The sequence below is a fragment of the Streptomyces glomeratus genome, assembly GCF_021462825.1.
GTDB classification, from domain to species: domain Bacteria; phylum Actinomycetota; class Actinomycetes; order Streptomycetales; family Streptomycetaceae; genus Streptomyces; species Streptomyces glomeratus.
The window spans coordinates 1-115343 of sequence record NZ_JAKEEB010000002.1; the positions used below are offsets into that span (position 1 = coordinate 1).

A 115343-nucleotide genomic window follows, 5' to 3' on the forward strand; every position below is an offset into this window, starting at 1 on the left:
CTTCCTTCGTACTCACCCGAGAGACTCTCTCAGGCTTTCCTCCGGGCGCTTCCCTTCGGTGTTTCCGACTCTATCAGACCTTTTCTCGACCCGATTTCCTCGGTGCTTTCCGGCCTTTCGGCCTTCCGGCGGTGTCGACTTTATCAGATTCCCTGGGGCCTTTCCGGCCCGTTCGGTTCCTGATCCCCAGTCAACCGGGGTCGTCCTCCCGGCCCTTGGGCCGTTCCGACGAGTGAGACTTTAGCGGATTCCTTGCTCCCGAGCTAATCGGGGGCTGCGTCCTCACAAAGGTTCGAACGCGGAGTCCGCATTCCGAAAATACGCATGCCGAAGCGCACGGCGATGTAACGCCGATTATCGGTTGGTACCTGCGGAATGGCTGTCCGGGGACCGACCGGGGTCGGCGCTCACGTCGGACAACTCGGAGAACAGTACGGATCGGCCCCGGGTGTGTCAACTCGGTGCCGTACCGTCCCCGGCAGGCGTAGCCTCCTGGTCATGACTTCGCGTACGTGCAACCAGCAGTGGTGGGCCGCCTGACGGCGGCCGGACTCACGTATGCGCTCAACGGCCGCCGCCTCGGCGGCCGTTCTCTTGTTCTCCTCCCGGAGGGCCGGCCGGCCGGTCGCGGCGGTCCCGACCAGAAGGTGGAGAGATGACAAGGGTCTTCAGCGGGATCAAGCCGACCGGGAACCTGACGCTGGGCAACTACCTGGGTGCCATGCGACGGTGGGCCGACGTGGACCAGCACCAGGCAGACGCCCTCTTCTGCATCGTCGATCTGCACGCCCTGACCGTGGACCACGATCCCGCCCGGGTACGCAGGCTCAGTCGGCAGGCCGCGACGCTGCTTCTGGCGGCGGGGCTCGATCCCGAGCTGTGCACCGTGTTCGTCCAGAGCCATGTGGACGAACACGCACGGCTGTCGTACCTGCTGGAGTGTGTCGCCACCGACGGCGAGATGCGGCGGATGATCCAGTACAAGGAGAAGTCCGCGCGGGAGCGGGAGCGGGGCGGGAGTGTGCGGCTGTCGTTGCTCACGTATCCCGTGCTGATGGCGGCGGACATTCTGGCGTACGGGACCGACGAGGTGCCCGTGGGTGACGACCAGACCCAGCATGTGGAGCTGAGCCGGGATCTGGCGGTGCGGTTCAACCAGCGGTACGGGCTCACGTTCGCGGTGCCCCGGGCGACCCGCCCGAAGATCGCGGCCAGGATCATGAACCTTCAGGACCCTGCGTCGAAGATGGGGAAGTCGGACGACTCCGGGCCGGGGATCGTCTATCTGCTCGACGAGCCGGACGTGATGCGGAAGAAGATCATGCGAGCCGTGACGGACAGCGCGTCGGACATCGTGTACGACCGGGAGAAGCGGCCCGGAGTGGCGAACCTGCTGGAGATCCTGGCCGCCTGCGAAGGGGGCGATCCCGAGGAGCTGAGCGGCGCGTACGGGTCGTACGGAGCCCTGAAGAAGGACACGGCGGAGGCCGTGGTCGAGTTGCTGCGGCCCGTGCGGGAGCGGCACAAGGAGCTGTGCGCCGATCCGGGGTATGTGGACGGGGTGCTGCGGGCCGGTGCGGAGCGGGCCACGGGGATGGCCCGGCCGCGGGTGGACGCGGCGTACCGGGCGATCGGGTTGCTGCCGGCTGTGTGAGCGACCGGGTGCCCACCGCCGGTCTCCCGGCGGTGGGCACGCGCGTCAGCCGTTGCCGGACGCCAGCTCGCGGCTGCGGTCGCGGGCCGCTTCCAGCGCGGCGATCAGGGCCGCTCGTACGCCGTGGTTCTCCAGTTCGCGGATGGCGTTGATCGTCGTACCGGCCGGGGAGGTGACGTTCTCGCGGAGCTTCACCGGGTGCTCCCCGCTGTCGCGGAGCATGACCGCCGCGCCGATCGCGGACTGGACGATCAGGTCGTGGGCCTTGTCGCGGGGCAGGCCGAGCAGGATCCCGGCATCGGTCATGGCCTCGACCAGGTAGAAGAAGTACGCCGGACCCGAGCCGGACAGGGCGGTGCAGGCGTCCTGCTGGGACTCGGGGACGCGGAGTGTCTTGCCGACGGCTCCGAAGATCTCCTCGGTGTGGGCGAGGTGGGCTTCGGTGGCGTGACTGCCGGCCGAGATGACGGACATGGCCTCGTCGACGAGGGCGGGCGTGTTCGTCATGACGCGGACCACCGGGGTGCCGGCGGTCAGGCGTGCCTCGAAGAAGGAGGTGGGGATGCCCGCGGCGCCGCTGATGACCAGGCGGTCGGCGGGGACGTGCGGGGCGAGTTCGTCGAGGAGCGTGCCCATGTCCTGGGGCTTGACGGTGAGGATGAGGGTGTCGGCGGTCTTCGCGGCCTCGGCGTTGCTCACCGGGGTGACGCCGTGGCGGGTGCGGAGTTCCTCGGCCCGTTCCCGGCGGCGGGCGGTGACCAGAAGGTCGGCGGGGGCCCAGCCGGCTCGGATCATTCCGCTGAGCAGGGCTTCGCCGATCTTTCCGGTGCCGAGGACTGCGACTTTCTGCGTCATGGTGCGGGTGCCCTCCGGGGGTTGCGTCGTCCGGGTTCATCCTCGCACCGGGGTGGGCGTACGGGGGTGGGTTGTCCGGTGGGCGGGACGGCGGCCGGGCTCTTGGCGTGCCCGGCCGTGTGCCGTCCCCGTGACCCGGCCGTTCCTGTCCCGTGGGGTCGTTCCTATGCCGTGCGCCGCCTCAGGGTCGCCGCTCCCAGCCCGAGCACCAGGAGTGCGCAGCCCGCGACGACCAGGGCGTCCCTGACGAACGTCGTCGTCATGTCCGTATGGCGGAGGACCTCGTTCATGCCGTCCACCGCGTACGACATCGGCAGGACGTCGGAGATCGCCTCCAGTACGGGGTGCATGTCCGGGCGAGGGGTGAACAGGCCGCACAGAAGAAGTTGGGGGAAGATCACCGCCGGCATGAACTGGACCGCCTGGAACTCCGACGCCGCGAAGGCCGAGACGAAGAGGCCGAGGGCTGTGCCGAGCAGGGCGTCGAGCAGGGCCACCAGCAGGAGCAGCCAGGGGGAGCCGGTGACGTCCAGGCCGAGGAACCAGACCGCCAGGCCCGTGGCCAGGGCGGACTGGACGATCGCGAGCCCGCCGAAGGCGAGGGCGTAGCCCGCGATCAGGTCGGCCTTGCCGAGGGGCATCGCGAGGAGGCGCTCCAGGGTGCCGGAGGTGCGTTCGCGCAGGGTCGCGATGGATGTCACCAGGAACATCGTGATCAGGGGGAAGATCCCGAGGAGCGAGGCTCCGATCGCGTCGAAGGTGTGCGGGCTGCCGTCGAAGACGTAGCGGAGCAGGAGCAGCATCAGGCACGGGATGACCAGCATCAGCGCGATGGTGCGCGGGTCGTGGCGGAGCTGGCGCAGCACGCGGGCGGCGGTGGCCGTCGAACGGGAGTAGGTGAGGGTCCTCCCGGTGGCGTCGGCGGTGGTCGTGGTCATCGGACCGTCTCCTTTCCGGCCGTCCGCTGCGCCGTCGCCTCGTCCACGAGGTGCAGGAACGCTTCTTCGACCGTCTGCGCGCCGGTACGGGTGCGCAGGGCTTCCGGGGTGTCGTCGGCGAGCAGTTCGCCCTCCCGCATCAGCAGCAGGCGGTGGCAGCGCTCCGCCTCGTCCATGACGTGCGAGGAGACGAGGAGCGTGGCGCCGCGGTCGGCCGCGAGGCGGTGGAAGAGGTCCCAGAGGTCGCGGCGCAGGACCGGGTCGAGACCGACCGTGGGTTCGTCGAGCACGAGGAGTTCCGGGGTGCCCAGCAGTGCGACCGCGAGGGAGACACGGTTGCGCTGGCCGCCGGAGAGGTTGCCGGCGAGGGAGTCGGCGTGCGAGGTGAGGTCGACGTCGGCGATGGCCCGGGTGACGTCGTGGTCACGGCGGTCGGCGGCCGCCCGGCCCGGGTCCAGAATCGCGGCGAAGTAGTGGAGGTTCTGGCGGATCGTCAGGTCGGCGTAGACGGAGGGGGCCTGGGTGACGTAGCCGATGCGGGAGCGCAGGGGGGCGGAGCCTGCGGGGCGGCCGAGGACCTCGAGGGTGCCGGTGACCTTGGCCTGGGTGCCGACGATCGCGCGCATGAGGGTCGACTTGCCGCAGCCCGAGGGACCGAGCAGACCGGTGATCTGGCCGCGGGGCACGGTGAAGCGGACGTCGCGTAGGACCCTGCGGGCGCCGCGGAGGACGGTGAGCCGGTCGGCGTGGACTGCGGGGCCGGGTGCCGGCGCATGGGGGCCGGGCGGATGCGCGCGGCGGTTATTCATCATGCGATGAATATGGCGCGCGGCGGACCGGCCGTCAAGGGCCATACCTCCGGCGGGACGGGGGACGATTCCCGCCGGGCGCCGCGCGCCCGGCGGGAATGTCACACCCCCTGGGGGTGGCTCGCGACGATCAGTAGGACGTCGTAGACCTCCTCGACGAGGCCGTTCGGGAAGGACTCGAGGAGACGCTCCCGTTCCTCGGTGAGGAAGGCGCGGGTGCCCTCCTCACCGTGGACGAGGAAGATCGAGTGGCTGCCGATGTTGGCGAGGTGGATGTCGACGGGCACCGTGCGGCTCCAGCGCACGACGCGGTGGGTGTGGACCGGAACCTCGGGGGCGCTCTCGAAGGCGAGTTCGGGCCGGGCGCCGCCGGCGCCGTTCTTGGTGGCGTGTTCGGCGCCGAAGTACCGCTTGATGCGGTCCGCCTGCGCGGCGATCCAGGGCACGTCCTCGGCGTCCATGTTCCACCACAGGGCGAGCGCGCCGCCCGGCCGCAGGACACGCAGGGCCTCCGGGACCGAGCGGGAGGGATCGGTCCAGTGCCAGGCCTGGGCGTAGGTGAGTAAGTCGACGGAGGCGGTGGCGAGCGGGAGGGCGTTGCCGTCGCCGCGCAGCAGAGGGACGCCGGGAAGGGTGCGGCGGAACTGGGCCGCCATGCCCTCGCCGGGCTCGATCGCCACGACCTGGGCGCCTCTTGCCCCGAGGAGGGCGGTGGCGATGCCGGTGCCGGCGCCGACGTCCGCGACGCGGGCGCCGGTGAGGGGGCGGCCCGCGAGCTCCTCGAGGGTGTCGAAGAGGACGGGCGGGTAGGAGGGGCGGTTGGCGGCGTACTGGGCCGCGGCGGCGTTGAACGAGCGGGCTCGCACGGAGCGTGAGGGCGCGGTCATACGCCCATGGTGGCGGTCCCCGGGTGTCCGGCACAGCGGATTCCCGGCAGCCGGACGCCCTGGGGACGGCCGCCGGTCAGGACCGGCGTCTGCGGGAGGGGTTTCCCGTGCGGCGCGAGACTCGCTTGTCGTAGGCGGCGCGGGCCTTGTCGTATTCCTCGCGGTGCAGCTTCTCACCGGGGGCCTCGGTCAGCGAACGCACGAAGTACGCGAGCAGCGAGCCCAGGAATCCGATCGCGAGTAGGCCGCGGAGGGAGGACTGGCGTTGCGGGTCGGGGCGTTTGGCGAAGGCTCCCCAGGTGTGGCCGAACGCCAGCGCACTGCAGACCGCGAACATCACCACGACCATCAGGCTCACGGCCGGGCCGACGTCGGCGATCTGCAGGCCCTGGTAGGCGAAGCGCAGCACGAGGCCGCAGACGGCGGCGAGCAGGAGCGAGCCGACCGCCACCGCGGTCCGGCGGGCGCGGTAGCCGCCGTCGTGCTCCACCCAGGTCGTGCCGAAGAAGCGGATCGGTTCGGGGCGGGGTCCGCCGGGGGTGTCCGGAGTGCCGTTCTCGTCGCTCACGCGTCGATTATCACCCCGGCACCGCGGGCAGGGCCCCGCCCCCCGTCCGGCTCAGCCGCAGCGGGGTGCGACGTAGCCGTCGCTGCCCGTGTGCACATACGCGTCCGAGACGTACGCGCCGTCGCCGATGCTGTCCCAGATGCTGCTCGTTCCGTACGGGCCGGTGACCGTCGTGCCCGGGGTCTGGCAGTAGATCGGCACCCTGGCACCCTCGGCCAGGACCCGGACGACGGGGTAGCCGGTGCCGGGGCCGCTGCGGACATTGAGCCGGACGCCCGGGGCCACCGAGTAGTAGCGCACGGCCGCCGTGGCCGTCGTTGCGGTCTCCGTCGCGGTCGTGGCGTTCTCCGCCACGCCGTCGGTCCGGGCTTCTTCCACACGGTCGACAGACATGAAAAACCTCCCCCGTTGAACCCCATGACCGTCATGGGGCGCCGTTCGTTCCCCCGCGTCACGCCGCGAAACACGAGTGCGACGCGCACGCGGAGGCTAGCAAGCCGCCTCTGTCTCGTACGAGTCATCGACTAGGCTCCGTGCGTCGCGCGCGCCGACGAACAGCACGGGGGTGGTCCATGGCGCCACAGCGCAACACCGGAGCGGGCGCGGAAGCGGAACTTCCCGAGTACGCCGGTCAGTACCGCCTGGAGTCCCGTCTGGGCTCCGGCGGCATGGGCGTGGTGCACCTGGCCCGCAGTACCTCGGGGCTGAAGCTCGCGGTGAAGGTCGTGCACGCCGAGTTCGCCAAGAACCCGGAGTTCAGAGGTCGTTTCCGGCAGGAGGTGGCCGCCGCCCGGAGGGTGAGCGGTGCCTTCACCGCACCCGTGGTCGACGCCGACCCCGAGGCCGCGCGACCCTGGATGGCCACTCTGTTCATCCCGGGTCCCACACTGTCCGATCATGTGAAGCGGAACGGGCCCATGGAATCGGCCCAGTTGCGCCGGCTGATGGCCGGGCTCGCCGAGGCGCTGCGCGACATCCATCGGGTAGGGGTCGTCCACCGGGATCTGAAGCCGAGCAATGTGCTGCTCGCCGAGGACGGGCCGAAGGTCATCGACTTCGGCATCTCCCGGCCGAAGGACAGCGAACTGCGCACGGAGACCGGCAAGTTGATCGGCACGCCGCCCTTCATGGCCCCCGAGCAGTTCCGGCGCCCCAGGGAGGTCGGCCCGGCCGCCGACATCTTCGCGCTCGGGTCGGTCCTAGTACACGCGGCGACGGGACGCGGGCCGTTCGACTCCGACAGCCCGTATGTCGTCGCCTACCAGGTCGTGCACGACGAGCCGGACCTGACCGGCGTACCGGAGAACCTCGCACCGCTCGTATTGCGGTGTCTGGCCAAGGAGCCCGAGGAACGGCCCACTCCGGACGAGCTGATGCGGGAACTGAGGTCGGTGGCGGCCTCGTACGACACGCAGGCCTTCATACCGGCTCAGCGCGCGAGTGACGTGCCGGTCCCCGAGCCCCGCGTCGAGGAGCCGAAGCGGCGTCCCCGGGGCCTCCTCAAGCGGCTGGCTCCGGTCAGGCGGGTGGCTCTGGTGGCGGGCGCGTTCAGCCTGGTGCTGGGCGGGGCGATCGCCGCCGTCAAGCTGCTCGACGGCGGGGCTCCCGCCCCGGCCGGTCCCCGGACCACGCTGGCCGCGTTCCGTACCTGGGAGGCGAGGCCCGAGTCCGAGGACGCCGCCGTGCCGCAGTGCTCCTACGGTGCCGGCGCGCTGCTGTGCGGACAGCCCGGCCTGGTCGTCGCCCTCAACCCGTCCGACGGCACCGTGCTGTGGCGGCATCGGGTCGCCGCGACCGCCAGGAGCGAACCGCCGGTCGTCTCGGGCGGTCTCGTCCAGCCGTTGACGGACGGGCGCCGGGCCCTGGAGGCGCTGGACCCCGGTTCGGGCCGGACGCGCTGGCACCGGGACATGCCCGCCCGCAACGGGATGCGGCACGCCGCCGGCATGCTCCTGCTCACCGGCACGGACGGGACGGTCACCGGAGTGAACGGCGCCTCGGGTAGGACCGAGTGGAGCCGCCGGATCCCCGGCCAGCACATGCCGTACTTCACCTCGTTCCCCGGGGGGTCGTCGGCGTACGCCGTGAGCACGTCCGACGACGGATCGAGCACGCGGGTCACCGCGGTGGATCCGCGCACGGGTGACGTGCGCTGGGACGCTCGTCTGAAAGGGAGCCTGGAGCCTTTCGGCACCGCGGACGGGTCCGTCTTCTTCCTCTCCGTGGACCGGGTCTACGGGCGCACGGTGGCCGTGGTCCGTTACACCCCCGGGTCGGGGGCGACGCGCACCGTTCGGCTGCCCATACCTCTGGACAGCGCCCGTGCCGGCATCCATGGCGGCGCCGTGTATCTCCTGGCCGCCGGTGGCGCGCTGGAGGCCGTCGACATGGAAGCGCGCAGACAGCTGTGGCATGTCGAGACGTCCGTGAGCCGCGGCTCGGCGCCGGTCGCGGCCGGCGGGCACGTCTACTTCACCGCCGCCGACGGACGGCTGCTCGCGTTCGACGCCGGCGACGGCACCCTCCTCGGCCAGACCGCACCGCGCCTGGGCACCCGCGCGGACCGGGTCACCGCCGCGCTGCCGGAACCCGTGATCATCAACGGTCATGTCTACGCCGGTGCCCCCGACGGCACGGTCTTCGGCGTGGACGGACGTGATCCTTCGGCCTGGTGACGCGCGAAGGGGCCGCCCCTCGAAGGAGCGGCCCCTGCTCGCCGCGGGTCAGCCCCGCCGCGTCACGCCGGTCAGCCCAGCCTCGTCACATCGCGCACCGCGCCCTTGTCCGCGCTCGTCGCCATCGCCGCGTAGGCGCGCAGGGCGGCCGAGACCTTGCGGTCGCGGTTCGCGGGGGCGTAGACGCCGTCGAGGGCCGCGCGGCGGGTGCTCAGCTCCTCGTCGGAGACCAGGAGGTCGATGGTGCGGTTCGGGATGTCGATACGGATGCGGTCGCCGTCGCGGACCAGGGCGATCGTGCCACCGGAGGCCGCCTCGGGAGAGGCGTGGCCGATCGACAGGCCCGAGGTGCCGCCGGAGAAGCGGCCGTCCGTGACCAGTGCGCACGCCTTGCCCAGGCCGCGGCCCTTCAGGTACGAGGTCGGGTACAGCATCTCCTGCATGCCCGGACCGCCCTTGGGCCCCTCGTACCGGATGACGACGACATCGCCCTCCTTGACCTGCTGGGTGAGGATCTTCTGGACGGCCTCCTCCTGCGACTCGCAGACGACCGCAGGTCCCTCGAAGGTCCAGATCGACTCGTCGACGCCCGCGGTCTTCACCACACAGCCGTCGACTGCGAGGTTGCCCTTGAGGACAGCGAGGCCGCCGTCCTTGGAGTACGCGTGCTCGACGGAGCGGATGCAGCCGTTCTCGGCGTCCTCGTCGAGGGCCTCCCAGCGCTCCGACTGGGAGAACGCCTCGGCGGAGCGCACGCAGCCCGGTGCCGCGTGCCACAGTTCCACCGCCTCCCGGGACGGCGAGCCGCCACGGACGTCCCAGGTCTTCAGCCAGTCGGCCAGGGACGGGCTGTGGACCGCGTGGACGTCCTCGTTCAGCAGGCCCCCGCGGTGCAGTTCGCCGAGGAGGGCCGGGATGCCGCCGGCGCGGTGCACGTCCTCCATGTAGTACGTGCGGTTCTTGGCGACGTTCGGGGCGACCTTCGCCAGGCACGGCACCCGGCGCGAGACCTCGTCGATCTCCGCCAGGCCGAACGGGACGCCCGCCTCCTGGGCGGCGGCCAGCAGGTGCAGGATCGTGTTGGTCGAGCCGCCCATCGCGATGTCGAGGGCCATCGCGTTCTCGAAGGCGGAGAAGGTGGCGATGTTGAGCGGCAGAACCGTCTCGTCGTCCTGCTCGTAGTAGCGCCGGGTCAGGTCCATGACCGTGCGGGCCGCGTTCTCGTACAGCGCCCGGCGAGCCGTGTGGGTGGCCAGGACCGAGCCGTTTCCGGGGAGGGAGAGACCGATCGCCTCGGTCAGGCAGTTCATCGAGTTGGCCGTGAACATGCCGGAACAGGAGCCGCAGGTCGGACAGGCGTTCTCCTCGATGCGGAGGATGTCCTCGTCGGACACCTTGTCGTTCACCGCGTCGGAGATCGCGTCGACCAGGTCGAGGGTGCGGACCGTGCCGTCGACCAGGGTGGCGCGGCCGGACTCCATCGGGCCACCGGAGACGAAGACCGTCGGGATGTTCAGGCGCAGGGCCGCCATCAGCATGCCCGGGGTGATCTTGTCGCAGTTGGAGATGCAGACCAGGGCGTCGGCGCAGTGGGCCTCGACCATGTACTCCACGCTGTCCGCGATCAGATCGCGGGAGGGGAGGCTGTAGAGCATGCCGCCGTGGCCCATGGCGATGCCGTCGTCCACGGCGATCGTGTTGAACTCGCGCGGGATGCCGCCCGCCTCCCTGATCGCCTCGCTGACGATCCGGCCGACCGGCTGGAGGTGGGTGTGACCGGGCACGAACTCCGTGAAGGAGTTGGCGACCGCGATGATCGGCTTACGGCCGATGTCCGCGCCGGGTACACCGGAGGCGCGCATCAGGGCGCGGGCGCCCGCCATGTTGCGGCCGTGGGTGACTGTGCGGGACCTCAGCTCGGGCATCGTCGCTCGCTCCTTCGGAGAGTTCTCAACTCACGTCGAGCGTACGCCGGTGCTCCAAGGGACGGACACAAGTGTCCGGAATGCGGGATGCGTGTTTCAGGGGCGGGGTGTCGCGCACGGCTCGGGTTCGTCAAGTCTTCCGCGCCATCCGTCTCACGGGGTTGCCAGGTCTTACGCGCCGCCGGTCTCAGGAGTCTGCCAGGCCTCCGGCGCCACCGGCCTCAGGAGGCTGCCAGGCCTCCGGCGCCACCGGCCTCAGGAGGCTGCCAGGTCTTCTCCGCCACCGGTCTCAAAGGCCCGCCAGGTCTTCTCCGCCACCAGCCTCAAGGACCCGCCAGGCCTCCCACACCACCAGCCTCAGGGGTTCGTGAGGTGTCCCTGGACCACCGGTGCCACGCGGGCCACCAGCTGTTCCAGGTCCGCCGACGCCAGCGGCTCCACCTTGATCACATACCGCAGCATCGCGACTCCGACCAGCTGCGCGGCCGCCAGCTCGGCGCGCAGCTCCGCGTCGGGCAGGCCGAGCTGCCCGGAGATGCGGCGCAGCAGCTGGGCGGCGACCAGGCGGCGGAAGACGGCGGCCGCGGTCTCGTTGTTGACGGCGGAGCGGACGATGGCGAGCAGCGGAGCGCGGGTCGCGGGGTTCTCCCAGATGCCGAGGACGAAGCGGGTCAGGCGCTCGCCGACGGCGTCCCGGGGGCCCTCGGCCACCGCGTCCGGCGCATTCAGGGCGGGGGCGAAGGCGACCTCGATGGCGGCCTCGAAGACCTGTTCCTTGGTGCCGAAGTAGTGGTGCACCAGCGCCGAGTCCACGCCGGCGGCCTTGGCGATGCCGCGTACGGACGTCTTCTCGTATCCACGCTCGGAGAACTCCTCGCGGGCCGCCTCCAGGATGCGGTCGCGGGTGGCGGGGGCCGCCGCCGTCTCTCTGCGGCTGGGACGTCCCCTGCCGCGGCGGGCCGGGCCCGCTCCGGTCGTCCCGGTCGCTCCGGTGACTCCGGTCGCTCCGGTGGCTCCGGTCACGGACGGACCACCCCGCTCACCCGCGGGACACTTTCGCGGCGGCCGCGAGGTGCAGGCGCGCGAAGGCGAGCGCCTCGGCGAGGTCGGCCTCGCGCTCGGCGCCGGACATGGCGCGACGGGTGTTGACCTCGATGACGACGTACCCGTCGAAGCCGGTGAGCGCGAGCCGCTCCAGGACCTCGGCGCAGGGCTGGATGCCGCGCCCGGGGACGAGGTGCTCGTCCTTGTTGGATCCGTTGCCGTCGGCGAGGTGGACGTGACCGAGACGGTCGCCCATCCGCTCGAGCATCTGAAGGGCGTCGTTGCGCGCCGTGGCGGTGTGGCTCAGGTCGATCGTGAAGTGGCGGTAGTCGTCCCTGGTGACGTCCCAGTCGGGGGCGTACGCGAGCATCTCGCGGTCCCGGTAGCGCCACGGGTACATGTTCTCCACGGCGAACCGCACATCCGTCTCGTCCGCCATGCGCCAGATTCCGTCGACGAAATCGCGGGCGTACTGACGCTGCCACCGGAAGGGCGGGTGGACGACGACCGTGCCCGCGCCGAGCTTCTCGGCGGCCGCGCGGGCGCGCTGGAGCTTGACCCAGGGGTCGGTGGACCACACGCGCTGAGTGATCAGCAGGCAGGGGGCGTGGACGGCCAGGATGGGCATGTGGTGGTAGTCGCTGAGCCGGCGCAGCGCCTCGATGTCCTGGCTGACGGGATCGGTCCACACCATGACCTCGACCCCGTCGTACCCGAGGCGCGCGGCGATCTCGAAGGCCGTCGCCGTCGACTCCGGATAGACGGAGGCCGTCGACAGGGCGACCTTTGCATCCGGGATGCGCACCACTGGTTCTGCCACGAGGGACAGGGTACGGGGCGTCGCCTTGACATGGAGGGCCGGTTGCGCAGGGCGGGGTGTGGGAAGAGGCACAGCGCCGCGGGTCCCCCCTATTCCGCCGCCATATGGTCCAGGCGGCGCAGGATCACGCCCTCGCGCAGGGCCCACGGGCAGATCTCCAGGGTCTCCACGCCGAACAGGTCCATCGCGCCCTCCGCGACCAGCGCGCCGGCCAGGAGCTGACCCGCCCGGCCCTCGGAGACGCCCGGAAGGTCCGCGCGCTGCTCGGCCGTCATCCCGGCGAGCTGCGGAACCCAGCCCTCCAGGGACTCCCGCTTCAGCTCGCGCTGCACATACGGCCCCTCGGCGGAGCGCGCCGCGCCGGCGAGACGGGCGAGCTGCTTGAAGGTCTTGGAGGTGGCGACGACATGGTCGGCCACCCCGAGGCGGCTGAACTCGCCGACCGTGCGGGCGATCTGTGCCCGCACATGGCGGCGCAGCGCCCTGACGTCCTCCGGCGCCGGGGGATCTCCGGGGAGCCAGCCCGCGGTGAGCCGGCCCGCGCCCAGCGGCAGCGACACCGCCGCGTCGGGCTCCTCGTCGATCCCGTAGGCGATCTCCAGGGAGCCGCCGCCGATGTCGAGGACGAGCAGCTTGCCGGCCGACCACCCGAACCAGCGCCGGGCCGCCAGGAAGGTCAGCCGCGCCTCCTCCTCGCCGGTCAGCACCTGAAGCTCCACGCCGGTGGCGTCCTTGACCCGGGCCAGCACGTCGTCCGCGTTGCTCGCCTCGCGCACCGCGGAGGTGGCGAACGGCAGCAGGTCCTCGACACCCTTGTCCTCGGCCGCCTGGAGGGCGTCGAGGACGACGGCGATCAGCTTGTCGACCCCGTCCGGGCCGACCGCTCCGTCGCCGTCCAGAAGCTGGGCCAGCCGTAGATCCGCCTTGTGCGAGTGCGCGGGCAGCGGGCGCGCGCCGGGGTGTGCGTCCACCACCAGCAGATGCACCGTGTTCGAACCCACATCGAGGACACCGAGTCTCATGGACGGAACGCTACTGCCAGTGCGACGATCCTCAGTCCCTGAAGCGGTCCGGAGCCACTTACCCTGGATGCGTGCCAAAGACGAAAAAGGCGAAGTCCGACAAATCCTCCAAGGGATCGAAGGATTCCTCGCAGGCGAAGGCGTCCCCGTCCGAGAAGGCCCCGATCGCGAGTGACGAGAAGGGGCTCGATTTCGCGCGGGCGTGGGTGGAGTTTCCGGATCCGGCCGATGACGAACAGGTCTTCCGCTGCGATCTGACCTGGCTGACCTCGCGCTGGAACTGCATCTTCGGAAGCGGCTGCCAGGGCATCCGGGAGGGCCGCGCGGACGACGGGTGCTGCACGCTGGGCGCGCACTTCTCGGAGGAGGACGACGAGAAGCGGGTGGCCGGACATGTGGCACGGCTGACGCCGGAGATCTGGCAGAACCATGACGTGGGCATGGAGACCGGCTGGGTCGTGGAGGACGACGAGGGCTCCCGCCAGACCCGCCCCTACCAGGGGTCGTGCATCTTCCAGAACCGGCCCGGGTTCCCCGGCGGCGCTGGCTGCTCGCTGCACATCCTGGCGCTGCGGGAGGGCCGCGAGCCGCTGGAGACGAAGCCGGACGTGTGCTGGCAGCTGCCGATCCGGCGGACGTACGAGTGGATCGACCGGCCTGACGACACGCGGGTGCTCCAGGTGTCCATCGGCGAGTACGACCGCCGGGGCTGGGGTCCGGGCGGCCATGACCTGCACTGGTGGTGCACGTCGGCGACGTCGGCGCACGGCGCGGGCGATCCGGTGTACGTCTCGTACCGGGCCGAGCTGACCGAGCTGATGGGCAAGGCCGGGTACGACCGGCTGGTCGAGCTGTGCGAGCAGCGCCTGGCGTCGCAGCTGCCGCTGGTGGCACCGCATCCCGCGGATCCGGTCGGCTGAGTGGGTCGAACGGGGCGGACGGGGCGCTCCGGGCATCTCGCGCACTGAGCCGTGAGGCGGGCCTACGAGGACGGGCTCGGCGCGCCGCTCTCCGGGGGCGGCGGGGACGAGGCCGTGGGGTCCTGGGACGGGGTCGGGCTCGAGGACGGCGGGCCCGTGGGGGTCGGATCGCCCGGTGTGGGCTCCGGGCCGGTCGTGGGCGGATCGGTCGGCACAGGGGCGGACGGGCCGGTGTGCACGGGGGTGGGGCGAGGGCCGGACGGGCCCGCCGCCCCATAGCCGTCGATCGAGACCACGACATCCGCGGGTGCCACCGCCACGCGCGCGTGCCAGGGACCGGAAGGCTCGCGCAGGTGGTCGACGTACACCCGGACCGTGGTCGACGTGCCGGGGGCGAGCGTTCCCGACGCCTGGCTCAGATAGAGCCAGGGGGCACCCGTGGCCGCCGACCAGTGGACCGGCGAGCTGCCGGAGGCGGTCAGCATGACGAGGGTGGTGGTGCCGTCGCCGTCGGCGGCCACCGTGAGGTGTCCGGCTGCACCGCGGTCCTCCGTCTTCACCCCGATGACCTCGACGGACACATCGGGCGAGCGGCCGTCCTTGCCGAAGCGGGCGCCGGGATTCGTACGCGCGTTGCCGGCGTTCTCGTAGCCGCCCGTGCCCGCGCCGCCGAGAGCGGCGGAGTCGTGCAGCTCGCGCGCGGTGACCGGACGGCCGTCGGCGCCCTCACCGGTGACGGGCGCACCGCGATAGGCCGCCCACAGGGCGATGACGGGGGCCGCGACCACGGTGGCGACGACGGTCGTCGTGACGGCACGCGCGCGCAGACGGTCGCGGCGCGCCGCGTGGTCCTTGGGATCCATGGGGAAACCGCGCCGGTCGAAGCGAGGGGCGCCGCCACGCACGCGTGGGGCGTGCGCCATCGCGGTCCCGAGGGCGGTGCGCGGGGCCTCGAGCACGGGGAGCGCGGCGGGGGTGACGCTGGTGCCCGGCCAGGCGCCGGGGACCGCGCGCTCGGCGGTGCGGCGGCAGCGCGGGCAGTCGTCGACATGGCGGACGAGTTCGCGGCGCAGGGTGGCGCTGAGCACGAATTGGTGGTCGTCGGTGAGGCGGGCGACGCTCGGACAGGAACCGGTCTCGACGACGGCGAGCGCGGCACGGGTGCGCTCGACCTCGCAGGCGGCGGAGGCGAGGAGTTCACGCGCGCCCGCGACGTCCATGCCGAGCACGGCGGCGACCTCCTTGGTGGTGAGCCGGTGACGCACGGCGAGCTCGAGCGCCTCGCGCTGCTCGGGACTGGTGCCGGCCGCCTCGGGCCAGGCGAGCTGGGCGAGTTCCCGTCTGCGGTGTTCCCGGATCTCCTGGGGAGCGGTGGCGGTGGCGGGGGAGCCGCCGATGATCTCGGCGGCTCGCCGGTCGCCGGCCTCCCGGAGCGCGCGGTGACCGCGGTCGCGTCCGGCGGCGTAGCCTGCCTGGCGGCGGCGCCGGGCCTCGGCCAGCCTGCGCAGACAGGACCAGCGGGCCAGGGCGTAGAACCAGGCTCGGCGGTCGTCGGGGGTCTCCGGGCCGCGGGTGCCGCGGCGCTCGGCGAGGGCCAGGGCGTCACCCAGCGCGGCCGTCGCCGTGTCGTGATCACACAGCACGGACAGGCAGTAGGTGAACAGGCCGTCGAGGTAGGGCTCGTACTGCGCGGGCGGGCGCCGAGCCGTGGTGCGGGTGTTCGCGCCGCGAGGCACGCTCCCCCGCTTGCGAGCGTCTTCGCGCGCCCGGCGTGCGCCGGTGGCGTGCGTGGAAGTCTCCGGCCTGCTGCTCATCACCCGTGCGACCGTAGGCGCCGACGGGCTGCACCTTCTGCCCCCTTGCGCACTTTTACTCCGTACGGGTGAAACGATCCCTCAATACGGGCCACGAACGCCGGGGTGCGGCCGGGAGCCCCAGGGGCACGGCCGACTTCAGCGGACGCACCGGTTTCGCGACCGCCGCGGAGTCGAGGTGGATGACCGGTGTTCCTCGTCACGCAGGTCGCCGGAGTGAGCGACCGGCCCGGTCGCGGCCCGTGCCCGCCTGGGCCGCGGGCCCTGTGTCGCAGGCCATGGGTCTCGGTGTCAGTGGGTCCCGCTACGGTTTCGTGCATGGCTGCCCGTACGAAGACCACCAAGGACCGGCCGTCCTACCGCTGCACCGAGTGCGGCTGGCAGACGGCCAAGTGGCTCGGCCGCTGCCCCGAGTGCCACGCGTGGGGCACGATCGAGGAGTACGGCGCGCCCGCGGTGCGGACGACGGCACCGGGCCGGGTGACCACCTCCGCCCTGCCCATCGGCCAGGTCGACGGGCGGCAGGCCACCGCCCGCTCCACCGGCGTGCCCGAGCTGGATCGCGTCCTAGGCGGCGGAATCGTGCCCGGCGCGGTCGTGCTGCTCGCCGGGGAACCCGGCGTGGGCAAGTCCACGCTGCTGCTGGACGTCGCGGCGAAGGCGGCGAGCGACGAGCACCGCACGCTGTATGTGACGGGCGAGGAGTCGGCGAGCCAGGTGCGTCTGCGCGCCGACCGCATCGGGGCCATCGACGACCACCTGTACCTGGCGGCGGAGACCGATCTGTCCGCCGTACTCGGCCACTTGGACACGGTGAAGCCGTCGCTGCTCGTGCTGGACTCCGTGCAGACCGTCGCCTCCCCCGAGATCGACGGCGCGCCCGGCGGCATGGCCCAGGTCCGGGAGGTCGCCGGGGCCCTCATCCGCGCCTCCAAGGAGCGCGGCATGTCCACCCTCCTCGTCGGCCATGTCACCAAGGACGGCGCGATCGCGGGCCCGCGCCTGCTCGAACACCTGGTGGACGTCGTCCTGCACTTCGAGGGCGACCGGCACGCCCGGCTGCGTCTCGTACGAGGCGTCAAGAACAGATACGGCGCCACCGACGAGGTCGGCTGCTTCGAGCTGCACGACGAGGGGATCACCGGCCTGGCCGATCCGAGCGGCCTCTTCCTGACCCGCCGCGACGAGCCGGTCCCCGGCACCTGCCTGACCGTCACCCTGGAGGGCCGCCGGCCCCTCGTCGCCGAGGTGCAGGCCCTGACGGTCGACTCCCAGATCCCCTCGCCGCGGCGTACGACGTCGGGCCTGGAGACCTCCCGCGTCTCGATGATGCTCGCCGTCCTGGAGCAGCGCGGCCGGATCAGCGCCCTCGGCAAGCGGGACATCTACTCCGCGACGGTCGGCGGGGTGAAGCTCTCCGAACCGGCCGCGGACCTGGCGGTCGCGCTGGCGCTGGCGAGCGCCGCGAGCGACACCCCGCTGCCCAAGAATCTGGTGGCGATCGGCGAGGTGGGTCTCGCGGGTGAGGTAAGGCGCGTCACAGGGGTCCAGCGCCGGCTGTCCGAGGCCCACCGTCTGGGCTTCACGCATGCGCTCGTTCCGGCCGACCCCGGCAGGATCCCGCCCGGGATGAAGGTGCTGGAAGTGGCGGACATAGGGGACGCCCTGCGGGTCCTTCCGCGCTCCCGTCGCCGAGAGGCCCCACGGGAGGAGGAGGACCGCCGGTAGACTTTGCCCTGGTCTCGCCCGTCCGTACGAACCGAGAGTGCGACACGGGAGCGCCCCAGAACCTGCGACCGGAGGAGTGCAGTGGCAGCCAACGACCGGGCGGCAGCTCCCGGAAAGTCCGGCGGGAGTTCCCGTGCCGATGGCCTGATGCGCGCCTCACTGAGCGCCGTGGCTCCCGGCACGGCTCTGCGCGACGGACTCGAGCGGGTGCTCCGCGGCAACACCGGCGGTCTCATCGTGCTCGGCTCCGACAAGACCGTCGAGACGATGTGCACGGGTGGTTTCGTCCTGGACGTCGAGTTCACGGCCACCCGTCTGAGGGAGCTGTGCAAGCTGGACGGCGCCCTGGTGCTCTCCTCGGACCTGTCGAAGATCCTCAGAGCGGGCGTGCAGCTGGTGCCCGATCCGACGATCCCGACGGAGGAGACGGGTACGCGCCACCGTACGGCGGACCGGGTGAGCAAGCAGGTCGGCTTCCCGGTGGTGTCGGTCTCCCAGTCGATGCGCCTGATCGCGCTGTACGTCGACGGACAGCGCCGGGTCCTGGAGGACTCGGCGGCGATCCTGTCCCGCGCCAACCAGGCCCTCGCGACCCTGGAGCGGTACAAACTCCGCCTGGACGAGGTGGCCGGCACGCTGTCCGCACTGGAGATCGAGGACCTGGTGACGGTCCGGGACGTCTCGGCGGTCTCGCAGCGGCTGGAGATGGTCCGCCGTATCGCGACCGAGATCGCCGAATACGTGGTCGAGCTGGGTACGGACGGCCGTCTGCTCGCCCTCCAGCTGGACGAGTTGATCGCCGGTGTGGAGCCCGAGCGGGAGCTGGTGGTACGCGACTATGTGCCCGAGCCGACCGCCAAGCGCTCCCGCACGGTCGAGGAGGCCCTGTCCGAGCTGGACGCGCTGACCCACGCCGAGCTTCTCGAACTGCCCACGGTGGCCCGTGCCTTGGGTTATACCGGCTCGCCCGAGGCACTCGACTCGGCGGTGTCCCCGCGCGGTTTCCGGCTGCTCGCGAAGGTCCCGCGGCTGCCCGGCGCCATCATCGACCGCCTGGTGGACCACTTCGGGGGCCTGCAGAAACTGCTCGCGGCGAGCGTCGACGACCTCCAGACGGTGGACGGCGTCGGCGAGGCCCGAGCCCGCAGCGTCCGCGAGGGGCTGTCACGGCTGGCGGAGTCGTCGATCCTCGAGCGGTACGTCTGACCCTGCGGAGCGGTTGGCCGGGGGCCCGCCGGAAATCCGGTGGAGAGGCTCCGCTGCCGCCTCTACGTTCGGAGGATGACTACCCGAACCTTCCGCGTCACCGTCCGCGGCGTCTTCGACGGTCTCGACGAAGCGCAGCGGGCCGAACTCCTGGCACGGGCCGCCGAGCACGATGTGCTGCGCGCCGCCTTCACCCCCGAGGGCCACCTCAGCTACGACCTCGCGGCCCGCTCCGCCTTCACCTTCCGCTTCCTGGACTCGGGCGAGGCGGAGGAGGACATCCTGGCCGCGTCGGAGCGCGCCGAAGAGGCCGCCAGGGCCTGGCTCACCGAGCGCGGCTACGGCTACAAGAACCTCCGCTCCACCGCCGAGGACCTCTCCCGGGCACCGCTCGGCAGGCGGCAGCGCCGGGCCATCGCGGGTTCGTCCTCCTGACCGGGCTCCTGAACGGCCTCCCGACCGGGCTCCTGACCCGGCGACATCAGTCCTTCGACAGCACGAACGACGTCTGTGCCTTCGGGAAGCCGGGGGCCTTCGCCTCGACCAGATAGGTACCCGCAGGCACCGAACCCGCCGGTGGCGTCGCGCAGTTGGGGGCGCTCTGCTTGCGGTCCCACTTCACCGTGTAGGTCACCTGGGCCTTCGCGGGCACGCGGAACAGCAGGCTTCCCGAGCCGCTCGGGCAGTCGGACGAGGACCACACGTCCTTGTCGCTTCCGGTCTGCGTAACGGTCAACACGGCGCTCTTCGGTCCGAGATCGACCTTGCAGTCACTGCCGGAGGAGTTCTTCGCGGTCAGCTCGAACGCGGGGGTGTCTCCGGGCGCGTAGGCGTTGCGGACACTCCGAAGCGTCAACTGCACGACGTTCGAGGCGCAGTTGGCCAGAGACGAACCGGCGCCGGCTGGCAGCTGACCGCCTGCGGACCCGCTGCCACCACTGCCGTCCGCACCGCCGTCCGCACCGCCGGCTTCCGTTCCGGATCCGTCGGACCCGTCGGACCCGTCGGAGCCCGACGACCCCGCCGACCCGGAACCGCCCCCGCCGCCCGACTCGTCCCGCCCGCCAGGGCGTTGGCTGATCGCCGGCCCGGTTCCGGACGGGCCCGGAGTGATGGACGACGTGGGGTGCTTGCCGTCCGAGCCGTCCGCCTTGTTCTTTCCACCGCCGCCGCCGGCCGTGACCACCCAGGCGATCAGCAGCGCCAACAGGGCTAGCACGGACAGCATTACGGCCCTCCGTCGCCAGTAGATGGAGGAGGGAAGCGGCCCGACCGGATTGCGCAGAGATCCCACGGCGGAAACTGTACGAGAGATCGGAGCCGCGCCTTACGCCACCCGCCGCCCCGGCATCAACTTTTCCGGATCATCATCCCGCACGGCCTCCCCCGGCCGGGGCCCAGGCACGCGCACCGGCGCCTGACGCCCCGCTCCCCTGTCGCACTCCGCCCGCCACGTTCACCTCCCCTGTCACACCCCGCCCGCCGCACCCACCTCCCCCCGTCGCTCTTCGCTCACCGCGCTCGCCCCCTCGCCGCACCTCGCCGCACCCCACCCACTGCCGCCCCCGTCGGTCACCGGGGCCCGGCGGACCGAAGCCCCGGGTGTACCGACACAACACCCCCACTCGGGGCGGTCCCCCACCCCAGCGCCCTTCACGTGGCAGGATCGAAAGCGTCATGACTGCACCCACCACCCCCACCCCCGTTCCCGCCCCCACCCCCGAACCCGCCCAGACCGACGATCTCACCGGCGTGGCCCCCGGCAGGGCCTTGCACGCCCCGGTCATCGCCTGGTTCGACGAGCACGCCCGCGACCTTCCCTGGCGGCGCCCGGAGGCCGGGCCGTGGGGCGTGATGGTCAGTGAGTTCATGCTGCAGCAGACGCCGGTCAGCCGCGTCCTGCCCGTCTACGAGCAGTGGCTCGCCCGCTGGCCCCGCCCTGCCGACCTCGCCAAGGAACCCCCCGGCGAGGCCGTCCGCGCCTGGGGCCGCCTCGGCTACCCGCGCCGCGCCCTGCGTCTGCACGGCGCCGCCGTGGCGATAACGGAGCGGCACGGCGGCGACGTACCCACCGACCACGCCCAGCTGCTCGCCCTGCCCGGCATCGGCGAGTACACGGCCGCGGCCGTGGCCTCCTTCGCCTACGGCCAGCGCCACCCCGTCCTCGACACCAACGTGCGGCGTGTCCTCGCGCGCGCGGTCGGCGGGGTGCAGTACCCGCCCAACGCCACCACCGCCGCGGAGCGCAAGCTCGCCCGCGCGCTGCTGCCCGAGGACGAGCGAACGGCGTCCCGCTGGGCGGCCGCCTCCATGGAGCTGGGCGCGCTGATCTGCACCGCGAAGAACGAGACGTGCCACCGCTGCCCGATCGCCGCGCAGTGCGCCTGGCAGCTGGCCGGGAAGCCGGAGCACGACGGCCCGCCGCGCCGCGGCCAGACGTACGCGGGCACGGACCGCCAGGTGCGCGGGCGGCTGCTGGCCTTGCTGCGGGAGGCGACGGGCCCGGTCCCCCAGTCGGTCCTCGACCGGGTGTGGGACGAGCCGGTGCAGCGCGCCCGCGCCCTGGACGGACTGGTCTCCGACGGCCTGGTGGAGCCTCTCGCCGGCGGCCTCTACCGCCTTCCGCTCACCTGACCCCGCCCGCCCGGGCGCGCGCTTCCCATTCCCGCGCCCGGGCGGGTCCTGTGCCCGTCCCGCGCCGGCCGGCTCACAGCTTCTGGACAGTCCACGGCTCGCCCCGTCACAGCGACTGCCTTGTCACATCACAGAGCACCCGCCCAACCGACGGGGCAAATCCCCCCAAACCATCCCCAACTTCCGCTCCCCCCTACCCAGTTCGGCCGTCTGTTACACAACCGACGGACAGCCGAGCGCTTCCCGCAGTCTGGCTCGGACAACGCCGTGACAACCCGTCGGTAACTTCATATGTGTGCCGCGGAAGACGCGACACGGGAGCTGACGGCAGCTCACAGACTTTGCGGGACCGGCATTCGGCTGTGCGACACAGCCGGGACAGGCCGGAAAACGGGGAACGGAGGCGGTTGGTATGGCGCACGGCGAGGTGCTCGAGTTCGAGGAGTACGTACGCACCCGGCAGGAAGCGCTGCTGCGCAGCGCCCGTCGGCTGGTGCCCGACCCGACCGACGCCCAGGACCTGCTGCAGACCGCTCTGGTGCGCACGTACGGCCGCTGGGACGGCATCGCCGACAAGCGCCTGGCGGACGCCTACCTGCGCCGCGTGATGATCAACACGCGCACCGAGTGGTGGCGGGCCCGCAAGCTGGAGGAGGTCCCCACCGAGCAGCTCCCGGACGCCTGCGTGGAGGACTCCACCGAGCAGCACGCCGACCGGGCCCTGCTGATGGACGTCCTCAAGGTGCTCGCTCCCAAGCAGCGGAGTGTCGTGGTGCTGCGACACTGGGAACAGATGTCCACGGAGGAGACGGCCGCAGCCCTCGGTATGTCGGCCGGAACGGTCAAGAGCACGCTGCACCGGGCGCTCGCCCGGCTCCGGGAGGAGCTGGAGGCCCGCGACCTGGACGCACGCGCGCTGGAGCGTGAGGAGCGGGAGCGTTGCGCGGCCTAGGCACGGGGGCCATAGAGCTCAGCGGGTCCTTCAAGGCGGCGATGGCGGCGGTGGCCACCATCGCCGCCCTCGGGCTTTTCGTCTCCGCCTGCGCGACCGGTGGCACGGGTGCGCGGGACGAGGGTCCGGCGGGCAGCGACCCGTTGGTGGCGGGGACCCCCCGGCCCTCCGCCTCGCCGACCAAGAAGGAGCCCACACGGCTCGACGTGGTCAAGATGGTCAAGGACGATCCGATGGTCGCAAAGGCGGTCAAGGACGATCTGAAACCGTGCGTGGCCGATGAGTACCCGCTCGACGTCTCGTACGGCAAGGTCACCGGCAGCACCGCGAACGACATCGTCGTGAATGTGATGACGTGCAGCGACGCCGTCGGGCTCGGCTCGTATGTGTACCGCATGGAGAACCACAAGTACGAGAATGTGTTCAAGGCCGAGGAGCCTCCGGTCTACGCGGAGATAGACCGAGGTGACCTTGTGGTGACCCAGCAGATGTACGAGAAGGGCGACCCGGTGTCGTATCCCTCCAGCGAGGACGTGATCACCTACCACTGGACGGCGCGCCATTTCGCCGTGGTGTCCAGCACGCGGAACGTGTACAGCAACGCGGTGGGCAGCAGCGGCACGCCCGCCCCGGCGGGGAACTGAGAGAGCGGATGGCAGAGCAGACCCACGTCCTGTTCGTCGAGGACGACGATGTCATCCGGGAGGCCACCCAGCTCGCCCTGGAGCGGGTCGGCCTCGAGGTCACCGCCATGCCCGACGGCCTGTCGGGCCTGGAGGCGTTCCGCGCCCGTCGCCCCGACATCGCCCTGCTGGACGTGATGCTCCCCGGACTGGACGGCGTCAGTCTGTGCCGCCGTATCCGCGACGAGTCGACCGTCCCTGTGATCATGGTGTCGGCGCGTGCGGACTCGATCGACGTGGTGCTCGGCCTGGAGGCGGGCGCCGACGACTATGTGACCAAGCCGTTCGACGGCGCCGTGCTGGTCGCGCGCATCCGTGCGGTGCTGCGCCGGTTCGGGCACGCGAGCGGCGCCGACCGGGGCGCCGAGGACTCCTCCTCCGTGGACGGCGGCGTGCTCACCTTCGGCGAACTCGAGGTCGACACCGAGGGCATGGAGGTACGGCGGTCGGGGCAGCCGGTGGCGCTCACGCCCACCGAGATGCGGCTGCTGCTGGAGTTCTCGTCGGCGCCGGGCACGGTGCTGTCCCGCGACAAGCTGCTGGAGCGGGTCTGGGACTACGGCTGGGGTGGTGACACCCGGGTCGTCGACGTCCATGTGCAGCGGCTGCGCACGAAGATCGGCCAGGACCGGATCGAGACGGTCCGCGGCTTCGGCTACAAGTTGAAGGCCTGAGCAGGGGTATGCGGGGGATTCTCGGACGCCTGATCCCGAACGACGCGGCCATACGGACGGGCCTCAGGTGGAAACTCAGCGCGGCGATCGCCCTGGTCGGCGCGCTGGTCGCGATCGCGCTGAGCCTGGTCGTGCACAACGCGGCGCGCGTGTCGATGCTCGACAACTCGCGCGACCTCGCCATCGAGCGGATCCAGGTGGCCCAGCGGATGTACGAGTCCGGGCGCACCCAGACCTTCGGCGTCAAGGTCGACGACCCTGCCATCCCCCGGGATCTGCTCCAGAAGGTCGCAGCGGGCCGTCGGGCCACCTATGTCGCCGAAGGTGCGCACGGAGTGCCGGACATCTGGGCGGCCGTCCCCCTCAAGGACGGCCGGGTGCTGTCCCTGCACACCCGTTTCACGGACCGCAGCGCCAGCGTGATGCAGGACCTCGACCAGGCCCTGTTCATCGGTTCGATCGCGGTGGTGCTCGGCGGCTCGGCGCTCGGTGTGCTGATCGGCGGACAGCTGTCGGGGCGCCTGCGCAAGGCGGCGGCCGCGGCGAACCGGGTCGCCAAGGGCGAGCCCAACGTCCGTGTACGGGAGGCGATCGGCGGCGTGGTGCGGGACGAGACCGACGACCTGGCGCGCGCCGTGGACGCGATGGCGGATGCGCTGCAGCAGCGCCTGGAGGCGGAGCGCCGGGTGACCGCGGACATCGCCCACGAGCTGCGCACCCCGGTGACGGGCCTGCTCACGGCGGCGGAGCTGCTCCCGCCCGGGCGGCCCACGGAACTGGTCCTGGACCGCGCGAAGGCCATGCGCACGCTGGTGGAGGACGTTCTGGAGGTCGCCCGTCTGGACAGCGCCTCCGAGCGGGCGGAACTCCAGGACATCATGCTCGGTGAGTTCATCAGCCGGCGGGTCGCCGCGAAGGACGCCGATGTCGAGGTCCGGGTGATCCACGAGTCGGAGGTCACCACGGACCCGCGCCGGCTGGAGCGCGTGCTGTTCAACCTGCTGGCGAACGCGGCCCGGCACGGCAAACCGCCGATCGAGGTCTCGGTCGAGGGCCGGGTGATCCGCGTACGGGACCACGGACCCGGTTTCCCGGAGGAGCTGCTGGCCGACGGGCCGAGCCGCTTCCGTACCGGCAGCTCCGACCGCTCCGGGCATGGCCACGGCTTGGGCCTGACGATCGCGGCGGGCCAGGCGCGGGTGCTGGGCGCCCGCCTGACGTTCCGCAATGTGCGGCCGGCCGGAACGCCCGAGCATCTGCCTGCCGAGGGCGCGGTGGCGGTGCTGTGGCTGCCGGAGCACGCGCCGACGAACACGGGCAGCTTCCCGATACTGCCCCTCTCCGGAGCCTGACCGCCGGGCCCCTGTCCGGAGACGGGCCGCCAGGCCCGTGGCCGGAGACGAGCCGCCAGACCCCTGTCCCGAGGCTGACCGCCGGGCCCGTGGCCGGAAGCTGACCGCTGGGTCCCTGTCCCGAGGCTGACCGCCGGGCCCGTGGCCGGAGACGAGCCCCCGGACCCCTGGCCGGAAGCTGACCGCCGGGTCCCTGTCCCGAGGCTGACCGCCGGGCCCGTGGCCGGAGACGAGCCGCCAGACCCCTGGCCGGAAGCTGACCGCCGGGTCCCTGCCCGGAGGCTGACCGCCGGGCCCGTGGCCGGAGACGAGCCCCCGGACCCCTGGCCGGAAGCTGACCGCCGGGCCCGTGGCCGGAGACGAGCCGCCAGACCCCTGTCCGGAGCCTGACCGCCGGGCCCCTGTCCGGAGACGGGCCGCCAGGCCCCTTCGGAGACGGGCCGCCGGGTCCCTGTCCGGAGGCTGACCGCCGGGCCCGTGGCCGGAGACGAGCCGCCAGACCCCTGGCCGGAAGCTGACCGCCGGGTCCCTGTCCCGAGGCTGACCGCCGGGCCCGTGGCCGGAGACGAGCCCCCGGGCCCCAGTCCGGAGACGAGCCGCCAGACCCCAGTCCGGAGACGGGCCGCCAGACCCCTGGCCGGAGGCTGACCGCCGGGTCCCTGTCCGGAGACGGGCCGCCAGACCCCAGTCCGGAGACGAGCCCCCGGACCCCAGTCCGGAGACGGGCCGCCGGACCCCAGTCCGGAGACGGGCCGCCGGACTGCTGTTCGGCGGCCCGCCCACCCGGCCGCCTCCCCGGCAGCCACGGCCTCCGGGAGCTGCTAGGCCCAGTCCTTGTCGAGGTCCAGATCGCCCTCACGCCGCTGGGTGAAGGAGAACCAGTTGCCGGAGTCGTCACGGAAGAGCGCCTCGGTGCCGTACGGGCGCTCCTTCGGCTCCTGGAGGAACTCCACGCCGCGGTCCTTGAGCTTCTTGTAGTCCCCGTGGATGTCGTCGGTGACCAGCACCCCGGCGCCGAGGGCACCCTTGGCGACGAGCTTCTTCACCATCTCGGCGGACTCGGGGTCCATCGCGGGCGGGCCCGGCACCATGAGCGTCAGCTCCACGTCGGGCTGGTCCGGGGCACCGACGGTCAGCCAGCGCATACCGCCGTCGCCCATGGTCATGTCCGTACGGACCTCGAGGCCGAGCTTCTGCGTGTAGAACTCCTTGGCCCGGTCCTGGTCGAGGACCCAGACGGTCGTGATGGCGAGCCCCTTGATCATGGCGTTCTCCTGGGTGCGAGGTGCTGTTGCGTTGCCACCGTAGGCAGCACGGCCGTCAGCCCGCTTCTTCGGAATTGCGCTTCTGATCGTCCGCGCGCGGACGGAATCCGCCGGCCCAGAGCATCGCGTAGCACCCGGGTATGAGCGCGGCGCCGCGGCCCACGTGCTTGGTCCGGTACTCACTGGGGGTGAGGCCGGTCCAGGTCTTGAACCGGGCGGAGAACGTGCCGACGCTGCTGAACCCCACCAGGTGGCAGATCTCGGTCACGGTCAGGTTGGCGGTGCGCAGCATCTCCTCGGCCCGCTCGATCCGCCGGTGCGTCAGATACTGCCGGGGCGTCTCTCCGTAGGCGGCCTTGAAGGCCCTGATGAAGTGGTACCGCGAGTACCCGGCATGCGCGGCCACGGCGTCGAGGTCCAGCCCTGGGTCGGCCCAGTCCCGGTCCATCGCGTCCTTGGCAAGCCTGAGCTGCCGCATCTTGTCCACGGTTCGATGCTGCCACGGGGCACTGACATGGCGCCGCGGCGCGGAACGGCGAAGGCCCCCGGGACCGCAGCTCCGGGGGCCTTCGGGGGGCCGGGGGCAGGTGCGTCAGACGGCCTCTGCCACCGTCGGCTGCACCTCCGCGGCGTCCCCGGCCGCGTCCCCGGCCTGCTTGTCCGGTCCGGCGCCGCGCAGCGGGACCTCCTTCACGAAGACGGCGGCCAGCAGCGCCGCGACGCCCACCACCGCGCCCAGGACGAAGGCCTGGTGCGTGCCCGCCGACACCGCGTACTGGTACGCCTCCCGGGCCGCCGCCGGCAGCTTGTGCAGGCTCTTCGCGTCCAGCTGGGCGGACTGCTCGGTGATCTTCGAGCCGACGGTGCCCGCCCGCTGGGCCATCACGTCCTGCACCCGGTTGTTGAACAGCGCGCCCATGATCGCGACACCGAAGGAGGAACCGAGCGTACGGAAGAGGGTGGTGGACGAGGACGCGACGCCCATGTCCTTCATCTCCACGCTGTTCTGCGCCACCAGCATGGTGATCTGCATCAGGCAGCCCATCCCGGCGCCCAGTACGGCCATGTAGACACCCGAGGTGAACCGGGTCGTCCCGGTGTCCATCTGCGCGAGCAGGAACAGGCCGACGATCATCAGCACGCTGCCGACCAGCGGGAAGACCTTGTACCTGCCGCTCTTGGTGGTGACCCGGCCCGCGATCATCGACACGACGAGCATCGCACCGAGCATCGGCAGGAGCAGCAGCCCGGAGTTGGTCGCGGACGCGCCCTGCACCGCCTGCTGGTACAGCGGCAGGAACAGCGTCGCGCCGAACATCACGAACCCGGTGATGAACCCGATCGCCGACATCAGGGAGAAGTTGCGGCTGCGGAAGATGTGCAGCGGCACGACCGGCTCGGCGGCCTTGGTCTGCCAGAACACGAACCCGACGAGCGTGGCGACGCCGATGCCGATCAGCTCCATGATCCGCGCCGAGGTCCAGGCGTACTCGCTTCCGCCCCAGGTGGTGACCAGCACGGTCGAGGTGATGCCCACGGTGAGCAGGGCTGCGCCGAGGTAGTCGATACGGGCCTTGGCGCGCTTCCTGGGCAGGTGCAGCACGGCGCTGATGGCGAGCAGGGCGACCACGCCGAGCGGCAGGTTGATGTAGAAGGCCCAGCGCCAGCCCCAGTGGTCGGTGATCGTACCGCCGACCAGCGGGCCGCCGATCATCGCGAGCGCCATGACGCCGGCCATCATGCCCTGGTACTTGCCGCGTTCCCGCGGCGGTATCAGATCGCCGATGATGGCCATGACGCCGACCATGAGGCCACCGGCGCCGAGGCCCTGCACGGCGCGGAAGCCGATGAGCTCGCCCATGTTCTGCGCCATGCCGCTGAGCGCCGAACCGATCAGGAAGATCACGATCGAGCTCATGAAGGCGCCCTTGCGCCCGTACATGTCGCCGAGCTTGCCCCACAGCGGGGTGCAGGCGGCGGTGGCGAGTGTGTACGCGGTCACCACCCAGGACAGGTGCTCGAGCCCGCCGAGATCGCCCACGATCGTCGGCATCGCGGTGCCCACGATCATGTTGTCCAGCATCGCGAGCATCATGGTGATCATCAGCGCGAGCAGGACGACCCGCACGCTCCGTGGCTGTTTCTCGGTCTCGGGCGGTGCCGTGGTGTCCGCCATGCTCCCCACTCCCCTAGGTGTTGCGGGCCGTCCGGCTACTTACTTGCCGCCCGGCTAGTTGACTACACTGTGGGAAGGTAGCCCCGAAACTAGCCGGGCGTCAAGTAAGTTTGGTGGGCCTGCCGGTCGGGCGGTAAGCAGGTATCGGAAGTCCGAGGAGTACGAGATGGGCGGCACCACCATGGACGGCACCAAACGGCAGCGACGGGGGGACACCCGCCAGCGCATCCAGGACGTGGCGCTCGAACTCTTCGCCGAGCAGGGTTACGAGAAGACCTCACTGCGCGAGATCGCCGAGCGCCTGGACGTCACCAAGGCGGCCCTCTACTACCACTTCAAGACCAAGGAAGAAATCCTGGTCAGCATCTTCGAGGACCTCTCCCGCCCGATGGACGAGCTGATCGAGTGGGGCAAGGCCCAGCCCCACACCCTCGAGACCAAGCGGGAGGTGCTGCGCCGCTACAGCGAGGCGCTGGTCGGCGCGGCCCCGCTCTTCCGCTTCATGCAGGAGAACCAGGCCACCGTCCGAGAGCTGAGCATCGGCAACGAGTTCAAGGACCGGATGCTCCAGATGCGTGACATCCTCCGGGACCCGGACGCCTCGCTGACCGATCAGGTTCGCTGCACCAGCGCGCTGTTCACGATGCACGCCGGGATGTTCGTGCTCCAGGACGTCGACGGCGACCCGGAGGAGAAGCGCAAGGCGGTCCTGGAGGTCGCCATCGACCTGGTGACCCAGGCGCACGCGGAACCCCGGGGGTCGTAGGACCGCCGGGACCCCCACCCGTCTCAGACGGTCACACCCCTGGCGCGCAGGAAGGCGAGGGGGTTCGTCGCGGACCCGTAGTGCGGGGTCTTGCGGATCTCGAAGTGCAGGTGCGGCCCGTTGGAGTTGCCGGTGCTGCCGGAGAGCCCGATGCGCTGTCCGGTCGTCACGGACTGACCGGCCCGCACGTCGATCCGGGAGAGATGGGCGTACTGGGAGTAGGTGCCGCCGGGGTGCTTGACGACGACGGCATTGCCGTAGGCGGACCCGTCGCCCGCGCCGTTGCCGCCGGCCTTGACGACGGTGCCGCCATGCACGGCGACGACCCGGGTGCCGCTCGGCACGGCGAAGTCCTGGCCGGTGTGGCCGGCCCGCCACATCCCGCCGGCCTGACGGAAGCCCGCGGTGAGCCCGTACTGCTTGACCGGACCGACCCAGGTGGCGCCGTTCGCCGCCGCGCCCTCGGCCGCGGTCGCGGCCCCGGCCCCCAGCACGGCCGGGATCCCCGCACCGGCGGCCAGCACGGCGGCCCGGGCGCGGAGCCGTGACATACGGGACGGAGAGGCGGGGCGCTGGGGCATGGGGACCTCACGAAGTGGGGGGCTTGACCATCCCTTGGTACAAGCACGCCCCGGCGCCCCCAAAACCCGCGCACTACGATGAGCACTCGTACAAACCGGGCGAGAATTCCATTCCCTTGACAGAAGGGGCATCCATTGGGAAGCCGGGTAAAAGCGCCTTGAATGACGCCATTCGAGCGTCGGATCCCGGCCGGGACGCAAACCCGAATGTCCCTTTTGTCGATAACGCTCTGCTGCTAGAGGGCCTAGTACCGTCCGCCTCGCCTGTGCGCCATGTCACCGCTCTTTCCGGTTCCGAATGAGCCGAGCGTGCGGGAAAGAAAAGGGGCTGCCCCGGGACCTGATGTCCCGGGGCAGCCCCTGTGCGCGCCCGCTGGGGGTTACGCCTCCTTGCTCAGGTTCGGACCGCCACCGGCCGCCTGCTCGATCGGCGGAACGTCCGGCAGTGCCGACTTCTCCTCACCGCGGAAGGTGAAGGTCTGGCTGTCGCCCTCGCCCTCCGTGTCGACGACCACGATGTGGCCCGGACGCAGCTCGCCGAAGAGGATCTTCTCGGAGAGCGTGTCCTCGATCTCGCGCTGGATCGTGCGGCGCAGCGGCCGGGCGCCCAGCACGGGGTCGTAGCCCTTCTTGGCCAGCAGCTCCTTGGCGGACTGGGCGAGCTCGATGCCCATGTCCCGGTCCTTGAGCCGCTCGTCGACCTTGCTGATCATCAGGTCGACGATCGCCAGGATGTCGGTCTGGGTCAGCTGCGGGAAGACGACCACGTCGTCGACGCGGTTGAGGAACTCGGGGCGGAAGTGCTGCTTCAGCTCGTCCGACACCTTGTTCTTCATGCGCTCGTAGTTGGTCTTCGTGTCGCCCGCGGCGGCGAAGCCGAGGTTGAAGCCCTTGGAGATGTCCCGGGTGCCGAGGTTGGTCGTCATGATGATGACCGTGTTCTTGAAGTCCACGACCCGGCCCTGGGAGTCGGTCAGGCGACCGTCCTCCAGGATCTGCAGCAGCGAGTTGAAGATGTCCGGGTGGGCCTTCTCGACCTCGTCGAAGAGGACGACCGAGAACGGCTTGCGCCGCACCTTCTCCGTCAGCTGGCCGCCCTCTTCGTAGCCCACGTATCCGGGGGGCGAGCCGAAGAGACGCGACACCGTGTGCTTCTCGCTGAACTCCGACATGTCGAGGGAGATCAGCGCGTCCTCGTCGCCGAACAGGAACTCGGCGAGCGCCTTGGACAGCTCGGTCTTACCGACACCGGACGGGCCCGCGAAGATGAACGAACCACCCGGACGCTTCGGGTCCTTCAGGCCCGCACGCGTACGGCGGATCGCCTTCGAGAGCGCCTTGACGGCGTCCACCTGGCCGATGACCCGCTTGTGGAGCTCGTCCTCCATGCGGAGCAGCCGGCTGGACTCCTCCTCGGTGAGCTTGAAGACCGGGATGCCCGTGGCGGTGGCCAGCACCTCGGCGATCAGCTCGCCGTCGACCTCGGCGACGACGTCCATGTCGCCGGCCTTCCACTCCTTCTCCCGCTTGGCCTTCGCGGCGAGCAGCTGCTTCTCCTTGTCACGGAGAGAGGCCGCCTTCTCGAAGTCCTGGGAGTCGATCGCGGACTCCTTGTCCCGGCGGACGGCCGCGATCTTCTCGTCGAACTCGCGCAGGTCCGGCGGAGCGGTCATCCGGCGGATACGCATCCGGGAGCCCGCCTCGTCGATCAGGTCGATCGCCTTGTCCGGCAGGAAGCGGTCCGAGATGTAGCGGTCGGCCAGGGTGGCGGCCTGGACCAGGGCCTCGTCCGTGATGGAGACGCGGTGGTGCGCCTCGTAACGGTCACGCAGACCCTTCAGGATCTCGATGGTGTGCGGCAGGGACGGCTCCGCGACCTGGATGGGCTGGAAGCGGCGCTCAAGGGCCGCGTCCTTCTCCAGGTGCTTGCGGTACTCGTCGAGCGTGGTCGCACCGATCGTCTGGAGCTCACCGCGGGCCAGCATCGGCTTCAGGATGGAAGCCGCGTCGATGGCGCCCTCGGCGGCACCCGCACCGACCAGCGTGTGCAGCTCGTCGATGAACAGGATGATGTCGCCGCGGGTGCGGATCTCCTTGAGCACCTTCTTCAGGCGCTCCTCGAAGTCACCGCGGTAGCGGGAACCGGCGACCAGCGCGCCCAGGTCGAGGGTGTAGAGGTGCTTGTCCTTGAGGGTCTCGGGCACCTCGCCCTTGACGATGGCCTGCGCCAGGCCCTCGACGACCGCCGTCTTGCCGACGCCGGGCTCGCCGATGAGGACCGGGTTGTTCTTGGTCCGGCGGGACAGGACCTGCATGACCCGCTCGATCTCCTTCTCGCGCCCGATGACCGGGTCGAGCTTGGACTCACGAGCGGCCTGGGTGAGGTTCCGGCCGAACTGGTCCAGGACGAGGGAGGTCGAGGGCGTGCCCTCGGCCGGACCGCCGGCGGTGGCCGTCTCCTTGCCCTGGTAGCCCGACAGCAGCTGGATGACCTGCTGGCGGACACGGTTGAGGTCTGCGCCCAGCTTGACCAGGACCTGGGCGGCGACGCCCTCGCCCTCGCGGATCAGGCCGAGCAGGATGTGCTCCGTGCCGATGTAGTTGTGACCCAGCTGAAGGGCCTCGCGGAGCGACAGCTCCAGGACCTTCTTGGCACGGGGGGTGAAGGGGATGTGGCCCGAGGGCGCCTGCTGGCCCTGGCCGATGATCTCCTCCACCTGCTGGCGGACCGCCTCGAGCGAAATCCCGAGGCTCTCCAGGGCCTTAGCGGCGACACCCTCACCCTCGTGGATCAGGCCCAGGAGGATGTGCTCGGTGCCGATGTAGTTGTGGTTGAGCATCCGGGCTTCTTCCTGAGCCAGGACGACAACCCGCCGCGCGCGGTCGGTGAACCTCTCGAACATCGTTAATCGCTCCTCAGAGCGGTCAGGCAGTAAGGGGACGCTCCCCTCCCTGTCCTTCCGCAGCTTAGTCCCGCAAGCGGGGACCGCTCATTCCAACTGCCGACACCGTCCTTGGCCTCCTGACCCCGAACGCCGACATCTGCTCCAACCCGATGGTGCGAGACGATGTTCCCGCAGGCCAGGCAGATACCCCACTCGCCAGTACGCCCATGGCGAACGTGAGGCGGCCCGTCCTGCGTGTCGCCCCCTCCCACTAGGGATGTCTTACCCGTACGCACGGACACTCCATGCCGCGCGCACCGGTTCCCTCCGCTATGGGCGAACATCCTTGCGTCGCCGGACACCCCCGGGCGCCCTCGCCTCCGGCACTCGGCGCAGTCGGTTCACCACCCAGCGTAACTCCCGGCCTGCCCGGACTGTTGCTCCGGGCATGGTCCCCACAGTGCCCCTGGTTTCCACGGTGCCTCTCCCCCGCCGACCGCGCGACCCGGACGACACGGCGCGCCGCTGGTACGAGGACGAGCTGGGCTGGGCCACCACCCCCGGGGAGCCGTTTCGGCTGGTCACGGGCCTGCGCTTCGACGTGCTCGAGGTCCCTGCGGAGGCCGGGTACGCGGCGCTGCGGCATCTGGGCCCCGCGTCCCCCGTCGCGATGCACGGGGGCCGGATGCGGCTGCTGGTGGCGGCGGGCGGTGCGGACGAGCTGCCGGGGCTGCTCGACTGGCTGGAGTGGGGTGCCGTGGCCCTGGACCTCAGGGCCATCGGAGCGGGCGGGCACATCGAGGCACCGCCGCCCCCGGACCGGACCGGTTCATCGCGCCGGATCGGGTCAGCGGACCGGATCGCGTCACCGGACCCGACCGGTTCACAGGGGGCCGCCGTATGGCTGCGGCCCCCCGAGCCGGGATGCGAGAGCGAACTGCTGCTGCCGACGCTGTCGGCCGTGGGAGGCGTCGGAGGCGCCCCCGATCTGGTGCGGCTGGTCGACACGATGGCGACGGAGTGCCATCGTGTCCGGCTGCGGCGCGCGTGCGCTCAGCCGTTGGCCTTCTCGTAGGCCTCGCGGATGGACGCCGGAACACGGCCACGGTCGTTGACCTCGTAACCGTTCTCCTTCGCCCAGGCGCGGATCTGCGCGGTGTCCTGACCGCCACCGGAAGCGGCCGCGCGGGTCTTGCCACGTCCGCCCGCGGCGCGGCCTCCGGTACGACGACCACCCTTCACGTAGGGCTCGAGAAGGCCACGGAGCTTGTCCGCGTTGGTGGTCGTGAGATCGATCTCGTACGTCTTGCCGTCCAGTGCGAACGTGACGGTCTCGTCGGCCTCGCCACCGTCGAGGTCGTCGACAAGAAGGACCTGAACCTTCTGTGCCACCGCATTTCCTTTCATCGATAACTTCAGGGCCGAGGATGCGCGGCGTGTGCCGCTTGTTTCGCGTCCCCTGTTATATGCAGTACTGCAGTACGTCGGAAAGCAAACCGCTTTTGCTGGAAAAACACAAACCCCCGGGAGAGGGCAACGTGCGGCGGGCGGACCGGAAACATGCGCGTTTCGGACATAGGGAACCTGGGCAACGCCGTCCGGCCGAAGCGCGGGGCCGAATAGCCCGGGATCCCTTGATGATCACAGATGCAGAAGCATCCGGCTGTTGCCCAAGGTGTTCGGTTTCACTCGTTCGAGACCGAGGAACTCCGCCACGCCCTCGTCATAGGAACGCAAGAGCTCCGCGTAGACATCGGTGTCGACGGGCGTCTCCCCGATCTCGACGAAGCCGTGCTTCTCGAAGAAGTCCACTTCGAAGGTCAGGCAGAAAACGCGGCGAACGCCGAGCCAGCGGGCGGTCTGCAGCAACTTCCCCAGCAACCGGTGCCCGACGCCGAGGCCCTTGGCCTCGGGCTGCACCGCCAGGGTGCGCACTTCCGCCAGGTCTTCCCACATGACGTGCAGGGCACCACAGCCGATGACCTGGCCGTTGTCATCGCGCTCCGCCACCCAGAACTCCTGGATGTCCTCGTAAAGCGTGACCGTCGCTTTGTCGAGCAGGATGCCGCGCCGGACGTAGGCGTCGAGGAGGCGGCGCACCGCCGGGACATCGGTCGTCCGGGCCCGCCGGACGGTGACGGCTTTTGCGCTGGGACTCTCTGCTGGCATGTGCGGACGCTATCGCCAGGGGCCGCCTCCGTCCGAGGCGGGGTTCTTCTCCTCCCGCATCTACGCGGGGTTCTCCCGCGGGGTTCCGCCGGGCTTGTCGCCGGCGCTCCCGGCCGGGCGATCGGAGGGGGGCACGGATTCGGGGGATTCGGCTTGCGCGGCGGAGGCCGTTTCGTCACCTTCGGCTTCCGAGGGGGGCGTCGATTCGGCACCTCCGGCTTCCGCGCCGGACGCCGTTTCGGTGTCTGCGGGCTCCGGGGCACTGGCCGGTCCCTGCACGATGCGCATCGCATCCTGCAGCGCCTGTCGTTGTTCGTCGCTCATCATGCCGAAGAAGGCCACGAGTGCGGCGGCCGGGTTGTCGCTCTGGGACCAGGCGTCGTTCATCAGTGCGGCCGCATAGGCGGCGCGGGTGGAGACGGCCTCATATCGATAGGCCCGGCCTTCCGCCTCGCGGCGGACCCAGCCCTTCTGATGGAGATTGTCCAAAACGGTCATCACCGTGGTGTACGCGATGGACCGTTCCTGTTGAAGGTCTTCCAGGACTTCTCGAACGGTCACCGGGCGGTTCCACTTCCACACCCGCGTCATGACCGTGTCTTCGAGTTCTCCCAATGGCCGAGGCACGCTCAGCACAATAGTGGGAGATGTCACCTATGGCCTGCCGAACGTGCACACACCTGGCGAAGGGTGGCAAAAAGGGCGTACGACGCGGAAACCCGACGAGCCGTACGCCGGGTGCCGCGGGGGCCGCCCGGGGAAACCGGTGCGCACCGGGCCGGTACGGGCCGCTACGGGCGCCGACCGGTCCGGTGCGGTCAGCCCTCCACGTCCCGGGGGGCGGGGCGGGGGCCCTTGACCTGAGCGAGCGCCGCGTCGACGGCCGCGTCCTCCTTGGCCTTGTTGGCGCCGCCCTGGGTCTTCACGATGACCCTGATGAGCCCGATGAAGAAGACGGCCATCACGACCGGCGGCACGAGCGCGGAGACGTATTCCATGCGTCCAGAGTAGCCAGGCCCCGTCCGGTGGATCCCTGACACCCCCGGCCCGTGCCCAGCCCGGAGGAGTCGGGGACCGGCGGCAACGCCGCAGAGGTGCGTGCCAGGCCATGCGACGCCGAGCCGGTCCGAAAGGCAGGCCTTAACCCACGGCGAGCCGCCGCTGCGCGTGCGGGGGCCCGGGCTTGCGCTTGGGCGGGAAGACCTCGCCGGGAGTCGGGATGGGGCGCTGCGGGCGCGGCGACTGCGGCTCCGGACGCGGGCCCGGCTTCTCGGGCTGCTCACCCGGCTTGTCCCCGGGTTTGCGGACGGGCTTCTCCGCGGGTTCCTCCGCGCTGCCGCGACCGCCCGGGAGCGCCGTGAGCCGGGCCCGGGAGGCGGGCACCGTGACGGCCCCGGGGGTGACGCGGGTGCGCAGGCCGCGTTCGGCGAGGGCGCGGCAGCGGTCGAGAAGGGCGGCGGCGGCGGGGGTGCCGCACAGGGCACGCAGGGCGGCGAGATCCTCCGGGGCCGGACGGTAGCCGGCCCGCAGGGCGTCCTCCAGGAGGGCGAGATAACCGCTTGCGGCACCGGGCAACGCGGCGCGGTAGCGGGCGAGGTCGGCCAGCAGGAAGGCCCGCAGACGGGCACTCTCCCGCACCGCCTCGTCGACGGACTCGGCGAGGCGGAGGCAGTCCTTGACGTCCTCGGAAGAAGCGGAGCGGGGATGGAGGGCGAGGGCGAGGGCCCGGCGGAGCACGCGCAGCTCCTCCGCGCCGAAGGCCAGGCCGCCGCGGGATCCGTATGGCGTGGGCATGCGGTGACGCTACCGCTAATCGGACAAAACGGGCCGCTCAGGGGGTCGTGTCGTCTCCGGGTTCCCTCAGGTGGGGGCGGCCTGGGAGCCCCCGGGCCTCACATGCGGGACACGTTCCGTTCGTACACCAACCGCAGGCCGATCAGGGTGAGCCACGGCTCGTGCTCGTCGAGCACCGCGGACTCGCCGAGAACCATCGGGGCGAGGCCGCCCGTCGCGATCACCGTGACGTCGTCCGGGTCGGCCGCCAGCTCCCGGGCCATCCGGCTGACGACCCCGTCGACCTGGCCCGCGAAGCCGTAGACGATGCCGGCCTGCATCGCCTCGACCGTGTTCTTGCCGATCACGCTCCGCGGCCGGGCCACCTCGATCTTCCGCAGCTGCGCGCCCTTGACGCCCAGCGCCTCCACCGAGATCTCGATGCCCGGCGCGATGACACCGCCCACGTACTCCCCACGGGCACTGACCGCGTCGAAGGTCGTCGCCGTGCCGAAGTCCACGACGATCGCCGGACCCCCGTAGAGCTCGACCGCGGCGACCGCGTTGATGATCCGGTCCGCGCCGACCTCCTTGGGGTTGTCGGTGAGGATCGGCACGCCCGTCTTCACGCCCGGCTCCACGAGCACCGCGGGCACGTCGCCGTAGTAGCGCCGCGTCACCTCGCGCAGCTCGTGCAGCACCGACGGCACGGTCGCGCAGATCGCGATGCCGTCGATGCCGTCGCCCAGCTCCTCGCCGAGGAGGGGGTGCATGCCCATCAGGCCCTGGAGGAGCACCGCCAGCTCGTCCGCCGTGCGGCGCGCGTCCGTGGAGATCCGCCAGTGCTCGACGATGTCCTCGCCGTCGAACAGGCCGAGGACGGTGTGCGTGTTGCCTACGTCGATGGTCAGCAGCATGGCCCTACCTACTCCGCCGCTCGCAGGTCCAGGCCGATGTCCAGGATCGGGGAGGAGTGCGTCAGCGCTCCGACCGCCAGGAAGTCGACGCCCGTCTCCGCGTATGCCCTCGCGTTCTGCAGAGTCAGCCGGCCCGACGCCTCCAGCAGGGCGCGGCCTTCGACGATCGCGACCGCCTCCTCGCACTCACCCGGCGTGAAGTTGTCCAGGAGGACCAGGTCGGCGCCCGCGTCCACCACCTCGCGCAGCTGGTGCAGCGTGTCGACCTCGACCTCGATCGCCACGTCCGGGAACATCTCGCGGACCGCATCGAAGGCCTGGGCGACACCGCCGGCCGCCACGACGTGGTTGTCCTTCACCAGCGCCGCGTCCGACAGGGACATCCGGTGGTTGACGCCGCCGCCGCAGCGGACCGCGAACTTCTCCAGCGCGCGCAGGCCCGGCGTCGTCTTGCGGGTGTCGCGGACGCGCGCCTTGGTGCCGTCCAGGGCGTCCGTCCACGCGCGTGTGGCGGTCGCGATGCCCGACAGGCGGCACAGGATGTTCAGCGCGCTGCGCTCGGCGGTGAGCAGGTCACGGGTGCGGGTGGTGACGGTGAGCAGCTTCTGCCCGGCCTCCACCCGGTCGCCGTCGTCGACGTGGCGCTCGACCTCGAACTCGTCCGTGCAGACCACCGAGATGACCGCCTCGGCGACCCGGAGGCCCGCAACCACGCCGGCCTCGCGCGCGGTGAAGTCGCCGGTCGCGACCGCCTCCTCGGGGATCGTCGCGACCGTCGTCACGTCCACGCCGTGGTCCAGGTCCTCCTGGATGGCGACATTGGCGATGTCCTCGACCTCCACCGGGTCGAGCCCGGCGTCGGCCAGGAGCTGGGCGAGGGCGGGATCGAGCCCGCACTCCAGGTATTCCTCGTCGGCGTCCGCGCCGCAGGCACAGCCGTCGCCGCAGCCACCGGTCGAGGCGAGGGGAAGGTCGGGGGTGCTCACTTCTGTCACTGCTCCTGGGGATGCGGGGCGGTCGGGGGGAAGTCTGGGGTGTCGGTGGTGCGTACGGCCAGCGTCCGGTCCGGATTCAGCCGTACCACGATGTGGCGGCGCCAGCCGGTGTCGTCGCGGCCGGCGTGGTCCTCGCGCCAGTGGCAGCCCCGGGTCTCCTCGCGCAGGAGGGCCGCGGCGACCAGGACCCGGGCCACGCACAGCAGGTTGGTGGTCTCCCAGGTGTCCACACCGGGCTCGGAGGTCTTGCCGTTCTCGACGAGGGCGTCGCGCGCGTCGCTGTGCAGCCGCTGGAGCCGGTCCGCGGCCTCCTGGAGGGAGGAGGCGGACCTGAGCACTCCGGCGCCGTCCGTCATGATCCGCTGGATCGTGAACCGGTCCTCCGGGGCGAGCAGCGGGTGCGCGGGTTTCTCGGGATGCGGGACGGGTTCGGGCACGCGCGCGTGCAGTCCGTTCTCCGCGCGTCCCCGGGCGATGTCGGCGGCGATGCGCTCGGCGTAGACCAGGCCCTCCAGGAGGGAGTTCGAGGCGAGCCGGTTGGCGCCGTGCACGCCCGTGCAGGCGACCTCACCGCACGCGTACAGGCCCGGCACGGTCGTCCGGCCGCGGGAGTCGGTGCGCACACCGCCGGAGGCGTAGTGGGCCGCCGGGGCGACCGGAATGGGCTCGGTGACCGGGTCGATGCCGTTCGCGCGGCAGGCGGCCAGGATCGTCGGGAAGCGGTGCTCCCACATGTCGGCGCCGAAGTGCCGGGCGTCGAGGAACATGTGCTCGGCGTCCTGCTCCTGCATGCGGCGCATGATGCCCTTGGCGACGATGTCCCTGGGCGCCAGTTCGGCCAGCTCGTGCTGACCGACCATGAAGCGCACCCCGTCCGCGTCCACCAGGTGGGCGCCCTCACCGCGCACCGCCTCGGAGACGAGCGGCTGCTGGCCCTCCGCATCGGGGCCGAGGAACAGCACCGTCGGGTGGAACTGCACGAATTCGAGGTCGCTGACCTCGGCGCCGGCGCGCAGGGCGAGGGCCACTCCGTCGCCCGTGGACACCGACGGGTTGGTGGTCGCGGAGAAGACCTGGCCCATGCCGCCGGTGGCGAGAACCACCGCGGGCGCGTGCACGGCGCCCACGCCGTCGTGCTGGCCTTCGCCCATGACGTGCAGGCTGACGCCCGCGGTACGGCCCTCGGCGTCCGTCAGCAGATCCAGGACCAGTGCGTTCTCGATCGTGCGCAGTCCACGCGCGCGTACGGCCTCGACGAGCGCCCGGGAGATCTCGGCGCCGGTCGCGTCGCCGCCGGCGTGCGCGATCCGGCGGCGGTGGTGGCCGCCCTCCCGGGTCAGCTCGATGCCGCCCTCGTCGTCGGTGTCGAAGTGCGCTCCGGTGGAGATGAGCCGGCGCACCGCGTCGGGGCCCTCGGTGACCAGGATGCGCACCGCCTCCTCGTCGCACAGGCCCGCCCCGGCCACGAGCGTGTCCTCGAGGTGCTGCGCCGGGGTGTCGCCCTCGCCGAGGGCCGCCGCGATGCCGCCCTGCGCCCAGCGGGTGGAGCCGTCGTCGAGGCGCGCCTTGGTGACGACGACCGTCCGCAGCCCCGCGGCCTCGCAGCGCAGGGCCGCGGTGAGGCCGGCGACGCCGGAGCCGACGACGACCACGTCCGCGGAGATGGACCAGCCCGGTGCGGGCGCGTGCAGTCGTATGCCTGTGCTGGTCACGAGGCGGCTCCGTGGGGGTCGACGGGCTCGGGGGCTCCGAAGGAGAGAGGGATGTTGTCTATCAGCCGGGTCGTCCCGACCCGGGCGGCGACGGCGAGGACGGCCTCGCCGGTGAAGTCGTCGGGGATCTCGGTGAAGTCCGACGGATCGACCAGGGCCAGGTAGTCCAGGACCAGCGGCGGGTCCAGTTGGGCGGCCTCGTCGAGCACCAGCCGGGCGGCGGCGCGGACGGCGGCGGGACCGCCGGGCGCGGCCTTCGCCACGGCGTGCGCGTCGGCGGCGGCGCGCGACTCGCCTATCGCGCTGAGGGCCTCCGCCCGGGCGTTCGTGGAGGGCACCTCACGGGCCCGCGCGCGCAGCGCCTCCTGGGCGGCGTGCCGGTCGCGTCCCGCGAACAGGGCCCGGGACAGGGCGAGCGCGGTGTGCCGCTCGGCGGGCGAGAGGTAGCGGTTGCGGCTGGAGAGGGCGAGCCCGTCGGACTCGCGCACGGTGGGCACGCCGACGATCTCCACGCCGAAGTTCAGGTCGCGCACCATCCGGCGGATCAGGGCGAGCTGCTGTGCGTCCTTCTGCCCGAACAAAGCCACGTCGGGGCGGGTGAGGTGCAGCAGCTTGGCGACGACCGTGAGCATTCCGTCGAAGTGGCCGGGGCGGAAGGCTCCTTCGAGGCGCTCGCCCATGGGGCCCGCGGAGAGCCGCACCTGGGGCTCCCCGCCTGGGTAGACCTCGTCCACGGAAGGGGCGAACACCGCGTCCGCCCCGGCCTCTGCCGCGACCTTCAGGTCCGCGTCCAGGGTGCGCGGATAGCGCTCCAGGTCCTCGCCCTCGCCGAACTGCAGCGGGTTGACGAAGACGGTGACGACGACCTCGCCGTCCGGTCCGGCGATCTGGCGGGCGGCGCGGATCAGGGTCGCGTGGCCCTCGTGCAGGGCGCCCATGGTCATCACGACGGCACGGCGGCCGGGCTTCCCGCGCGCGTGCAGTGCATCGGCGGTGCGCAGCAGGGCGGTGGTCATCGGGCGTCCCCTTCGGTGCCGTCGGCGAGTACCCCGAGGAGGTCCTCGGCCAGCTCCGGCTTGAGCAGTCCATGGGCCAGGGCGCGGTCGGCGGTCGCGCGGGCCATCGCCAGATAGCCGGCGACGGTCTCCGGAGCGTGCTTGCGCAACTCGGCGACGTGCGCGGCGACCGTGCCCGCGTCGCCGCGCGCGACGGGACCGGTCAGGGCCGCGTCGCCGGAGCGCAGGGCGTTGTCCAGGGCGGCGCCGAGCAGCGGGCCGAGCATGCGGTCGGGGGCCGCGACGCCCGCCGCGCGCAGCAGCTCCATGGACTCGGCGACCAGGGTGACCAGGTGGTTCGCGCCGAGGGCGAGAGCCGCGTGATACAGCGGGCGCATCTCCTCGGCGATCCACTCGGGCTCACCGCCCATCTCGATCACGAGCGCCTCGGCGGCCAGCCTCAGCTCCTCGGGCGCGGTGACCCCGAAGGAGCAGCCGGCCAGGCGCTGGACGTCCACCGGGGTGCCGGTGAAGGTCATGGCGGGGTGCAGGGCGAGCGGCAGCGCCCCCGCCCGCAGCGCGGGCTCGAGCACCCGTGCGCCGTACCGCCCGGAGGTGTGCACGAGCAGCTGCCCCGGCCGTACCGCGCCGGTCTCGGCGAGGCCCTCCACGAGGCCCGGCAGGGCGTCGTCGGGGACGGTCAGCAGCACCAGGTCGGCACGGTCGAGGACCTCGGCGGGCGGGACGACCGGCACGTCCGGAAGCATCAGCGCCGCCCGCCGCCGGGAGGCGTCGGACACCCCGGAGACCGCGACCGGGCGGTGCCCGGCGAGTTGCAGGGACGCGGCGAGCGCCGGGCCGACACGGCCCGCTCCGACGACGCCCACGGTGAGCCGCGCGGGGCGGTCCTTGGGGTCTGGCTGCTGGAATGTACTCACTCGACGGTGGCCTTCCCGTTCCAGTCCGCTCTGGGTACCGGACGATTTCTCGTCATGTTAACGCGATTGGTTCGCCGGGCGGCCGGCCGTCCACAGCCTGTGGGCTTCCGCACGCTCTGGACGGCGGGCAATGCGGGTGCCGGACGGCACGGCCGCGCGGCATCATCCAGGGCGTGAGCGCAGCGACGAAGACGGAGGGGGACATGGCGCGGACGACGGAAGGGGCCGAGGCCTGCGGCGAGGGGGCCGGGGAGCGGCAGACGCCGTCGCCCGACGAGCTGCCGCGGTTCCGGCGGGAGCGCCGGATCGCCGTGCTGCGGCGCGCGGAACGTGTCCTGGCCCGTCCGGGCTTCCTCGGCACGCTCAGGGAGCGGCTGGCGCTGCTGGACGGCGTGCAGGACCTGTACGACCTCGACGAGCCCGTGGACATGTACGGGACGGGCGTGGTCGAGGCGCTGGAGGAGAGGGTCGCCGGACTGCTCGGCACCGAGGCCGCCGCCTTCTTCCCCACCGGAACGATGGCCCAGCAGGTGGCTCTGCGCTGCTGGGCGGGCCGCACCGGCAGCCCCACGGTCGCCCTGCATCCGCTCGCCCATCCGGAGGTACACGAGCGGAAGGCGTTCAGCGAGGTCGGCGGGTTGCGCCCGGTGCACATCACGAGGGAGCCCCGGCTGCCGACCGCCGACGAGGTACGCGGCTTCGAGGAGCCCTTCGGAGCGCTGATGCTGGAACTGCCCCTCAGGGACGCCGGTTTTGTGCTGCCCTCCTTCGAGGAGCTGGCCGAGGTCGTCCAGGCCGCGCACGAACGCGACGCGGTGGTGCACTTCGACGGTGCGCGCCTGTGGGAGACCACTGTCCACTTCGGTCGCCCGCTGAACGAGATCGCGGACCTCGCGGACAGCGTCTACGTGTCGTTCTACAAGTCGCTCGACGGGTACGGCGGCGCGGCGCTCGCCGGCCCCGGGACACTCGTCGAGGAGGCCAAGGCCTGGCGCCACCGCTACGGCGGCATGGTCTTCCAGCAGTTCCCGACGGCGCTGGCGGCCCTCGCCGGCCTGGAACGGCACCTGCCCCGGCTGCCGGAATACGTGCGTCACGCGCGTGTGGTCGCCGCCGCGCTGCGCGAGGGGTTCGCGGTGGCCGGTCTGCCCTGGACGCGTGTGCACCCAGCCGAGCCGCACACCCACGATTTCCGGCTCTGGCTGCCGTACGACGCCGACGTGCTCACGGAGGCCGCGCTCCGGCAGGGCGAGGAGACGGGGACCCTGCTGTTCGCGAACCCCTGGCAGCACGGCGGCCCGGGCCTGGCCTTCACCGAGGTCTGTGTACGGGCCGACGGGCTGGCGTGGACGGCGGACGATGTGAGGGCGGCGGTGACGGAGTTCGTGGCGCGCCTGCCGGAGGCCGGGGACCTGGGCGGCCCTCGTCCGCCCGGATAGGGAGCTGCGGTCAGCAGCCGGGGCGCGGGCGGCGCGCGGAGAGGCGGCGGGACAGGGCCGCCCGCAGCCGTCCGCGTGCCGGGCGGCCCGCCACCACGGCGCGGAAGGCCTGGTAGTCGCCCAGTTCGCGCACCAGCTGCCAGTCGTGGGAGCCCGGGGCGGGCGGGGCGGGCTCGCCCAGCCGGCGGGCGCGGTAGGTGTCGAGGAGGTACTGCTGGGTGATGCTCATGGGAAATCGCCTCTTCGGGACGTGGAGACAGGGATCCGTAGGCTCCGCGGCTGCCCCGGCTCGTCCCAGGCTGTGCCCGGCCCGCCACCCCTGTCGCGTCGATTGACGACCGCCGTCAAACGACGGCCGGGTTGTCGGTGGCGCGGTGCACCATGAGGTCATGAGCGTGCGCATCGACATCACCGGGCTGCGGCAGGAACAGATCGCCGTTGTGGCATCCCCGCTGGCCGAGCTCGGGATGGCCCTGCACGCGCTGTCCGAGCCCGGCCACCACCCCGGGCTCCAGGGCTGGGCGACCACCGTGACCTGCGGCCTGGACCCGCACCTCGCGGACCGGATGTGCGAGGCCGACTTCCTGTGGCGTACGACGTTCTCGGACCTCTTCCAGCCGTACGCGGGCATACCGGGCGGGAGCACGCTCCCCGGCGCCACCCTCGCCGAGGAACTGGACCTGCTGGACAAGCTGAGTGACGAGCAGTTCGTGGACGCGGCACTGGAGTTCACCTGCGCGCTGCCGTACAGCGAGCCGGGCCCCGCCGCGCTCACCGACGCGGAAGCCCGTCGGCGCGCCCTGGAGCTGGCCGCCGCCCGAGGGCCGCAGAGCCTGCTGTTCAGCGAGCGGCTGCTGGCCGACCCGCCGCGCACCCGGGCCTGGCTGCGGCAGTTCCTGGAGGACTGCGACGCGGCGTTCTTCGCGGACACCTGGTCCCGGCTGCGCCACCAGCTGGCGGCGGACGCCCGCCACAAGACGGACCTTCTGCGGCACAAGGGCCTGGCCGAGGCGCTGGCGTCGGTGTCGCCGGCTCTGACGCTCGACGACGCCGCGGCCCGGATCACCGTGGACAAGCTCGGCGAGGGCCGCACGGCCACGGCGGGCGGCGGTCTGCTGCTCGTCCCGACCAGCCTGGGCCGGCCGCATCTGATGGTCCTGCACCGGTACGGCTGGCAGCCCGTGCTGCACTACCCCATCAGCTCCCCGGAGATGGCGGCGCCCCCGTCGCTGGAGCAGCTGACCCTGCGCATGGCCGCCCTCTCCCATCCGGTGCGCATGCGCCTGTGCCGCAGCCTCGCCCGCAGCGCGTTCACCACGGGCGAGCTGGCCCACGCCCACGGGATGACGGCGCCCGAGATATCCCGGCACCTGAGCGCCCTGAAGAAGGCGGGTCTGATCACGACCCGCCGCCGCGGCCGGTACGTCCTGCACAAGCTGGAGGTGACCGCGGTGGCCCGGCTGGGCAGCGACTTCCTGGAAGGGATACTCCGGTAGCGGACGCCGCAGGGGAGGCGCCCGTCAGTCGAACCGGATGTGCTTCAGCTCGACCCTGACCTGCCGCAGCCGGTTCCGCAGGGCGCCCTCGCCGTTGGGCAGCAGCGTCAGCCCGGCGAGCACGGCGATCCGGTCCGCCGTCTTCGGCACCGTCGAGTGGTCCGTCCACAGGTGCTCGGCGAACTCCGGCTCGCGCAGCCGCTCCAGACAGTGGTCGAGCTGCTGGACGGCCCAGCTCTCCCTGCGCAGCGGGGCGTCCTTCCCGGCGACGTACTGCAGAAGATGTCCGAAGCCACGCCCTCGCAGCCGCTCCAGAACGGTCTCGCGCTCGGCGAGCAGCGCGAAGTGCCGTATGTCATGGCCCATTTCACGCAGACGGCCGACCGTCTCCGTGAAGTACCCCGAGTCGGTGACGGTCATCGGCGCGATCACCACACCGTCGTGCTTGCTCAGCGCCAGGTCGAGGACCTCGACCACGCCCCGCCGCCAGGACACCAGGTCCTGGAAGTCGCCGCGCAGCGCGGGAGGCAGCATGCGGTGCAGTCCGAAGCCGGCGTGTTCCGGATCACAGATGACGCTGCCCGGCAGACGCCGCTGGATCTCGTGCGCGGTCTGTGTCTTGCCGCCCCCGAAGGGGCCGTTGATCCACAGGAGCATGCGCAGACCCTAGCGGGACGGTCACCCAGGGGGGCGTGGGTTGACTCAGCCGTGGCCGCCCGCACGGACCAGACCGGTCTCGTAGGCGAGCACGACCACCTGTACCCGGTCCCGCAGGCCCAGCTTGGTCAGGATGCGGCCGACATGGGTCTTCACGGTCGCCTCGGACAGTACGAGCCGGGCCGCGATCTCTCCGTTGGACAGACCCTGCGCGACCAGCACCATCACCTCGCGCTCGCGGTCGGTGAGCCGCTCCAGCTCCTTGTGCCGGGGCTCCGCGGCGCCGCCCGGCAGCATCGGCGCGAACCGGTCGAGGAGGCGGCGCGTGGTGGAGGGCGCGACCACGGCGTCGCCGCTGTGCACGGAGCGGATGGCGGCGGGCAGCTCGCCGGGCGGCACGTCCTTCAGCATGAAGCCGGAGGCACCTGCCTTCAGCCCGGAGAACGCGTACTCGTCGAGGTCGAAGGTGGTCAGGATCAGCACCTTGGGGGCGTCCGGCTCCGAGCAGATGCGGCGGGTGGTCTCCACGCCGTCCAGCTTCGGCATGCGGACGTCCATGAGGACCACGTCGACCTCGGTGGAGCGCAGCACCTGCAGAGCCTCGACGCCGTCGCCCGCCTCCGCGACGACCTCCATGTCCGGCTGGGCGGCGAGCACCATCCGGAACCCGGTGCGCAGCAGCACCTGGTCGTCGACGAGCATCACGCGGATCGGCATGGCGGGGGTCCTCCGGTCGGCCTGGGGTCGGTGGGCTTGGTCGGTGTCGCGGGCGTGCGGTCGGGGCGCAGGGGTCAGTGGGCCGGTTTCAGCGGCAGCAGGGCACTGATGCGGAAGCCTCCTCCGGGGCGGGGGCCCGCGTCCAGGGTGCCGCCCACCATGCCGACGCGTTCCCGCATGCCGATCAGTCCGTGACCCCTGCCGTCGAGCCCGCCGTCCTCGTACAGCTCGTGCGGGGCGCCCTTGCCGTCGTCCTCCACCAGCAGTCCGAGGCCGTCGTCGAAGTACACCAGGCGCACGCTCGCGCCCGCGTTGGGGCCCCCGTGCTTGCGGGTGTTGGTGAGCGCCTCCTGGACGATGCGGTACGCCGTCAGCTCGACGCCGCTGGGCAGCGGGCGCGGAGTGCCCTCCACCTTGAAGTCGACGGGCAGGCCCGCACTCCGGCACTGCTCGACCAGCTCGTCGATCTGTTCGACATCGGGCTGCGGCACATACTCGCCGGCCTCCTTGTGCTCACCGGTGCGCAGTACGCCGAGCAGACGGCGCATCTCGGCGAGGGCCTGCCGGCCGGTTCCGGAGATCGTCTCCAGGGCCTTCTTGGCCTGATCGGGCGCGGCGTCGAGGACATAGGCCGCCCCGTCGGCCTGCACCACCATCACCGAGACGTTGTGGGCCACCACGTCGTGCAGCTCACGGGCGATACGGGCACGCTCGGCCGCCACCGCGACCTTCGCCTGCGCCTCGCGCTCCTTCTCCAGCCGGGCGGCGCGCTCCTCCAGCTCGGCGAGGTAGGCGCGACGGGTGCGCAGGGAGTCGCCGAGAACCCAGGCGAGAGCGAAGGGGACGGTCTGGAAGACCGCGACGGCGACGTTCCCGAGCGCGCTCGCGTGGGGGTCCGGCCAGCGGATCAGGGCCAGGGGGCCGGCGCACAGGCCCCCGATGAGGCCGGTCCGGGAGGCCCAGCGGGCGCCGTCCGCGGCGACCGTGTAGATGATCACCAGCATGGCGAAGTCGGCGATCATCGACTGCTGGTCCAGGACCAGCTGCGCCAGCCCCATCACCAGGGCCAGCAGCAGCATCTTCTCGGGCATGCGACGGCGCAGCGCGACGACCACGCTCAGGACGGCGGAGATCGCGAGGCCCGCGGGGATCGTTCCGTGGTAGTTCCGCGCCCCGACGAGGTTGGTCACGCTCACGCAGGACAGCCCGAACAGGACGACGGCCCAGAAGCTGTCGACCCCCGTGGGGTGCCTGCGGAGAAAGTCATAGAGGCGCTGCACGTAACCCAGCGTAGGGAAGTGCTGCGTGTGCGGGGGTCAACCGGAGGATCGATCCGGAGCGGACACGTGTACTCCGCAAGGTGGATACTCCGTGATCCCGTACGGCTAGGGCGTGCCGGGGGACGCCGGAGCCTGGGGGCGCCGGAGGCCGTGGGGAAGTCGGAGGCCGTGGGAAAGCCGGAGCCCCGGGGAAGCCGTGCGGCCTGCCCCCGCCTAGCCTGGGCCCGTGGCACGGCAGGTGGACGACGAGTGCGAGTGGCGGGGCTGGCGGGCGGCGGCCGAGGAGGCGCTGTACGGGGCACACGGGTTCTACCGGCGGCCCGAGGGACCCGCGGGACATTTCCGTACGTCGGTGCACGCCTCCCCGCTCTTCGCCCTCGCCGTCGCCCGGCTGCTGTGCGCCGTCGACGAGGCCCTGGGCAACCCGGCCGAGCTGGCGTTCGTGGACATGGCGGCCGGCCGGGGGGAACTGGCCGGCGGTGTCCTCGACGCGCTGCCCGCGGGTGTGGCCGCCCGTACGCGCGCGTACGCCGTCGAGATCGCCGGCCGTCCCGAGGGGCTCGATGCCCGGGTCGAGTGGCTCGGTGAGCCCCCGCAGGGCATCACGGGACTGCTGTTCGCGAACGAGTGGCTGGACAACGTGCCGGTCGAGGTCGCGGAGGCCGGCTCCGACGGCGTACCCCGCCTGGTCCTGGTGCGCCCGGACGGCGGTGAGCGCCTCGGGGAGCCCGTCGCCGGCGCGGAGGCGGAGTGGCTGGAGCGCTGGTGGCCGCTACCGGCCGAGGGCCGCCGCGCCGAGATCGGCCTGACCAGGGACATCGCCTGGGCCGCGGCCGTCGCCACCGTGGACCGCGGACTCGCCGTCGCCGTCGACTACGCCCACGGCGCGGAGGCCCGGCCGCCCTTCGGGACGCTCACCGGTTTCCGCGCGGGCCGGGAGGTCGCCCCGGTACCGGACGGCACCTGCGACATCACCGCGCATGTGGCGCTGGACGCGTGCGCCCTCCCTGGGGCGCGCCTGCTCACCCAGCGCGCCGCCCTGCGCACGCTCGGGGTCACCGGCGCACGCCCGCCGCTGGCGCTGGCGTCCACGGACCCCACGGCCTACGTACGCGCCCTCGCGCAGGCCGGGGCCGCCGCCGACCTGACCGCGCCCGGCGGCCTCGGCGACTTCGGCTGGCTGCTCCAGCCCGTGGGGATCGCGCGGGCCTCGCTCGGGGGACTACTTGTCGATGTCCCCGACCACGAAGAACAGTGACCCCAGGATCGCCACCATGTCCGCGACCAGCGTCCCCGGCAGCAGCTCGGTCAGCGCCTGGATGTTGTTGTACGAGGCCGAGCGCAGCTTGAGCCGGTACGGGGTCTTGTCGCCCTTGCTGACGAGGTAGTAACCGTTGATGCCGAGTGGGTTCTCGGTCCAGGCGTACGTATGGCCCTCGGGCGCCTTGAGCACCTTCGGCAGGCGCTGGTTGACCGGCCCGGGCGGCAGCTCGGCCAGCCGGTCCAGGCAGGCGTCGGCCAGATCGAGCGCGTTGTGCGTCTGGTCCAGGAGGCACTCGAAGCGCGCGAGGCAGTCGCCCTCCTGCCGGGTGACCACCTTCAGCGTGTCCTGGAGTTCCCCGTAGGCCAGGTACGGCTCGTCCCGGCGCAGGTCGAAGTCGACACCGGAGGCGCGCGCGATCGGGCCGCTCACGCCGTAGGCGTGCACCGTCCCGGGCGCGAGGACGCCCACACCCCTGGTGCGTCCCCGGAAGATCTCGTTGCCGAGCACCAGGTCGTCGAACCGGTCCATACGGGAGCGCACGTCCCGCACGGCGGTACGCGCGCGTGCCGTCCAGCCGGCCGGGAGGTCCTCCTTGAGTCCCCCGACCCGGTTGAACATGTAGTGCATGCGCCCGCCGGAGATCTCCTCCATGACGTTCTGGAGTTCCTCGCGCTCCTGGAAGGCGTAGAACACCGGCGTGATGCCGCCCAGCTCCAGCGGGTAGGAGCCGAGGAACATCAGATGGTTGAGGACCCGGTTCAGCTCGGCGAGGAGCGTGCGCATCCACACCGCCCGCTCGGGAACCTCCATGCCGAGCATCCGCTCCACGGCGAGCACCACGCCCAGCTCGTTCGAGAAGGCGGAGAGCCAGTCGTGGCGGTTGGCCAGCATGATGATCTGGCGGTAGTCGCGAGCCTCGAACAGCTTTTCCGCGCCGCGGTGCATATAGCCGATGACCGGCTCCGCGTGCCTGATCCGCTCGCCGTCCAGCACGAGCCTCAGCCGCAGCACGCCGTGCGTGGACGGGTGCTGTGGCCCGATGTTGAGCACCATGTCGGTGCTCTCCGCGGCACCGCCGATCCCGACCATGGTCTCCGTCGTAGGAGTCATGGACACAGTCTCTCTTACGTAGGCTTGCGGCATGGAAACGGGGAGTGCGGGGAGGGACGGCGAACCGGTCTGGAGAGGCCTGCCGCCGGGGCTGCTGCGGATGCGGCGATTGCTGCTTGTGGTGTGGCTGGGGCTGGCGGCCCTCGTCGGCGGGCTGCTCCTCGCTCTGCTCGCCGGGCCCGTGTGGGCCCTGTTCGCGTTGCTGCCGCTGGCCGCCCTGGGCTGGGGCTGGGTGCTGCTCGGCCGCAACTGGCGCTCCTGGCGGTACGCCGAGCGCGCCGACGACCTGCTGATCAGCCGGGGCGTGCTGTGGCGGGAGCAGACCGTGGTGCCGTACGGGCGGATGCAGCTCATCGAGGTCGCCTCCGGGCCCGTGGCACGCCGCTTCGGTCTGGCGAGCGTCCAGCTGCACACCGCGGCCGCGGCTACGGACGCCACCATTCCGGGCGTGGACCCGGCCGAGGCGGAACGGCTGCGGGACCGGCTGACCGAGCTGGGCGAGGCCCGATCGGCGGGGCTGTGAGCGCGCCCGAAGCCCCGCCCGCCATACCGGCGGGACACAAGGCCGCCGAGCGGCGGCTGCACCCGGTCACGCCCCTGCGGCGCGCCTGGGCGCCGTTCACCGTGATCGCCGGCTGGGCCGCGCACGACCCCGGCCAGGCCCAGCAGCAGCTGACGAGAGTGACCGCGAGCACACTCCTCGCGGTACTCGCGGCCCTTGTAGCGGCCGCTTCGCTGTACGGCTTCCTCAGCTGGCGGTTCACCTCGTTCGCGGTGACCGACACCGAACTGCGCATCCGGACGGGCCTGTTGTTCCGCCGCACCGCGCACATCCGCCTGGACCGGATCCAGGCCGTCGACGTCACCCAGCCGCTGCCGGCCCGGATCGCGGGCGTCGCCAAACTGAAGCTCGACGCCATAGGAACCGACGACAAGGACGAACTCGCCTATCTGGGCGAGAGCGAGGCCCGCGCCCTGCGCGCGGAACTTCTGGCGCGCGCGGCCGGTTTCGCGCCCGAGACGGCACACGAGGTCGGTGAGGCACCGATGCGGCGGCTGCTGCACGTGCCGCCGGGCATGCTCGCCATCTCCGTCCTGCTGATCGGCACCACCTGGGGTTCGCTGCTCGGCGCCCTCGTCGTACCGACGCTGGTGTGGTTCGGCACGCACAGCGTCTGGTCGGTGCTCGTGGCCGGGGTGCCGCTGGTGGGCGGGGCGGCCACGAGGAGCGCGGGACGGTTCGTCCGCGCTTACGACTGGACGGTCGGCGAGTCGCCGGACGGGCTCCGGATCGACCACGGGCTGCTCGACCGGGCGCACGAGACGGTGCCGCCGGGGCGGGTGCAGACCGTACGGATCGTGGAGCCGCTGCTGTGGCGGCGGCTCGGCTGGGTGCGGGTGGAGCTGGATGTGGCGGGCTCCTCCAACTCGGTGCTGGTTCCGGTCGCTCCCCGTGCGCTCGCCGAGTCCGTGATCGCACGGGTGCTGCCCGGGGTGACGGTCCCCGCGGCCCTGTCACGGCCGCCGCGCCGCGCGGGCTGGTGCCTGCCGCTGTGGTGGCGCGGCCACGGACTGGCCGTCACCGGCGCGGTCTTCGCCACGCGGCACGGCCTGCTGCGCCGGACGGTGTCCCTCGTCCCACATGCGAAGGTGCAGAGCGTACGGCTGACGCAGGGGCCGTGGGAGCGGTTCAGGAGGGTCGCCGACGTCCATGTGGACAACGGCGCCGGCAAGACGGTGCAGGCCCGGCTGCGGGACGCCGAGGAGGCGGCGGCACTGCTGTACGCGCAGGCGGACCGGTCGCGCACGGGGCGGCGGGACGCCCGGCCGGACCGGTGGATGGCCTCGTAGGGGACGGGTGCGCAACGCATGAGGGGCGGCGGCACCCGGTGTGCCTCCGCCCCTCACCCATGCCGTGCTCAGGATGCCGCGGTGCGCAGCCCCTGGACGTCGATCTGTTCCGTCTCGTCGTGGGCCGTCAGATCGATGATCTGGCCGACGCCACGCGCCTGCGGGTCCGCGGGCTTGAAGCCGGACTCGGCCTCCGCCTTGTGCATCGCGAGGGCCTCCTGGCCGACGACGTCCGCGAGGTCCTCGTTGTGCACGGACGCGAGAGCCTCCCCCGACTTGGTGCCGAAGAAGTCGAAACCGCCCTCCGCGGCCGGGCGGCGCGGCGGGGCCGCCGGTACGACGGCCACGGCGGTAGGCACGGTGAAGTGCCCGGTGCCGTGGGCCGGCCTGGTGGCGGCCGGCTGGGACTGCTGAGCGGTCGGGGCGGCCTCGTGCTCCCGCCCGGCGACCGCCTCGGAGTGCCCCTCGGCCTCGGCCTCCTCGCCGGAGCGTCCCCGTCCGGCGTCGGCCTCCGCGGAGCGCTCCTTCCTGCCGCCGCCCTTGCCGGGGCCACCGCCCTCCGGGGGAGTGTGCTTCGGGGAGGTCTTCGCCTGGGTCGCGACAAGCTCGGAAAGCGCGGACGGCACGGGAGTCATGGGCGGCGCGGAAGGCGCGGGCCGCTCGCCGGCGTCCGTGGCCCGTTCCGCGTCGGCGGACCCGTCGCTGTCGCCTTCCTCGGCGGAGTCGGTCGCCTCCGCGGATTCGGCGGCCGTCTCGCTGCCGTCCGCGGCGGCCGTCTCGCCGCCGTCCTCCGCGGCCGCCTGCGCCGTGTCGCCGTCCTGCGCCGCATCACCGTCCCGCGCTACATCGCCGTTCTGCGCCGGTACGGCAGTCGCTTCCTCGGTGTCGCCCTTCGCCGCGGCGTCCTGGGATGCCGGGTCGGCTTCGTCCTTGACCAGTCGCGCCATCGCCGAGCCGGCCTTCAGGAAGAGCGCGGATCCGGCCGGAGAGAACACCCCGGGAGCCGTCGCCTCGGACGTGGTGTCCGGCGTCCCCATGTCCTCCGGCGTCCCCTGGTCCAGGTCCTCCGGCGTCCCCTGGTCCAGGTCCTCCGGCGTCCCTTGGTCCCCCGGCGTCTCCTGATCGTCCGGCGCACCGGACCCGGCGGCCGGCAGCGCCCGCGCCGGGACCGCCGACTCTATGGCGAGCAGACGGCGGCCCTCCAGGGCGGTCGCGCGCTCCGTCTCCGCCGTGGCGTACCGCCGCAGCAGGGCCGCGTGCTCGTTGCGCAGCTTCGCCAGTTCCGTGCGCTTGGCGCGCAGGTTCTGTTCCAGCTTCGTGCGCAGCTCGCGCGACTCCTCCAGATCGGTCTCCAGCTCGGCGACCCGCTCCTCGTGGCGCCACTCGTCGCTCGCCCGCGCGCGCGTGAGGTCCGCGACGTGTTTGCCCGCGGCCACGTCCCAGCGGCGCATGACCACCGCGCCCAGGATCGTCGTCAACGCGGCACCCGCGGCCAGCCCGCGGAGCACCAGTGGCTCCGTGAACAGCCAGGGCCCCACGGCGCAGACGACCGAGACGCCGGCGATCACCGAAGAGGGCAGCAGCCTGTGCAAGGGCGGAGAATGGCGGTGACGTCCACGTGGCATGGCCAGAAACTTACCGCGCGTAGGCGAATGATGGAGCCCCGCACGGTAAAAACACGGCCACTCCGGCACCTTCACACGGCCCGGGGTGCAGCGGAAACGGAAGAGACGCCTCCCAAAACCCCGCGCATTCCCTTCCGCCGCGCTTGCGGCACAGGAACCGGGGGCCGACGGCGCCCCTCCCGTCGGCCCCTTGCCGCAGGCCGCACGGCGCCTGTGGCAGCCGCCACCCTCCATTCAAGATCATTTCTCCGGGTGGGATCACGGCCTTCCGGCCCGGCCCCCCGGCCCGAAAACGACATGAGGACATACCCCCCGGTGAATTCCGTACCGTCCAGGGGCGACACCGGTGTGCATTCGTCCGCTCAGCGGTCCGTGAGCCGGCCGCTGATCCACTGGAGTGCCGCCGGGATCTCCCTTCGCCACGTGTTGAAGTTGTGGCCCCCGCTGTCGAGGATGATCGACGAGATCCGGGTCGGTTTCCTGGCCTGCACCTGCTGTATGAACTTGAGCGTGGACCGGTAGTTGCCCTCGCCCTGCCTGCTGCTGCTGACCAGCAGTGAAGTGTCCGGGGCCGGCAGGTGCTTGAGGCACCACCACAGGTCGGCGCGGTTGCGCAGGTTCTTGTCGCCGTGGAAGAGGTCGCCCGTGGTCGGGTCGATCGGCGCCTTGTAGTACGGCGACAGTCCCACCCCGGCGGCGTACACCTCCGGATGGTGCATCGCCAGCTTCAACGCGCAGTAGCCGCCCGTCGAATCGCCTATGACTCCCCAGCTGCCCGGTCCCCTGCCCACCCGGTAGTGCGCCCCGACCGCCTCGGGAAGGTCCTTCGCGAAGAACGTCTCGGTCTGCGGGCCGCCCGGAATGTCCACGCACTCCGTGTCCCGCGGCGGCGCCACGGTCGGCCGCAGCATCACCAGGATCATCGGCTGCATCGTGCCGTTCTTGGCCAGTCGGTGCGCCGTCTGCGGGTAGTGCAGCCCCTTGATGAGCGCCTCGGCGGTCCCCGGGTATCCGGTGAGGACGACGGCCGCGGGGAACCTCCGCGTGCGGTACTGCGGCTGGAAGTACTCCGGCGGCAGATACACGTACGCGGGCGAGGCGACACGGGTGGTGGGCCCCGCGATGTCGACCTTCTGGATCTGACCGCCGATCTGGGGCTGCGCACCATCTTGCACATTCACCTGGCGGGTGCCGACCACCTGGAGAGGGCCCCCGCTCGAACCCCCCGTACCGTGGTTGACGACCACACCCTGTGTGCTCTCCTGGCCGAACAGGTCGGCCCAACTGGCATAGAACCCGAAGGCCTGGTTGGTGGCGAGCCCGATCGACGCGAAGACCGCGAGCTGGGTGGCGAACAGCAGGCCGACCCGTCCGCCGACGGCCCGCCAGGTGCGCCGCGCCAGCCGTGGCCAGTGCCAGACCGTGCCGACGAACAGCAGCACGGCCAGCATGACCGCCAGCACCAGCACTTTGTTGCTCGTGAGACCCATGGGCTCTTTTCCTGCCTGCGCTTTCCGACCCACGGGGAGCCCCCGCGCTTTCGCGAGGGCTTGCCCCGGACTTTCCTTCGCCTTTGAACCGGCTTTGTGATGGGGAGTGAACCTCTCTCCCCTCGACACCGTCCTAGAGGGCGCAATGTCGCCGGATGCACCAATAGGCACCGGGCACAAGGTCTCTCGCAGAACTACGGGATGCGATGTCTGTCAGGATAGATGGGGAAAAGTCGGGCGAGGTTCCGGGGCAGTCCCACGGAGTTCGCCGCATAGTGCGCGGCCCGCGCCCGGAGGCCGTTCCTTCGCTGGTGGCCGGCGCCTGCACGTTCGTGGGAGTCCTGGACATCGCCGCAGGAGTCTTCCCGCGCTTCCGGCACAGCCGGATGCACCGCCTCGTCGAGGTCCTGCCCGGCGCTTTCGGCCCGTTCGCGGCCGCCCTGTCGCTGAGCGCCGGTGTCCTCCTGCTGCTCCTCGCGCACGGGCTGCGGCGGCGCAAGCGCAGGGCATGGCGAGCGGCCGTGATCCTCCTGCCGGCGGGCGCCGTTGCGCAGTTCGTCTACCGCCACTCCGTCATCGGCGTCCTTCTGTCGGCTGCGCTGCTGCTTCCGCTGCTGCGCCACCGCGACGAGTTCGCGGCCCTGCCCGATCCGCGCAGCCGCTGGCGGGCGCTCGCCAACTTCGTGCTCATGGGCGCCGGTTCCCTGGGCCTCGGCCTGGTCATCGTCAGCGTCCACACGAACCGTATGGTCGGCGACCCCAGCGTGTCCGACCGCATCGAGCACGTCCTGTACGGCCTGTTCGGCTTCGAGGGCCCGGTCGACTACACCGGCGACACCTCATGGACGGTGGGCTTCTCCCTCGGCGCGCTCGGCCTGCTGACCGCGGTCACCACGATCTACCTCGCCTTCCGCCCCGAACACCCCGCCGCCCGGCTCACCGAGGAGGACGAGGCCCGGCTGCGTGCCCTGCTGGAGAGGCACGGCACCCGCGACTCGCTCGGCCACTTCGCGCTCCGCCGCGACAAGGCGGTCGTCTTCTCGCCGAGCGGAAAGGCCGCGGTCACCTACCGCGTGGTCTCGGGCGTGATGCTGGCCAGCGGTGACCCGATCGGCGACGTGGAGGCATGGCCCGGCGCCATCGAGCGGTTCATGGACGAGGCCAAGGCCCATTCCTGGACCCCCGCGGTCATGGGCTGCTCGGAGACGGGCGGCGAGGTCTGGACCCGCGAAACCGGCCTGGACGCCCTCGAGTTGGGTGACGAGGCGGTGGTGGACGTCAAGGATTTCTCGCTCACCGGGCGTGCGATGCGCAACGTGCGCCAGATGGTGAAGCGCATCGAGCGGGCGGGCTACGAAACCCGGGTGCGGCGCATCCGTGACCTGAGCGAGGGCGAGCTGGAGCGGATACGGCGCGCGGCCGAGGACTGGCGGGGCACGGACACCGAGCGCGGCTTCTCGATGGCCCTGGGCCGCATCGGCGATCCCTCCGACGGAGACTGCCTGATCGCCACGGCCCACAAACCGGACGCCGCGCAGGGCCCGTACGGCGACCTGAAGGCGATCCTGCACTTCGTCCCGTGGGGCTCGGACGGCGTCTCGCTGGATCTGATGCGCCGCGACCGCTCGGCCGACCCGGGCATGAACGAACTGCTGATCGTGGCCGCCCTCCAGGCCGCCCCGAGGCTCGGGATCGCGCGCGTCTCCCTGAACTTCGCGATGTTCCGCTCGGCGCTGGCCCGCGGCGAGAAGATCGGCGCGGGACCGGTGCTGCGGGCGTGGCGGGGACTGCTGGTCTTCCTCTCCCGCTGGTTCCAGATCGAGTCCCTGTACAAGTTCAACGCGAAGTTCCAGCCGCGCTGGGAGCCGCGCTTCGTGGTGTACGCGTCCTCCCGCGACCTGCCGCGCATCGGTCTGGCCGCGATGCAGGCGGAGGGGTTCGTGAACCTGGCGCTGCCCCGCTTGCTGCGCCGCTCGGCTCCGGTCCGGCGGCCGTGCGCCCACACGGTGGCGGAGCGCGGGGTCCGGGCCGCCTGAGCCGGGCCCGAGCCCGTCGGACGAGGACCGGCCCGCCGGCCCCGGCAACACGCCGGGCGAGGGTTCCCGGCCCGCCCAGCCCGCGAACCCTCGCCCGGCCCACCCACCCCATCGGGCCGTTCCGCAGGTACCCCGTCTGCCCCACCACACACATGGGGCCGTCGTGCCCCCGCGAGCCGGAGGCGGAGCCATGGGGGGCCTACGCTGAACGTATGAGCACGAAGACCGGGCGGGGCCACGTGGCAGGCCTTCCGACATGGGACCGCTGCGCGGTCATGGGCGTCGTCAACGTCACCCCCGACTCCTTCTCCGACGGCGGCCGCTGGTTCGACACCACCACCGCCGTCAAGCACGGCCTCGACCTGGTGGCGCAGGGCGCCGACCTCGTCGACGTCGGCGGCGAGTCCACCCGCCCCGGAGCCACCCGTGTCGACGAGACCGAGGAGCTGAGGCGGGTCATCCCCGTCGTGCGCGGTCTCGCCTCCGAGGGCGTCGCGGTCTCCGTCGACACCATGCGCGCCTCGGTCGCCGAACAGGCCCTCGCCGCCGGCGCCGCCCTCGTGAACGACGTCAGCGGCGGCCTCGCCGATCCCGCGATGATCCCCGTCGTCGCGGCCTCCGGTGCCCCCTTCGTGGTCATGCACTGGCGCGGCTTCCTCGAGGGCGGCAACGTCAAGGGCGTCTACGAGGACGTCGTCACCGAAGTCTTCGACGAGCTCCACGCGCGCGTTCAGGCCGTTCTCGAGGGCGGCGTCGCCCCCGACCGGATCGTCGTCGACCCCGGCCTCGGCTTCTCCAAGCAGGCGGAGCACGACCTGGCTCTGCTCGCCCACCTCGACCGGCTGCACGCTCTGGGCCATCCCCTGCTGGTCGCCGCCTCCCGCAAGCGCTTCCTGGGCCGCGTCCTGGCCGGGCCCGAGGGCGAGCCCCCGCCCGCCCGCGAGCGCGACGCCGCCACGGCGGCCGTCTCCGCACTCGCCGCCCAGGCCGGCGCCTGGGCGGTACGCGTGCACGAGGTCCGTGCGACAGCGGACGCGGTACGCGTCGCACGCGCCGTCGAGGCGGCTCGCGCTGCCGGCCCCGCGCCGGGCACCCCGACCCGCGGCGCGCACCCCGGCCCTGGCCCCGGAACCGCCGAAGGAGCCCGGTGAGCACCGCCCACACCGATGTCGAACAGGTCGAGCGGGCCAACACCGCCTTCTACGAGGCGATGGAACGGGGTGATTTCGAGGAGCTGTCGTCGCTCTGGCTGACGCCCGCCGACCTGGGCATCGACGAGGAGTACCACGACCCGGCGGACGCCGGGGTGATCTCCTGCGTCCACCCCGGCTGGCCCGTCCTGACCGGCCGCGGCGAGGTCCTGCGGTCGTACGCCCTGATCATGGCGAACACCGACTACATCCAGTTCTTCCTCACGGACGTGCACGTCTCGGTGACCGGCGACACCGCCCTGGTGACCTGCACCGAGAACATCCTCAGCGGCGGACCGGCCCCGGATGAGGGCGAGGAGCTGGGCCCGCTCGTCGGCCAGTTGGTGGTCGCCTCGAACCTCTTCCGCCGCACCCCCGACGGCTGGAAGCTCTGGTCCCACCACGCCTCCCCCGTCCTGACCGAGTCCGCCGACGAAGAAGAGGACGACTCACCGGCGTGAGGGGGTGGCAGAGCCCGCAGGAATGGGTAGGCGGCCGGTGAGTGGCGGGAATCACCTACTCTCGGGTAGGACGCGGCTACCGCCCCGTAAGCCACCTTGTTCCCCAGGGGAAAGGCCCGACGTAGACCCCGGCGACGGCCCCGAAGGGCCCTCGGGGGAGGCAACGCTGTCAGTGCCCGCAGGTAGATTCGTTCGCGGCGGGTGTACCGACCACACTCGGTGCACACCTGTCGCCACCGACGATTGCAGGAGTGATTCGCGTGGATCGTGTCGCGCTGCGCGGCCTCAAAGCCCGCGGGCACCACGGCGTGTTCCCCAGGGAGCGCGAGGAGGGGCAGACCTTCATCGTGGACCTCGTCCTGGGTCTGGACACCCGGCCGGCCGCGGCCGACGACGACCTGTCGAAGACCGTCCACTACGGCATCGTCGCCGAAGAGGTCGTGGCCCTGATCCAAGGAGAACCCGTCGACCTCATCGAGACGCTCGCCGAGCGCATCGCCCTGTGCTGCCTCAAGCACGCCCCGGTCCGCGAGGTCGAGGTCTGTGTACACAAACCGGACGCGCCGATCACCGTCCCCTTCGACGACGTGACCGTCACCATCACCCGGAGCCGAGTATGAGCGCCTTCTTCGCCGGGGGTCAGAGCGACCCGACCGTACAGCCGGTGCCCGCCTCCGTGGTGGAGCGGGTGGACGCCGCCGACACGACCCTGCAGAACCCGAAACGGGCCGTGATCTCCCTCGGCTCCAACCTGGGCAACCGCCTGGAGACGCTTCAGGGCGCCATCGACGCCCTGGAGGACACCCCGGGTGTCCGCGTCAAGGGTGTCTCGCCGGTGTACGAGACGGAGCCGTGGGGCGTGGCCCCGGGCAGTCAGCCGGCGTACTTCAATGCGGTGGTCGTGGTGAAGACCACCCTGCCTCCCTCCTCGCTCCTGGAGCGGGCCCACGCCGTGGAGGAGGCCTTCCACCGGGTGCGGGACGAGCGCTGGGGCGCGCGCACCCTGGATGTGGACATCATCACGTACGCGGAAGTCGTCTCCGACGACCCGGTGCTGACCCTCCCCCACCCGCGCGCCCACGAACGGGCCTTCGTCCTCGCGCCCTGGCACGACCTGGACCCGGCGGCCCAGCTCCCCGCCCGCGGGCCGGTGGCGGACCTGCTCGCCGCCGTCACCCGCGAAGGTGTCACACCCCGCCCCGACCTGGAACTCCGGCTGCCTGAATAGTCGTTAAGGTCTACCGGACCGGGACACTCCCGGCTCCACGACCGTGTACGGGCGACCGACGGCTGACGAAGGGGCATCGTGAAAGAGCTGCGCATCAGGACGCTGGCAGCGGTGTTCGTGGTGGCCGGAGTACTGTCCTGGGCGGCCGCCCGCCTGTGGAACGCGGTGGACACCCTCCCCCGGGTCCCCTTGGCCGCGCCCATCGTCCTCGCCCTGATCGCCGTGGTCCTGCTGGCCACGGCGCTCTCCCTCCGCGCCCGGCTCAAGGCCCAGCGGGAGCGCCGCCCGGGCGCGAAGGGCGTCGACCCGCTGATGGCGGCCCGCGCGGTCGTCTTCGGCCAGGCGAGCGCCCTGGTCGCGGCCCTGGTCGCCGGCATGTACGGAGGCGCGGGCGTCTTCCTGCTGGAGTCCCTGGACATCCCCGCGGTGCGCGACCAGGCCATCTACGCCGGCTTCTCGGTCCTCGCGGGCATCGCCGTCATAGCGGCCGCCTTCTTCCTGGAACGCGTCTGCCGCCTCCCGGAGGACGACGAACACAACGGCAACGCGACACCGGTGGCCTGACTTCCTGAAGCCGCGCCGCGGTACGCGCTGCCTCAGCGCGCCATGATGAGGCTCATGGCCTCATTGCGCGTGGCCGCGTCCCGCAGCTGGCCGCGCACCGCCGAGGTGATCGTCTTCGCGCCGGGCTTGCGGATGCCGCGCATCGACATGCACATGTGCTCGCACTCGATCACTACGATCACACCGCGCGGCTCGAGGATCTCCATGAGGGAGTCGGCGACCTGCGTCGTCAGCCGCTCCTGCACCTGCGGCCGGCGCGCGAAGACGTCCACGAGCCGGGCCAGCTTCGACAGGCCCGTGATCTTGCCGCTCGTCGACGGGATGTAGCCGACGTGCGCGACCCCGCGGAACGGCACGAGATGGTGCTCACAGGTCGAGAACACCTCGATGTCCTTCACCAGCACCATCTCGTCATGGCCCAGGTCGAAGGTCGTCGTCAGAACGTCCTCGGGTTTCTGCCACAGGCCCCCGAATATCTCCCGGTACGCCCGGGCCACCCGCCCCGGAGTCTCGCGCAGACCTTCCCGGTCCGGGTCCTCTCCGACCGCGATGAGCAGCTCCCGTACGGCATTCTCCGCACGCTTCTCGTCGAACTCGCCGATCGTGCCCTCGCCGTCCAGCGTCACCGGGTCGGTCATCTGGTGCCTCGTTCCTGCGCCTGCGACGCGCACGGATCGCGCGTCTGAAGTGCGGCCTCCAAAACGCCGCGCCCCCCAGGCTAAAACCCTGGGGGGCGCGGCAGAAATTCCGGGCCTTGCGGGGCCCTGGGAAGAGCGGTGACTCAGCTCTCCCGGCGGTCCTCCGGAGCCGCCTCCGCGGGGAGGGACTCGGTCGCGTTCGCGATCGCCGGGGTCGCGCCGTTCGTCCCGTTCGTCAGGGCCAGCTCCTTGGGGGAGAGCACCGGCGGGCGGGTGGACGGCGTGCGGCGCGAGGAGCCGGTCCAGGCGGGCCGCGGCGGGCGCTTGACGATCGGGGCGAAGATCTCGGCGATCTCCTCCTTGCCCAGCGTCTCCTTCTCGAGCAGCGCGAGCACCAGGTTGTCCAGGACGTCCCGGTTCTCGACCAGGATCTCCCAGGCCTCGTTGTGAGCGTTCTCGATGAGCTTCTTGACTTCCTCGTCCACCAGCGCGGCGACCTCTTCCGAGTAGTCGCGCTGGTGAGCCATCTCACGTCCGAGGAACGGCTCGGTGTTGTCGCCGCCGAACTTGATCGCGCCGAGGCGCTCGGTCATGCCGTACTGCGTGACCATCGCGCGAGCCGTGGCCGTGGCCTTCTCGATGTCGTTCGCGGCACCCGTGGTCGGGTCGTGGAAGACGAGCTCCTCGGCCGCGCGGCCGCCCAGCATGTAGGCCAGCTGGTCCAGCATCTCGTTGCGGGTCGTGGAGTACTTGTCCTCGTCCGGGAGCACCATCGTGTAGCCCAGCGCGCGGCCGCGGGACAGGATCGTGATCTTGTGGACCGGGTCGGAGTTCGGCGAGGCCGCCGCGACCAGGGCGTGGCCGCCCTCGTGGTACGCGGTGATCTTCTTCTCCTTGTCCGACATGATCCGGGTCCGCTTCTGCGGTCCCGCGACCACGCGGTCGATCGCCTCGTCCAGCATCTGGTTGTCGATCAGCTTGCGGTCGCTGCGGGCCGTGAGCAGGGCCGCCTCGTTCAGCACGTTCGACAGGTCGGCACCGGTGAAGCCGGGGGTGCGGCGGGCGACGGCCGACAGATCGACGTCCGGAGCGACCGGCTTGCCCTTCTGGTGGACCTTGAGGATCTCCAGACGGCCCTGCATGTCCGGGCGGTCGACCGCGATCTGGCGGTCGAAGCGGCCGGGCCGCAGGAGGGCCGGGTCGAGGATGTCCGGGCGGTTCGTGGCGGCGATAAGGATCACGCCGCCCTTCACGTCGAAGCCGTCCATCTCGACGAGCAGCTGGTTCAGGGTCTGCTCGCGCTCGTCGTGACCGCCGCCGAGACCGGCGCCGCGGTGGCGGCCGACCGCGTCGATCTCGTCGACGAAGACGATCGCCGGGGCGTTCGCCTTGGCCTGCTCGAACAGGTCACGGACCCGGGAGGCACCGACACCGACGAACATCTCGACGAAGTCGGAACCGGAGATCGAGTAGAAGGGGACGCCCGCCTCGCCGGCGACGGCACGCGCCAGCAGCGTCTTGCCCGTACCGGGGGGCCCGTAGAGGAGCACACCCTTGGGGATCTTGGCGCCCACGGCCTGGAACTTGGCCGGCTCCTGGAGGAACTCCTTGATCTCCTGGAGTTCCTCGACGGCCTCGTCCGCGCCCGCGACGTCCGCGAAGGTCGTCTTCGGGGTGTCCTTGGTGATGAGCTTCGCCTTGGACTTCCCGAAGTTCATCACCCGGGAGCCGCCGCCCTGCATCTGGTTCATCAGGAACAGGAAGACGACCACGATGAGGACGAAGGGCAGAAGCGAGAGCAGGATCCCGACGAACGGGTTCTGCTTGGACGGCGAGACCGTGTAGCCGTCCGGGATCTGCTTGGTCTGGAACTTGTCCTGCAGGGTGTTGGCCAGGGTCACGCCCTGGTTGCCGATGTAGCTCGCCTGGATCTTGGAGCTGCCCTCGACCTTGACGCCGTCCTTGAGCGAGACCTTGATGATCTGCTCGTCGCCGGTGGTCAGCTTGGCCTGCTGGACCTTGTTTTCATTGATCGCCGCAACGACCTGGCCGGTGTCCACCGTCTTGTAGCCGCCGGAAGAGCCGACGACCTGCATCAAAACGACCACGGCAAGGACGGCCAGCACGATCCACATGACCGGCCCACGGAAGTATCGCTTCACGTCCATCCATACGGAGCGGTGCCGCCCCGTCCCTCCTGCCATAGTGAGTTTGATAAAGACAGTTCTTCTGACGGTACCCCAGGATTGTCACCCGCAGCCGCGGGGACCGCTGGCAATACCGTCCATGCATGCTCCAACGGCGCGAGACCCGCTGGGGTTCCCGAACGTCCTGAAACAGCCCGGACCTCGGGTTCGGCCGCCGTCGCCGGCGGCCGGACCGCTGAGGCTCAGCCGCCGTAGACGTGGGGGGCGAGCGTACCGACGAACGGCAAGTTGCGGTACTTCTCCGCGTAGTCGAGGCCGTAGCCCACGACGAACTCGTTCGGGATGTCGAAGCCGACCCACTCGACGTCGATCGCGACCTTGGCCGCCTCCGGCTTGCGCAGCAGCGTGCACACCTTCAGGGAGGCGGGCTCGCGGGAGCCGAGGTTGGAGATCAGCCAGGACAGCGTCAGGCCGGAGTCGATGATGTCCTCGACGATCAGGACGTGCTTGCCCTTGATGTCGGTGTCGAGGTCCTTGAGGATCCGCACGACGCCGGAGGACTGGGTGCCCGCGCCGTAGGAGGACACGGCCATCCAGTCCATGGTGACGGGGGTGGACAGGGCCCGGGCGAGGTCGGCCATGACCATCACCGCACCCTTGAGGACACCGACGATCAGCAGGTCCTTGCCCGCGTACTCCGCGTCGATCTTCGCGGCCAGCTCGGCCAGCTTCGCGTCGATCTCTTCTTTGGTGATGAGCACCTGCTTGAGGTCGGCACCCATGTCTTTCGCGTCCACCCGCATCACTTTCGGTCGTCCCGCCGCTTTGACTGCCGCTCGCCTTCGGGGCGCCTGTGCCGCTGCGGACGGTCACCCGTCCGCGGACACCCGCGCGGGGTAGCCGCAACGACTACAGCCCTCGCGGCCGGTGTCCCTGTCCCTCGCGACAGCGGCACGCCCTTCGGCTCGCTCGCGCAGCTGACCGGTCCCTCCGGAAGGGGTGACCGGGCGCCTCCCGAAGGGGGCGCGTTTCAGCCTTGCCGAATCACCAGTCTGCCACCCTGACGCTGGGCGACGACTTTGCCCGGAAGATTGATGGCTCCCTGGCCGCGCCAGCCGGTGATCAGACGGTCCACTTCCTCGATGTGGCGGGCGAAGAGAGAACCGGCCGGAGCGCCCGCCTCGATGGCGGCGCGCCGCAGGATCCTGCGGCGCACGGCGGGGGGCAGGGCGTAGAGCTTCGCGCACTCCAGGAGGCCGCGGGCGTCGCGGACGGAGGTCTCGGCCTGGCCAGCCCAGGCGTCGAGGGCGTCGGCGTCGTCGCGGGAGAGCTGGGCCGTGCGGGCGAGGGCTTCGACGACGCCCTTGCCGAGCGCCTTCTCCAGGGCGGGCAGACCCTCGTGGCGGAGCCGGGAGCGGGTGTACGCGGGGTCGGCGTTGTGGGGGTCGTCCCAGACGGGCAGCGACTGGACCATGCAGGCCTTGCGGGCCGTCTGCCGGTCGATGTGGAGGAAGGGGCGGCGATAGCGGCCGCCGGCCCCCGAGACCGCGGCCATGCCCGACAGGGAGCGGATGCCGGAGCCGCGGGCGAGGCCGAGCAGGACGGTTTCGGCCTGGTCGTCGCGGGTGTGCCCGAGGAGGACCGCGGTGGCGCCGTAGCGCTCGGCGGCGGCGTCCAGGGCTGCGTAGCGCGCGTCACGGGCGGCGGCTTCGGGGCCTCCGGCGCGGCCGACGCTCACCGCGACGGAGGCGACCGGATCGAGACCCAATTCACTCAGGCGTTCGACGACCTCGTCGGCACGCTGATCGGAGCCGGTCTGGAGGCCGTGGTCGATCGTGATGCCGCCGGCCCGGATGCCGAGCTTGGGGGCCTCGAAGGCGAGCGCGGAGGCGAGCGCCATAGAGTCGGCGCCGCCCGAGCATGCGACGAACACGAGCGGCGGGGAGAGACGCTCGTGGGAGGGGAAGTCGCTGTTCGGTTCGGTGGTCTGCTCGGTGAGGATGTCGTGGAGGACGCGGCGAACCGCCAGGCGTATCGCCGCGACCGCAGGATGGGGACCCATGTCCGGTTCCCTTCATGAAGTTGTCGGGGGGTGAGCCCGAATGCTGGTCACTCAGAGTGTGTAGATGGTGACAGAAACGGGCCGTTCCCCGAGCATTGCACGCCTACCCATGGCTCACGGTCCCTCGGACGAGTGATTGGCGGGGCGTTCACCTGCCGACGGCCGGATTCGTGTCACACCGCTCACTGGGGGCTCACGACCCCGCCCTCCGGTGCACCCGTGCGATCCAGTCCGCCGGTTTGGCGATCTCCGCCTTGGTGGGGAGCGTGTTGGGGGAGGTCCACACCCGGTTGAAGCCCTCCATGCCGACCTGCTCGACGACCGCCCGCACGAAGCGCTCGCCGTCACGGTATTGCCTGAGCTTGGCGTCCAGGCCGAGCAGCTTGCGCAGGGCGAGGTCGAGACGGGAGGCGCCCCGGGCGCGGCGCTGCTGGAACTTCTCCCGGATCTCGGAGACGGACGGGACGACAGCCGGGCCCACGCCGTCCATCACGAAGTCCGCGTGACCCTCCAGGAGGGACATCACCGCGGTCAGCCGACCGAGGATCTCCCGCTGGGCGGGCGTCTGGACGAGTTCCACGAACGAGTGACCGTCGTCGCCCTCCTCGCCCTCCGCGCGGCCTCCGGCGAGTGACTGGACCGCCTCCCTGACGCGCTCCAGGACCGTCATGGGATCGAGTTCCGTCTCCGCCAGGAAGGACTGGATTTCGCCCTCGAGGTGATCCCGCAGCCAGGGCACCGCGGTGAACTGCGTGCGGTGGGTCTCCTCGTGCAGACACACCCACAGGCGGAAGTCGTGGGGCTGGACGTCCAGTTCCCGCTCCACGTGCACGATGTTCGGCGCGACCAGCAGGAGACGGCCGCCGCCGTTCTCGCCCGCGGGCAGTTCGCGGGTGGCCGGGGCGAAGGTCTCGTACTGGCCGAGGACCCGGGAGGACAGGAACGACAGCAGCATGCCCAGCTCCACGCCGGTGACCTTGCCGCCGACGGCGCCGAGGACGACCCCGCCGGGGGTGCTCCCGCGCCGCTGCTCCATCTTGCCGAGGAGGGGTTTGAGGATCTCCCGGAATCCGGCGACGTTCGCCCGCACCCAGCCGGGCCGGTCGACGACGAGGACGGGGGTGTCGTGCACGCCCTCTTCGCCCATACGAGTAAAGCCCCGGACATGTTCCTCCGAGGCCTTCGCGTGCCGGCGCAGCTCCGCGACGATGGCGCGGGCCTCGTCGCGGCTCACCTCGGGGCCCGGCCGCACGAGCCGGGTCGCGGTCGCCACCGCGAGATTCCAGTCCACCATCCCAGGAGATCCGGCACCACCGATGCTCGTCATGCGTCAACGGTACGTGAGCTCCGCCGCTCGGGGCAGGGCAGCGCGGTGCCCCGCCGTGCGCTACCGGCAGCCGCAGCCCGCCAGGACCGCCGCCGTGCGGTCCAGGGCGGCCCGGGCGGTCGTCTGGTCCATCGAGCCGTCCGTCAGGAAGGCGAAGGCCAGCAGCCGGCCGTCCGCGTCGACCACCGTCCCGGCGAGGGTGTTGACGCCGGTCAGCGAGCCCGTCTTGGCGCGCACCAGGCCGATGCCCGAGCGTTCGGCCGCGTCCTCGTAGCGGTCGCTGAGGGTGCCCGTGAAGCCGGCCACCGGCAGCCCCGTGAGGACAGGGCGGAGTTCGGGGTGGGACGGGGAGCCGGCGGCGGCCAGCAGGGCTGTCAGCAGGTTGGCGCTGAGCCTGTCGTCGCGGTTCAGCCCGCTGCCGTCGTGGAACCGTGCGCCGGCGAGCGGGAGTCCGAGCCTCTTCAGCTGGGCGCCGATCGCGGCCGCGCCCCCGTCGAAGCTCGGCCGGCCGCCGGTGGCCAGGGCGGTCTGGCGGGCGAGGGCCTCGGCGATGTCGTTGTCGCTGTTGGTGAGCATCCGCTCGACCACCGCGGACAGCGGCGGTGACTGGACGGAGGCGAGGGTCTCGGCGTGCGGTGTGGCCTTGGTCGCGGGGGCGTCGGGGGCCGAGGTCTTGATGCCACGGTCGCTCAGCAGTCCGCCGAACGTGCGGGCCGCGTCCGCCGCCGGGTCCGTGCTGCGGTCCGCCGGCCCGCTGGTGGAGTCGTCCCCGCGACCCTCGTCGGCCATCAGCGCGGTGACCGGGGCGAGGTTGGGGTTGACCCCGATCGGGTGCAGCGGGTCGCCCGTGAACAGGGAGGCGTCGTACGCGAGCGTCACCGAGGTCAGACGGCGCTTCTTCAGGGCGGCGGCGGTGCTGTCGGCGAGCGTGCGCAGGCTCGCCCAGCCGTCGGCCCGTGCGTGGGCCGTCAGCGTGGGGTCGCCCCCTCCGACCAGGACGAGCCTGCCGGTGCCGGGCTCGAGCACCGTGCGGGTGGTGAAACGGTGGTCGGTGCCGACCGCGGAGAGCACGGCCACAGCGGTGGCGATCTTGGTGGTGGAGGCGGGGGTCAGCGCGTCGTCCGCGCTCTTGCCGTACAGGCGCCTGCCGGTCGCGACGTCGACGACGGAGGCGGTGCGCCGGGAACCGAGGGAGGCGTCCTCGAGGAGCTTGTCGAGGGTGGCGGCCAGGGTCCGTACCACCGGCGCCGACTTGGTCGTCGTGACGCCGCCGACACCCGCCAGCACGGGCGCGGCGCTCGGCGCGGGCGCCGGTGCTTCCGCCGCCGCGCCGGCGCCACGCCCGTGATCTGTGCCACCCTCCTGGCCCCACGCTGCGGCCCGGTCACGCTCGGCCGTACGCTGACCGGAGGAGTCCCAGGGACCGGCGGCGGTCGCGGCCCCTGCCGCGAGCGCCAGGCCCAAGACGGCGGCCACGGCCGCCAGCTGCGGGGTGGTGAGCCCCCCGGCGCGCGGGCGCGCGAGCTGCGCGACCCGTGTGACGTGCGGCTTCACCGCTCCGGTGAGCCCTGCCACGCGTGGTCTCACGGCCTCGGCGACCCGCCGCGCGCGGGATCGTACGGCCGGGGCCATACGAGCAAGGCGCGGCTTCACGGCCTGCGCAACCCGCGCCAGACGCGGTCTCGCGGCCCGCCAGGCCCTCAGCTCCGGCACGACCACCAGCCCCTTTCGCGATCACACACCTGCGTGAGGGACACTTAACCACCAGAACTATGTGCTGATCATGGAGGAGCCACCGGTGGAGTTCGACGTCACGATCGAGATCCCGAAGGGTTCGCGGAACAAGTACGAGGTGGACCACGAGACCGGTCGTATTCGCCTGGACCGTCGACTTTTCACCTCGACCAGCTACCCGGCCGACTACGGCTTCGTCGAGAACACCCTCGGCGAGGACGGCGACCCGCTGGACGCGCTGGTCATCCTTGAGGAGCCGACCTTCCCGGGCTGCCTCATCAAGTGCCGTGCCATCGGCATGTTCCGGATGACGGACGAGGCCGGCGGCGACGACAAGCTGCTGTGCGTGCCGGCGTCCGACCCGCGCGTGGAGCACCTGCGGGACATCCACCACGTCTCCGAGTTCGACCGCCTGGAGATCCAGCACTTCTTCGAGGTCTACAAGGACCTGGAGCCCGGCAAGTCCGTCGAGGGTGCCAACTGGGTGGGCCGTTCGGACGCGGAGGCCGAGATCGAGCGTTCCTACAAGCGCTTCAAGGAGCACGGCGGCCACTGACCCTGCTGTCGACCGGCGGGCCGCGTGATCCCCACGGGGTGACGCGGCCCGTTCGCGTACCGGTGCGCATACTGAGGCGTATCGGAGGTACGTGCCGGACGCAGACATACGAGAGGCAAGAGGGAAGCAGGTGACGGAGCCGGACGCGGAGGACCGCAAGCCGCGGTCGGACGAGGCGAGGAGCGCGTTCGCGCCCCCGGGACAGGGCGACGAAGACTGCGCGATCACCTCCGAGTTCACCATTCCCCTGGGGCTCGAGCTGCCTGCGGCGGGCACGGCCGATTCCTCGACGACGTCGGAGTTCGCCATTCCGGAGGGCCTGGAGGTGCCGGCCGCCGGTACGGAGTCCGAGACGACGTCCGAGTTCTCCGTCCCGGACGGGCTCGAGGTCCCGCAGCCGCCCACGGCGGAGCCGGAGGGCTCGGCGTTCAGCCCGCCGAGCACCTACAGCGTCCGGGACGCCCCGCCCGCCTTCACCCCGCCGTCCGGCATCCCCGCGGTCCGGCTGACCAAGGAGGCTCCCTGGCAGGATCGTATGCGCACGATGCTGCGCATGCCGGTCGCCGAGCGGCCCGCGCCGGAACCCGTGCAGAAGACCGGGGAGACGGGCCCCGCCGTACCGCGCGTGCTCGACCTGACCCTCCGCATCGGCGAACTGCTGCTGGCGGGCGGCGAGGGCGCCGAGGACGTGGAGGCCGCGATGTTCGCGGTCTGCCGGTCGTACGGGCTGGACCGCTGTGAGCCGACCGTCACCTTCACGCTGCTGTCGGTCTCGTACCAGCCGTCCCTGGTGGACGACCCCGTCTCGGCCTCGCGGACGGTACGCCGCCGCGGCACGGACTACACCCGCCTGGCCGCCGTCTTCCGGCTCGTGGACGACCTCAGCGACCCGGAGACGGCGATCTCCCTGGAGGAGGCCTACCGCAGGCTCGCCGAGATACGCCGCAACCGGCACCCCTATCCCGGCTGGGCACTGACCGGGGCGAGCGGACTGCTCGCCGGTGCGGCCTCCATCCTCGTCGGCGGTGACCTCCTGGTCTTCGTCGCCGCCGCGCTCGGCGCGATGCTCGGTGACCGGCTGGCGTGGCTCTGCGCCGGGCGCGGGCTGCCGGAGTTCTACCAGTTCACGGTGGCCGCGATGCCCCCGGCCGCGATCGGTGTCGCGCTCACGGTGACCCATGTGGACGTGAACGCGTCGGCGGTGGTCACCGGTGGGCTGTTCGCCCTGCTGCCCGGGCGTGCCCTGGTGGCGGGCGTGCAGGACGGGCTCACCGGCTTCTACATCACCGCGTCGGCGCGCCTGCTGGAGGTCATGTACTTCTTCGTCGGCATCGTCATGGGCGTCCTGGTGGTCCTGTACTTCGGCGTGAAGCTGGGCACCCAGCTGGACCCGGACGCGGCCCTGAACCCCTCCCAGCGGCCGGTGGTGCAGATCATCGCGTCGATGCTGCTGTCCCTGACCTTCGCCGTGCTGCTCCAGCAGGAACGGTCCACCGTGCTCTGGGTGACCCTCAACGGGGGCGTCGCCTGGGTCGTGTACGGCGCCATGCACTACCCGGGACACATCTCACCGGTCGCCTCCACGGCCGTCGCGGCCGGTCTGGTGGGTCTGTTCGGGCAGTTGCTGTCGCGCTACCGGTTCGCGTCCGCGCTGCCGTACACCACCGCCGCCATCGGGCCCCTGCTGCCCGGTTCGGCGACCTACTTCGGGCTGCTGTCGATCGCCCAGAACAACGTCGACAAGGGCTTGGTGTCACTGGCCAAGGCCGCCTCCCTCGCCATGGCCATCGCCATCGGCGTGAACCTCGGGTCGGAGATCTCCCGGCTGTTCCTGCGGATTCCGGGCGCTTCCGCCGAGGGGCGCCGCGCGGCCAAGCGGACGCGCGGGTTCTGACGCGCCCGGATCAGTCCTGCGGGTAGCCCTGGCCGTAGGGATGGGGCTGCTGCGGGTGCTGCGGCTGCGCCTGCGGATGGGGCTGCGCGTATCCCTGGCCGGAGCCGTACGGCTGCTGCTGGGGGTGCGGCTGCTGGTAGCCCTGGGGGTACTGCTGGGCGTAGGGCTGCTGGGTGCGGCCGTAGTGCTCGTCGTAGCCGCCCTGGTTCGTGCCGTACGGCTGCTGTCCCTGACCGCCGTGGCTCTGGTCGCCGTATGCCTGGTTCTGGTCGCCGTACGCCTGGTTCTGATCGCCGTACGCCTGGTTCTGGCCGCCGTACGCCTGGTTCGGGTGACCGTACGCCTGGTTCGGCAGGGAGTGCGCATGGGCCCGGTCCTGGTGGGCCGGCGGCACGGCGCGCAGCCGGGTCGTCGCGTCGTCCATGACCGGGGGCTGCTGACCGAAGGGCGGCTGCGGGCCGAAGGGCGGCTGCTGCGGGGCAGGCGCGTCGGCCGGTGCCTTCCTGGCCTTGGAGCGTGCCCGCAGGAACTCGATGGCGATCGGGACCACCGAGACGAGAACGATCAGGATGAGGATCGCCTCGATGTTGTTCTTGACGAAGGGGACGTTGCCCAGCCAGGAGCCGAGCAGGGTGACACCCGCGCCCCACAAGACGCCGCCGATGACGTTGAAGATCAGGAACGAGCGATACTTCATGCCGCTGACGCCGGCGATGATCGGCGTGAAGGTGCGGACCACGGGCACGAAGCGGGCCAGCACCAGGGACTTCGGACCGTACTTCTCGAAGAACTCGTGGGCCTTGGTGACGTTCTCCTGCTTGAAGAGGCGGGAGTCCGGGCGGTTGAAGAGCGAGGGGCCGACCTTCTTGCCGAACATGTAACCCACCTGGTCGCCCAGGATCGCGGCGACGCAGATCAGCGCGATGGCTCCCGCCAGGGGGAAGTGCATCTGGTGCGAAGTGATCAGCAGACCGCAGGTGAACAGCAGCGAGTCGCCCGGCAGGAAGAAGCCGATGAGCAGTCCGGACTCGGCGAAGACGACGAGGAGCAGGCCCCAGATCCCGAAGGTGTTCAGGAGGTGGTTCGGATCCAGCCAGCTCGGGCCGAGGGCAAGCGTCATCACGGTTCCGGGCTCCTGAGGGGGTGAGGGCAGGTGCGGCGTCCTGGCGGGCGGCCGGCACTACGGCGATGGCCGGACAAAGCTATCAACGCGCGATGTCCCCACCGGGTTCCACCGGTGTCTCCAGGATGCACGGTGCGTGGACCGGGCCGGAGCCGTGGGCCGGGGCCCGGGCCACGGGTGAGGGGCGCCTCCCATGAAGAGCGCCTCTCACCCGCCTGCTCGTGCCGCCCCCGGGCTCACCCGTCGTGGCGGTCCGCGTTCGCCGCGATCGCGCCCCTGAGGTGCTCGGCGAGACCCGGCCGCATGGCGTCGTAATGGGCCTTGAAACGCTCGTCGGAGACGTACATCTCGCCCAGACAGCGGTGAAGGTCGTACGAGCACTCGTAGAACCATGTGCAGATGTGCTGCCGGTGTTCCTCGGCCAGATCCATGGCCCGCTCCCCGGCCGGGGGCTCGCCCGCGGCCATCAGAGCGCCGTAGCGCTCTCCCCAGGCGGCCGTCTCGGCCTGGATGCGGTTCCAGTCGTCCTTGGTGTACCGGGCGGTCCGCCGTTGCGACTCGGCGTACTCGTCCGTGCCGCCCCAGCGGCGCTCGGCCTCCTCCGCGTACTGCTCCGGGTCCTTGTCCCCGAAGACTTCGAACCTCTCCTCGGGCGTGAGGTTGATGCCCATCGTGCGTGCCTCCATGGCGTGTTCCACGGCCGCCGCCATCTTCTGCAGCCTCTCGATCCGGGCGGTCAGCAACTCGTGCTGGCGGCGTAGATGCTCGCGCGGGTCCGCGTCCGGGTCGTCGAGCAGGGCGGCGACCTCCTCGAGCGGAAAGCCCAGTTCCCGGTAGAACAGGATCTGCTGCAGCCGGTCGAGGTCGGCGTCACCGTAACGCCGGTGACCGGCGTGGGTGCGCTCACCGGGCACGAGCAGGCCGATCTCGTCGTAGTGGTGCAGCGTGCGCACGGTCACACCGGCGAAACCGGCCACCTGGCCGACCGAGTAACTCACTTCCGCTCCCTTCTGGGTACGCACGTCAGACTCACGCCTCACGCCGCGTGAGGTGCAAGTCGCATTCCTCGGATGCACGGCGCGCCCCTCGGTCCGCCGGAACCCCCCGCGCGCCGGAACGCCCGGAACCCCCGCACGCCAGGGCCGCTATGCCTTCTTTGCCCGCATATGGTGAGCCCGTGAGCCCAATGAACCCGTGACCCGTGAACCCGTTGAATCCGATGAACCCGATGAACCCGATGAACCCGTGATCCCGTGGCCCAGGACACCGCGGAGCAGGCACCCGCCGCTCCGGCGACTCCCGCGCGGGGGCTGCTGCCGCCGGTCCTCCCGGCGCTCGTCGTCGGCATCGGGGCCAGTCTTCTCCACCTCCCCGTGAGCGGGCTCGCCGCGCGGCTCGAGCACGTCCTGTGGGGGAAACGGCCCGACGCGGTGGGTGTGGCCCGCTACTCCGTGTTCTGGATCACGGTCGTCCTCATCGTGACAGGCGTCCTGGCGGGTCTGGTCGTCTGGAAGGCAACGGGCAACGGGGCACGCGGGTCCCGACCCGGCGACCCTGAGACCGGCCGCCACGCCCCCGCTGCCGCTCTCCGTCCTCCCGGGGCCGCTGCCGGCGGCCGGCCTGAGGTCGCTGGCGGTCCCGGTCCCGGCCCGGAGAACCCGATCCTGGAGACCAGCGCCACGCAAACGTTCTGGCTGGGCCGCAAGGCCATGCCCCGGCCGCCGGGGACGCCTGGACGGCGCCGGCGCGGCTGCGACCATCGGCGCGCTGTTCACAACGCCCTTCGCGCCGGCGCTGCTGCTCTCCGAGGCGCTGGCGGGGCGGCCGCTCAGGGGCCCGCTGTGGGACAACGTCTTCGGGCCGCTGGTGGCGGCCGCCGCGGGTGCGCTGACCGCCACGCTGGTGACCCGGCCCGCCTTCGACCCGGGTCTGCCCGCGCTCGGCCGGCCCCGCGACCGACCCGCCGCTGGGGGCACGCCCCCAGCACGTGCCCCGCCCCCAGGCCTGGTCGCGGCGTCCTGCGGGTTCCACGGCGGTCGCGTCTTCCCGTCCGTGTCCATCGGCGCCGCGCTCGGGCTGTGCGCCCACGCGCTGGTCCCCGCCGTGCATCCGTCGGTCTGCGTGGCCGCGGGGGTGCTCGGACTGCTGCTCGCCGTCACCCGGTATGGCTGGGTGAGCCTGTTCACGGCCACGGTGCCGGCGCCCTCCCCAACAGTCCCGGACCAGCTCTGCACGGCGTCCCCGCCGGCCTGGCTGCTGTTCACGGGCCGCCTGCAGATGCGGCTCCAGGAGGACGTGACCGCGATCCGCCGAGACGGGACCGCCATTCGCCGACGGGACCGCGAGCCGCTGATCCGCTGTACGGACCGGGGCGAGAGCCGAAGAGCAGACGGGCCGAGGGCCGATGAGCAGACGGACCGGGAGCCGATGCACGGACGGGGCGACGCTTCGCCGATGAGGCGGCCGGGAGGCAAGTGAACCGACGGGGCGGGATTCATACGCACGGGTGAAGCACCGGGAGCCGGTGAACCGGCGGGCCCCGCCGGTCCGATGAACGAGTGACGGCGCACACACCGGCACACGAAACGACGGGAGACAGGACACCATGCCGCTGCACACGGGCCCGGGGAAACCCGAGGAGCACCCCAGGTCGATGAACCCCTTCTACGGAGAGGCGAACCCGGTCGCCGAGATGACCGAGGCACCGCCCAAGGAAAGGATGCCCGCGGGACCGATGCTGCCCGCGACCGCCTACCAGCTCGTGCACGACGAACTCATGCTGGACGGCAACTCACGGCTGAATCTGGCCACCTTCGTCACCACCTGGATGGAACCCCAGGCCGGAACGCTGATGACCGAGTGTCTCGACAAGAACATGATCGACAAGGACGAGTATCCCCGCACGGCCGAGCTGGAGCGCCGCTGTGTGGCCATGCTCGCCCGACTGTGGAACGCGCCGGACCCGCATTCCACCGTGGGCTGTTCGACGACCGGTTCCAGCGAGGCGTGCATGCTCGCCGGGATGGCCCTCAAGCGCCGCTGGGCCCAGCGCAACGCGGACCGCTATCCCTCCCGAGACGCCCGCCCCAACCTGGTGATGGGGGTGAACGTCCAGGTCTGCTGGGAGAAGTTCTGCGCCTACTGGGAGGTCGAGGCGCGTCAGGTGCCCATGGAGGGCGACCGGTTCCACCTGGACCCGCAGGCCGCCGCCGATCTGTGCGACGAGAACACGATCGGGGTGGTCGGCATCCTCGGCTCCACGTTCGACGGGTCGTACGAACCGATCGCCGACCTGTGTGCGGCCCTGGACGACCTTCAGGACCGTACGGGCCTGGACATCCCCGTGCATGTGGACGGCGCCTCCGGGGCGATGATCGCGCCCTTCATCGACCAGGACCTGGTGTGGGACTTCCGTCTGCCGCGGGTCGCGTCGATCAACACCTCCGGTCACAAGTACGGGCTGGTCTACCCGGGCGTGGGCTGGGTCCTGTGGCGCGAGACGGAGGCCCTTCCGGAGGAGCTGGTCTTCCGCGTCAACTATTTGGGCGGCGACATGCCGACCTTCGCGCTCAACTTCTCCCGCCCCGGGGCACAGGTGGTTGCGCAGTACTACACCTTCCTGCGGCTGGGCCGGGAGGGCTACAGAGCGGTCCAGCAGACGACGCGGAACGTGGCGCGGAGCCTCGCCGACCGGGTGGAGGCGCTGGGCGACTTCAGACTCCTCAGCCGGGGCGAGGAGTTGCCGGTCTTCGCGTTCACCACCGTGCCGGAGGTGACGGCATACGACGTCTTCGACGTCTCGCGGCGGCTGCGTGAGTCCGGCTGGCTGGTGCCCGCGTACACCTTCCCGGCCAACCGCGAGGACCTGTCCGTGCTGCGGATCGTGTGCCGCAACGGCTTTTCCACGGACCTGTCCGACCTGTTCATCGAGGATCTGAGCCGGCTGTTGCCCAAGCTGCGGCGGCAGCCGTACCCACTGACCCACGACAAGGCGGCCGCCACAAGTTTCCACCACTGACACCGCCGGGCGTGCCGGCCGCCCGGCAGGTCAGTCCGAGGGAGTGCCCCGTTCCATGGCCACCAGCTCGAAGGCGGTCTTCCCGTCCAGCGACTCCCGGATGATGTCGGCGTGGCCCGCGTGCCGGGCCGTCTCACGGATCAGGTGGAGCATGAGCCACCGCATCGAGACACGCTCGTCCGGGGGGAACCAGGGGTCGTTGGGCAGCGGGAAGGTGTCGTCGAGACTCGGCACGGAGCGGATGAACGCCTCCGTCTCGGCGGCGACCTTCTCCCAGTACGCGAGCTGCGCCTCGACCGTCTCGTCGCCCAGGAGCTCGAAGCACTCGTGCCAGTTCGCCTCGGTCCGCCGGACCGCCGGCGGCTCCTGTTGGGCCCGGGCGATCCAGCCCTGCTCGGTCTCGGCGACGTGCTTGAGCAGCCCGCCCAGGGAGAGTTGGCTCGCGCTGGGACGGGACCGCGCCTGCTCCTCCGTCAGCCCGAGCAGGGCCCGGCGGATACCGCCCCGTTGTTCCTCCAGGAAGGAGAGCAGTGCTCCGCGCTCGTCGCCCCGCTCCTCCGCGCGTACGTGCGTGACCATGACCGGCCGCCTTTCCTCGGTTCTGGCGAGATCGCCCTCTGCCTGACACCGATGACGCTACGGACCCTTGCGGTCAGCTTCTGTCCGCAAGGCCCGCGGCCACGTCATCGGGGAAACTCAGAACGGGAACGCGCTCCGCCCGTGCTGCACCGAGATCCACTTCTGCGTGGTGAAGGCCTCGACCGTGGTCTCGCCGTTCAGCCGGCCGACGCCCGAGTGCTTCTCGCCGCCGAAGGGGACGAGCGGCTCGTCGTGGACCGTGCCGTCGTTCACATGGAACATGCCCGTGTCGATCTGCTTGGCAAAGGCCACGCCGCGCTCGATGTCGGCGGTGTGGACGGCGCCGCTGAGGCCGTACGGGGTGTCGTTGACGATGCGGACGGCCTCCTCCTCGCCCTCGAAGGGGATGAGGAGGGCGACCGGGCCGAAGATCTCCTGCCGGAGGATCGAGGAGTCGGCGGGGAGGTCGGTCAGCACGGTCGGCTGCACCAGGTTGTCGGTGGTGGTGCCGTGCACCAGCGCCGTCGCGCCCTCCGCGATGGCCTGCTCCACCGCGCCCGAGATCGCGTCCGCCTGAGAGGCGTTGATGACCGGGCCGACGACGGTCTCCGGGTCGCGCGGGTCGCCCGCCTTCAGGGACTTCACCTTGGCGACGAACTTGTCGGTGAACTCGGCCTGGATCGAGCGGTCCACCAGGACGCGGTTGGCGGCCATGCAGACCTGGCCCTGGTGGACATAGCGGCTGAAGACGGCGGCGTCGACCGCGTAGTCGACATCCGCGTCGTCAAGGACCACCAGGGCGCTGTTGCCGCCGAGTTCGAGGATGGAGCGCTTGAAAAGCGACGCGCAGACGGTGGCGACGTGCCGGCCGACCTTGTCGGAGCCGGTGAAGGAGATGACCTTGGGGATCGGGTGCTCGAGGAAGGCGTCACCGATCTCCGCTATGTCCGTGATCACGACGTTCAGCAGACCGCCCGGCAGCCCCGCCTCCTCGAAGATCTTCGCGACCAGGGAGCCGCCGGCGATCGGCGTGTTCTGGTGCGGCTTGAGGACCACACCGTTGCCGAGGGCGAGCGCCGGGGCGACGGACTTGATCGACAGCAGGAAGGGGAAGTTGAACGGGCTGATGACGCCGACCACGCCGACGGGCACACGGTAGAGGCGGTTCTCCTTGCCGTCGATGGGAGACGGGAGGATCTTGCCCTCGGGGCGCAGCGCCAGCTGGATCGACTCGCGCAGGAACTCCTTGGCGAGGTGCAGTTCGAAGGCGGCCTTCAGCCGGGTGCCGCCCAGTTCGGCGATGATCACTTCGGTGATCTCCGCCTCGCGGTCCTCGATGAGTCTGAGGGCCTTCTCGAACACCGCGCGGCGGGAGTAGGGGTTGGTGGCCGCCCACTGCCTCTGGGCAGTCGCGGCGGCCTTGTAGGCCGCGTCCACCTCGTCCACCGTGGCTATCGTGATCGACGCCAGCTTCTCGCCGTCGTACGGATCGAAGTCGATGATGTCCCAGGAGCCTGTGCCCGGGCGCCACTCACCACCGATGTACTGCTGAGCCAGATCGGTGAAGTAGGACGACATGTGATCCCTCAATCCCTTGCAGCCGAAGCAGACACCGTTCACCCACACGCGATCGCGTCACGGCCTGATCCCACGTCATCGTACTTGTGTGCAAGGCGAGTTGGAGGAGAGCCGGGGATACTCCGGGAGGACTCTCAGGAAAGCTGAAGCAACCCTCGCAGCAGATCGCGGCTTTCGTCCGGTCCGGGGCTGTCCTGCTGCAGCTCCTTCATCGCGGACTCGTACTGCAGCACGTCCTCGCGCTTGTCCAGGTACAGGGCGCTGGTCAGCTGCTCCAGGTAGACCACGTCGGACAGGTCGGACTCGGGGAAGCTGAGGATGGTGAAGGCCCCGCTCTCACCGGAGTGCCCGCCGAAGCCGAACGGCATGACCTGCAGCCGGATGTTCGGCCGCTCCGAGACGTCGATCAGATGCTGCAACTGGCCGCGCATCACCTCGCGGTCGCCGTAGGGGCGGCGCAGGGCGGCCTCGTCGAGAACGACGTGAAACTGCGGGGCGTTCTTTGCGAAGAGGTACTTCTGCCGCTCGAGCCGCAGGGCCACCCGCCGGTCGACGTCCGCCGCGCTCGCGCCCTTCATGCCCCGGGCGACGACCGCGTGCGCGTACGCCTCGGTCTGCAGCAGCCCGTGCACGAACTGGACCTCGTACGAACGGATCAGATGTGCCGCGCCCTCCAGGCCGACGTAGGTGGGGAACCAGCTCGGCAGCACGTCCGAGTAGCTGTGCCACCACCCGGCGACATTGGCCTCTTTCGCGAGGGAGAGCAGGGACGTCCGCTCTGTTTCGTCGGTGATCCCGTACAGCGTCAACAGGTCTTCGACGTCACGTGTCTTGAAGCTCACCCGTCCCAACTCCATGCGGCTGATCTTCGACTCCGAGGCGCGGATCGAGTAGCCGGCCGCCTCCCTGGTGATGCCGCGCGCCTCCCGGAGGCGCCTGAGATGGGATCCCAGCAGAATGCGCCGCACCACCGACCCGCTCGAGTCCCCAGCGCTCACTTGTCAGCCTCCCCAACGGTCCTTCGATCGCGCAGTCTGCCACTAAAACACTTCGAGCAGTACTCGTGCGGTTACAGAAATGGAAAGCAGTCAAAGCTGGGACGAGATGAAAGATCAGAAGGGGCAAGCAAGAGGGAAGAAAGTGGCAGAAGAAATAAGCAGAAAGCGGTACGGGAACGGCCAATTCCGGCGCGTGCACGTGCATCTGCCCTTGCATCTGCCTGGCTCATCCGAAACCATGGTCCCGCGCCACCGCTGCATCGCACCGACCGCGAACACCCGGGAGTGCCTCGCATGGGGACGAATGGATCGACCATGCTCGAGCCCTTACGGCAGGGACTTCCGCCGCTCGACCTCACGGCCGTGTCCAGCGCAGCCTCCTGTGCTCTGTCGGCCCGCCTCGAAGCGGTCCGCGAAGCACGGCAGTTCACCCGCAGAACCCTGAGCCAGTGGGACGTGGGCGAGCGCTTCGACGATGTCTGTCTCGTGGTCTCCGAACTCGTGACCAACGCGCTGCGGCACGCCCTGCCCTCACCCTCCCTGCGTGTGAGCGAGCAGGACCCGCCGGTGCGGCTGCATCTGATGCGCTGGACCACGCGCCTGGTGTGCGCCGTGCGCGACCCCAGTCACGACAGTCCGGTCGCGGGCGACTCCGAGGACTTCTCGGCCGAGTCGGGCCGCGGGCTGTTCCTGGTCGACTCGTTCGCCGACAGCTGGGGCTGGCATCCGCTCGCGGGCACGTTGAACGGCAAGGTGGTCTGGGCCCTGTTCCGGCTGCCGTGCGCGCCGGGGTGCGCGGACTGAGACCGGCAGCGCTCAGCGAGGCCACGGTTCTACGCGTGTTACGTCCTGCGGCGCGACAACGCACCGCAGGACCGGCAAAGTTGCGGCACGGCCGCGGGACCGTCCGCCGGCAGCAGGCCCGCACATCCCCTGATCTACGCGTGTTACGCGCACCTACACGTGTGAGCCCAGGCACACACGCGTTACGCGATCAGATGGTCGAACTCGCCGTCCTTGATGCCGAGGAGCATCGCCTCGATCTCCGCACGGGTGTAGACGAGCGCGGGCCCATCGGGGAAGCGCGAATTCCGCACCGCCACCTCTCCTCCCGGCAACCGGGCGAACTCCACGCAGGACCCCTGGGAGTTGCTGTGCCGGCTCTTCTGCCAGGCCACTCCGTGCAGCTCCGTCGCAGCCATGCCGTTGTACACGTCATCCACGTCGCACACGTCGTGGTCCACAGGTCGCTCCCGGGTGGTGCATTGGCTGGTATGGCCATCAATGCAGCGGTCAACTGCCCCGGATCATAACCCTGTTCACATGCAAATGCATGGGCAGATGCACGTGCACGGGGGGTGTTCTTGCGATTACGCTCTTTGCAGTCCTTTGACTACGGCCTGGCTGCCGACTGACTACAGGCCGTCAAGCATCTGCCCCAGAGCTCGCAGTACGTGCGACCTCCAGCCCCCGTCCATGATCTTCCGCGCCATCAGCTGTGCCGGATCGTCCGGGTCGAAACCTTCATGCACTAGGAACAGACGCGTTCCGCAGCCCTCCTGTTCCAATGTCCAGGTGATGGTCCAGTCCGCGGGACGGGAGGGATCGGCGTCGGCCCACCGCACGCACAGCATCCGCTCCGGCTCGAAGGCGAGAACCTGCACGTCAACCGTGCCGGAGAAGTTGGCGTTCGGCCGCGGGACCGAGGTCATCGTGTAGCGGTGACCGACTTCGAGACGGAAGTTCTCGGACCCGGGCATCTGCCACTGGGCCAGCAGCGCGGGCTCGGTGAGGGCGCGCCAGACCTTGGCCGGCGGATGCGGCAGAAACTGGTCGACGCGGATGGTGGTGAGGTCGCCGTCGTCGGGTGGGGTGCTCATGGCCGGTCATCGTCGGGCATACGGTCGAGCAGTTCACCGAGGCCCTTCAGCCGCTCGCGCCAGAACCGCTCGTACGGGTGGAGCCAGTCCTGCACCTCGGCGAGCGGGGCCGCCTCGAGGCGGTAGATACGCCGACGGCCGGATCGCTGCTCGGTGACGAGCCCGGCCTCCCGCAGCACTTTCAGATGCTCCGAGAGGCTGGGCCGACGCATGGCGAAGTGGTCGGCCAGGGCCTGGACGGGCTGCGGGCCCTCGTCGCGCAGCAGGCGCAGCACCTCACGGCGTGTGGCGTTGGCGAGGGCGGCGAACACCCGGTCCTCGTCGGCCGCGCGGACGCCCGCGCCCGTACCCCCCGTACCCGTCCCGGTCATGGCGTGATCAGAAGCCTTCCTTCTCCGTGAGCAGCATCAGACCGTTGCCGTCGGGGTCGCTGAAGGAGGCCATCCGGCCCCAGGGGAGGTCGTCCGGGCCCTGCACGGAGACACCCGCCGCGGCCAGCCGCGCGCAATCGGCGTCGACGTCGGTCGTCACCAACATGATCCCTCGGGCCTCACCGGGGGTGAAACCGCCCATGCCAGGGCCGGAGAGCGTGAAGACGGTCTGCGCGCCCTCGGGCGCGACCTGGAGCCACCGGCCCTGCGGCATGTCCAGGTCGGCGGTGACCTCGAAGCCGAGGAGCTCCGTGTAGAAGCGCAGGGCGCGGTCCTGGTCGGAGACGGGGAGAGTGACGAAGGAAACGTGGGTGATGGTCATGAGCAGGAGAATAGGTAGGAGATTCCCTACGCGTCAAACGTAGGAAACTCCCTACCTGTCACGCCCTACCTGTCACGCCCTACCTGTCACGCCCTGCCCGTCACTCCCTGACTGCCCACCTCGGGCGGGAGAACCGTCGCCCAGCCCTCGCAACCGCCCTTCGGGCCTGCGGCCCGTCCCGGGTCGATCCGCGTGAGCAAGCGCACGCCCACTGTCTCCCCGGGCTGCGCAAGTCCTCCTGGTAGCTTGCTCGGACCGTCACCCGACCTCATCCGGCAACCTTGGGAGACTTCCGTGACTTCGGCCCTCCATGTCATCCGTGTCACCCGCCGGCAGGCCCGCGTCTCGATAGCGTCCGCGGGTCTTGTGACCGCACTCCTGCTGACCGGCTGCAGCGGCGGTTCCGGGGACGGCGGCTCCGGGGACGGCGCCTCCTCGACACCGAGCGCGGCCGGGTCCGCGAAGGAGACCGGCGGCTCCCCAGGCGCGAAGGCCGGGAAGCTGGAGGGCAGCTGGCTGGCCACGACCGGCGGTCAGGCCGTGGCTCTGGTGGTCACGGGCAAGCAGGCCGGGCTCTTCGCGACGGGCGGCACCGTGTGCAGCGGGACCGCGGGCGAGGAGGCGGGCATGCAGATGATCCACCTCAAGTGCACGGGCGGCAGCAAGAACCGGAGGACAGGCATGGTCGACTCCGTGAACTCCACGAGCATGAAGGTGACGTGGGAGGGCGGCATCGGCACGGAGACCTACACCAAGGCCGAGGGCGGCAAGCTGCCGAGCGGGCTGCCGACGGAGAGCCTGGGCTCGTGACGCCCCGGCCGTCACCGGCGGCCTGACCCGCGCCGACGGGCCGTGGAGGCCTCCGCGTCCGGGTCCGGGGCCCGTCCCCCGGTCGAACCCCCTGTCACGGACGAGGGCGCATACGGGATTCAGGGGGGCGCGCAACGCACCGCCGCCCGCCTGCGTGATGATTCTGGGACACCGTCACGATCCCAGAGGACCCTCATGCGCACGATCCGCGTCCCCCTCGTCGTCACCGCGCTCGCCGCGGCCCTCACCCTGACCGCCTGCGACGGCAAGAGCGGCGACGACGGCGCGAAGAACGCCGCCTCCGACTGCGTCGTCGCGGTCGAGGTCGGTCCCGGCAACGCGGCCACCATGGCGGGCGACACCGGGAACGTCCCGGTCACCGTCACGAACCGCGGCAGCAACCTGTGCACCTTCCGGGCCTTCCCGGGCGTCGAGCTGACCGGCGGCGGTTCCTCCTGGAGCGTCGCGCAGGAGAAGGACGCCAAGCCGGCGAAGGTGCCGCTGCGCAAGGGCGAGGCGGCGACCTTCACCATCACGTACGTCCGCGGGGACGGCGGCTCGCTCAGCGCGCCAGCGAAGACCGTGAAGATCACCATTCCGGGCGCCGGTGACGCGAAGAGCTATCCGTGGTCGTACGGCGATGTGGCGCTGAAGACCAAGAACACCCCCGACGCCTCGGTCGGCCCGATCCAGGTCGCCGGCGACTGACCCGGGGCCGGGGACCGCATCCGGAGGAATTCCGGCCCCGCGTTCCGGCGAGTGGCCCCGGGCCGGGGTCCATATCCGGAGGAATTCGGGCCCCGCGTTCACCGGAAGCCGGGGTCCGCTCGCGCGGAGAGCCGTGACGGCGCTCACGGAAGCCGGGGCGCTCCTCGCGTTCCGGCGGGCCCGGGGCCTCACGGAAGCCGGGGCCGCTCCTCGGTGCGCGGGCGCTCCCCGACCCGGGCCCGGTCGGCGGCCGCGGCCCCCTGCTCCCATCCGGCCGCGTCGCCGACCCCGCGCAGACGGGTGGTGACCGTGTCCGGGAACATCCGCTCCATACGGTCGGCGACGGCCACGTCCCGGGCCGCCAGCACCGGCAGCAGGTCCCCCTCGGTCCCGGCCACCTGACCCTCGGCGGCGGCCCGGAGCCGGTCGCCGATGCGGTGCGCGTACGCGGCCAGGAACGACTGCCGGAACGTCTTCGTACGCTTCCGGCCACCCTTGCGCTGGGCCGCCTCCGCCTTCGTCATGGCGGCGGTGGCCTGCACGAGCAACGAGGTGTAGAGGAGTTCGACGGCCTCCAGGTCGGGCTCGAAGCCGATGACCGTGGAGAAACCGAAAGGCTCGTGCCACACGGCCCGGCAGCGGTTCACGGTCGCCACCGCGTCCAGGAGCACCGCCTTGGCCGTCTCGTACGGCGGGTCGACGCCTATGCGGCAGGCACCCGGCACGTCCTCGGTGTGCGCCTGGGCGGCGAGCAGGGCCTCGTCGATGCTGTGGCGTGCCATCAGCTCCTGCGCCTTGGCGCTGAGCGCCTCCGCCTCCTGCGGATATCCGGTCGCCTCCGCCTTCGCGAGCAGCGCTCGGATACGGGTGAGCATCCGGGACTCGGGCTGCCGGGCGACGGTTCGGCCGGGCGCGTCGAGCGGTTCCAGGGCGGGGAGGCGGAGCAGCAGGCGGTACAGCTCCAGCACGGCAGTTGCGTACGAGAAACGGTCGGGGACGCGCGGGGGCTCCGCGTCCAGGTCCTCGAGCTGGGCCGCCCAGCGCGGCCCCGGGGTCGGCCGCCGCCCGGCCTCCTTGAGGATCAGCTCCGACACCAGGCGTACGTGCGGGTCGTCCAGTCGGCGCCGCACGATGCGTACGACGTCGGCGGGCTGCCAGCCACGGCGCCAGGCCGCGTCGACGAACTCCTCGCCGCGCCGGGCCAGTTCGCCGTCGGCCGCGGGATCGGCGGCGAGCAGCGAGGCGCCGGTGTCCAGGGCGGCGTCGGTGTCGTCGTAGAGGGCGGCGCGGAAGGCGCGGTCCACAGTGGTCGTCGTACTCACGCGTTCGATCGTGACATGTGTGCCGCACCCAGAAGCACTCCGAGTGTCAACTCCGGGTTGACGATGAGCGGGTGTCAACCTACCGTTGACACATGACGGCCAAGCCTCACATCACAGCGAACCTGCGCCTCGACGACCTCATCGAAGCCATCAAGAAGGTGCACACCGACGCCCTGGACCAGCTCCAGGACGCGGTTCTCGCCGCGGAGCACCTCGGCGACGTGGCCGACCATCTGATCGGTCACTTCGTCGACCAGGCGCGCCGTTCGGGAGCGTCCTGGACCGACATCGGCAAGAGCATGGGCGTGACCCGGCAGGCTGCCCAGAAACGCTTCGTCCCCAAGGAGTCCGTGGACCTCGACCCCGGCCAGGGCTTCAGCCGCTACACGCCCCGCGCGCGGAACGTGGTCATGGCCGCGCACAACGCGGCCAAGGAGGCGGGCAACGCCGAGACGGTGCCGGAGCACCTCGTCCTGGGCCTGCTCGCCGAGCCGGACGGCCTCGGCGCCAAGGCGATCGTCGCGAGCGGCGTCTCCCTGGACGCGGTGCGCGAGGCGGCGGCCTCGGCGCTGCCGCCCCGCGCCGAGGACGCCCCGGAACTCGTGCCGTACGCCCCCGCCGCCAAGAAGGCCCTCGAACTCACCTTCCGCGAGGCCCTCCGCCTGGGCCACAACTACATCGGCACCGAGCACATCCTCCTCGCGCTCCTCGAGCTGGAGAACGGCGAGGGTCTGCTGTCCGGGCTCGGGCTCGACAAGACGGCGACCGAGGAACACCTCAGGACGGAACTGGCCAGGATCAGCGCGGCGCTCGGGCAGCAGGACTGAACCCGCCCGGACGGCATCACCGCACGTCCCGGCCCGTTGTCAGACCCCCCTGCCAGACTCGCAGACATGACCGGGCGCTGGGCTCTCGCTCCGGCCGAGGACGGCGGCGTGGAGGTCGCCGCCCTCGGCCCGGACGGCCTGCCCGCCGGGCCCGTGGTCAAGGAGGAGGATCTCGCCGCGGCCGTGCGGGCACGGCCCGAGGTCACCCGGTGGGTCTGGCGGTCCACCGCCGACGTCCAGCCGCGTCTGCTCGCCACGGGGGTGCGAGTCGACCGGTGCTATGACGTCGAGGCCGCCGAGAGCCTCCTCCTCGGCCACGAGGGACGCCTCGGTGAGCCCCGCTCGGCCGCCGCCGCGCTGGCCCGGCTGCGCGGCGGCCCCGTACCGCCGGATCCCCCGCCGCGCTCCGCCGAGCCCGGCTCTCAGTCCTCCCTGTTCGAGCCGCGCCCCGTCCGCGTCCCCCTCAAGGACCTCGTCGAGGTGTACGCGGACCAGCAGCGCCGGCACGACGCCACCGCGCACCCGGACCGCATGCGGCTGCTCACCGCCGTCGAGTCGGCCGGGATGCTCGTGGCCTCCGAGATGAACCGGTCCGGACTGCCCTGGAGCGCCGACGTCCACCGGGAAGTGCTCCACGAACTGCTCGGCGAGCGGTACGCGGGCGGCGGCGAACCCCGGCGGCTGGCCGAACTGGCCGACGAGGTGTCGGCCGCCTTCGGCCGCCGGGTGAGACCCGATCTGCCCGCCGACGTCGTCAAGGCGTTCGCCCAGGCCGGGATCCGGGTGCGGTCCACCCGCCGCTGGGAGATCGAGTCCGTCGACCACCCCGCCGTGAAACCCCTCCTGGAGTACAAGCGGCTGTACCGCATCTGGGTCGCCCACGGCTGGTCCTGGCTTCAGGACTGGGTGCGCGACGGCCGCTTCCGTCCCGAGTACCTGCCGGGCGGCACGGTCACCGGCCGCTGGGTCACCAATGGCGGCGGCGCCCTGCAGATCCCCAAGGTCATCCGGCGCGCCGTGGTCGCCGATCCGGGCTGGCGGCTCGTCGTGGCCGATGCCGCCCAGATGGAGCCGCGAGTCCTCGCCGCGATCTCGCGCGATCCGGCGTTCATGGAGGTGGCGGGCCGCGAGGCCGACCTCTACCAGTCGGTGTCGGACCGCGCGTTCTCCGGCGACCGCGCCCAGGCCAAGCTCGCCGTGCTCGGCGCGATCTACGGCCAGACCTCCGGCGACGGCCTGAAGAACCTGGCCGCCCTGCGCCGCCGCTTCCCCAGAGCCGTCGCGTACGTCGACGAAGCGGCCCGCGCGGGCGAGGAGGGCCGGCTCGTCCGCACCTGGCTCGGACGGACGTCCCCGCCGGCGGCCGGCGCCTCCGAGGACGCCACGGAGGAAGCGGGCATTCCGCAGGAGGACGGCCCGGAGGGCGCGGCCGGTGAGTCCCAGCAGTGGATGCCGGGGTACGCCTCCACGAACTCCCGTGCCCGCGGCCGCTTCGCGCGCAACTTCGTGGTGCAGGGCAGCGCCGCCGACTGGGCCCTGGTGCTCCTGGCCGCCCTGCGCCGCCTCTGCGCCGGCCTCGCCGCCGAACTGGTCTTCTTCCAGCACGACGAGGTGATCGTGCACTGCCCGGCCGAGGAGACGGACACGGTGGTCGCGGCGATCCAGGAGGCCTCCGACCTGGCGATGCGGCTGACGTTCGGCGAGACACCGGTACGCATTCCGTTCACCACGGCGGTCGTGGAGTGCTATGCGGACGCGAAGTGAAGTCCCCCTACGGGTGCTGCCGCCAGGCTCGGCTCACCCCTCCGCCAGTCGCTCCCTGAGCTCCCCGGCCACCGGACTGTCCGTGGCGTCCAGCGCGGCGAGGGCGGCCGTCCACTGCCGGCGGGCCTCCGCTTCCTCGCCGTCCGCCAGATGGAGCAGACCCCGCTGGTGGCGGGCGAGACCCTCGACGTAGCAGTCGCCGCGGCGGCGGGCGAGGTTCCGCAGCACATCGCACTCCCGCGCGGCCCGCTCCGAGTCCCCCCGCTCCCGCAGCGCCCGCACCAGCCCGAGCCGGGTCTGCGACTCGCCCTGCCAGTGTCCGTGGCCGCCGAGGATGCGCAAACTCTCCTCGAAGTGCGGTACGGCGGCGTCCGGTTCACCGAGCGTGAGATGGGCGAAGCCGATGTTGCAGTGTGCGGTGTGGCGGACGACGACGTGGCCCATCCGCTCGCCGATCTCCAGGCTCCGGCGGTGGTGGACGACGGCGGCCCGCGGGTCGGTGTGCGCGTAGAGGTTGCCGAGGTTGCTGTAGGTGAGGGCCTCCTGCAGCGGGTCGTTCAGGCTCCGCGTGTACTCCAGGCACTGCCGCAGCGTCTCGCCGGTCTCCTCGTACCGGCCGAGCCGCTCCAGGAGTACCGCGCGATTGTTGAGGCCCCGGAGCAGGCAGGAGAGGTGGCCGAGGCGCCGCCAGATCTCCAGCGCCTCGTCGAGCTGGGCGAGCGCGTCGTTGCCCCGGCCCTTCAGGCAGTTCAGACCGGCCAGGTCCAGCAGCGCGAACGCCTCCGCAGGCGCGTCACCGAGCCGGCGCGCACCGTGCAGGGCGGCGCACGCGAGCACCTCCAACTCGGCGACATGGCCGCGGCGCTGAAGATGGGGAGCGATCAGGCGCACGAGCAGCGGGACATGGCTGGAGGTGTCCGCATGTCGCTCCACCAGCGCGACCACGTTGTCCAGCTCGAGGACGAGCCAGTCGGCGGCAGCCCGCGGGGAGCCGAAGACGGGCGCGGCCGCCACGTCCTCGGCGTATGACTCCGGCTGTGACGGGGTCGCCCGCAGCCGGTCCTCACGCTCGGTACCCGACTCGACGGTGGCCTCGTACGCACGGGTGGCCATGGCGGTGTACCAGCGCAGGGCGACATCCGCGGGGCAGGGCTTCGCGGGATTCGCCGCACCGCGGCCCCTCGTTCCGCGGGCCGTGGCCTCCTCGTCCACGGCGGCCTCTCCGCTCACCGCGGCCTCGTCGCCCACCATTGCCTTCTCGCTCACCGCGGTCTCATCGCTCACGGCCTCTTCGCTCACCGCGGTCTCGCGGGCGAAGTCCCGGACGAGGTCGTGCGGTGCGTACCGCCCGTACGCCGTCTCCTCCAGCAGGGCGACATCGACGAGCCGGTCGAGGGCGGCCTCGGCGCGGCGTTCGTCGGTGCCGAGGAGGCGGGCGAGCAGGGCCGCCCCGTAGCCGGGCAGGTCCAGCGCGCCGATACGGCCGAGTGCCCGCGCCGCATCCCGGTCGGCCTCACGGTCCGAGGCCCGCAGGGCGTCGTGCGCGACGGCGAGTGATCTGCGCACGCTCAGATCGTCGTACTCCAGGTGGTGCAGCCGGCCCTCGGTGGCGGCCAGTTGCACGGCCAGGACGTCCGGGGCGAGCGCGCGGCGGGCGGCGAGCCGAGCCGCGACGACACGCAGGGCGAGGGGCAGCCGCCCTGCGAGTTCGACCAGCGGATGCGTGGCGTCGAGCCCGTCCCGGCCGGATACCGCGCGGAGCAGGGCCGCACTTTCCTCGTCGGACAGGGGGGCGAGCGGAACCCGGTGGGCGCCGTCGAGCGCGGTGAGCGGAGAACGGCTCGTCACGATCACCGCACAACCGGGTCCGCCGGGCAGCAGTGGCCTCACCTGAGCCGCGTTCGCGGCGTCGTCCAGCACCATCAGGGTGCGGGTGGGGGCCAGCAGTGAGCGCAGCAGCGCGGCCGCCGCGTCCGGGTGTGCGGGGATACGGCGGGGCTCGGCGCCGAGGTCGCGCAGCAGTGCGCTGAGCGCCTGCTCGGCGGTGAGCGGGGTCATGCCAGGCGTGGCGCCATGCAGATTGATGTAGAGCTGGCCATCGGTGAATCGTTTCCGCAGTCCGTGCGCCACATACAGCGCGAGCGCGCTCTTGCCGACCCCGGCCATACCGCTGAGCACGGCGACGCGAGGGGTGTCGCGTTCGGCTCCGAGAAAGCGCAGCAGCGCGTCGCGAACGGCGTCGCGGCCGGTGAAGTGCGCGGGGGCGGGGGGAAGCTGGGCGGGCCGGGGCACGGCGTGAACGGTCCAGGGCAGGTCGGGTGCGGCGGGGGCGCCCGCGCCGGGCGCGCCGGGGACGCCGCGAGCGCCGGGTTCCGCTGCGGCGTGCGGTCCGTCGTGCGGTTCGTCGGCGGTCTTACCGTCGGCGTGCCTGCCGTCGGCGTGCCTGCGGTTGGAGTCCCTGTCATTGGCGTTTCTGCCGCCGGCTTGGCTGTCGTCGGCGTTTCTGCCGTCGGCTCGCCCGTCGTCGGCGTTTCTGCCACCGGCATTCGTACCGTCGATGTCCGTACCGTCGATGTCCCGGCCGTCGATGTCCCAGCCGTCGACATTTCTGCCGACGGCGTCCCTGCCGCCGGTCTTTCCATCGCCGGCACGCCCGCCACCGATGTGGCCACCGCCCGTGTGCCCACCGCCCGTGTACCCACCGCCCATGTGGACACCGCCGATGCGCCCACCGTCCGCCACCGCTCCTTCGGTGCCGATAGGGCGGGCACGGATGCCGTCGGCTCCGTTGCCCTCGGCCCGCGTGCCGCCGGCCTGCGCAGGGCCGACGCTTCTCTGTCGCCGTTCGGGCGCACCCGGGTCGTCCCGGAGGATCTCCAGATGGGCCTCGCGCACCGCGCCGCCGGGCTCGACCCCGAGTTCCTCGATGAGCCGTTCACGCAGATCCCGGTGGACGGCCAGGGCCTCGGCCGGACGGCCGGTGCGGTGCAGTACGAGCATGAGCAGCCGATGGAAGCCCTCCCGCAGCGGGTGTTCGGCCACCAGTGCGGCCAGCTCTGGTACGAGACCGCCAAGGCGGGCACCACCGAGGTACAGCTCGGCGTCGTACCGCCACTCCAGGACCAGCAGCCGCGCCTCCTCCAGGCGCTGCACCAGCGCGTGCCCGCCGGTCTCCGGGGACGGTCCGCCGAGTGGGGCTCCACGCCATAGGGCGAGCGCGGAGGACGCCTCGTCTACGGTGCGCTCCCAGTCACGGACGGTGTGCGCGGCGCGGGCCGCGGCAACGTGCCCCTCGAAGACGCGGACGTCCAGCTCACCCTCGTCAACCCGCAGGAGATAGCCGGGCGGCACGGCCCGCAGCCGTTCGGGACCGTCCTCGCCCAGCAGGCGGCGCAGGCGCGTGACGTGGTTCTGGAGGGACGCCTGCGCGGAGGCCGGCGGTGCGCCACCCCACAGGGCGTCCTTCAGCGCGTCGACCGAGACGACCCGGCCCGGCTCCAGCAAAAGCGCGACCAGCAGGGCACGCATCTTGCCACTGCCGATCGGCCGGCTCTCGCCGTCGGTGTCGTACATGACGGGCGGACCCAGCAGTCCGAAACGCAGCCCGTGCCGCATAGCCGCCCCGCTGCCCTTCCGCCCGGCCCGACGGCCGTGCCTCACTTCACCGTGCGGCACGGCTGCCCCGCACCGACCTGCCGTGCGGCACAACCGCCGCGTTCCGCCGTGGACTTCGCGTCCGCGTGCGGCGAGATCCGGCCGTCCGGCCCACGAGTCCTCCCGGGAACCGAGCAGCTCACGGCTCATTCCGGAACCGTTGGCCACATGTTAGCGATCTGTTGGCGTGGCCTGATGTAATCCCTTCATCGGATCTGGCCCGACGGTGCGCGCGTAGATGCGCAGCTCGGGGGAGTGTCGCCGCCGTGGCCGGATTCCGGAAACACGAGGGCCCGGTCGGCGGAGGTGAACGACCGGGTCCTTCGTCATTCAACGGCCCCTGGCCGGGCCGTTCTGGGGGGACGTTCTACAGGACAGGCGGTCGGCCGAGCCTCGTCAGCCGCCACACGGTGCGCCAGCGCATGGGCCGTCGCTCCCCGCCCGAGGTGCGCAGACCCTCCACGAACCCGCCGAACCAGGCCCTCAGCCCGCCGACCGATCGCGTCCGCAGGAGCGTGACGGCGATCCAGACCCCGAGGTGCACGGGGATGAGCGGCAGGGGCAGCCGCCGCCGCACGAGCCACACGCGGTTCCGCGCGGTGACCCGGTAGTAGATGGCATGCCGGGCGGGCGAGGTCTTCGGGTGCTGGAGAAGCAGTTCGGGCACGTAGAGGATGGTCCAGCCGGCGTCGGCCGCGCGCCAGGCGAGGTCCGTCTCCTCGTGGGCGAAGAAGAACTCGGCGGGCCAGTCCCCGATCTCGGAGAGCATCACCATGGACAGCGCATGGCCCCCGCCGAGGAAACCGGTCACCGGTCCGCCACGAAGCGGATCGGCGGCCCCGACCCGCGGCACATGCCGCCGCTGGGTCTCGCCGTGCTCATCGGCGATACGGAACCCGACGATGCCCAGCCTGGGGTCGGCCACGTAGAGGTCCCGTACGCGCCGGAGGACGTCGGCGTCCACGAGCAGTCCGTCGTCGTCCAGTTCGACCACGACGTCCACGTCCCCGAACTCCCGGAGCCGGGCGAGGGCAACGTTTCGCCCGCCGGGGCAGCCGAGGTTCTCGTCGACCTCGATGCAGGTGACCTCACCGGGAAGGCCGAGGCGCTCGGCGAACTCGGGCAGGGGGCAGCCATTGCCGACGACGACGATGCGGGACGGGGCGAGGTCCTGCTTGGCGACGGAGGTGAGCAGGGCGTCGACCTCCGCGGGACGATTGCCCATGGTGACGACGGCGACGGCGATACGGGGCCCCGGTTCCTGCTGCGGTTGCGACACGACACCCACCCCATCTCGGCCGACGACTGTGCACGCGATGCTAGCCGTTAACCAAGAGGACGCTCGGAGTCCTTCGGTTCTCCCCGTGCCGGATAATTTTCCGCCCCATCCCGACGCACGCCTCAGACCCAGGCACCCTCCGCCCACTCAGCACTCAGCACTCAGCACTCAGCACTCAGCACTCAGCACTCAGCACACCGATCGGAATTCCCCGGCCGGTTACCGAATTCGGCAACACTGCCCCGCTCAAATCAATTGATTCTCGCTCGGCCATCCACACGCGAACCCGCTCTCCCGCACACGACACCTTGAACCGAATTCCGGAGCCTGAAATACCCGACCCGCTCACTGAACCCTGACCGACCCCTCTCCCTGTCCCCCTATCGCCTCCCGCCCGACCTCCCTCTCCCCTTCACTCCCCTCCGAAGGCATCGCCGCCAACCGTCCGCCGCCGGCCTCACAGCCGTGGCCGCGGCCAACCCACAGCCCCCGCCGAACGCCTGACGACCGCGAAGCGACGCCCCACCGGGTCCGGTACCCTGGCCACGACCGCGCGCAGTGCACAAGAGAAAGGGGACGGAGGATCGGAGCCCGAAAGGCGCCGTGATTCCCACCGCCGATGCCGTCCAACCCGCGGGCTGGTTCGCCCAAGGAAATCTCCAGCCCCAGCAATCCTCATGTGAAGGAACTCGCCGCACTCCGCCGCCGACGGAACCGGCAGAATTCCGGAGTGACCCTCGTGGAGGGTTATGAGGAGCTGGATCTCGCCCTGCGGGCCGGAGTCCGTCCCCGCGAGCTCTATTTCTGCCCCGCGCTGACCGGCGATTCGGACCCGAGGAACGTCCTGGACCGCGCGGCCGAACGCGGTGCCGCCCTGTTCAGCCTGAGCCGTCAGGCCTTCGACAAGGCCGCCTACCGCGAGGGACCGGACGGCTGGCTCGCCGTCGTACCGGACATCCAGACCGATCTCTCCCGCATCAAGGTCGACGACAGGTCCCTCTTCCTCGTGTGCGAGAGCGTCGAGAAGCCCGGCAACCTGGGCTCGATGCTGCGCACCGCGGACGCGGCCGGAGTGACCGCCGTCATCTCCGCCAACCCGGTGACCGACTGGGGGAACCCGAACGTCATCCGGGCCAGCAAGGGCACCGTGTTCGCCGTCCCGATCGCCTCGGCCGACTCCGAAGAGGTCGTGCACTGGCTGGCCGAGCACTCGGTGAAGGTCGTCGCCACCACCCCCGACACGGAGGTCCTGATGGCGGACGTCGACATGTCCGGCCCCACGGCCATCCTGGTCGGCAGCGAGAAGTACGGCCTGTCGGACCGGTGGCTGGCGGGCAGCCACACCAAGGCGAAGATCCCCATGTTCGGCCAGGTGGACTCGCTCAACGTCGCGGTCTCGGCCGCCCTCTTCACCTACGAGGCCGTACGGCAGCGCATGGCGGCCGGACACCACTGACGACCGCCGCGCCCGCCCGGCCGCCGTGTGCCGGGCACGGGTGTCGAGCATGACCGGGAAACACTCCGGCAAGGCAGCCGGGCCGCCCGTTGCCGGCGCGCTGCCGTGCGCCGTCTTATCCCCTTCCTCCCCCGGACAATGAGGACTTCGCGCCCTCTCTGACGCCCCGAGCAACCCAACAGCCCCTCCGGTGCCTCTTCTTCGTGTCCATGAACCGCTGACGTCGGTTCGCACCACCCCCTCGAGGCGCCACCACCTACATGACTTCGACGTCCCCCACGGTCGCTCGCCCGTGTCGCCTGCCCGTCTGGCCCATCCCTCTGCTGTGGACCCTCGGCCTCGGCCTGTGGGGGCTGTCCCGGCAGCACAGCGTGTGGCGGGACGAGGCCGCGACCTGGCAGGTGGCCGGACGGTCCACCACCGAGATCCGGCACATGCTGGGGCAGGTCGACGCCGTGCACGGGCTCTACTACCTGCTGATGCACGGGCTGTTCGAACTCTTCGGGCCCGGCACCACGACCCTGCGGCTGCCCTCCGTGCTGGCCATGGCGGTGGCGGCGGCCTGTGTGGCGGTCATCGGCCGGCGGCTGGCCGGAACGTGGGCGGGGCTGGGAGGAGGGCTGGCGTTGGGGCTGCTCCCGGCCGTGCAGTTCTACCTCCAGGAGGGCCGCCCGTACGCTCTGGTCGCGGCCGGCGCCGCGATCTCCACCCTGTTGCTGGTGACCGTGCTCCAGGGGCGAGGCGGGGCGGTGCGCTGGGCGGCCTACGGCGGCACCGTCCTGACCTGCGGGTTGTTGAACTGGCTGTCGCTGCTGATGCTGCCCGCGCACGCGGCGACCCTGATCTGGACGCGGGCGGGGCGCCGGATGTGGACACGATGGGCGGCGACCTCGGCGTCCGCGACGGCGTGTGTGCTGCCGTTGATCCTGTTCAGCCGAGGCCAGTCCGACCAGATTTCCTGGATTCCACCGCTGACCTGGCACATGCTGATCGGTCCGGTGGTCCTGCTGGCCATCGGCGGCCTCGGAGCCCTGCTGGACCGGCCGCGGAGAGGCCGGCTGTCGGCGGCGGCCGTGGGGCTGCCCCTGCTCGCGGTGCCGCAGATCGCCCTGATCGTTCTCTCCCTGATCAAGCCGCTGTTTCTGGACCGGTACGTTCTGTTCAGCCTGCTCGGTCTGGCGCTGCTGATCGGGGCGGGGCTGGGTGCGGCGATACGAGCGGCCGCGCCACGGTTCCCGAGAGCGTCGAGGTGGATACTTCCCGTGGTGGTCGCCGTGGCGATGGTGGCGCTGCTGCCCCAGTGCCTGGCCAAGCGGTCCCCGGCGAGCCGGGTGGACGATGTCCTGGCGGCGGCGGAAGACGTACGGGGGCTCAAGAAGACCGGGGACGGGGTGCTCTTCATACCCGCGGCACGGCGGGACACCAAGCTGGTCTCCCCCGACGCCTTCGTGGGTGTGCGGGACATCGCTCTCGCGGAGAGCCCGGAGGAGTCCGGGACGCTGAAGGGCATCGAGGCCGACCCGGCCCGGATACGGGCCGCGATACTGAGCCGGCGGCGGATACTGCTGGTCACGGACGCAGCGAAGGTGGCGAGGCCGGTGGCGGCGGAGCGGGACAGGGTGAAGACCTCCGTGCTCGAGGAGTACTTCACCGTGGTGTCGGACGACCAGGTCCGCGGCCGGCGGGTGACGGTGTACGAGCGGATCGGCCCCTGAGGCGCCCCGGACCCGGTGCACCGCTCACGGCACCTCGCCGGCGACTTCTCATGGTGGGCGGGTCCTGCCGGACACGCGCCTTCAGGCCGAATCGAATCGGCGGCGGGCCGTTTCGATGGCGCCGAGGTAGCGGTGGGTCCAGTCGCACATGCCGTCGACCGTCGCGCGCAAGGCTCGGCCCGGCGCCGTGAGGGTGTACTCGACGCGCGGCGGCACAGTCGGGTGCACGGTCCGTTCGACCAGGCCGTTGCGCTCCAGCAGGCGCAGATTGTGCGTGAGCATCTTGTGGCTGATGCCCTCGATCTCGTTGCGCAGTTCGGTGAAGCGCAACGTGCGGTCGCCCACCGCTTCGATGATCAGGAGCGCCCACTTGTTGGCGATGTCCGAGAAGATCTCCCGCGCCAAGGAGTCCGCCCGCGTCACATCCGCTTCGTCCTTGGCCAAGCCCTTGAACTGCTTGGTCACCATGAGGTTCCCCAGTCACCGAAAAGTGCGTTCTTACAGGTCAGCCGCCACTCTCCTATGGTTCCCGAGTAACTTCAAGAGAGCACGAGGAGGCAGACGGATGGCCCTCACTCTGGTGAACCCCGACGGATTGCCCACGATCGACGTCTACCGGCAGGTGGCGATCGCATCCGGTTCGCGGATGGTCTTCGTCGCCGGACAGGTCGCCTGGGACGCCGACGGAGTCACGGTCGGCGAGGGGGACCTGGCGGCCCAGGCCGAGCAGTGCTACCTCAACGTCGGCACCGCCCTGGCCGGGGCCGGCGCGTCCTTCGACGATGTGGCGAAACTGACCGTCTACGTCGTCGACTGGACGCCCGACAAGATGCCCCTGCTCCTGGCCGGTATCTCCCGGGCGGCCGCGAGGCTCGGGGCCACCCCTGTCGCGCCGGCCACGCTGGTGGGCGTGGCGGCACTGGACATCCCCGAGCATCTGATCGAGATCGAGGCCACCGCGATCCTCGACTGATCAGTCAGATCCGCCGGTGGCTGAAGGGGAGATCGCACCCGTCGAAGGGCGCGATGCGCCGCATGGGGGACGCCTTCACAGCGGGCCGGACGCAATCCGCATCCGCCAGGGCGTGGATTCCCGTGCACCGTGACGGCAGCGCCAACGGGTGACCAGCACGTCACCGGAAACGGCTCGTCCCGGCCGCAGGTATCTCACCGTCGACGGCGTCTGCGTCAGGGCGGATTACCGCCCCTTCCGACGGACGGTGGTCGCTCATGGCGAAGGGGAGCGCCCATGCGGCGGGACCGCCCGTGCGGCCGTCAGCAGTTCGACGCGCGCGTGACGGCAGGCGGGCGATGACGCGGACGCGCCTCGGTACCAAGGCCAAGCGCGTCCGGTGTTCAAGGGCCGTCGACAGCCACCGTGGCGAGCATCTGTTCCCGGCCCGGGTTCAGGGTGTGTGACGCTTCAACATTCGCGCGCGCTGTTACTTCAGGGCACTCCTGTGACGTCTGTGCCCCGCAATGGCCGTGATGGCAACGACAACGGGGCTTCAAGGGTGGGGCATGAGAACTGAACAAAGGGTTCGGCGCGGTCGTCGTCGAGCCGGTCTGAAACCACGCACGTGGCTGGCGCTGGGGGCGGTCGTCGCCGGGGGCGGCGTGGCTGTGGCGACCGTCGCGATGGCCGGGTCGGGAGGCCGTGCCGGAGCGTCGGCTGCGCGGGGACCGGTCAAGACGCATGTCCACTCGCTGTCCCTGACCGGGGCCAGTGCGTCGCTCAAGACGCTGGGGGCTCAGGCCACGGCTCCGTTCAGCATGGTGGGTGTCACCTGGAACGGCGCGCACGCCAGCCTGCGCGGCACGGTGGAGGTGCGGACCCGTTCCGCCGTCAGCGGCCACTGGACGTCGTGGCTGAAGATGCAGCAGCCGGACGACATCCCCGACGCGGCCGAGCTGAACCGTCCCGGTGTGCGGGGCGGGATGGCGCCCATGTGGTCGGGCCCGTCGAACGGAATCCAGGTCCGCGCGACCGGCGCGGGCAAGGCGACCGCGTTGCCCGCCGGGCTGCGGGTGGACCTGGTCGACCCGGGCAAGCCCGCCACCGGCGCAACGCAGGACTCCGGCATGGGCCTGGCGGGATACGCCATGGACGCGACGGCCACCGACACCGCGACGCCGACGGACAGCGTCGCCCCTACCGACAGCGCGACGGCCACGGCAGGCAACGACGCTTCGGGGACCCCGACGGCGACGGACTCCGCCTCGCCCACGGACACCCCCGCGGACACCCCCACGGCCACGGACTCGGCATCCGTCGCGCCGTCCACCGGGACCTCCGCCCCCGCTTCCGCCTCGCCCAGCGCGTCCCCGACGTCCTGGCCGAGCCAGCTTCCGTCGCTGTCCGAGGCGTACCCGTCCTGCACGGCCTCCTCCAGCAGCCCCTCCGCGTCGGCGTCGCCGACCGCGCCGGACCCGATGCCGGCCGCGACCACCTCGACGGTGGCACCGCCGACTGTGGTCACCCGGGCCGGCTGGGGCGCGGACGAGTGCGCCCGTGATACCGGCTACCCGTCGTACGGCTCGGCGGTGAAGGTGATGTTCGTCCACCACACCGACACCCCCAACGACTACGCCTGCGCAGACTCGCCGGCGATCGTGCGCAGCCTCTACGCCGCGCATCTCAGCCAGGGCTGGCGCGACGTCGGCTACAACTTCCTGGTCGACAAGTGCGGCACCATCTTCGAGGGCCGCTTCGGCGGGATGGCGCTGCCGGTCGTGGGCGCCCAGACGTACGGGTTCAACACCAACAGCATGGGTGTGGCCGCCATCGGCACCTACACCGACCTCAGCGGCGGCGACTCCCAGGAGACCACCTACCCCGGAGCCACGCCGAGCACGGCCCTGCTGAGCTCCATCGCCCGGATCGCGGCCTGGAAGTTCGGCATGACGGGCGTGGACCCGGCCACCGCCACCGCCTCTCTGCCCGAGGGCGCCTCCAACAGCTCCGGCTTCACCCTGGGCAAGAGCTACACGTTCAACGTCATCTCCGGCCACCGCAACGGCTTCGCCACCGACTGCCCCGGCAACCAGCTCTACAACGCCCTGGGCACCATCCGCTCCTACGCGTCCGGCCCGGTCAGCGCTGTCTCCGTCACCGGGCTCGCGGGCGGGGCGGTCAAGTCCGGGACGAGCTACTACACCAAGGGCTCGGCCACGGTGAGCTGGACGACCTCCACGCCATCCGCGGTGATCTCCGGCTTCGACGTCCTGGTCGACGGAAAGGCCGTGGCCCACACCTCCGGCTCCGCCCGCTCCACCTCGGTCTCGGTGACGGCCGGCAGCCACACCGTCCAGGTGCGCGCCACCCACGTCCGCGGCTCCACCACGCTGTCCGGCGGCGTCACCCTGGTCGGCGACACCACCGCGCCCACGTTCCCGACCGCTCCCGGCGCGAACCTGCGCACCGGCACGGTGAACTCCACCTCGGTCCCGGTCACGGTCACCTGGAAGGCCGCCGACAACACGGCACTCGCCAAGGTCATGGCGACCTCGCCGTCCTCGGCCACCTTCGGCCCGACGGTGACCTCCTGGTCGACCAGCGCCAAGCCCGGCACCTCCGACCTGTTCGCCCTGAAGGCCTACGACGTCGTCGGCAACAGCACCGGCGCCTCCGTCTACCGCAAGCCGAGCATCATCCAGGAGACCTCCGCCACCCGCACCGGCACCTGGACCCGTAAGAGCAGCAGTAGCTACCTGGGCGGCTACTCCTACAGCTCGTCGTCCGCCAAGGCCTCGATCAGCTGGACCTTCACCGGACGCTCGGTGGCCTGGATCGTCTCGCGGGCCTCCACTTCGGGCCAGGCGTACATCTACGTCGACGGCACCAAGGTCGCCACGGTGGACCTGAAGTCCTCCACGACCCTCTACCGCCAGGCGATCTGGACCAAGACCTGGTCCAGCTCGGCCAAGCACACCCTGAAGATCGTCGTGGTCGGCACCTCGGGCCGCCCGGCCGTCACCACCGACGGCATCGCGACCATCGGCTGACCGGTCTGCCGCACCTTATGCAGGAGCCCTCCGCCCGCGAGAAGTCCGCGGACAGAGGGCTCCTGCGGGCACATCGGCGCGGGCCCCGGATTGGGCCCCATCGGGCCGCCTCCGGGCCGAATCGGCAAGTGATTTAGAACGGAGGTCGATCAGGGAAACGAGAAAAAGCCAGGTCAGAGTGATTCTGGCCTGGCTTTCCGTGGAGCCGCCTTCGGGATTCGAACCCGAGACCTACGCATTACGAGTGCGTTGCTCTGGCCATCTGAGCTAAGGCGGCGCGCTGTCCGCACTATGGTGCGATCAGCAACGTCGGTAAGTCTACACAGTTTTCAAGGGCGCTCCGACCACCCCCCGGAAGCGACGCTTCCGGGGTGGCAGGGGCGGCTACGAGCAGCGTTTTCCCTTCGCCGGGGGTGTGCCCCGCAGCAGATACGCGTCGATCGCCGAGTCGATGCACCTGCTGCCACGGCCGTATGCCGTGTGTCCGTCGCCGTCGTAGGTCAGAAGCCTGGCGGAGGACAGCTGGGATGCCAGGGCCCGCGCCCAGCGGTACGGGGTCGCCGGGTCGCGGGTCGTACCGACCACCACGATCGGCGCCGCGCCCTCGGCCTTGATGCGGTGCGGCTCGCCCGTCGCCCGCACCGGCCAGTAGGCGCAGCCCAGCGACGCCCAGGCCAGGGCCCTCCCGAACACCGGAGACGCCTTCTCGAACGCCGGGAGCGCCTTCTCCACCTGCTCCGGGCCCGAGAACGCCGGAGGCAGGTCCACACAGTTCACGGCCGCGTTCGCGAACATCAGGTTCGAGTACCGGCCGCGCGGGTCCCGCTCGTAGTAGCTGTCGGACAGGACGAGCAGCGGGGTCCCGTCGTGGTGCTTCATCGCCGAGGTCAGCGCATGGCGCAGCTGGGGCCAGGCCGCCTGGTCGTACATCGCGGCGATCACACCGGTCGTCGCCAGGGCCTCGCCGAGCTTGCGGCGGCTCGCGTCGCCCGTCCTCAGGGGGGACGTGTCGAGTTTCGCGAAGAACGCCTTCAGATGGTCGCCGACCTTCGCCGGTGAGGCACCCGGGCCGCCCAGCGGGCAGTCCGGCTGCCGTACGCAGTCCTTGGCGAAGGCGTGGAACGCCGTCTCGAAGCCCGCCGTCTGCTCCACGTTGATCCTGCGGGCGGTCAGGCTGGGGTCCATCGCGCCGTCCAGCACCAGCCGGCCCACCCGGTTCGGGAAGAGCCCCGCATACGTCGCCCCGAGGAACGTCCCGTACGACGCTCCGACATAGTTCAGCTTCCGGTCACCCAGCACCGCGCGCAGGATGTCCATGTCACGGGCCACCTCGACCGTCGAGACATGGCGCAGCAGGCCCGCCGAATGCCGTCCGCAGCCCTCCGCGAACGTCTTGTCCGCGGCGACCACCTGCTTCACCTCCCTCGGGTTGTCCGGCGTGAGGTCGGTCCGCGCGTACGCGTCCATCTGGGGCCCGTCGAGGCACCGGACCGGCTCGCTCCGGCCCACCCCGCGCGGATCGACGGCCACCATGTCGTAGCGGGCGCGGATCTCCGACGGATATCTGGCGCCCGCGTACTCCTCCAGATAGCCGATGGCCGAGCCGCCCGGCCCGCCGGGGTTCACCAGCAGCGAGCCGAGGGGTTTGCCGTGGCCCGTGGCCCGCTTGCGGGCCACGGCCAGTCTCACATCGCCGGCACCCTGCCGGGCGTAGTCGCGGGGCGCCGTCATCGTGGCGCACTCGAAGCCGGCGACCGGGCAGGGACGCCAGGTCAGCTTCTGGGCGTAGTACGGGGACAGCGCCGACGGCGTGGTCCGGGGCAACGCGGCCAGCGTCGCATCCGCCGCCGTGGCCGTCGTCGCGTCCCTGGCGGAGCACGCCGAGGCGAGCAGCGCCGCGGCGACGAGCAGCGTGCCGCTGGTGCGCATCATCGGGGGCCGACGGAGGAGACGGAGAAGGCGGGATCCGCGGGAACGACGCGGAGGGCGAGGAGGGTGGGAACGGGGGGAGGATCCGGGAATGCACCTGGTCTGCATCTCGTGAGCGTAACCCTGAGCGATGGGATCGTTGCTCTGCGTCGCGTCGGCCCTTCGTACGAGTGACGCGGTCAATCCGCCGCAGGCGGTATCCCTCTCAGGGGCGTCTCACCCGGCCCGCAGGGCCATCGTCATGGCCTCCACCGCCAGCAGGGGTGCGACATTGCGGTCCAGGGCCTCCCGGCAGGCGGCGATCGCCTCGATACGGCGCAGCGTGGACTCGGGTGTGCCGCCCCTGGCCAGGCGCTCGAGGGCGTCCTCCGAGTCCGCGTTGGCGAGGGCGACACGGGAGCCGAGCTGGAGGGCGAGCACATCACGGTAGAAGCCCGTGAGATCGGTGAGGGCCTGGTCCAGGCTGTCGCGCTGTGTACGCGTTCTCCGGCGCTTCTGCCTGTCCTCCAGCTCCTTCATCACGCCGGCCGTGCCCCGGGGCATCCGGCCGCCCTCCGCGGCGCCCAGTGCCGTCTTCAGCTCCTGCGTCTCCTTGGCGTCGACCTCCTCGGCGAGCTGCTTGGAGTCCTCCGTGGCCGCGTCGACCAGCTCCTGCGCCGCCCTGAGGCAGCCGCCGATGTCGTCGACCCGCAGCGGGAGCTTCAGCACGGCGGCCCGGCGGGCGCGGGCACGCTCGTCCGTGGCCAGGCGGCGGGCACGGTCGACATGACCCTGGGTGGCGCGGGCGGCGGCGAACGCGATGTCCGGCTCGAGGCCGTCGCGCCGTACAAGCATGTCCGCGACCGCCTCCACGGAGGGCGTGCGCAGGTTGAGGTGGCGGCAGCGGGAGCGGATCGTCGGCAGGACGTCCTCCAGGGACGGGGCGCACAGCAGCCAGACCGTACGCGGAGCGGGCTCCTCGACCGCCTTGAGGACCGCGTTGGCCGACTTCTCGTTCAGCCGCTCGGCGTCCTCGACGAGGATCACCTGCCAGCGGCCGTTCGCCGGTGACGTGAACGACTTGCGGACCGTGTCGCGCATGTCGTCGGCGAGGATCTGCGTGCCCACGGCGGCGACCGTGGTCACGTCCGCGTGCGTACCGACCAGGGCGGTGTGGCAGCCGTCGCAGAAGCCGCAGCCGGGGGCGCCCCCGAGGGCGCGGTCGGGGCTCACGCACTGCAATGCCGCGGCGAACGCCCGCGCCGCCTGTGTATGCCCCGCGCCGGGCGGGCCCGTGAACAGCCAGGCGTGCGTCATCCTGGATGCCTCGGGGAGCGGTGCGTCGGCGGCGGCCGCGGTGACGAGGGCGTCGGCATCGCGGGCGGCCGCGTCGAGCTGCTCGCTCACCTTCTCCTGACCCACCAGGTCGTCCCACACGGTCACGGGACACCGCCTTTCCGTCGTACCGGCCCTACCGCGATCCATTGTGCGGGTCACGACTGACAACGAGGCGGGCACCGGGACGGCCGGCGGTCCGCCGCATACGGGACGGACCAGCCGAGCCGCGCCCGCCCACGGCGGGAGACCCGCCCGGCGCCTGGGGCCTCACCGAACCCCGGCGCCTCACCGAACGTCCGCGCCTCATCCCCGGACGCCCGGGCCTCACCCGACGCCTGCGGGCTCGCCCGACGCCCGGGGCCGGCCGGACGGCTCGCGGACAGACCCCCGGCGGCACCGCCCCTCTCAGCGGCGCCGGCCGCTTTCGTCGTCGTCCCAGCCCTCGTCCTCACGCGGGCCGAGCAGCTCGTCCGCCAGCGTAGGGAGGTCGTCCAGCGGGGTCTCCTCCGCCCAGTCCGGACGGGGCCGGCGCCGCGGACGGCCTTCGGTGTCCATCTGCGGCAGCTCACGCGTGCGGTCCTCGGCCCCGTCGGGCCGCGGCGTCGCGCGCTCGTCGCGGAAGAAGCCCGGCGGCACCCGGTCCGCCGGATCGCCGGCGCCACCGTCCCGCAGGGGCGGCAGCACGGCCGTCTCGTCCACGGCACCCGGCACCACAGGAGGCAGCACCGCGGTCTCGTCGGCGTTGCTTTGCGGCTCCGCCGGCCTGGGCAGCTGCGCCGTGGTCTCGGCGTCGCCCTGCCCGGGCCGTACCGGCGGCAGGACGGCGGTCTCGTCCGCCGGTCCGCCGGACGCGTGCGGCGGTGCCACGAGCGGCGTGGGCACGGTGGTCTCGTTGTCCTGCGGGGAGACCGAGGAACCCCGCGAAGCCCCGCGCCGGGAACCGGACGCTCCGGCGCCGCCACCGGCCGGACCCGAAGCCGCCGGACCCGAAGCCGCCGCGGCAGCCGAAGCCGCCGCCTCGGCCGCGGCCCGGCGTGCCTCCTCCGCCCGCAGCAGCGCCTCCTCGGCCTTGCGCTGTTTGTCCAGGCGGCGCTCCTCGGCCTCGGCCCGCAGCCGGGCCTCCTCCTCGGCCTGCTTGCGCCGCTCCTCCTCCTGGGCCTTGCGACGGGCCTCCTCGGCCGCCCTCGCCTGCTCCTCCGCGAGAAGGCGTGCCCGCTCCTCCTCGGCGCGCCGACGGGCCTCCTCGGCCCGCTGCCGGGCCTCCTCGGCCTGCCGCTCCGCCTCGCGGCGCTGCGCCTCCTCCAGCTCGCGGCGCTTGCGTTCCTCCTCCTCGGCCCGAAGCCTGGCCAGCTGTTCCCGGCGCTCGCGCTCCTGCCGCTCCTCCTCGGCCTTGCGCGCGGCCTCTTCCTCTGCCTTGCGCCGGGCCTCTTCCTCGGCCTTGCGGCGCGCCTCCTCCTGGGCCTTCACCTCGGCCTCGGACAGCGGCAGCAGCTGGTCGAGCCGGTGCCGGACGACGGTCGTGACCGCCTCGGGCTCCTGCCCGGCGTCGACGACCAGATAGCGCCCGGGGTCGGCGGCGGCCAGCGTGAGGAAACCGGACCGCACACGCGCGTGGAACTCGGCCGGCTCCGATTCGAGCCGGTCCGGAGCCTCCGTGAACCGCTCCCGCGCCGTCTCGGGGGCCACGTCCAGCAGCACGGTGAGATGGGGGACCAGACCGTTGGTCGCCCACCGGTTGATACGGGCTATCTCGGTCGGGGACAGGTCCCGGCCCGCTCCCTGGTAGGCCACGGACGAGTCGATGTACCGGTCGGAGATCACGACCGCGCCCCGCTCCAGGGCCGGCCGTACCACCGTGTCGACATGCTCGGCGCGGTCCGCCGCGTACAGCAGCGCCTCCGCGCGGTGCGACAGTCCTGCGCTGGAGACGTCCAGCAGGATCGACCGCAGCCGCTTGCCGACGGGCGTCGCCCCCGGCTCACGGGTGAGCACGACCTCGTGTCCCTTGGCGCGGATCCACTCGGCGAGTGCCTCGGCCTGGGTGGACTTCCCGGCTCCGTCACCGCCCTCCAGAGCGATGAAGAAGCCGCTCTCCGCCGGCGCCTCCACCGGGTCGTCGCCGCCGCGAAGCGCGTCGCGCAGGTCGTGCCGCAGCGGCACACCGGAGCGGTCGTCGGCCTTGGCGAGAACCAGCGCCGCCACCGGCAGCAGCAGTGCGCCGACCAGCATCAGGGTGAAGGCGGCGCCCCCGTGTGCGAAGACGAACTTGCCGTTCTGCAGCCGGTGCGGACCGATCGCCGCGGCCACCACCGGCGCCACCAGCACCCCGAGGGCGACGAAGACCCGTACGACCGCGTGCAGGTGCTCGGTGGTCCGGGACCGCCGGTGGTCCTCGGTCTCCTGGTCGAGCAGCGTGTGCCCGGTGTTCGCGGCGACGCCCGCGCCGACACCCGCGAGAGCCAGGATCAGCAACACGGTGGTCACGTCGGGGACGAGCCCGCCGGCGAGCAGCGCGACCCCGGTGAAGGCGATCGCCAGCGCGAGCAGCCGGCGCCGTGACAGCGACGGCAGCACGCGGGGTGCCGTACGGATGCCGACGACCGTGCCGCCGGTCAGCGCGAGGACCAGCAGGCCGTAGGTCACCGGGCCGCCGTCCAGGTCCTTGGCCTGCAGCACGGAGACGGCGACGGCGGCCGAGACGGCCCCGGCGACGGCCGCGCAGGCCGGCACCAGCAGCGGGATCGCGCCCGTACGGCCCTTCTCGACGCCCCCGCCCGTCCTGGGGCGGCGCAGGCCCTCCAGCGGCGACCGCGCGCGCGGGGTGCGGGTGTCGGGCAGCTGGAGGGAGGTGACGAGGGACAGGGAGGCGGCGAACAGACCGGCCGCGACGTAGGAGGGCAGGGCCGCCTGGTGCTGCGAGAACCAGGCGACGCCCGCACCCAGCAGGTTGTTCAGCAGCGACACGAGGACGAGCCCGGCGGCCGCCAGCGGCACCGCCACGAATCCCGTACGCAGCGACAGGCGCCGCAGCGCGTCCATGTGGTCCGGCAGCGGGCGCACCGTCGCGCCCTCGAGCGGCGGCGCGGGCAGCAGGGCGGGCGCCGCGCTCTCGCGGCACACCGTCCAGAAGCGCTCGGCGACACCGGTGACGAAGGCGGTGACCAGCAGCATCACCGGCGCGTTGCCCGGCGTCCAGTCGATCCACAGCGGGGCGACGATCAGCACGGCGGCCCGGAGCCCGTCCGCGCCGACCATGGTCCAGCGGCGGTCGAGCGGTCCGTCCTGGGACGTCAGCGCGGTGAGCGGGCCGAGGAGGACGGCGCCGAAGAGCAGGGTGGCGAGAATGCGCGCGCCGAAGACGGTCGCGATCGCGAACGCCACGCCCCGGTAACCGCCCCCGAAGGAACCTTCGGCCACGGCCGCCTGGAGGGTGAGCATGACAAGTACGAAGAGGGCGAGGGCGTCGCCCACTCCGCCCACGAGCTGGGCGCTCCACAGCCGCCTCAGCTGCGGTCGGCGCAGCAGTGCGCGGACGGCGCGCTCGCGTGAATCTGCGACCAGGGCGTCGTCGGGGGCCGGATTGTGGGCCGTTGGCTGCTCGGCTCGCGTCATGCTTTCAGCCTATCGGCAGCCACCGACAGCACGTGGCAGGCGCCCGAACGTGCGCACGCCCCGTCATCGAAATGATGCCGGAGCGTGCGTTCCGCGGAGCGGAGAGGAGCCCGTGCGAGGCGTGCGCCTCGCAGGCCGTCCGCTCAGCCCTCGGCAGTGTCCTTCGCGGCCGCCGTCTTCGCGGCTGCGGTCGTCTTCGCCGCCGTGCTCTTCGCCGTCGTCTTCTTGGCGGCCGTCTTCTTGGCCGTCGTCTTCTTGGCGGCCGTCTTCTTCGCCGCCGTCGCCGTCGTCTTCTTGGCGGGCGCCTTCTTCGCGGTGGCCTTCTTCGCCGTCTTCTTGGCGGGCCCCTTGGCGCGCTTCTCCGCGAGCAGCTCGAAGCCGCGGTCCGGGGTGATGGTCTCGACGCTGTCGCCCGAGCGCAGGGTCGCGTTCGTCTCGCCGTCGGTGACGTACGGTCCGAAGCGGCCGTCCTTCACGACGACGGGCTTCCCGCTGACCGGGTCCTCGCCCAGTTCCTTCAGCGGCGGCTTGGCGGCCGCGCGGCCACGCTGCTTGGGCTGGGCGTAGATCGCCAGCGCCTCCTCCAGCGTGATCGTGAAGAGCTGGTCCTCGGACTGCAGCGACCGCGAGTCCGTGCCCTTCTTCAGGTACGGGCCGTAGCGCCCGTTCTGCGCGGTGATCTCCTGCCCCTCGGCATCGGTGCCGACGACGCGCGGCAGGGACATCAGCCGCAGCGCGTCCTCGAGCGTCACCGTGTCCAGGGACATCGACTTGAACAGCGAGGCCGTGCGCGGCTTGATCGCGTTCTTGCCCGTCTTCGGGGTGCCCTCGGGGAGGATCTCCGTGACGTACGGGCCGTAGCGGCCGTCCTTGGCGACGATCGGCCGGCCCGTCTCCGGGTCGGTGCCCAGCGGGCGCTCGCCGCTCGGCTTGGCAAGCAGTTCCTCGGCCAGCTCGACGGTCAGCTCGTCCGGCGCGAGGTCGGCCGGGATGTCGGCCCGCTGGTGCTCCTCGGCGTCCTTCTCGCCCCGCTCGATGTACGGGCCGTAGCGGCCGACCCGCAGCACGATGTCGTTGCCGACCGGGAACGAGGAGACCTCGCGGGCGTCGATCGCGCCCAGGTCGGTCACCAGTTCCTTGAGGCCGCCGAGGTGGTCGCCGTCGCCGTTCCCGGCGTCCGCGGCGACCCCTTCGACGGTGCCCTCGCCGAAGTAGAACCGCTTCAGCCACGGCACGGCCTGGGCCTCGCCGCGCGCGATGCGGTCGAGGTCGTCCTCCATCCTGGCGGTGAAGTCGTAGTCGACGAGGCGCCCGAAGTGCTTCTCCAGGAGGTTGACCACGGCGAAGGACAGGAAGGACGGCACGAGGGCCGTGCCCTTCTTGAACACATAGCCGCGGTCGAGAATCGTGCCGATGATCGACGCGTATGTCGACGGACGCCCGATCTCGCGCTCTTCCAGCTCCTTGACCAGCGACGCCTCGGTGTAGCGAGCCGGCGGCTTGGTCGCGTGACCGTCGGCGGTGATCTCCTCGGCGGTCAGCGGGTCGCCCTGGGCGACCTGCGGCAGCCGGCGCTCGCGGTCGTCGAGCTCGGCGTTCGGGTCGTCGGCGCCCTCGACGTACGCCTTCAAAAAGCCGTGGAAGGTGATCGTCTTGCCGGACGCGCTGAACTCGGCGTCCCGGCCGTCGGCGGCGAGGCCACCGATGCGGACGGTGACCGAGTTGCCGGTGGCGTCCTTCATCTGGGAGGCGACGGTCCGCTTCCAGATCAGCTCGTACAGCTTGAACTGGTCGCCGGTCAGGCCCGTCTCCGCCGGGGTGCGGAAACGATCACCCGAAGGCCGGATCGCCTCGTGCGCCTCCTGGGCGTTCTTGACCTTGGCCGCGTAGGTGCGCGGCTGCTCGGGCAGGTACTGGGCGCCGTACAGCTGGGTGACCTGGGCGCGGGCGGCGGCGATCGCCGTGTCGCTCAGGGTCGTGGAGTCCGTACGCATGTACGTGATGAAGCCGTTCTCGTACAGCTTCTGCGCGACCTGCATGGTGGCCTTGGCGCCGAAGCCGAGCTTGCGGCTGGCCTCCTGCTGCAGCGTCGTCGTACGGAACGGCGCGTACGGGGAGCGGCGGTACGGCTTGGACTCGACCGACCGGACGGAGAACCGGGTGTTCTCCAGGGCGGCGGCGAGCGCCCGGGCGTTCGCCTCGTCGAGGTGCAGCGTGTTCGCGGTCTTCAGCCGGCCGAGCGAGTCGAAGTCACGGCCCTGCGCGACGCGCTTGCCGTCGACCGTCGCGAGCCGTGCCACCAGCGTCGACGGGTCGGATGCGTCACCCGCGCGGCCGGTGCCGAAGATGCCGGTCAGGTCCCAGTACTCGGCGGAGCGGAACGCCATGCGCTCCCGCTCCCGCTCCACGACCAGGCGGGTCGCCACGGACTGGACGCGGCCCGCGGACAGACGCGGCATGACCTTCTTCCACAGGACCGGCGAGACCTCGTAGCCGTAGAGGCGGTCGAGGATGCGGCGGGTCTCCTGGGCGTCCACGAGTCTCTGGTTCAGCTCGCGCGGATTGCGCACGGCCTGCTGGATCGCGTCCTTGGTGATCTCGTGGAAGACCATCCGCTTGACCGGGACCTTGGGCTTGAGCACCTCCTGGAGGTGCCAGGCGATGGCCTCGCCCTCGCGGTCCTCATCGGTGGCGAGGAAGAGCTCGTCGGAGTCGCGCAGCAAATCCTTGAGCTTCTTGACCTGCGCCTTCTTGTCGGCGTTGACGACGTAGATCGGCTGGAAGTCGTGTTCGACGTCCACGCCGAGGCGACGCACCTCACCCGTGTACTTCTCCGGCACCTCCGCGGCGCCGTTCGGAAGGTCGCGGATGTGCCCGACGCTCGCCTCGACGGTGTATCCGGGGCCGAGGTAGCCCTTGATCGTCTTCGCCTTGGCAGGCGACTCGACGATGACGAGTCGGCGACCGCCTTGTGCGGTCTCGCTGGTCGGGGACAACTTCGCTCTTCTCTCCGGTCGACTGGGGCCTCCCCAGGCCTTCGCCCCGGGGTCGGGTCATGGTGACGCTGCGGAGTGTGACGGTACAGCCCGCCCCCGTGTCAAACGGGAAAAGCCCGCAACGGCCACTCGAACGGTAACCCGACTACCGGCATTCCTGCCGCCCGGAGTCGCCGACAGCCCTTTGGGCCCTATCCGGAGGGTGATCCCCCAGTTACCGCCGTCCTGTCGGCCTACGGCCGCGAACGGTGATGTCAGAGGCGCGTGAAGCACCAGGCGCCGGCAGCGAGCGCGGCCAGCGCGGCGAGGCTCGCCAGGGCGGCGGATGCGATGCGGCTCACACCCTCGGCGACGGGTTCGCGGCGGTGCAGCCGGGTCGCGGTCCAGGTCAGCAGTCCGGCCCCGAACAGGGCGAACACCGTACCCGCGAAGATCGCCGGTCCGCTCTCCATGCCCGTTGCCTCCGCTCCTGGCGCTGCCCTGGGACGGGAGGCTGACACATCCGGGAAGCATGCGCGCGAACCTGGAGTGAACGCACGGCGGACGACCCGCCCTACGTCCCCTACGCGCCCCCCTGGTCCGGCTTCGAGAGGGCTCGGCGCACGCAATAGATGTTGGCCGGTTTCACGTCCCCGCTCCCGCCCCGGCCCGCGGCCCACCGCACGCACGGCGAGAATGCCGAGCCCCGCCGAGGCCCACGCGGACCCGAACCGGCCCGAGCGGACCCGAACCGGCCGAGCGGATGCGAACCGGCCGAGCGGATGCGAACCGGCCGGAGCGGACGCGCACCGGCCGGAGCGCGTCCGGCGCGGGGGCGCCGTGCGCGCCACCGTTATCGCGCCGGTTCCAGGAAACCCTGCTCGACCAGCAGCCGGATCTGTGCGGGGGTTCGGTCGCGCAGCAAGACGGGGTCCTCGCCGACGAGTTGGGCGATGGCGTCCAGGATCCGCCCCGCGCTCAGCGTGCCGTCGCAGACGCCGGCGAAGCCCGCACCGACCGTGTCCACCCTGGTGGCACGCCGCATCCCACGGTTCTGACGCAGCACCACATGCTCGGGGTCTTCCGCGCCGGGCAGCCCGACCTGCTCCTGGACCACTTCGGCGGCGAGCCTGAAGTGCCCGGCGAGCAGGGCCGCGTCATCGTGCTCCCGCAGGTAGTCGATGCGGTCGAAGTGCGCCCGCACCGTGTTGCCGAGCGGCTGTTCGACGGGGTGCGGCCACTCCTCGACCGTGATCGACGGGTCGGCGGCGTCCGTCCGGTGCAGCGCGATCCACCCGAAGCCCACCGCCCGCACCTTGCGCGCCTCGAACTCGTCCAGCCAGGCGTCGTACCTCGCCTGGTACTCCGCCGTGTCGCTGCGGTGGTCGCCCGCGTCCCGCAGCCACAACTCGGCGTACTGCGTGACGTCCTGGACCTCGCGCTGCACGATCCAGGCGTCGCAGCCGCGTGGCACCCACGAGCGCAGCCGGTCCTGCCAGTCCTCCCCCTCGACGTGCTGCCAGTTGGCGAGGAACTGCGCGAACCCGCCCCTGTTCAGCCGCTCCCCCGACTGCTGAACGAGCGTGCGGCACAGATCGTCCCCGCCCATACCGCCGTCGCGGTAGGTGAGCCGCGCGCCCGGCGAGATCACGAAGGGCGGATTGGAGACGATCAGGTCGTAGGTCTCGTCGTCCCGGATCGGCTCGAACAGCGAGCCCTGGCGCAGGTCCGCCGCCGGGGCGCCGGACAGCGCCAGGGTCAGCGCCGCGATGTGCAGGGCACGCGGGTTGACGTCGGTCGCGGTCACGCGCGTGGCGTGCTGGGCGGCGTGCAGCGCCTGGATCCCCGAACCCGTGCCGAGATCGAGAGCGGAACCGGCGGGGGTGCGTACGGTGATCCCGGCGAGGGTGGTGGAGGCGCCGCCGACGCCCAGGACGACCTGCTCGTCCCGGCTGCCGATGCCGCCCGCCCCGCCGACCGCGCACCCCAGGTCGGAGACGATGAACCAGTCCTCGTCACCGGATCCGCCGTACGGCCGGACATCCACCGTCGCGGCGAGTTCGCCGCCTCCGGTGCGCAGCAGCCAGCCGGCCTCCACGCACGCGTCGACGGGCAGGACACGCTCCACGCGCGCGTGCGGCACGGGCTGTTGCAGCAGGAACAGCCGCACGAGGGTCTCCAGGGGAGTGTCCCCGCGTGTGGCCCGGAGCGCGGGCACGGTCTCGCTCCGGGCGAGCGCCGCATACGCGGGCGCACCGAGCAGTTCGAGCAGCCCGTCGGCGGTGAAGGAGGCCGCCAGCAGGGCGTCCCGCAGCCGTGCGGTGACATCGGCGCGATCGGTGGAGGGCAGCGTGGACAGACTGGAGTTACTCACGTCCCCCATTGTGGCTCGGGGAGACCGGCCCCCACCGCAGCTCCGGGTACCCGAAACGCGCCGTTCAGCCGGCCGTCGCCGGGGCCGAGGCGGACGTGGAGGCGCTCTTGCAGCTCGCCTGCTTCGCCATCGCCGCGCCGACCTCGCCCGCCTCCAGCTGCTTGAGCGCGTCGTTCCCGCTCTTGCTCAGCTTGTCGAGCTGGGTCGCGATCCCCTTGAGCCCGTCGGCGAACTTCGCCTGGTCCTTCGTGACCAGCCCGTCCACCTGCTTCTTGAGCTCGGCGTACGCCGTGGAGATGCCGTCGAGCTCCTTGACCGCGTTCTTCTGCTTGGTCGCGCCGTTGTCGACCTCGGGCGCGCCGGCCCGCTGAACGGCCGCGCCGATCGCCTTGTAGGCGTCGGACATGTCCTGGAACGCCTGGGAGTCCGTCTTCCGGACCTGCTCGGGGGTGCTGTTGTCCGAGGTCTGCTTCTGGATCGAGGTGCTGGCGTCCGCGATCTTCTTCGCCTGGGGCTGCACCGCGTCGCAGACCTGCTTGGCCCAGGAGCCGAGCTTGTCGTCGCTTGCGCTGCTCTTGCCGTCGCTGGTGCACCCCGACAGCGCCAGTACCAGTACCGCACCGCCGGACAGTGCGGCCGCGAGCTTCTTGTTCACCGGATTGGTCCCTTCCATGGCTCTCTCGGCCCCGGAAGATACACGCCAACCGGGCGACACCCGCGTGGCGATTGTCGCCGATGACCGCTCTTGCAGTCATTTACACCAAGAGAGAGAAGGGTCACGCAGAGGTGCACGAACACGGACAGGGCGGGCGTACGGGCTCTCGATGAGCGCCGTACGCCCGCCCCTTTGTCCCGTACCTGGCCAGGCGGAAGAGCGGGTGCCGTGCGGCCGGCTACGAAACCACCGCCGCATCGGGGGACTTGGAGACCCGCTCGGCGTTGTCTTCGTCACCCACGGCGATCCCCCGCCGCTTGGACATGTACACCGCACCCACGATCACGATCAGGGCGAGGATCGCGATCCCGAGCCGTACGCCGAGGCTCTTGTCGCTGCCGTACGAGAACTTGATGACCGCCGGCGCGATGAGCAGCGACACCAGGTTCATCACCTTCAGCAGCGGGTTGATCGCAGGGCCCGCGGTGTCCTTGAAGGGGTCGCCGACCGTGTCGCCGATGACCGTCGCGGCATGCGCCTCGCTGCCCTTGCCGCCGTGGTGCCCGTCCTCGACGAGCTTCTTGGCGTTGTCCCAGGCACCTCCTGAGTTGGCGAGGAAGACCGCCATCAGCGTGCCGGTGCCGATCGCACCCGCGAGGTACGCGCCGAGCGCACCGACACCCAGCGTGAACCCGACGGCGATGGGCGCCATCACCGCGAGCAGACCGGGGGTGGCCAGCTCTCTGAGGGCGTCCTTGGTGCAGATGTCCACGACCCGGCCGTACTCCGGCTTCTCCGTGTAGTCCATGATCCCGGGCTTCTCACGGAACTGCCGCCGCACCTCGAAGACCACCGCCCCCGCCGACCGCGACACGGCGTTGATGGCCAGCCCCGAGAACAGGAAGACCACCGCCGCGCCCACGACGAGGCCGACCAGGTTGTTGGGCTGCGAGATGTCCATGACCAGGTTCATCGGTCCGCCGCTGCCGACCTTCTCGCCCACGTCCTGTGCGGCCGTGGTGATCGCGTCGCGGTACGAGCCGAAGAGCGCCGAGGCCGCGAGGACGGCGGTGGCGATGGCGATGCCCTTGGTGATCGCCTTGGTGGTGTTGCCCACGGCGTCCAGGTCGGTGAGCACCTGCGCGCCCGCGCCCTGGACGTCACCGGACATCTCGGCGATGCCCTGCGCGTTGTCGGAGACCGGGCCGAAGGTGTCCATGGCGACGATCACACCGACCGTGGTGAGCAGCCCCGTGCCGGCCAGTGCGACCGCGAACAGGGCGAGCATGATCGACGTGCCGCCCAGCAGGAACGCCCCGTACACCCCGAACCCGATCAGCAGCGCGGTGTACACGGCCGACTCCAGGCCGATGGAGATACCGGCGAGGACGACGGTGGCGGGGCCGGTCAGCGAGGTCTTGCCGATGTCCCGCACGGGGCGCCGGCTGGTCTCGGTGAAGTAGCCGGTCAGCTGCTGGATCAGCGCGGCGAGCACGATACCGATGGCCACCGCGACGAGCGCGAGAATCCGCGGGTCGCCGTCCTTGGCCCGGATCGCCGCGTCGGAGACGCCCTTGAGATCGGCGTACCTCGACGGCAGATAGGTGAAGACCGCAGCGGCGACCAGCGCCAGCGAGATCACCGCCGAGATGAAGAAGCCCCGGTTGATCGCGGACATGCCACTGCGGTCGGCCCGCCGCGGCGCCACCGCGAAGATGCCGATCATCGCGGTCACGACCCCGATCGCGGGCACGATCAGCGGGAACGCCAGGCCCGAGTTGCCGAACGCCGCCTTGCCGAGGATGAGTGCGGCCACCAGCGTCACCGCGTATGACTCGAAGAGGTCGGCCGCCATGCCCGCACAGTCGCCGACGTTGTCGCCCACGTTGTCGGCGATGGTCGCGGCATTGCGCGGGTCGTCCTCCGGAATGCCCTGTTCGACCTTGCCGACCAGGTCGGCGCCGACGTCGGCGGCCTTGGTGAAGATGCCGCCTCCGACACGCATGAACATGGCGATCAGAGCCGCGCCGAGACCGAAGCCCTCGAGGACCTTCGGGGCGTTCGCCGCGTACACCAGCACCACGCAGGAGGCGCCCAGCAGACCGAGCCCCACCGTGAACATGCCGACGACGCCGCCCGTGCGGAAAGCGATCTTCATGGCCCGGTGCGAGACGGTGGTGAGGTCCTTTTCGGGCTCGCCCTTCGCCGGGGTCGCCTCGCGTGCCGCGGCCGCGACCCGCACATTGCTGCGTACGGCCAGCCACATGCCGATATAACCGGTCGCCGCCGAGAACGCCGCACCGATCAGGAAGAACACCGACCGTCCGGCACGCTGATTCCAGTCGTCCGCAGGCAGCAGCATGAGCAGGAAGAACACGACCACGGCGAATACGCCGAGCGTGCGCAGCTGACGGGCCAGATAGGCGTTGGCGCCTTCCTGGACCGCCGCGGCGATCTTTCTCATGCTGTCGGTGCCCTCGCCCGCCGCGAGCACCTGGCGCACCAGAATCCCGGCGACCACGAGGGCCGCGAGCGCGACCGCACCGATGACGATCACGATCAGGCGGTTGCTGCCGGTCAGTACTGCCGCTGCGAGGGTTGTGGGGTGATCAAACTGTTGAGGGGTAAAAAGCCCCGCCATTCGTCCTCCTTGACGCTTGGGCTGAGCTCAAGATGTGGACGGATTGTAGGTACCAGGCCCTGATCAAAACAGTGCACGGTAAGCGGAATTGGCCTTCACGTGCTCTTCAGTAAAAGATCGCACACGAGACACAGAACCCGAAAGCGGTAATGCCCCAAAACCATTGACGAGAAGAGCGCTTGATCAAATTATCGGGTGATTGATCGTGAAGGAATTCACTAACGCAGCTGTGACTGTACAAAAAGAAGGGCCCTGCACAGAGGCAGGGCCCTT

98 protein-coding genes and 1 tRNA gene are annotated in these 115343 nt (G+C 71.3%); 37 read left to right on the plus strand and 62 right to left on the minus strand.

Annotated elements, in window-relative coordinates; genetic code table 11:
• Window positions 1-655 precede the first annotated feature (655 nt).
• Window positions 656-1654: a tryptophan--tRNA ligase gene (gene trpS, locus LZ604_RS02085; RefSeq protein WP_234511934.1), complete on the plus strand. Its 999-nt coding sequence runs from the start codon at window positions 656-658 to the stop codon at window positions 1652-1654.
• 45 nt (window positions 1655-1699) lie between these two features.
• Here the strand turns inward: trpS and proC are convergent, their stop codons facing one another.
• The 6 genes from proC to LZ604_RS02115 form a co-directional block, all read right to left on the minus strand.
• Window positions 1700-2509 carry a pyrroline-5-carboxylate reductase gene (gene proC / locus LZ604_RS02090; RefSeq protein WP_234511936.1) on the minus strand — a complete coding sequence of 270 codons (810 nt, stop codon included), beginning with the start codon at window positions 2507-2509 and terminating at the stop codon, window positions 1700-1702.
• Between the two features lie 164 nt (window positions 2510-2673).
• Complete coding sequence (locus LZ604_RS02095; protein WP_234511938.1) at window positions 2674-3447, minus strand: ABC transporter permease; 774 nt, start codon at window positions 3445-3447, stop codon at window positions 2674-2676.
• Window positions 3444-4259: an ABC transporter ATP-binding protein gene (locus tag LZ604_RS02100; RefSeq protein ID WP_234511941.1), complete on the minus strand. Its 816-nt coding sequence runs from the start codon at window positions 4257-4259 to the stop codon at window positions 3444-3446. The genes LZ604_RS02095 and LZ604_RS02100 overlap by 4 nt, the downstream gene beginning before the upstream one ends.
• Before the next feature lie 98 nt (window positions 4260-4357).
• Window positions 4358-5143, minus strand: a complete 786-nt coding sequence (locus tag LZ604_RS02105) for a class I SAM-dependent methyltransferase (protein ID WP_234511943.1) — start codon at window positions 5141-5143, stop codon at window positions 4358-4360.
• Window positions 5144-5219: 76 nt separating this feature from the next.
• On the minus strand, window positions 5220-5711 hold the full coding sequence (locus tag LZ604_RS02110) for an EamA/RhaT family transporter (RefSeq protein WP_234511946.1): 492 nt from the start codon (window positions 5709-5711) through the stop codon (window positions 5220-5222).
• Window positions 5712-5762: 51 nt separating this feature from the next.
• The gene (locus LZ604_RS02115) at window positions 5763-6104 is read right to left on the minus strand and encodes an SH3 domain-containing protein (RefSeq protein ID WP_234511948.1); all 342 of its coding nucleotides are present in this window, start codon (window positions 6102-6104) and stop codon (window positions 5763-5765) included.
• 179 nt (window positions 6105-6283) lie between these two features.
• Between LZ604_RS02115 and LZ604_RS02120 the strand changes: the two genes are divergently transcribed.
• Complete coding sequence (locus tag LZ604_RS02120) at window positions 6284-8386, plus strand: serine/threonine-protein kinase (RefSeq protein WP_234511950.1); 2103 nt, start codon at window positions 6284-6286, stop codon at window positions 8384-8386.
• A gap of 71 nt (window positions 8387-8457) precedes the next feature.
• On the opposite strand, the gene ilvD is transcribed toward LZ604_RS02120, so the two are convergent.
• From ilvD to LZ604_RS02140, 4 genes are all read right to left on the minus strand, one after another.
• On the minus strand, window positions 8458-10311 hold the full coding sequence (ilvD, locus tag LZ604_RS02125) for a dihydroxy-acid dehydratase (RefSeq protein WP_234511952.1): 1854 nt from the start codon (window positions 10309-10311) through the stop codon (window positions 8458-8460).
• Between the two features lie 357 nt (window positions 10312-10668).
• Window positions 10669-11334, minus strand: a complete 666-nt coding sequence (locus LZ604_RS02130) for a TetR/AcrR family transcriptional regulator (protein ID WP_234511955.1) — start codon at window positions 11332-11334, stop codon at window positions 10669-10671.
• Window positions 11335-11350: 16 nt separating this feature from the next.
• Window positions 11351-12175 (minus strand): sugar phosphate isomerase/epimerase family protein, encoded by an 825-nt coding sequence (locus LZ604_RS02135; protein WP_234511958.1) that lies wholly within the window; start codon window positions 12173-12175, stop codon window positions 11351-11353.
• Between the two features lie 89 nt (window positions 12176-12264).
• The gene (locus LZ604_RS02140) at window positions 12265-13197 is read right to left on the minus strand and encodes a Ppx/GppA family phosphatase (RefSeq protein WP_234511960.1); all 933 of its coding nucleotides are present in this window, start codon (window positions 13195-13197) and stop codon (window positions 12265-12267) included.
• 71 nt (window positions 13198-13268) lie between these two features.
• On the opposite strand from LZ604_RS02140, the gene LZ604_RS02145 reads away from it, so the two are divergent.
• Entirely contained in the window at window positions 13269-14117 is an 849-nt protein-coding gene (locus tag LZ604_RS02145) for a DUF3109 family protein (protein ID WP_234511963.1), read from the plus strand.
• 62 nt (window positions 14118-14179) lie between these two features.
• Here LZ604_RS02145 and LZ604_RS02150 read toward each other — a convergent pair whose 3' ends face one another.
• Entirely contained in the window at window positions 14180-15931 is a 1752-nt protein-coding gene (locus LZ604_RS02150) for a BACON domain-containing protein (protein ID WP_234511966.1), read from the minus strand.
• Between the two features lie 318 nt (window positions 15932-16249).
• Between LZ604_RS02150 and radA the strand changes: the two genes are divergently transcribed.
• The 3 genes from radA to LZ604_RS02165 all read left to right on the plus strand — a co-directional run bounded on the left by radA (window position 16250) and on the right by LZ604_RS02165 (window position 19300).
• The gene (gene radA, locus LZ604_RS02155; RefSeq protein ID WP_234511968.1) at window positions 16250-17659 is read left to right on the plus strand and encodes a DNA repair protein RadA; all 1410 of its coding nucleotides are present in this window, start codon (window positions 16250-16252) and stop codon (window positions 17657-17659) included.
• 81 nt (window positions 17660-17740) lie between these two features.
• Window positions 17741-18865 carry a DNA integrity scanning diadenylate cyclase DisA gene (disA, locus tag LZ604_RS02160; RefSeq protein ID WP_234511971.1) on the plus strand — a complete coding sequence of 375 codons (1125 nt, stop codon included), beginning with the start codon at window positions 17741-17743 and terminating at the stop codon, window positions 18863-18865.
• A 75-nt stretch (window positions 18866-18940) separates the two neighbouring features.
• The gene (locus LZ604_RS02165; RefSeq protein ID WP_234511973.1) at window positions 18941-19300 is read left to right on the plus strand and encodes a DUF6204 family protein; all 360 of its coding nucleotides are present in this window, start codon (window positions 18941-18943) and stop codon (window positions 19298-19300) included.
• A gap of 46 nt (window positions 19301-19346) precedes the next feature.
• On the opposite strand, the gene LZ604_RS02170 is transcribed toward LZ604_RS02165, so the two are convergent.
• On the minus strand, window positions 19347-20159 hold the full coding sequence (locus tag LZ604_RS02170) for a hypothetical protein (protein ID WP_234511975.1): 813 nt from the start codon (window positions 20157-20159) through the stop codon (window positions 19347-19349).
• Between the two features lie 383 nt (window positions 20160-20542).
• Here LZ604_RS02170 and LZ604_RS02175 point away from each other — a divergent pair, with 383 nt between their 5' ends.
• The 5 genes from LZ604_RS02175 (at window position 20543) to cseC (ending at window position 25160) form a co-directional block, all read left to right on the plus strand.
• Window positions 20543-21499 (plus strand): HhH-GPD family protein, encoded by a 957-nt coding sequence (locus tag LZ604_RS02175; protein ID WP_234511979.1) that lies wholly within the window; start codon window positions 20543-20545, stop codon window positions 21497-21499.
• A gap of 412 nt (window positions 21500-21911) precedes the next feature.
• On the plus strand, window positions 21912-22451 hold the full coding sequence (locus LZ604_RS02180) for a SigE family RNA polymerase sigma factor (RefSeq protein ID WP_234511981.1): 540 nt from the start codon (window positions 21912-21914) through the stop codon (window positions 22449-22451).
• Window positions 22439-23095 (plus strand): hypothetical protein, encoded by a 657-nt coding sequence (locus tag LZ604_RS02185; protein WP_234511983.1) that lies wholly within the window; start codon window positions 22439-22441, stop codon window positions 23093-23095. The genes LZ604_RS02180 and LZ604_RS02185 overlap by 13 nt, the downstream gene beginning before the upstream one ends.
• An 8-nt stretch (window positions 23096-23103) precedes the next feature.
• Complete coding sequence (gene cseB, locus LZ604_RS02190) at window positions 23104-23808, plus strand: two-component system response regulator CseB (RefSeq protein WP_234511985.1); 705 nt, start codon at window positions 23104-23106, stop codon at window positions 23806-23808.
• Between the two features lie 8 nt (window positions 23809-23816).
• Window positions 23817-25160, plus strand: coding sequence for a two-component system sensor histidine kinase CseC (cseC, locus tag LZ604_RS02195; protein ID WP_234511987.1), 1344 nt, complete (start codon window positions 23817-23819; stop codon window positions 25158-25160).
• A gap of 821 nt (window positions 25161-25981) precedes the next feature.
• Here the strand turns inward: cseC and LZ604_RS02200 are convergent.
• The 3 genes from LZ604_RS02200 to LZ604_RS02210 form a co-directional block, all read right to left on the minus strand.
• On the minus strand, window positions 25982-26425 hold the full coding sequence (locus LZ604_RS02200) for a VOC family protein (RefSeq protein WP_234511990.1): 444 nt from the start codon (window positions 26423-26425) through the stop codon (window positions 25982-25984).
• Between the two features lie 55 nt (window positions 26426-26480).
• Window positions 26481-26903, minus strand: coding sequence for a helix-turn-helix transcriptional regulator (locus LZ604_RS02205; RefSeq protein ID WP_234512606.1), 423 nt, complete (start codon window positions 26901-26903; stop codon window positions 26481-26483).
• Between the two features lie 114 nt (window positions 26904-27017).
• A complete protein-coding gene (locus LZ604_RS02210; protein ID WP_234511993.1) occupies window positions 27018-28601 on the minus strand; it encodes an MDR family MFS transporter in 1584 nt (527 codons plus the stop codon).
• A 166-nt stretch (window positions 28602-28767) separates the two neighbouring features.
• On the opposite strand from LZ604_RS02210, the gene LZ604_RS02215 reads away from it, so the two are divergent.
• Window positions 28768-29367 carry a TetR/AcrR family transcriptional regulator gene (locus LZ604_RS02215; RefSeq protein WP_234511995.1) on the plus strand — a complete coding sequence of 200 codons (600 nt, stop codon included), beginning with the start codon at window positions 28768-28770 and terminating at the stop codon, window positions 29365-29367.
• Window positions 29368-29390: 23 nt separating this feature from the next.
• Here the strand turns inward: LZ604_RS02215 and LZ604_RS02220 are convergent, their stop codons facing one another.
• Both LZ604_RS02220 and LZ604_RS02225 read right to left on the minus strand, forming a co-directional pair.
• On the minus strand, window positions 29391-29948 hold the full coding sequence (locus LZ604_RS02220; protein WP_234511998.1) for a M23 family metallopeptidase: 558 nt from the start codon (window positions 29946-29948) through the stop codon (window positions 29391-29393).
• A gap of 380 nt (window positions 29949-30328) precedes the next feature.
• Window positions 30329-32851: an ATP-dependent Clp protease ATP-binding subunit gene (locus tag LZ604_RS02225; RefSeq protein ID WP_234512000.1), complete on the minus strand. Its 2523-nt coding sequence runs from the start codon at window positions 32849-32851 to the stop codon at window positions 30329-30331.
• A 430-nt stretch (window positions 32852-33281) separates the two neighbouring features.
• On the opposite strand from LZ604_RS02225, the gene LZ604_RS02230 reads away from it, so the two are divergent.
• A complete protein-coding gene (locus tag LZ604_RS02230) occupies window positions 33282-33908 on the plus strand; it encodes an SCO3374 family protein (RefSeq protein ID WP_234512002.1) in 627 nt (208 codons plus the stop codon).
• On the opposite strand, the gene LZ604_RS02235 is transcribed toward LZ604_RS02230, so the two are convergent.
• The 10 genes from LZ604_RS02235 to LZ604_RS02280 form a co-directional block, all read right to left on the minus strand.
• On the minus strand, window positions 33887-34225 hold the full coding sequence (locus LZ604_RS02235; RefSeq protein WP_234512004.1) for a histone-like nucleoid-structuring protein Lsr2: 339 nt from the start codon (window positions 34223-34225) through the stop codon (window positions 33887-33889). The two genes, LZ604_RS02230 and LZ604_RS02235, sit on opposite strands and share 22 nt — an antisense overlap.
• Before the next feature lie 249 nt (window positions 34226-34474).
• Window positions 34475-35002 (minus strand): amino-acid N-acetyltransferase, encoded by a 528-nt coding sequence (locus tag LZ604_RS02240; RefSeq protein ID WP_234512007.1) that lies wholly within the window; start codon window positions 35000-35002, stop codon window positions 34475-34477.
• A gap of 60 nt (window positions 35003-35062) precedes the next feature.
• Window positions 35063-35593: a BlaI/MecI/CopY family transcriptional regulator gene (locus LZ604_RS02245; RefSeq protein ID WP_267970883.1), complete on the minus strand. Its 531-nt coding sequence runs from the start codon at window positions 35591-35593 to the stop codon at window positions 35063-35065.
• Between the two features lie 227 nt (window positions 35594-35820).
• Complete coding sequence (locus LZ604_RS02250; protein WP_234512011.1) at window positions 35821-36000, minus strand: hypothetical protein; 180 nt, start codon at window positions 35998-36000, stop codon at window positions 35821-35823.
• Window positions 36001-36142: 142 nt separating this feature from the next.
• The gene (locus tag LZ604_RS02255) at window positions 36143-36796 is read right to left on the minus strand and encodes a hypothetical protein (protein ID WP_234512013.1); all 654 of its coding nucleotides are present in this window, start codon (window positions 36794-36796) and stop codon (window positions 36143-36145) included.
• 98 nt (window positions 36797-36894) lie between these two features.
• A complete protein-coding gene (locus tag LZ604_RS02260; RefSeq protein ID WP_234512018.1) occupies window positions 36895-37692 on the minus strand; it encodes a type III pantothenate kinase in 798 nt (265 codons plus the stop codon).
• 8 nt (window positions 37693-37700) lie between these two features.
• Complete coding sequence (nadC, locus tag LZ604_RS02265; protein ID WP_234512020.1) at window positions 37701-38678, minus strand: carboxylating nicotinate-nucleotide diphosphorylase; 978 nt, start codon at window positions 38676-38678, stop codon at window positions 37701-37703.
• Window positions 38679-38683: 5 nt separating this feature from the next.
• The gene (locus LZ604_RS02270) at window positions 38684-40399 is read right to left on the minus strand and encodes an L-aspartate oxidase (protein ID WP_234512022.1); all 1716 of its coding nucleotides are present in this window, start codon (window positions 40397-40399) and stop codon (window positions 38684-38686) included.
• Window positions 40396-41415 (minus strand): pantoate--beta-alanine ligase, encoded by a 1020-nt coding sequence (gene panC / locus LZ604_RS02275; protein WP_234512024.1) that lies wholly within the window; start codon window positions 41413-41415, stop codon window positions 40396-40398. The genes LZ604_RS02270 and panC overlap by 4 nt, the downstream gene beginning before the upstream one ends.
• Complete coding sequence (locus LZ604_RS02280; RefSeq protein ID WP_234512027.1) at window positions 41412-42332, minus strand: Rossmann-like and DUF2520 domain-containing protein; 921 nt, start codon at window positions 42330-42332, stop codon at window positions 41412-41414. Before LZ604_RS02280 ends, panC begins: the two co-directional genes overlap by 4 nt.
• A gap of 203 nt (window positions 42333-42535) precedes the next feature.
• On the opposite strand from LZ604_RS02280, the gene LZ604_RS02285 reads away from it, so the two are divergent.
• The gene (locus LZ604_RS02285; RefSeq protein ID WP_234512608.1) at window positions 42536-43771 is read left to right on the plus strand and encodes a threonine aldolase family protein; all 1236 of its coding nucleotides are present in this window, start codon (window positions 42536-42538) and stop codon (window positions 43769-43771) included.
• A gap of 10 nt (window positions 43772-43781) precedes the next feature.
• On the opposite strand, the gene LZ604_RS02290 is transcribed toward LZ604_RS02285, so the two are convergent.
• Entirely contained in the window at window positions 43782-44000 is a 219-nt protein-coding gene (locus tag LZ604_RS02290; RefSeq protein WP_234512029.1) for a hypothetical protein, read from the minus strand.
• 160 nt (window positions 44001-44160) lie between these two features.
• Here LZ604_RS02290 and LZ604_RS02295 point away from each other — a divergent pair, with 160 nt between their 5' ends.
• The gene (locus tag LZ604_RS02295) at window positions 44161-45267 is read left to right on the plus strand and encodes a DUF5937 family protein (protein WP_234512031.1); all 1107 of its coding nucleotides are present in this window, start codon (window positions 44161-44163) and stop codon (window positions 45265-45267) included.
• A gap of 24 nt (window positions 45268-45291) precedes the next feature.
• Here the strand turns inward: LZ604_RS02295 and LZ604_RS02300 are convergent, their stop codons facing one another.
• From LZ604_RS02300 to LZ604_RS02310, 3 genes are all read right to left on the minus strand, one after another.
• The gene (locus LZ604_RS02300; RefSeq protein WP_234512033.1) at window positions 45292-45924 is read right to left on the minus strand and encodes an AAA family ATPase; all 633 of its coding nucleotides are present in this window, start codon (window positions 45922-45924) and stop codon (window positions 45292-45294) included.
• Window positions 45925-45969: 45 nt separating this feature from the next.
• The gene (locus LZ604_RS02305) at window positions 45970-46641 is read right to left on the minus strand and encodes a response regulator (protein WP_234512035.1); all 672 of its coding nucleotides are present in this window, start codon (window positions 46639-46641) and stop codon (window positions 45970-45972) included.
• 74 nt (window positions 46642-46715) lie between these two features.
• A complete protein-coding gene (locus tag LZ604_RS02310; RefSeq protein ID WP_234512038.1) occupies window positions 46716-47921 on the minus strand; it encodes a sensor histidine kinase in 1206 nt (401 codons plus the stop codon).
• 226 nt (window positions 47922-48147) lie between these two features.
• On the opposite strand from LZ604_RS02310, the gene LZ604_RS02315 reads away from it, so the two are divergent.
• Window positions 48148-49179, plus strand: coding sequence for an SAM-dependent methyltransferase (locus tag LZ604_RS02315; RefSeq protein WP_234512040.1), 1032 nt, complete (start codon window positions 48148-48150; stop codon window positions 49177-49179).
• On the opposite strand, the gene LZ604_RS02320 is transcribed toward LZ604_RS02315, so the two are convergent.
• Window positions 49144-50295 carry an NADH-quinone oxidoreductase subunit D gene (locus tag LZ604_RS02320; RefSeq protein WP_234512042.1) on the minus strand — a complete coding sequence of 384 codons (1152 nt, stop codon included), beginning with the start codon at window positions 50293-50295 and terminating at the stop codon, window positions 49144-49146. The two genes, LZ604_RS02315 and LZ604_RS02320, sit on opposite strands and share 36 nt — an antisense overlap.
• Window positions 50296-50326: 31 nt before the next feature.
• Between LZ604_RS02320 and LZ604_RS02325 the strand changes: the two genes are divergently transcribed.
• Both LZ604_RS02325 and LZ604_RS02330 read left to right on the plus strand, forming a co-directional pair.
• Window positions 50327-50818, plus strand: coding sequence for a PH domain-containing protein (locus LZ604_RS02325; RefSeq protein WP_234512044.1), 492 nt, complete (start codon window positions 50327-50329; stop codon window positions 50816-50818).
• Window positions 50815-52146: a PH domain-containing protein gene (locus LZ604_RS02330; RefSeq protein ID WP_234512046.1), complete on the plus strand. Its 1332-nt coding sequence runs from the start codon at window positions 50815-50817 to the stop codon at window positions 52144-52146. The genes LZ604_RS02325 and LZ604_RS02330 overlap by 4 nt, the downstream gene beginning before the upstream one ends.
• 68 nt (window positions 52147-52214) lie before the next feature.
• Here LZ604_RS02330 and LZ604_RS02335 read toward each other — a convergent pair whose 3' ends face one another.
• A complete protein-coding gene (locus LZ604_RS02335; RefSeq protein ID WP_234512048.1) occupies window positions 52215-53771 on the minus strand; it encodes a hypothetical protein in 1557 nt (518 codons plus the stop codon).
• 362 nt (window positions 53772-54133) lie between these two features.
• Window positions 54134-55261: an alpha/beta hydrolase gene (locus LZ604_RS02340; protein WP_234512050.1), complete on the minus strand. Its 1128-nt coding sequence runs from the start codon at window positions 55259-55261 to the stop codon at window positions 54134-54136.
• A gap of 206 nt (window positions 55262-55467) precedes the next feature.
• Between LZ604_RS02340 and LZ604_RS02345 the strand changes: the two genes are divergently transcribed.
• From LZ604_RS02345 to LZ604_RS02370, 6 genes are all read left to right on the plus strand, one after another.
• On the plus strand, window positions 55468-57297 hold the full coding sequence (locus LZ604_RS02345) for a phosphatidylglycerol lysyltransferase domain-containing protein (protein ID WP_234512053.1): 1830 nt from the start codon (window positions 55468-55470) through the stop codon (window positions 57295-57297).
• A 212-nt stretch (window positions 57298-57509) separates the two neighbouring features.
• Window positions 57510-58448 (plus strand): dihydropteroate synthase, encoded by a 939-nt coding sequence (gene folP / locus LZ604_RS02350; protein WP_234512055.1) that lies wholly within the window; start codon window positions 57510-57512, stop codon window positions 58446-58448.
• Complete coding sequence (locus LZ604_RS02355; protein WP_234512058.1) at window positions 58445-58948, plus strand: nuclear transport factor 2 family protein; 504 nt, start codon at window positions 58445-58447, stop codon at window positions 58946-58948. Before folP ends, LZ604_RS02355 begins: the two co-directional genes overlap by 4 nt.
• A gap of 260 nt (window positions 58949-59208) precedes the next feature.
• Window positions 59209-59568: a dihydroneopterin aldolase gene (gene folB / locus LZ604_RS02360; protein ID WP_234512060.1), complete on the plus strand. Its 360-nt coding sequence runs from the start codon at window positions 59209-59211 to the stop codon at window positions 59566-59568.
• A complete protein-coding gene (folK, locus tag LZ604_RS02365; protein WP_234512062.1) occupies window positions 59565-60176 on the plus strand; it encodes a 2-amino-4-hydroxy-6-hydroxymethyldihydropteridine diphosphokinase in 612 nt (203 codons plus the stop codon). Before folB ends, folK begins: the two co-directional genes overlap by 4 nt.
• A 78-nt stretch (window positions 60177-60254) precedes the next feature.
• Window positions 60255-60740 carry a DUF3180 domain-containing protein gene (locus LZ604_RS02370; protein ID WP_234512064.1) on the plus strand — a complete coding sequence of 162 codons (486 nt, stop codon included), beginning with the start codon at window positions 60255-60257 and terminating at the stop codon, window positions 60738-60740.
• A gap of 32 nt (window positions 60741-60772) precedes the next feature.
• Here the strand turns inward: LZ604_RS02370 and folE are convergent, their stop codons facing one another.
• The 6 genes from folE to dacB all read right to left on the minus strand — a co-directional run bounded on the left by folE (window position 60773) and on the right by dacB (window position 68633).
• The gene (folE, locus tag LZ604_RS02375; RefSeq protein WP_234512066.1) at window positions 60773-61378 is read right to left on the minus strand and encodes a GTP cyclohydrolase I FolE; all 606 of its coding nucleotides are present in this window, start codon (window positions 61376-61378) and stop codon (window positions 60773-60775) included.
• Between the two features lie 143 nt (window positions 61379-61521).
• Window positions 61522-63546, minus strand: a complete 2025-nt coding sequence (gene ftsH, locus LZ604_RS02380) for an ATP-dependent zinc metalloprotease FtsH (RefSeq protein ID WP_234512611.1) — start codon at window positions 63544-63546, stop codon at window positions 61522-61524.
• Between the two features lie 221 nt (window positions 63547-63767).
• Window positions 63768-64328 (minus strand): hypoxanthine phosphoribosyltransferase, encoded by a 561-nt coding sequence (gene hpt, locus LZ604_RS02385; protein ID WP_055523757.1) that lies wholly within the window; start codon window positions 64326-64328, stop codon window positions 63768-63770.
• 227 nt (window positions 64329-64555) lie between these two features.
• Window positions 64556-65587 carry a tRNA lysidine(34) synthetase TilS gene (tilS, locus tag LZ604_RS02390; RefSeq protein WP_234512069.1) on the minus strand — a complete coding sequence of 344 codons (1032 nt, stop codon included), beginning with the start codon at window positions 65585-65587 and terminating at the stop codon, window positions 64556-64558.
• A gap of 193 nt (window positions 65588-65780) precedes the next feature.
• Window positions 65781-66914 carry an Rv3626c family coenzyme F420 biosynthesis-associated protein gene (locus LZ604_RS02395; protein ID WP_234512071.1) on the minus strand — a complete coding sequence of 378 codons (1134 nt, stop codon included), beginning with the start codon at window positions 66912-66914 and terminating at the stop codon, window positions 65781-65783.
• A 60-nt stretch (window positions 66915-66974) separates the two neighbouring features.
• Window positions 66975-68633 carry a D-alanyl-D-alanine carboxypeptidase/D-alanyl-D-alanine endopeptidase gene (dacB, locus tag LZ604_RS02400; protein WP_234512073.1) on the minus strand — a complete coding sequence of 553 codons (1659 nt, stop codon included), beginning with the start codon at window positions 68631-68633 and terminating at the stop codon, window positions 66975-66977.
• A 79-nt stretch (window positions 68634-68712) separates the two neighbouring features.
• Between dacB and LZ604_RS02405 the strand changes: the two genes are divergently transcribed.
• A complete protein-coding gene (locus LZ604_RS02405) occupies window positions 68713-69204 on the plus strand; it encodes an inorganic diphosphatase (protein ID WP_234512613.1) in 492 nt (163 codons plus the stop codon).
• A 130-nt stretch (window positions 69205-69334) separates the two neighbouring features.
• Window positions 69335-71098 (plus strand): threonine/serine exporter family protein, encoded by a 1764-nt coding sequence (locus LZ604_RS02410; RefSeq protein WP_234512075.1) that lies wholly within the window; start codon window positions 69335-69337, stop codon window positions 71096-71098.
• Between the two features lie 10 nt (window positions 71099-71108).
• Here LZ604_RS02410 and LZ604_RS02415 read toward each other — a convergent pair whose 3' ends face one another.
• Window positions 71109-72221, minus strand: coding sequence for a DedA family protein (locus tag LZ604_RS02415; RefSeq protein WP_234512078.1), 1113 nt, complete (start codon window positions 72219-72221; stop codon window positions 71109-71111).
• 236 nt (window positions 72222-72457) lie between these two features.
• On the minus strand, window positions 72458-73219 hold the full coding sequence (locus tag LZ604_RS02420) for a MerR family transcriptional regulator (RefSeq protein ID WP_234512080.1): 762 nt from the start codon (window positions 73217-73219) through the stop codon (window positions 72458-72460).
• Between the two features lie 868 nt (window positions 73220-74087).
• Here LZ604_RS02420 and LZ604_RS36185 point away from each other — a divergent pair.
• Window positions 74088-74699 carry a voltage-gated chloride channel family protein gene (locus LZ604_RS36185; protein WP_372482077.1) on the plus strand — a complete coding sequence of 204 codons (612 nt, stop codon included), beginning with the start codon at window positions 74088-74090 and terminating at the stop codon, window positions 74697-74699.
• A 127-nt stretch (window positions 74700-74826) separates the two neighbouring features.
• Window positions 74827-76239 carry a glutamate decarboxylase gene (gad, locus tag LZ604_RS02430; RefSeq protein ID WP_234512082.1) on the plus strand — a complete coding sequence of 471 codons (1413 nt, stop codon included), beginning with the start codon at window positions 74827-74829 and terminating at the stop codon, window positions 76237-76239.
• A gap of 30 nt (window positions 76240-76269) precedes the next feature.
• On the opposite strand, the gene LZ604_RS02435 is transcribed toward gad, so the two are convergent.
• The 3 genes from LZ604_RS02435 to LZ604_RS02445 form a co-directional block, all read right to left on the minus strand.
• Entirely contained in the window at window positions 76270-76818 is a 549-nt protein-coding gene (locus LZ604_RS02435; protein ID WP_234512085.1) for a DinB family protein, read from the minus strand.
• A 117-nt stretch (window positions 76819-76935) separates the two neighbouring features.
• On the minus strand, window positions 76936-78396 hold the full coding sequence (locus LZ604_RS02440; RefSeq protein ID WP_234512088.1) for an aldehyde dehydrogenase family protein: 1461 nt from the start codon (window positions 78394-78396) through the stop codon (window positions 76936-76938).
• 134 nt (window positions 78397-78530) lie between these two features.
• A complete protein-coding gene (locus LZ604_RS02445) occupies window positions 78531-79367 on the minus strand; it encodes a Sco1979 family transcriptional regulator (RefSeq protein ID WP_234512615.1) in 837 nt (278 codons plus the stop codon).
• 342 nt (window positions 79368-79709) lie between these two features.
• Between LZ604_RS02445 and LZ604_RS02450 the strand changes: the two genes are divergently transcribed.
• Window positions 79710-80198 (plus strand): ATP-binding protein, encoded by a 489-nt coding sequence (locus LZ604_RS02450; protein WP_234512090.1) that lies wholly within the window; start codon window positions 79710-79712, stop codon window positions 80196-80198.
• 182 nt (window positions 80199-80380) lie between these two features.
• Here LZ604_RS02450 and LZ604_RS02455 read toward each other — a convergent pair whose 3' ends face one another.
• The 4 genes from LZ604_RS02455 to LZ604_RS02470 all read right to left on the minus strand — a co-directional run bounded on the left by LZ604_RS02455 (window position 80381) and on the right by LZ604_RS02470 (window position 82027).
• Window positions 80381-80638, minus strand: a complete 258-nt coding sequence (locus LZ604_RS02455) for a DUF397 domain-containing protein (RefSeq protein ID WP_234512092.1) — start codon at window positions 80636-80638, stop codon at window positions 80381-80383.
• Between the two features lie 171 nt (window positions 80639-80809).
• Window positions 80810-81274: an SRPBCC family protein gene (locus tag LZ604_RS02460; RefSeq protein ID WP_234512094.1), complete on the minus strand. Its 465-nt coding sequence runs from the start codon at window positions 81272-81274 to the stop codon at window positions 80810-80812.
• Window positions 81271-81645, minus strand: a complete 375-nt coding sequence (locus tag LZ604_RS02465; protein ID WP_234512096.1) for an ArsR/SmtB family transcription factor — start codon at window positions 81643-81645, stop codon at window positions 81271-81273. The genes LZ604_RS02460 and LZ604_RS02465 overlap by 4 nt, the downstream gene beginning before the upstream one ends.
• Window positions 81646-81652: 7 nt before the next feature.
• A complete protein-coding gene (locus LZ604_RS02470) occupies window positions 81653-82027 on the minus strand; it encodes a VOC family protein (RefSeq protein WP_234512099.1) in 375 nt (124 codons plus the stop codon).
• 294 nt (window positions 82028-82321) lie between these two features.
• Here LZ604_RS02470 and LZ604_RS02480 point away from each other — a divergent pair, with 294 nt between their 5' ends.
• Both LZ604_RS02480 and LZ604_RS02485 read left to right on the plus strand, forming a co-directional pair.
• Window positions 82322-82837: a hypothetical protein gene (locus tag LZ604_RS02480; protein WP_234512101.1), complete on the plus strand. Its 516-nt coding sequence runs from the start codon at window positions 82322-82324 to the stop codon at window positions 82835-82837.
• A 195-nt stretch (window positions 82838-83032) separates the two neighbouring features.
• Window positions 83033-83545: a DUF4232 domain-containing protein gene (locus LZ604_RS02485; protein WP_234512103.1), complete on the plus strand. Its 513-nt coding sequence runs from the start codon at window positions 83033-83035 to the stop codon at window positions 83543-83545.
• 188 nt (window positions 83546-83733) lie between these two features.
• Here LZ604_RS02485 and LZ604_RS02490 read toward each other — a convergent pair whose 3' ends face one another.
• Entirely contained in the window at window positions 83734-84867 is a 1134-nt protein-coding gene (locus LZ604_RS02490) for a DUF2786 domain-containing protein (protein ID WP_234512106.1), read from the minus strand.
• A 92-nt stretch (window positions 84868-84959) separates the two neighbouring features.
• On the opposite strand from LZ604_RS02490, the gene LZ604_RS02495 reads away from it, so the two are divergent.
• Both LZ604_RS02495 and LZ604_RS02500 read left to right on the plus strand, forming a co-directional pair.
• Window positions 84960-85694, plus strand: a complete 735-nt coding sequence (locus LZ604_RS02495) for a Clp protease N-terminal domain-containing protein (protein ID WP_234512108.1) — start codon at window positions 84960-84962, stop codon at window positions 85692-85694.
• 66 nt (window positions 85695-85760) lie between these two features.
• Window positions 85761-87458 (plus strand): bifunctional 3'-5' exonuclease/DNA polymerase, encoded by a 1698-nt coding sequence (locus LZ604_RS02500; protein ID WP_234512110.1) that lies wholly within the window; start codon window positions 85761-85763, stop codon window positions 87456-87458.
• 33 nt (window positions 87459-87491) lie between these two features.
• On the opposite strand, the gene LZ604_RS02505 is transcribed toward LZ604_RS02500, so the two are convergent.
• Together LZ604_RS02505 and LZ604_RS02510 are read right to left on the minus strand one after the other, a co-directional pair.
• Window positions 87492-91073 carry a BTAD domain-containing putative transcriptional regulator gene (locus LZ604_RS02505; RefSeq protein WP_234512113.1) on the minus strand — a complete coding sequence of 1194 codons (3582 nt, stop codon included), beginning with the start codon at window positions 91071-91073 and terminating at the stop codon, window positions 87492-87494.
• 406 nt (window positions 91074-91479) lie between these two features.
• A complete protein-coding gene (locus tag LZ604_RS02510) occupies window positions 91480-92391 on the minus strand; it encodes a glycosyltransferase family 2 protein (RefSeq protein WP_308283553.1) in 912 nt (303 codons plus the stop codon).
• Window positions 92392-93010: 619 nt separating this feature from the next.
• On the opposite strand from LZ604_RS02510, the gene LZ604_RS02515 reads away from it, so the two are divergent.
• Both LZ604_RS02515 and LZ604_RS02520 read left to right on the plus strand, forming a co-directional pair.
• Window positions 93011-93847 (plus strand): TrmH family RNA methyltransferase, encoded by an 837-nt coding sequence (locus LZ604_RS02515; protein WP_267970870.1) that lies wholly within the window; start codon window positions 93011-93013, stop codon window positions 93845-93847.
• A gap of 260 nt (window positions 93848-94107) precedes the next feature.
• Complete coding sequence (locus LZ604_RS02520; RefSeq protein WP_234512117.1) at window positions 94108-95562, plus strand: glycosyltransferase family 39 protein; 1455 nt, start codon at window positions 94108-94110, stop codon at window positions 95560-95562.
• 81 nt (window positions 95563-95643) lie between these two features.
• On the opposite strand, the gene LZ604_RS02525 is transcribed toward LZ604_RS02520, so the two are convergent.
• Window positions 95644-96030 carry a winged helix-turn-helix transcriptional regulator gene (locus tag LZ604_RS02525; protein WP_234512120.1) on the minus strand — a complete coding sequence of 129 codons (387 nt, stop codon included), beginning with the start codon at window positions 96028-96030 and terminating at the stop codon, window positions 95644-95646.
• Window positions 96031-96127: 97 nt separating this feature from the next.
• On the opposite strand from LZ604_RS02525, the gene LZ604_RS02530 reads away from it, so the two are divergent.
• Both LZ604_RS02530 and LZ604_RS02535 read left to right on the plus strand, forming a co-directional pair.
• A complete protein-coding gene (locus tag LZ604_RS02530; protein WP_234512123.1) occupies window positions 96128-96535 on the plus strand; it encodes a RidA family protein in 408 nt (135 codons plus the stop codon).
• A 644-nt stretch (window positions 96536-97179) separates the two neighbouring features.
• On the plus strand, window positions 97180-99567 hold the full coding sequence (locus LZ604_RS02535; protein WP_234512126.1) for an N-acetylmuramoyl-L-alanine amidase: 2388 nt from the start codon (window positions 97180-97182) through the stop codon (window positions 99565-99567).
• A 200-nt stretch (window positions 99568-99767) separates the two neighbouring features.
• On the opposite strand, the gene LZ604_RS02540 is transcribed toward LZ604_RS02535, so the two are convergent.
• From LZ604_RS02540 to LZ604_RS02580, 9 genes are all read right to left on the minus strand, one after another.
• Window positions 99768-99844 (minus strand) — tRNA-Thr (locus tag LZ604_RS02540).
• A 107-nt stretch (window positions 99845-99951) separates the two neighbouring features.
• Entirely contained in the window at window positions 99952-101499 is a 1548-nt protein-coding gene (locus LZ604_RS02545) for an alpha/beta hydrolase (RefSeq protein ID WP_234512128.1), read from the minus strand.
• Between the two features lie 213 nt (window positions 101500-101712).
• Entirely contained in the window at window positions 101713-102918 is a 1206-nt protein-coding gene (locus tag LZ604_RS02550) for a DNA polymerase III subunit delta' (RefSeq protein WP_234512131.1), read from the minus strand.
• Window positions 102919-103218: 300 nt separating this feature from the next.
• A complete protein-coding gene (gene tmk, locus LZ604_RS02555) occupies window positions 103219-106425 on the minus strand; it encodes a dTMP kinase (protein WP_234512133.1) in 3207 nt (1068 codons plus the stop codon).
• A 143-nt stretch (window positions 106426-106568) separates the two neighbouring features.
• A complete protein-coding gene (gene topA / locus LZ604_RS02560) occupies window positions 106569-109421 on the minus strand; it encodes a type I DNA topoisomerase (protein WP_234512136.1) in 2853 nt (950 codons plus the stop codon).
• Window positions 109422-109675: 254 nt separating this feature from the next.
• Entirely contained in the window at window positions 109676-109873 is a 198-nt protein-coding gene (locus tag LZ604_RS02565; RefSeq protein WP_234512139.1) for a hypothetical protein, read from the minus strand.
• A 380-nt stretch (window positions 109874-110253) separates the two neighbouring features.
• Entirely contained in the window at window positions 110254-111774 is a 1521-nt protein-coding gene (locus tag LZ604_RS02570; RefSeq protein ID WP_234512141.1) for a DUF7059 domain-containing protein, read from the minus strand.
• A 64-nt stretch (window positions 111775-111838) separates the two neighbouring features.
• Complete coding sequence (locus tag LZ604_RS02575) at window positions 111839-112447, minus strand: small secreted protein (protein ID WP_234512143.1); 609 nt, start codon at window positions 112445-112447, stop codon at window positions 111839-111841.
• A gap of 220 nt (window positions 112448-112667) precedes the next feature.
• Window positions 112668-115070: a sodium-translocating pyrophosphatase gene (locus LZ604_RS02580; RefSeq protein WP_234512145.1), complete on the minus strand. Its 2403-nt coding sequence runs from the start codon at window positions 115068-115070 to the stop codon at window positions 112668-112670.
• Between the last annotated feature and the right edge of the window lie 273 nt (window positions 115071-115343).

What these genes read in the sequence shown, in the direction of transcription:
- trpS (WP_234511934.1), top strand. Translation starts at nt 656, where the DNA reads ATGACAAGGGTCTTCAGCGGGATCAAGCCGACCGGGAACCTGACGCTG.
- proC (WP_234511936.1), bottom strand. Translation starts at nt 2,509, where the DNA reads ATGACGCAGAAAGTCGCAGTCCTCGGCACCGGAAAGATCGGCGAAGCC.
- LZ604_RS02095 (WP_234511938.1), bottom strand. Translation starts at nt 3,447, where the DNA reads ATGACCACGACCACCGCCGACGCCACCGGGAGGACCCTCACCTACTCC.
- LZ604_RS02100 (WP_234511941.1), bottom strand. Translation starts at nt 4,259, where the DNA reads ATGATGAATAACCGCCGCGCGCATCCGCCCGGCCCCCATGCGCCGGCA.
- LZ604_RS02105 (WP_234511943.1), bottom strand. Translation starts at nt 5,143, where the DNA reads ATGACCGCGCCCTCACGCTCCGTGCGAGCCCGCTCGTTCAACGCCGCC.
- LZ604_RS02115 (WP_234511948.1), bottom strand. Translation starts at nt 6,104, where the DNA reads ATGTCTGTCGACCGTGTGGAAGAAGCCCGGACCGACGGCGTGGCGGAG.
- LZ604_RS02120 (WP_234511950.1), top strand. Translation starts at nt 6,284, where the DNA reads ATGGCGCCACAGCGCAACACCGGAGCGGGCGCGGAAGCGGAACTTCCC.
- ilvD (WP_234511952.1), bottom strand. Translation starts at nt 10,311, where the DNA reads ATGCCCGAGCTGAGGTCCCGCACAGTCACCCACGGCCGCAACATGGCG.
- LZ604_RS02140 (WP_234511960.1), bottom strand. Translation starts at nt 13,197, where the DNA reads ATGAGACTCGGTGTCCTCGATGTGGGTTCGAACACGGTGCATCTGCTG.
- LZ604_RS02150 (WP_234511966.1), bottom strand. Translation starts at nt 15,931, where the DNA reads ATGAGCAGCAGGCCGGAGACTTCCACGCACGCCACCGGCGCACGCCGG.
- radA (WP_234511968.1), top strand. Translation starts at nt 16,250, where the DNA reads ATGGCTGCCCGTACGAAGACCACCAAGGACCGGCCGTCCTACCGCTGC.
- LZ604_RS02165 (WP_234511973.1), top strand. Translation starts at nt 18,941, where the DNA reads ATGACTACCCGAACCTTCCGCGTCACCGTCCGCGGCGTCTTCGACGGT.
- LZ604_RS02175 (WP_234511979.1), top strand. Translation starts at nt 20,543, where the DNA reads ATGACTGCACCCACCACCCCCACCCCCGTTCCCGCCCCCACCCCCGAA.
- LZ604_RS02180 (WP_234511981.1), top strand. Translation starts at nt 21,912, where the DNA reads ATGGCGCACGGCGAGGTGCTCGAGTTCGAGGAGTACGTACGCACCCGG.
- cseB (WP_234511985.1), top strand. Translation starts at nt 23,104, where the DNA reads ATGGCAGAGCAGACCCACGTCCTGTTCGTCGAGGACGACGATGTCATC.
- cseC (WP_234511987.1), top strand. Translation starts at nt 23,817, where the DNA reads ATGCGGGGGATTCTCGGACGCCTGATCCCGAACGACGCGGCCATACGG.
- LZ604_RS02200 (WP_234511990.1), bottom strand. Translation starts at nt 26,425, where the DNA reads ATGATCAAGGGGCTCGCCATCACGACCGTCTGGGTCCTCGACCAGGAC.
- LZ604_RS02205 (WP_234512606.1), bottom strand. Translation starts at nt 26,903, where the DNA reads ATGCGGCAGCTCAGGCTTGCCAAGGACGCGATGGACCGGGACTGGGCC.
- LZ604_RS02210 (WP_234511993.1), bottom strand. Translation starts at nt 28,601, where the DNA reads ATGGCGGACACCACGGCACCGCCCGAGACCGAGAAACAGCCACGGAGC.
- LZ604_RS02215 (WP_234511995.1), top strand. Translation starts at nt 28,768, where the DNA reads ATGGGCGGCACCACCATGGACGGCACCAAACGGCAGCGACGGGGGGAC.
- LZ604_RS02220 (WP_234511998.1), bottom strand. Translation starts at nt 29,948, where the DNA reads ATGCCCCAGCGCCCCGCCTCTCCGTCCCGTATGTCACGGCTCCGCGCC.
- LZ604_RS02225 (WP_234512000.1), bottom strand. Translation starts at nt 32,851, where the DNA reads ATGTTCGAGAGGTTCACCGACCGCGCGCGGCGGGTTGTCGTCCTGGCT.
- LZ604_RS02230 (WP_234512002.1), top strand. Translation starts at nt 33,282, where the DNA reads ATGGTCCCCACAGTGCCCCTGGTTTCCACGGTGCCTCTCCCCCGCCGA.
- LZ604_RS02240 (WP_234512007.1), bottom strand. Translation starts at nt 35,002, where the DNA reads ATGCCAGCAGAGAGTCCCAGCGCAAAAGCCGTCACCGTCCGGCGGGCC.
- LZ604_RS02245 (WP_267970883.1), bottom strand. Translation starts at nt 35,593, where the DNA reads ATGACGCGGGTGTGGAAGTGGAACCGCCCGGTGACCGTTCGAGAAGTC.
- LZ604_RS02250 (WP_234512011.1), bottom strand. Translation starts at nt 36,000, where the DNA reads ATGGAATACGTCTCCGCGCTCGTGCCGCCGGTCGTGATGGCCGTCTTC.
- LZ604_RS02255 (WP_234512013.1), bottom strand. Translation starts at nt 36,796, where the DNA reads ATGCCCACGCCATACGGATCCCGCGGCGGCCTGGCCTTCGGCGCGGAG.
- LZ604_RS02260 (WP_234512018.1), bottom strand. Translation starts at nt 37,692, where the DNA reads ATGCTGCTGACCATCGACGTAGGCAACACGCACACCGTCCTCGGCCTG.
- panC (WP_234512024.1), bottom strand. Translation starts at nt 41,415, where the DNA reads ATGACCACCGCCCTGCTGCGCACCGCCGATGCACTGCACGCGCGCGGG.
- LZ604_RS02285 (WP_234512608.1), top strand. Translation starts at nt 42,536, where the DNA reads ATGGCGCGGACGACGGAAGGGGCCGAGGCCTGCGGCGAGGGGGCCGGG.
- LZ604_RS02290 (WP_234512029.1), bottom strand. Translation starts at nt 44,000, where the DNA reads ATGAGCATCACCCAGCAGTACCTCCTCGACACCTACCGCGCCCGCCGG.
- LZ604_RS02295 (WP_234512031.1), top strand. Translation starts at nt 44,161, where the DNA reads ATGAGCGTGCGCATCGACATCACCGGGCTGCGGCAGGAACAGATCGCC.
- LZ604_RS02300 (WP_234512033.1), bottom strand. Translation starts at nt 45,924, where the DNA reads ATGCTCCTGTGGATCAACGGCCCCTTCGGGGGCGGCAAGACACAGACC.
- LZ604_RS02305 (WP_234512035.1), bottom strand. Translation starts at nt 46,641, where the DNA reads ATGCCGATCCGCGTGATGCTCGTCGACGACCAGGTGCTGCTGCGCACC.
- LZ604_RS02320 (WP_234512042.1), bottom strand. Translation starts at nt 50,295, where the DNA reads ATGACTCCTACGACGGAGACCATGGTCGGGATCGGCGGTGCCGCGGAG.
- LZ604_RS02325 (WP_234512044.1), top strand. Translation starts at nt 50,327, where the DNA reads ATGGAAACGGGGAGTGCGGGGAGGGACGGCGAACCGGTCTGGAGAGGC.
- LZ604_RS02335 (WP_234512048.1), bottom strand. Translation starts at nt 53,771, where the DNA reads ATGCCACGTGGACGTCACCGCCATTCTCCGCCCTTGCACAGGCTGCTG.
- LZ604_RS02340 (WP_234512050.1), bottom strand. Translation starts at nt 55,261, where the DNA reads ATGGGTCTCACGAGCAACAAAGTGCTGGTGCTGGCGGTCATGCTGGCC.
- LZ604_RS02345 (WP_234512053.1), top strand. Translation starts at nt 55,468, where the DNA reads ATGTCTGTCAGGATAGATGGGGAAAAGTCGGGCGAGGTTCCGGGGCAG.
- folP (WP_234512055.1), top strand. Translation starts at nt 57,510, where the DNA reads ATGAGCACGAAGACCGGGCGGGGCCACGTGGCAGGCCTTCCGACATGG.
- folK (WP_234512062.1), top strand. Translation starts at nt 59,565, where the DNA reads ATGAGCGCCTTCTTCGCCGGGGGTCAGAGCGACCCGACCGTACAGCCG.
- folE (WP_234512066.1), bottom strand. Translation starts at nt 61,378, where the DNA reads ATGACCGACCCGGTGACGCTGGACGGCGAGGGCACGATCGGCGAGTTC.
- ftsH (WP_234512611.1), bottom strand. Translation starts at nt 63,546, where the DNA reads ATGGACGTGAAGCGATACTTCCGTGGGCCGGTCATGTGGATCGTGCTG.
- hpt (WP_055523757.1), bottom strand. Translation starts at nt 64,328, where the DNA reads ATGCGGGTGGACGCGAAAGACATGGGTGCCGACCTCAAGCAGGTGCTC.
- tilS (WP_234512069.1), bottom strand. Translation starts at nt 65,587, where the DNA reads ATGGGTCCCCATCCTGCGGTCGCGGCGATACGCCTGGCGGTTCGCCGC.
- LZ604_RS02395 (WP_234512071.1), bottom strand. Translation starts at nt 66,914, where the DNA reads ATGACGAGCATCGGTGGTGCCGGATCTCCTGGGATGGTGGACTGGAAT.
- gad (WP_234512082.1), top strand. Translation starts at nt 74,827, where the DNA reads ATGCCGCTGCACACGGGCCCGGGGAAACCCGAGGAGCACCCCAGGTCG.
- LZ604_RS02435 (WP_234512085.1), bottom strand. Translation starts at nt 76,818, where the DNA reads ATGGTCACGCACGTACGCGCGGAGGAGCGGGGCGACGAGCGCGGAGCA.
- LZ604_RS02440 (WP_234512088.1), bottom strand. Translation starts at nt 78,396, where the DNA reads ATGTCGTCCTACTTCACCGATCTGGCTCAGCAGTACATCGGTGGTGAG.
- LZ604_RS02450 (WP_234512090.1), top strand. Translation starts at nt 79,710, where the DNA reads ATGCTCGAGCCCTTACGGCAGGGACTTCCGCCGCTCGACCTCACGGCC.
- LZ604_RS02460 (WP_234512094.1), bottom strand. Translation starts at nt 81,274, where the DNA reads ATGAGCACCCCACCCGACGACGGCGACCTCACCACCATCCGCGTCGAC.
- LZ604_RS02465 (WP_234512096.1), bottom strand. Translation starts at nt 81,645, where the DNA reads ATGACCGGGACGGGTACGGGGGGTACGGGCGCGGGCGTCCGCGCGGCC.
- LZ604_RS02470 (WP_234512099.1), bottom strand. Translation starts at nt 82,027, where the DNA reads ATGACCATCACCCACGTTTCCTTCGTCACTCTCCCCGTCTCCGACCAG.
- LZ604_RS02485 (WP_234512103.1), top strand. Translation starts at nt 83,033, where the DNA reads ATGCGCACGATCCGCGTCCCCCTCGTCGTCACCGCGCTCGCCGCGGCC.
- LZ604_RS02495 (WP_234512108.1), top strand. Translation starts at nt 84,960, where the DNA reads ATGACGGCCAAGCCTCACATCACAGCGAACCTGCGCCTCGACGACCTC.
- LZ604_RS02500 (WP_234512110.1), top strand. Translation starts at nt 85,761, where the DNA reads ATGACCGGGCGCTGGGCTCTCGCTCCGGCCGAGGACGGCGGCGTGGAG.
- LZ604_RS02505 (WP_234512113.1), bottom strand. Translation starts at nt 91,073, where the DNA reads ATGCGGCACGGGCTGCGTTTCGGACTGCTGGGTCCGCCCGTCATGTAC.
- LZ604_RS02515 (WP_267970870.1), top strand. Translation starts at nt 93,011, where the DNA reads ATGCCGTCCAACCCGCGGGCTGGTTCGCCCAAGGAAATCTCCAGCCCC.
- LZ604_RS02520 (WP_234512117.1), top strand. Translation starts at nt 94,108, where the DNA reads ATGACTTCGACGTCCCCCACGGTCGCTCGCCCGTGTCGCCTGCCCGTC.
- LZ604_RS02525 (WP_234512120.1), bottom strand. Translation starts at nt 96,030, where the DNA reads ATGGTGACCAAGCAGTTCAAGGGCTTGGCCAAGGACGAAGCGGATGTG.
- LZ604_RS02530 (WP_234512123.1), top strand. Translation starts at nt 96,128, where the DNA reads ATGGCCCTCACTCTGGTGAACCCCGACGGATTGCCCACGATCGACGTC.
- LZ604_RS02545 (WP_234512128.1), bottom strand. Translation starts at nt 101,499, where the DNA reads ATGATGCGCACCAGCGGCACGCTGCTCGTCGCCGCGGCGCTGCTCGCC.
- tmk (WP_234512133.1), bottom strand. Translation starts at nt 106,425, where the DNA reads ATGACGCGAGCCGAGCAGCCAACGGCCCACAATCCGGCCCCCGACGAC.
- LZ604_RS02565 (WP_234512139.1), bottom strand. Translation starts at nt 109,873, where the DNA reads ATGGAGAGCGGACCGGCGATCTTCGCGGGTACGGTGTTCGCCCTGTTC.
- LZ604_RS02575 (WP_234512143.1), bottom strand. Translation starts at nt 112,447, where the DNA reads ATGGAAGGGACCAATCCGGTGAACAAGAAGCTCGCGGCCGCACTGTCC.
- LZ604_RS02580 (WP_234512145.1), bottom strand. Translation starts at nt 115,070, where the DNA reads ATGGCGGGGCTTTTTACCCCTCAACAGTTTGATCACCCCACAACCCTC.